Raw genomic sequence first — 81,545 nt, forward strand, 5'->3', positions numbered from 1 at the left:
ACCGACGGTCTGTGCGACGGCGGCTTCGGCGCCGTCAGTGTCGCTGACATCGGCTGCGATGGCGATTGCGCCGTCGAGGCTGGCGGCCAGTTCTCTGGTGCGCTCCGCATGCAGATCGGCGAGAGCGACCCGCGCCCCCTCCGCGGCAAACCTTTGCGCGGCGGCCCAGCCGATGGAGCCGGCGCCGCCGGTGATCAGAACGCACTTGCCTTCGAAACGGGTCATCGTCTGTCTCCCTCGGTTGCGTAGTCGCGCCAGCCGTGTCGCGGGAGGAAGCCCAGTTCGCGTCGGGCGAGGCTGCAGTCGATCGGCGCGCTGTGGCCGGGCAGCGGATTGCGCAGCGGCACTGCCGCACCGAAGGCGGCTGCGATCAGATCCCGTGTCGGGGTGTCCGAATAGCTGTCGTCGGCGGAGAGGTAGCAGCGCAGATGGCCGCTGCCCTGCCAGTCCAGCGCCTGGGCGAAGGCCGTGCCGGCGTCGCGCGCGTCGAGGTAGGCCCAGAGATCGGCCGCCGCCGCCGCAGTGTCGCGCCGGGGGCCGATGTCGCGGGCGAAGCTGTCCGGCGTCTGGAGCCAGGGCATCCGAAGGCTGATCGCGCGCAATGCGCCTTGCCGCACCAGCGCCGCGACCAGTTCTTCTCCCAGCCATTTGCTGGTGCCGTAGATGTCCTGCGGCGCGACCGGGTGATCCTCGTCGATCGGCAGGTAGTGCGGGGTGGGCACGGGGGAGGCGAAGGGATAGCCGAGGACGCTGAAGGAGGAGGCGTAGACGAACAGCCCGACGCGGCAGAGGCGGGCGGCTTCGGTCGCGGCATAGATCGTCGCCATATTGACGCGAAAGACCTCAGCCCCCGCATGACCGAGGGGGCGGGGGATGGCCGCGCAGTGAAGGATGGCATCGGCGCCCTGGCAGAATTGCACGGTCGTGCCCAGATCGGAGAGATCGGCTGTCGCCTGTTGCCAGCCGCCGTCGGGCTGCGGCGCGGTGTCGAGACCGAAGACCTCGTGGCCGCGGGTCAGACAGGCCGCAGCCACATGCCGGCCGAGCAATCCGGCGGCGCCCGTCACAACCACTCGCATTCGATTCTCGCCCCATGCAAATTACTAGCTTTGGAAAGTATATGAGGGCTGCTGGCGGATAAAGCCGGGCTATGCGTCGGCGCACCACTGAGCGGCGGCGGCCAGAAAGGCTGCGACAAATTTGGTCATTCTGACCGTGGCGCCCCGATGAAGTTGGGGTCATTTCGCCGTTCGGCTGGGGCGGTGATCCGGCGGGACAGGTTAGGCGACGGTGCCGTCTTCGCGCCGCTCTTGCAGGTCGGCGAGCAGGTTGCGGATCGCTTCCACATCCTCGGCCCCCAGCATTTCCTTCACGAAAACCTCATGCTCCTTGGCGACATCGGCCAGCTGGCTGTTCTTCTGCTTGCCGGCGGGGGCCAGCGTGACCAGCACGCGGCGGCGGTCGTTCTGGTCGGGGAGCCGCATCACAAATCCCTGGGAAGTCATGCGGTCAATGATCTTGGTCAGGTTGGCCGGTTCGACCAGCACGTGACTGGCCAGTTCGCTCATCGAAATCGGGCCGGTTTGCTCGAGACAGCGGAGCACCCGGAAATGGTCGATGGTCAGCCTGTCGGGCTTGAGCCGGCTTTCCAGATCGAGCTCAATAAGCCGATTCGTGCGCGCGATCAGATAGCCGAGTTGTTTGTTCAATACAGTCATGTGTGCGTTCAGTGCCTTGACTGCAACTGGAAGTCCCCGCAATCCAATTGCTGGAAAAGTTGATATTCGTAATATTAATAGTGGATTTGCAAGGGATTGGCGAGCAAATTCGACAGGCTTCCCGCCACGACATCGGACTGGCAGAGGGCGGGGATCAGACGGTCTGCCGCACCTCGAAGACGGTTCCGTCGGCTTCGGCGATATGCAGGCGCGGCTCCGGCGCCAGCTCGGGCTGGCCGAGAATGTTGTAGATCGCCGGGCGGGAGAATTTCCGGTCCAGCATCCGCGCCATCAGGTGGCCGTCGACCCGCTTGGCCTTGCGGGCCAGCGCGGCAGCCAGATGCACCCCGTCATAGAGTCCCATGGAGTGGACGGTCACCGGCGGTCGCGACTGGCCGAAGCGGTTGGCGTAGGCATCCAGCATCGGCGCCCGGTGGCTGGTTTTCCCTTCGACGAAGAAGGTCTGCACCGCAAAGAGGTTCTCGGCATTTTCGGGGGCGACGCCATAGAGCTGGGTTTCCTCGAAAGCCAGCGTCAGCCGCAGCATGTCGCGCGCCAGGCCGCGTTCGCCGAAGGCGCGGTTGAAGCAGACCGCATCCTCGCCCAGCAGCGCGCAGATCACCACATCGGGGCGCGCCGCGCGGATCTTGTCGAAAACCGGTTGGTAGTCGCGCTCGCCCAGCGGCAACAGCGCTTCGCCGACATGGACCCCGCCGGCGTTGCGGATCGCGGTCTGCGCGGTGCCGAAGGCGATCTTCGGCCAGATGTAGTCGTTCCCGAGGAAGAAGAACCGCTGCGCCCGCTTGGCCTCGGCCAGCCAGCTGATGCCCGGTGCCAGAACTTCCCAATCGGTGATGCCCAACGCCGCGGTGCCCGGGCCGGTGAAGCCGCCCTCGTATTGCGGGGTGTAGATGTAGGGGGCAAGGCCGCAAGCGCCGTCGCGCACGGCCGGGCGCATGTAGCTGGCTTGAAGCCCGACAATCGCGTCAACGTTGTGGTCGAAGGTCAGCCGGCGCGAGGCTGCGAAGGCCTCCTGCGGGGTGCTGCCCGCGTCGACGGTGACCAGGGACAGTTCGGCACCCAATACACCGCCGGTCGCGTTGATTTCTTCAACGGCGACGATTGCACTGCCCTCGGAGGACGGTGTCCAGAGCCCGGTCGGTCCGGAATGGGATAGCATCAGTCCGATTTTCATAAATCTCGATCCTACGTCGAGGGGGTCTCATTTCAATCATGCAGGCGACTCAGGGGGCAGGGCCCGGGTTCCGGGCGGCTTTCCCGGGTCGGTTTGCCTGTTTTTGCGCCAGTTGGAGCGCAGAGGGCTGACCCCAGGGGAGTTTCCGTTTGTATAATGGAAAGTGCAATAGTTAAAAAAGCTAGTAAGTGATCCGGTGTAGTTGGAGGAAGCGAGATGAAAGACGTAACCGAGGTGGGCCTGGCGGACCGCGAAATCTGCGACCTCAGCTTGACGGAGGTCGGCGCGGGCATCCGGATCGGCGCCTTCAGCCCGGTTGAGGTGACCGAGGCCATGTTGGCCCGGGTGGCCGCCGTCGATCCGAAGCTGAACAGCTATATCACCGTCACCGCTGAGCGCGCGCTGGAGCGTGCCGAAAAGGCGCAGGCAGAGATGAAGGCCGGGCTTTATCGCGGGCCGCTGCACGGGGTGCCGGTGGCGGTCAAGGACCTGTGCGAGACCAGCTTCGCCGCCACCACCGGCGGCATGGCGATCTACAAGGGCAACGAGACAGGCCGCGACAGCACCGTGGTCGCGCGGCTGGAGCAGGCCGGTGCGGTGATGCTGGGCAAGCTGGCGATGACCGAGGGCGCCTATTCCGGCCACCACCCGGAGATGCCGACGCCGGTCAATCCCTGGTATGCCAAGGCCTGGGCGGGGTCGTCCTCTTCCGGTTCGGGGGTGGCGACGGCGGCGGGGCTCTGCTTCGGTTCGCTGGGCTCCGACACCGGCGGCTCGATCCGTTTCCCGTCTTCGGCCTGCGGCATCACCGGTCTCAAGGGCACCTGGGGGCGGGTCAGCCGGCATGGTGTTTTCGCCCTGGCCGACAGTCTCGACCATGTCGGCCCGATGGCCCGCACTGCGGCGGATTGCGCCGCGATGATGCAGGTGCTGGCCGGTGCCGATCCCGCCGATCCCACCACGCTGGACGCGCCGGTGCCGGATTACCTGGCCGGTCTCTCGGCGCCGATCCGCGGGCTGCGCATCGGTGTCGATACGGCGATGGTCATCGATGGTGTCGCCGGCGAAACCGCCGAAGTTATGCGCGGCGCCATTGCCGCCTATCAGGCATTGGGGGCAGAGATCGTGCCGATCACGCTGCCGTTCCCGCCGGAGACCACGGCGCATTGGACCGCGCTCTGCGCGATCGAGGTGGCGCTGGCGCACAAGGCCACCTATCCGGCCCGCAAGGCGGAATACGGCCCCTATCTGGACGGGCTGCTGGCGATGGGGCAGGCGGTCACCGGGTTCGAAGTCGGCGAGGCGATGCAGTGGCGGCTCATCTACAACGGGGCGCTGTCGCGGGTGATGGAGACGGTGGATACCGTGTTGCTGCCGGTCACTGTGGCGCCGCTGCCGGATCTGGACAACACGCTGGGGGCGCCGTCGGATGATGGCGGCAACGCTGATCTGGGCGATCTGCTGAAGTTCACGGCGCCGGCCGACCTGACCGGCTTTCCGACGCTGACCATGCCGGGCGGTTTCGACACGCGCGGTGCGCCGATCGGCTTCCAGCTGATGGGTAAGGCGCTGAGCGAGGGGCTGCTGCTGCGCGCCGGCCATGCCTTCCAGTCGGTCACCGACTGGCACACCAAGCGCCCCGACCTGAGCCCCTTCAACTGACCCGGAGAGAGACGATGCACGCAACCGATATTCCCGAGATCATCGCCGCACGCATGGGCACCACTCGCGGCGGCAAGACCCATCTGGACAACGGCATCGACCCCGCCACCACCGCACTGGTGGTGATCGACCTGCAAGACGGCTTCATGCGCGAGGGCTCTCTGATCGAAGTGCCGATGGCGCGCGCCATCGTCGACAATGTGAACAAGCTGAGCGGCGCCCTGCGCGCCGCCGGTGGCAAGATCTGCTACACCCGCTACACCTACGACCCCGACGAGCCCAGGGCCTGGGGCGCCTTCTTCGATCGCTTTCTCGACCCGGAGCGGTCGGCGGCGCAGAAGGAGGTCTTTGCCAAGGGGGCGCCGGATCATGGGCTCTGGGCCGGGCTGGAGGTGGCGGCGGAGGACTATGTCGTCGACAAGACCCGCTACAGCGCCTTCACCCCCGGCACCTGTGATTTCCCGGCCTGGCTGGAGGCGAATGGCATCGAGACGGTGATCATCACCGGCACGCTGTCCAACTGCTGCTGCGAATCCACCGCGCGGGACGCGATGCAATACGGCTACGACGTGATCTATGTGACCGACGCCAATGCGACGCTGACGGATGCGGAGCATCAGGCGACGCTGTGCAACATGGGCACCCTGTTCGCCGAACTGGCCGATACCGAGACCCTGGTCGGGACGCTGGCGGCGGATGCCAAACCGCTGGCGCAGGCGGGGTGAGGCGCCGGCCGCTACACCTGAAGTAATGTATCCAGGGGCGTCGGCCCCGGGTCGCGTCCGACCCGCCGGACCTCATGATGGACGTTAGGGCGGGATCCGGTCTGCGGTATGAGCACGGGGGGAGGTCCGGCGCTTTTCCCGCGAGGCAGCGCGTAGCCGCGGCCCGGCGTTGCCTTCTGTCCGGCCTGGCCGATCTTCTCACTCATCCAAACAGCCGCCGCTCGATCCGCGTCTGGATCGCGGCCATCGCCTGCGTCAGCGCCCCCCCATCCGGACAGGCCAGCCGCAGGGCCAGCCCGGCGCCCCGGCGCAACGGGCCGACCGCACCATAGGCTCCGCCGGCGCAGAACGCCCCATCGGGCAGATCCTGCCGCAAGAGGTCCAGCGTCGGGCGAGGGGCCAGCAGGGTCACTGCACCGAAGGCGCGGGCGCTCTCATGCACCTTTGCCAGCCGCGCCAGTTCCGCCCCGGTCACCGATTGCGCATCGCGCAGCAGCGGGGTGCCATCCTCCAGGCGCGCGTCCAGATCGGAGCGCCAGTCCAGCGCCGGATCGGGGGCGCCGCCGCGCAGGCAGAACCCGTCGGCCAGCACCACCACCGCATGTGGGTGAAGGGTCAACAGGAACTGCTGTTGCAGCTGTGCCCCCTCCATCATCACGAAGGGTTGCGCGAACAGCGCCAGCGTCGCCCCGGCCCCGGCAGAGAGCCGCCAGCGCAGCCGGCCCGGCTGGGTCTTCGCCCTGTGCACGACGGTAGAGCCGGCCTCGACCAGCCGCAGCCGGGCGTGTCGCTCCACCGCGATCTCGTGCCGCCACAGATCCCCCGGCAGCAGCCCGGCGCCGGCCGCCTGCGGCAGCACCGTCAGCGGCCCCTGTGCGCCATGCAGGTGATAGCCGCGCGGCAGCGACCAGGGCCAGCTGACCCGGCGCCGGGCGATGCGGCTTCGCCCGCTGGCGTCGATGCCGATCTCGAGCCTCAGCTGCGGCGGTGCCTCGGCCTCCGCCGGCGGGACCGGCGCGTCGCGGTTCATGAAAAAAGCACCTCGCGGCGCAGATGCTCCACCACCTCGGCGATACCGCTGCCCTGCCGGCAGCTGGTGGCCAGCGCCGGCCGTCCGTTGCGTACCGCCCGCGCCTCGGCCATCATGGCGTCGAAATCGACGCCGACATGCGGGGCGATGTCGGATTTGTTGACGACCAGCAGGTCGCTCTGCAGCACGCCGGGGCCGCGCTTGCGCGGGATGTCGTCGCCGCCCGCCACGTCGATCACGAACATCCACCAGTCCACCAGGTCGAGCGAGAATGTGGAGGCGAGGTTGTCGCCGCCGCTCTCGATCATGATCAGCTGCAACTGCGGGAACCGCGCCTCCAGGCGGTCGGCGGCGGCCATGTTCAGCGTTGGGTCTTCGCGGATCACCGTATGCGGGCAGGCGCCGGCCTGCACCGCCAGAATGCGCTCGGGCGGCAGTTGACCGCCGCGGCGCAGCCGCTCGGCATCCTCGTCGGTGACCAGATCGTTGGTGATCACCGCGACCTCGATGCCGATGCTCGCGAATTCCGCCAGCAACCGCTCGATCAGCGCGGTCTTGCCCGAGCCCACCGGCCCGCCGATACCGATCCGTGCCGCCGTCATCGCAGGAAGTACTTTCGATTGAGCGGCACCGTGGTCGCGGCCTCGCAAGTGAGCGGCTTGCCATCGGCGGCGACATCGAAGCTCTGCGGGTCGACGGTGATATGGGGCAGGGCGGCGTTGCGCAGCATGTCGGCCTTGCGGAGGCCGCGCACCGAGGTGATCGGCACGAAGGCCTTCTGCGGTTTCAGCTTCTCGAACGTGCCTGCCTCGATCGCCAGCTTGCTGACGAAGGTCACCCCCAATCGGTGCCTGGCGCTGCCCAACGCCCCCCACATCGGGCGGTGCACCATCGGCTGCGAGCCGACGAAGCTGCCATTGCCGTCACCCATCGAGGCCCAGACGATGGTGCCGCCCTTGATCACCAGGGCGGGCTTGGCCCCGAAAAACGCGAACGGCCAGATCACCAGATCGGCCATCTTGCCCGGCGCGACGGACCCCACGTGATCGTCGATCCCGGCCGCGATCGCGGGGTTGTTGCTGAGCTTGGCCTGATAGCGCAGGATGCGCTGGTTGTCGGCGCGGGCGGTGGTCTCTTCCGCCAGCCGGCCGACGCGATCCTTCATCACGCTGGCCAGTTGCCAGCACTTGGCGACATTCTCGGCCAGCCGGCCCATGCCCTGCGTGTCGGTGGCGAAGATCGAGATCGCTCCCATGTCGTGCAGCAGATCCTCAGCCGCCATCGACTGCGGCCGGATCCGCGCCTCGGCAAAGGCCACGTCCTCGATCAGATCGAAGCTCATCATATGGGCCAGCATGGTCATCGGCACCCCTTCCTCCAGCGCCGCGGGGGTGAAGGGGTTGGTGGGGTTGGTCGAGGAGGGCAGCACATTGGCGTGCCCGTTCACCGCCAGCAGATCGGGGGCATGGCCGCCGCCGGCGCCCTCGGTGTGGTACATGTGGATGGTGCGACCGGCGATGGCCGCCATCGTGTCTTCGTAGAAGCCGAATTCGTTGATGGTGTCGGTGTGCAGGTGCACCGAGAAATCGGCGAGATCGGCGGCGACCAGAGAACCGTGGAGCACCGCCGGCGAGGCACCGAAATCCTCGTGGATCTTGACCCCAAGCGCGCCGCCGGCAACGGATTCCGCCACCGCCTCGGGGTTGGAGTTGCCGCGGCCGAGAAAGCCGAAGTTCAGCGGGTATTCGTCGGCGGCGAGGATCAGCCGGCCCAGGGTCTCGGGGCCTGAACAGCTCACGTCGAAATTGGGCCCGGGCGACATGCCGATCATCGTCGTCGTGCCGCCCGCCAGTGCATGGTAGGCCTGCTGCGGCGACAGGAAATGCGCATGCGCCTCGACGGTGCCGGCGGTGACGAAGTGGTGATCGCCATGCACCACGGTGGTATTGGGGCCGGTCATCAGGGCCGGGTCCACCCCGTCCATGACATCGGGATTGCCGGCCTTGCCGATGCCGACGATGCGGCCGCGGCGGATGCCGATGTCGCCCTTGACGATGCCCAGGCTGGGCTCAAGGATCACCGCGTTCTGGATCACCATGTCGAGCGCGCCGTTGGCATCGGTGCCAGTGGTGCAGAACCCCTCGCCATCGCGCATCACCTTGCCGGCGCCGGTGGTCAACTCATCGCCGTAATGGGTGTAGTCATGCTCGATCTCGGCCAGCAGGGCGGTATCGCCGAGCCGCACCAGATCGCCGGTGGTGGGGCCGTAATGGGCGGCATATTGGGCACGGGACATCTTCATTTGAGATACCCTTTCGCCTCGGCTCGCGCCATCGCGGCGTCGGCGCCGCCTTCCACGGGGCCTTCGGTCAGCCCTGCAAAGCCGTGTATCCGCCGGGTGCCGCCGAAGGGGACCAGCACGACCCGTTTCGCTACCCCGGGATCGAAACGTTCGCCGCCGCCTGAGGGGCGGTCGAGCCGATGGCCGAAGGCGGCGCGGCGGTCGAATCTAAGCGCGCGGTTGACTTCGAAGAAATGTGCATGGCTGCGCACCTGGATGGTGCGGTCGCCAGTGTTCAGCACTTCGATCTCGATCGGCTTGCGGCCGGCATTCAGCTCGATCTCGCCCTCCATCGGGATCACCTCGCCGGGGGTGGGATCGTAGGTGCCAGGCGGGATCGGATCGAAGACGGTGACCAGCTTGGTGCCCTGATCCATCATCACCTCGACCGAGAAGGTCTTGAGCAGGCTGGCCACCCCCGGCTCCACCTGTTCCGCCGTCAGGAGCTGCCCCGCCAGGGCCACCAGATCCGGATGCTCCATCCCCTTGCGTGCGGCCAGCAGCACCTCATCTGCCAGATAGGCCACCGCCTCGGGATAGCTCAGACGCACCCCCGCGCCCAGATACCGCCGCGCCAGTTCGGCGGCGGAGAAGATGGTGAGACGTTCCAGTTCGGTTGGGGTCAGATGCATCGGCTCATCCTCGGGTCAGTTCACAAAAAGGCGGGTGTCCCGCAGCCGCATCTGCGCAATCTCGGTGAGCGGGCTGAAGCCGCAGGGGCGCGCATCGGGCGGCGGCGGCGCGGCAAGGCGCGCCAGCGGCGAAACCAGCCGCGCCATTATCGCCTGGACCTCCAGCGCGCCGGCCAGCCCCAGCCGCACGGCGACCGACAAGAGCCCGCGCAGGAACACTTGGGCAGAGAGCAGCAGCGCGGTTCCCAGGCGCAGCCCCGCGGCGCGATATAGCGCCCCGGTCACCACCGGGAAATGCCCTGCCATCCGGCCTGCGGCGACCCCCTCGCGCAGGGCCGCCGCCCCGGGAAGAGACAAACGCGTGGCGGCGGCGAGCGTGGCGGCGCCGGCCTCGTGCGAATGGATGCGCTGATGCTCCGACCACAGGTATTGGTCGATCAGCGCATCCCAGGCCTCCAGCGCAGCGACATCCTCCGCCCGCCAGCCCCCCGCCAGCGCGATCCGTTCGATCCGGTGCCAGCGCCCCTCCAGTTCGGCCTCGGCAAACAGCGGCAGGGAGGCCCGGGTCACCAGACCCTCGGCGAGCAGCGTCTCCAGCCCCCAGGAATAGCCGAAACTACCGGTCGGATAGGCGCTGTCGCCCATCTGCAGCGCCAGCAGAAGCTCTTCCGCAGGGGGCCGGGGCGGCGCGTCGCTCATGCCTCCGCCTCTTCCGCGCTCTCCTCCCTGATGTGGAAGCCGGCCAGCGTCTCAAGGTCCCTCAGCCGTTCGCGATAGCGCTCCTCGGGGCCGTCCAGCAGCACCGTCATGCTGCCCGGTCCGAAATCCACCTTCCAATGCAGGTTGCCACACCAATGCCCCAGCCGCAGCGCCGATTGGAGATCGTGCGGCACCAGCACCAGCCGCGCGCCGCTGTCGACCCGCAGCACCACTGCGAGATCGTCGGTCATATGAAGCACCGCGCCATCGACGAGCGTCGCGCTGCGCGGCAGGGCGATCAGGCAATCGCGCCGCTTGTCCGTCGTGGCCCGCAGCCGCTTGCGCGCCGCATCGGCCTGCGGGATGTCGATCCATTCCACCCGGCCGCGATGCTCCAGCGCATGCACGGCGTCATGCAGATCGTCATGGGCGGAGCCGAGGATGGTGCTGATCTCCAGCCGGGGAAGGTCGGTCGTCATGTCAAACTCCGTCGACATTGGTCCCCGCCCGGGGAGATTGGAAAACCGGGCGGGGTTTGATCGGGTTTAGAACGTCTTCCAATCGCCACTGGTTTCGAAGGCGTCGGCCGCCTGATAGAGCGTCGCCTCGTCCCAGAACTTGCCGACCAGTTGCAGGCCGACCGGCAGCCCGTCGACCATGCCGCAGGGCACCGAGATCGCCGGGTGGTGGGAGATGTCAAAGGGCGAGGTATTGGCCAACATCTCGAAACCGCGCTGCACGATCTCCTCGCGGCTCGCGTCGGGGCCGGGCAGCGGCGTGGCGGTCATCGGCAGGGTCGGCATCAGCAGGATGTCATAATCCGCAAGCGCGGTGTCATAGGCTTCGCGCAGCTTGGCCGTCATGTTCACCGCTTTGCCGTAGAACCGCTTGCCGTGATACTTGTCGGCATAGACCCCGAAGAGCATGCACAGTTTCAGCGTTTCCGACAGCTCGTCCGCGCGCTGGCGCCAGTTGGCATGGAAATCCATCAGGCTGGTGACATAGAGGTCGTTGCGGCTGACGCCGTAGCCGTCGCCCATCATCATGGTCTGGGTCAGCCCTTCCAGCCCGATCGGCGCCCAGAGCGCGCCGCCCAGCAGATGCATCGGGATCGAGATTTCCTCGACCGTCGCGCCCAGCTCTTCGAACTTCTTGGCCGCAGCGCGGACCTTGTCATCCACCTCGGGCATGGAGTTCGCGTGGCCGAAGCCCTCTTTCACCATGCCGATCTTCATGCCCTTGACGCCCTTGCCGAGCGCTTCGGTATAGGCGGCGGTCTTGCAGCCGATCTGACGGCTGTCATAGCCGTCCGGCCCGGCCAGAACTTCCATCAGCAGGGCGTTGTCGGCCACCGTCGCGGTGATCGGGCCGGCGTGGTCGACATAGACCTCGATCGGCATCACGCCGGTATAGGGAACCAGACCATGGGTGCCCTTCATCCCGACCGTGCCGCAGAAGGCCGAGGGAATGCGGATCGAGCCGCCCTGGTCGCCGCCGATGGCCATATCGACCTCGCCCGCCGCGACCAGCGCCGCCGAACCGGAGGAGGAGCCGCCTGCGGAGTAACCCATCTTATGCGGGTTGTGCACCGGGCCGGTGGCATTGGTGTGGCTGCCGCCCGAGAGGCAGAAGCATTCGCAGTGCGCCTTGCCCATGATGGTGGCGCCCGCGTCCAGCATGCGGGTGACGATGGTGGCGTCCACATCGGGAATATAGCCGTCCAGCGTGGAGGAGCCGTTCATCATCGGCACGCCCGCCAGCATGACGTTGTCCTTCAGGGCGATGCTTTTGCCCTTGAGCTTGCCGCTCTCGGCGCCGGCGACAGTGCTCTTGTAGTACCAGGCGTTCAGCGGGTTGTCCGCTTCCGCCGGCCGGGTGCCGACGGTGCGGGGATATTTGACCTCCGGCACCACATCGGGGGCTTTCTCGACCATGTTGTAGGCGTCGACATAGTCCCCCATCAGGCCCTGGAACGAGGTCAGATCGGCCTCGGTCAGGTTCATGCCGAGCTCTTCCGCAATCTCGGCGAGCTGCGCGGTGGTGGGCGTGGATACAGGCATTCTCATGCTCCTTCTAAAGATGCGCCAGGTCGGGCGCAGGGTGTTCTGGCACAGCGGGACCGGCCTCGCACCGCGAGGGGAACGGCCGGAGGGTCCGTGTGCCGGAATGTGAAACGGGGCGGGCGCGCGGCTTAGGCCGCGAAGCCCATGAATTCGCTGACCGCCTTGGAATCGGTGAGCTGCTCGCGCGGGATTTGCCGGTCGAGCACGCCGTTCGAGATCGCATAGACCCGATCCGACAGGCCGGTGATGAAGTCGAGGTTCTGTTCGACCAGCACGATGGTGATGTCCTGCTTCGCGGTCAGGGTTTTCAGGGTGTCCGAAATCTCGTCGATGATCGACGGCTGGATCCCTTCGGTCGGTTCATCGAGCAGCATCAGCTTGGGCCGCCGGCAGAGGCAACGCGCCAGCGCCAGGAGCTGCTGCTCGCCGCCCGAGAGCGCGCCGCCGGCGCGGTCCAGCAGCCGGGTCAGCCGCGGGAACAGCTCAAGGATCTCCTCGACGATCGGTTCGCTCGGCTCGCGGCTGGTGGCGATGCCGCTTTCCAGGTTCTCGCGCACGCTGAGAGTGGGGAAGATCATTCGCCCCTGCGGCACCAGACCCAGACCCTTGCGGGCGCGGGCGTTGACGGCGAGGCCCTTCAGGTTGTCGCCCTCGAAGGTGATCTCGCCGCCGGTGACCTTCACGAAGCCCATGATCGCGCGCAACAGCGTGGTCTTGCCCATGCCGTTGTGGCCGAGGATGCCGACGACCTCGCCGGGCTGGACGTTGAAATCGACCTGATGCAGCGCCGGCACCAGGCCATAGGCGGCTTTCAACCCTTTGACTTCAAGCAGCGACATCGGCCTGTTTCCCCAGATAGATTTCCTGAACGGCGCGGTCCGAGAGGATCTCGTCGATCATCGCTTCGCGGAAAATCGCGCCGCGGTTGAACACGGTGACGAACTTGGCGATGCGGCGGATGAAGGCCATGTCGTGTTCCACCACGATCACCGCCGCCGAACGCGCCGTCTCCAGCACCAGATCGGCCAGCCGGTCGCGCTCGTCGCCGGTCATGCCGGCGGCGGGTTCGTCCAGCAACACGAGCGGCGGCTCCTCCGCCAGCACCATGGCCAGCTCGACCAGCTGGCGCTGACCGTGGGCCAGAAGGCCGACCTCGCGCCGGGCCAGATGCGAGACGCCGCATTTCTCCATCATCTGCTCGGCCTTTTCCTTGGCCATCGGCTTCAGGTGCTTGCGCCGCGCCGCCATGCGGATGTTCTCGTAGACCGAGATGCCGTTGAACAGGTTCGGCACCTGCGTCTTGATGCCGACACCGAGGTTGACGATGTCGTGGGTGTTCCAGCCGGTGATGTCGGCGCCGCGGAGCTTGATGGTGCCCGAGGTCGGCGTGAGCTGGCCGGTGAGGCATTTGAAGAAGGTCGACTTGCCGGCCCCGTTCGGCCCCAGCAGACAGCGCAGCTCCCCCTCTTTCAGCGAGAAGTCGACATTGTCCACCGCGGTCACGCCGCCGAACTGCATCACCAGCTTTTCTGTCGTCAGGATATGGGCGTCAGACATCGGAGGTGGCCTTTCTGCTTGCAGCGCTGGCGTCCATCTTCTGTCGGCCGAGGTGCCACAGCCGCTCTGCCAGCAGGCGCAGCGACGGCAGCAGGCCGCGCGGCAACAGCAGGACCAGGCCCATCAGGATGGCGCCGAGGATGAAGTAGTTGTTGAGGATGTGCATGGTGCCCAGCTTCAGCGACAGCCATTGCAGCAGGATCACCGCCAGGATCGGGCCGGCCAGCGTACCGACGCCGCCCGCCATCACCCAGACCAGTGCCTTGGCCGACATCTCCATCGAGAAGGCGTTGGGGTCGATGAAGGTCTGATAGGTGGCCCACATCGCACCCGACATGCCGGCGATGCCGGAGCCGATGGCGAAGATGATCACCTTGTGGCGGCGGATGTCATAGCCCAGCAGCGAGGCGCGGGTCTCGTTCTCGCGGATGCCCACCGAGACGCGCCCGAAGTCCGAGGCGATGATCAGCCGCAGGCACAGATAGACGATGATCAGGATGCCCATGAAGGCCTGGAACATCTGCGCCGGGTCGAGCCAGGCCTTGGCATCGCCGGGCACGTTCAGGATCGGGATCGAGGGGATGCCGTTGAAGCCGCCGAGACGCGCCGCGCCGATCGAATACTCGGGGCCGGCGGTGTGGTTGATCAGCTTCCAGAAGATCAGCGTCACCACCATGGTCACCACGCCCAGATAGACGTCGGACAGGCGTCCGTAGAACATGAAATAGCCCAGGGCGGCGCCGAAGGCGGCAGGCAGCAGGAAGCTCAGCGCGAAGGGCACGGTGGTTTCGCCGATGTTGATCGAGGCGACCGCGAACGTATAGGCGCCGAGCCCGAAGAAGGCGGCCTGACCGAAGCTGAGAATGCCCCCAAAGCCCCAGATATAGGCCAGCGACAGCGCATAGACGGAAAGCACGACATATTGGGTGATCTGCATGATCTCGAACAGGCCCCAGACCATCGGGCCGATGAACATGACCGCCAGACCGATGCCCAGCATCACCCAGAAGCCGATATCCTTGGCGAGCGTTTTTTCCATGATTTCGGTTCCTCAGAGAGATTTCTTGAAAATGCGCCCGGTAATGCCCTGCGGCAGCACCCGCAGCAGCACCAGCGCCGTCAGCAGCAGTGCCGCGTCGCCGTAGACCGGCCCGGTGAGAAAGGTCATGCCCTGGCTGATGGTGCCCAGCAGGGTCGAGGCGGACAGCGTGCCGGCGATCATCGAGGCGCCGCCGGTGATGACGGTGATGAAGCTCTGGCCGACGAAGTTGACCCCCATGGAGGGCACCACGCCGGTCAGCGGCGCCAGCAGCCCGCCGGCCAGCCCGGTGACGGCCGAACCGATGCCGAAGGTCGCCATATAGACCCAAGAGGTGCGGATGCCGAGGGTTTCGGCCATGTCGGGGTTCTGCATCGTGGCTCGCGCGATCAGCCCGGCCTTGGTGAATTTCAGCACCGACCAGATCGCCAGCATCAGCACCGCGGCAAAGCCGATCAGCACGAAGTTGTAGAATGGCACCTGATAGGCGCCGATCGACACGCCGCCCAGCGGGGTGGACACGCCCTGTACCGTGTTGCCGAAGACCAGGGTGACACCGCCCACCATCAGCAGGCTCAGGCCCCAGGTGGCCAGCAGGCTGTCGAGGATGCGGCCGTAGAGAAAGCGGATGATGAACCGCTCCACCAGAATGCCGAAGATGCCGACGCAGAGCGGCGCCAGCACCAGCATGGCGATCCACAGGTTCACGCCGGCGTTATGCGACATGATGGTGATATAGCCGCCCAGCATGAGGAACTCCCCATGGGCGAAGTTGATGACGCGCATCATGCCGAAGATGATGGCCAGCCCGGAGGCCAGCAGCACCAGCCACGAGATGGCGCGCAGCATTTCGATGACGATGATCAGGACATAATCCATCCGTGGCCTCCGACGCTTGTGCAGGACGTGAGTAAAAAGGGGCAGGGCGTGCGGACCGCGAAGGGTCACGGCGCCCTGCCTCAGGGGGGGAGTGGGTCAGTTCAGGCTGATCTCGTGATGCACGTTGGCATCGGGGGTCTCTTCCAGGTTGCAGACCATCTGGGTGTCCTTCGGCTGCACCTGCGGGAAGGTCTCCTTGATGATGAATTCCTGATCCTGCAGTTCGGCCAGATAGACATCGCGGATCGCATGGTGGGTTTTCGGGTCGATCGAGACCTTGCCGGCGGGCATGTCGTAGCTCTTGCCGGATTCCATCACCTCGAGCAGCGCCTCCCGGTCGAGCGAGCCAGCGGTACGCACCGCGTCGGCCCAGACCATGATGCCTTCCCAGGTCACCTCGGACAGTTCCGACAGGATCGGGGTATCGTCCGGATAGGCTTCCTTGACCTTGGCCTTGAAGGCGGCGTTGGTCGGGTTGTCGATCGAGGTGTAGTAGCCGTAGCTGGTGAGGATGCCGTTGCCTTCCTCGGGCGTCAGGATGACCGCGTCGGTGCCGCCGGCGGCGAAGGTGGTCGAGGCGATCGGGATCTCCGCCTTCATGCCGGAGGCCGCCCACTGGCGGTAGAAGCCCAGGTGCGCGGTGCCGACCAGCGCCGACAGCACGAGGTCGGGCTTGGCGGCCTGGATCTTGGAGATGGTGGAGCCGAACTGGGTCACGTCGAGCGGGAAGAACTCGGTTTCCAAAACCTCGCCGCCATTCGCCTCGACATAGCGTTTTACCCAAGCCGCGGTGATATGGCCGTAGTTGTAGTCCGCCGCGATGGTGTAGACCTTCTTGCCCCAGAGGTTCATCGCATGCGGGATCAGCTGCTCGACGGTCTGTGCCGGCGTGGTGCCCAGGGTGATCTCGTTGCGGTCGCAGACACCGCCCTCGTAGAGGGTGTTGTAGAAGTAGAGCGTCTGGTAGCGGTGGAAGATCGGGCGGATGGTTTCCCGGCTGGCGGAAGTGATGCCGCCCTGAACGACCGCAACGCGGTCCTTCAGCGCCATCTGCGTGGCGTATTGCGAATAGAGCGACATGTTCGATTGCGGGTCGTAGATCACCGCCTCGACCTCTTTGCCCAGCAGGCCGCCGGTGGCGTTCACTTCGTCGATCGCCAGCTTGAGGACCTGGTTCATCGGAATGCCCGAGGCATCGAGCGGTCCGGACAGGTCATGCAGCCCGCCCACCTTGATGGTATCGGCTGCTGCGCGCAGGATCGACGGGGCGGATAGGGTGGCGGCTGTGGCGCCGCTAGCGAGGAGGAATCCGCGGCGATTCAGTTTGGTCATTTTTTTTACTCTCCTGTTGGTCGTTGCCTGACCACAGGCGAGCATCGATTCCGTTGAAAAGTTAATAGTAGAAAAGTTAAGTAATTGAGGTGCGGGAGGGTTTGCGTAATTTGTGGGCATATGGGTTGGCGGGAGACGCGAAAATGATCACCTCTGTGGCAGTTCCTGGGCGCAGTCGGTCTGATGCGTTCCCGATGGCAAGGCTTCGCCCGACGGCGTTGGCCCCCTCTGGGAGGGGGGTGCGGCTTGACCTACCGCGCCGAGAATTCGCATTTGTCTTTCGGATGTCGGGAAAGGGTGATGCCGCGCTGGCCGAGGATGCGAGGTTCTCGGAACTTCTCTGCCGTCGGCCTCTCGATGCGCAGCCCGGTTGTCATGGGCCGCAGCCTCGCGACCAGACTTCAACCTGAAGTGCGTCGGGGATCTCCGGACCTGCCGCCGTTTGCAGAGGTCTTCGGGGGTCTTGCAGGGGAGAGGGTCAAGCAACAGGCAAGGACCGGCAAACTGTTGGTTCCGGCCATTTCTGGCAGGCTTTCACGTCTTGATCTGAGTGGCCCCTCAGGGGGTCGGGGCGGCCAGGATGGTGTGACCGGGCAAATTGACAGGTCGGCTGTGGCAAACGTAAGGTTAACGCTAGGTCAATTGTCTCCAGGTCAACCTATGGAGGGCAGGGGATGTCCAATAGCCTTCTGATCCCGACGACGACGGATGTCACCGCGGCCAATGCTGACGCGGTCACCGGCGGGGACTATGATGTCATCCTTGTGCGGGAGGGGGTGCGGCTCACGGCGTCGGGCTCGTCCGGCAATGGGCTGGTCTTCGGGTCGTGGTCGATTGCCACGATCAAGGGGGACATCGCCGCCCGCAATGGTGACGGCATCGTATTTGGCGATTACAATGCTGTCACCGTCAGCCAGAGCGCAACTGTCTCCGGCTTCCTGGGCGCGATGGCGGTGTCAGGCGCCAACAACGCGATCGTCAATAATGGCGCGCTAGCATCCGTCTCCTATTCGATCACCCTGTCCGGGGCCAACAATAGTGTCGTGAACGCGGGCACGATCAGCGCAGGCGATGGCGGGATTTCCGGGCTGCTCGGCGGCAGCATCGCCAACAGCGGTGAGATCGCGACACGAGGCAGCGCGCTGTATTTCGCGGACGGCCGTGTCATCGTCGACAACTCCGGGCAGATCACCAGTTCCAGCGCCAATGCGATTTCCATCGCCGACTCCGGGGCCATCGCGGGTCAGTCCCTGGTCTCGAACACCGGAATGCTGAGCGGGGCGCAATACGGGCTCAATATAGATCGGGCGGCGGTGGCCCTGACCAACACCGGGACGATCCAGGGCGGCGTCGGTGGTGTCCACTATGTCGGTGCCAGCGCCAGCAGCGCCTTCGCCATCTCAATCGCGAACGCGGGGCTGATCTCCAGCGGCGGCGTCGGTATCGATCTTGCCTCCGCGGTTCCGGAGCATGGCCTTACCAATTCGGGAACGGTGACCGGCTATTCGTCGGGCGTCCATGCGCTTGGCAACCGGCTCGACCTGGAGAACAGCGGCACGATCGAGGGGCGTTCCGAACATGCGCTGCTGCTCGAAGGGCTCGACAACAGCATCGTCAACAGCGGCACGCTGCGCGCCCGCAGCGATGTGATCTCGGCGATGGGACCACTCGACCAGTTCGGCGCCCCGACGATGGCATCGACCGACATCAATGGCACCAAGATCCTCAATACCGGGAGGATCCAATCCGAACTGGGCAGCGGCATCGTGCTGCTCGGGCGGGAAAACCTGATCGTGAATCGCGGCGAGGTCATCGCCGATGACAGCGGCCTCTATCTTCTGGGAACGGGCACGATCAAGAACACCGGAACGGTGACCGCGGAAACTGCGGGTAACTGGGCGGTAATTCTGTCGAACACGGATGCCGGAGCCGGGTTCCCCTCCAAGGTGGTGAACGATGGTCTCATCGATTCCCCCTATGGCCGGGGGGTCCTGGCCGCCTCGGGCGAGGGCGCGCGCCTGATCAACCGGGGCACGATCCTGGCGGATCGCCAGGCTGCGCAGGTCGGTGGAGCCGATGCCCTGCTGGTGAACCATGGGGTGATCGAGAGCCAGACCTCTGCGGTGGTGCTGGCGGCGGATGCGCTGCTGGTCAACAGTGGTGACATTCTCGGGACCGTCCAGAGCCTGTGGCCCGGGAGCGTGCCGGGGGCGCTGGACATTCGGAACGCCGGCACGATCCTTGCGCCGGATCTGGCGCTCGACCTCCTCTACGACAGCGGTGCGGTGCGGATCGTCAACAAGGGGAGCATCGGTGTCACCGGTGGCACAACGGTCCTGAGGGTACAGGACGCCGTGGCGGCGACGCCGGTCTCGACCACAATCCTGAACGCGGGCGTGTTGACCGGGGCGGTGGCTCTCAGCGGCGGTGCGGATCTGTTCCAGGGCCGTACCGGCAGCCACGTCCAGGGCGACATCGACATGGCCGCGGGCGCGGATGTCCTGCGCAATGCCGGGGTGATCGCCGGCGATCTTCGCATGGGGGCGGGCGACGACCTCTATCGCGGGCGCTTTGAGGGGGTCGTCGAGGGGACGGTTTTTGGCGACGACGGCAACGACCTGCTGCGCGGCGGCGCCGGGGACGATACGCTGGATGGCGGAGCCGATGACGACACGCTGCATGGCGGCCGCGGCGAGGATATCCTGATCGGCGGCACCGGCGACGACACATATATCATCAACGACACCGACGACGTCATTGTCGAGGCCGCCGGCGAAGGTAGCGACACGGTGATGACCCGTCTCGCCAGCTTTGCCCTGACCGATCGCAATGTGGAGAACCTCACCGGCACCTCCAACGCCGGCCAGTCGCTGTCAGGCAACAGCCGCGACAACGCGATCACCGGCGCCGACGGCGACGATACGCTCTCCGGCAAGGCCGGGAACGACAGGCTGGACGGTGGCGCCGGCGCCGACATGATGAGCGGCGGCGCCGGTGACGATACCTATGTCGTCGACGATGCCGGCGACGGGGTGATCGAGAACGCGGGGGGCGGTACCGACACGGTGGAGACCGACCTGGCCTCCTACAGCCTCGGCACCCTCGCCAATATCGAGAATCTGACCGGCACCTCCGTCGCCGGTCAGGTGCTGGGCGGCAACACGCTGGACAATGTGATCACCGGCAGCACCGGCAACGACGCGCTCTACGGCGGGCTCGGTGACGATACGCTGAGGGGCAATGGCGGCAATGACACCATGAACGGCGGTGGCGGCAGCGATACCTTCATCTTCACCGCCGGCTTCGGCCACGACAGGATCAACGGGTTTCATGCCGGCGCGACCGGCGATGCCGATGTGATCGCGATCTCCAGCGGGCTGATCGCCGATTACGCCGATCTGCTGAGCCATACTGCGGATGTCGGCGCCAACACCGTGATCACGGTGGATGCCTCCAACACCATCACCCTGCTCGGGGTCCAGAAGGCCGATCTGGACAGCTCGGATTTCTGGTTTTCCTGATCCCGGCCGATGCGCAGCCGTCCCCTGAGTGAACCGGCTATGAGTGAAAACGACGGATCGAATGCGCCGCTGCGGGGCCGGCGGCGGAGGGGAAGTGGCCGGGTGATTTCCAGGCGGTTTCAGGCGGTCGGGCCGATATCGGGCGCGGTTCTGGGCGTACAAAGATGCAAGATGCCAAGCTGAGGATAGGCCGCGTCCAGCAAGGCAAGGTCCGTGTGCAGTTCTGACCGGAGCCAATCGGCCAGCGCCGCCGTCACACCACGACGCTCCGGCGGGGCATGGTTCAGCAGATAGCAATCCCTTGTGGTGACAGTGAGCGTCTCGTCGCAGGGACAGAGATGGCCTTCGCGCAGCCAGTGGGCGACAACGTTGAGCCAGCCCTCCGCCACCCCCTGTCCGATCATCGCCCCCTGAAGCACGATGGCGTAATCTGCGAAGTGGAGGCTGCGCTCTCCCCGCGCGGCACTGCCTTCGGGGTCGAGCAGGATGCGCGTGGCCTCGCCACGGGCGGCGCTGTCCCGCAAGGCGGGGATACAGACCGGGATATGCGCCTCTCGCATGATGAAAAGCGCGTCCCCCGGATCCCGCGTCAGATAGCGCATGGCCAGATCGACACCGTCGGACGGGCCGTCGACCGGGCCGGGGATCAGCTGGAACCTGAGATCGACATTGGGAAACGCCGCCCGCACCCGTTCGATCCGGGGCATCAGCCAATGGGCAGTGAAGGCGGTCGAGACCGAGAGGGTGAGCGCCACCTTGCCATCCCGGCGGCTGGCCAGTGCATCGAGCTCGGCACCGATGTTTTCAAAGGCACCGGTGACCACGTGGCAGAGCTGCTGCCCCTCTGCGGTCAGGTGCGCGCCCGCCTTGCCGCGCCGGAACAGCGCGATGCCCAGATGCGTTTCGAGCGCGGCGATGGTTCGGCTGACCGCCGGTTGCGTGACGTTGAGCTCATCTGCCGCATGGGAAAAGTTCTCGTGCCGGGCGGCTGCTTCGAACACGAAGAGCGCGTTGGCCGAGGGCAGCTTGCGGCGGAGTCCAGACATGCGCTGATGTTATGGAAGGCCCAAGGATTTGTCGATTGGAGAAACGCCGGGTCCGGGCGCAGGATCGGCATAAGCACGAACCTCTGATGGAGCCGGATATGGACCTCACCCGTTTCAAAGTTCTCACCTTCGACATCGTCGGCACCTGCGTGGATTTCGAGCGCGGCGTGCTCGATGGCATTCGCCGCTTCGGTGGTCCGAAGGCGGCCGGACTCGATGACGACAGCATCTTCGCGCCCTATGTCGAGGCGCGCGACCTTTACCATGGCCGCACCAGCGAAGCCTTCGGCGATGTCTATTTGCAGGTCGCCAAGGTGCTGGACCTGGACATGTCCGAAATGGCGGCCGCGGGGTTTCAGGCGGCGATCCTGAACCTGCCGGTATTTCCGGATTCGGTTGAGGCCCTGGCGCGGCTGCGGCGTTACTACCGGCTGGTGGCGATGACCAATGCCGACCGGGTGGCCTACAGCGCCTATGCCCACAGCTTGGGTCTGCCCTTCGACGATGCGATCACCTGCGACGAGGCGCGCTGCTCCAAGCCCGATCCGCGTTTCTTCGATTACAACCGGGGCCGTCAGTCCGCCTTCGGGTTCAAGCAGGAGGACATCCTGCATGTGGCGCAGAGCCAGCACCATGACATCGGCGTTGCGCACTCGCTGGGCTACAAAACCTGCTGGATCGAGCGGCGCCATGACCAGAACGGCTTTGGCGGCACGCCGACCCCGCCGGTTGTCACCACGCCCGATCTGCATCTGACCTCGCTGGCCGAGCTGGCCGACAGGGTCGAGGCGGCCTTCGCGAAATGACGGTGCTGCTGCCCCCGGAGGCGGAGTCGCTCTGGGCTGCCAGTGCGCCGGCGGCGCCGGATTTGCCCGCCCTCGCCGGTGATCTGAAAGTCGATACCGTTGTCGTGGGAGCCGGGTTCTGCGGGCTGCACGCCGCCTTGGCCCTGGCCGGCGCCGGGCAGAGCGTGGCCGTGCTCGATGCCGGCTCCCTGGGGCTGGGCGGCAGCGGCCGCAACGGTGGTGTGGTGTCGGCGAAGTTCCGGCGCTCCTATCGCGATATCGCCGCCAGCCATGGGCTCGACACCGCGCGGACCATGCACGAGATCGCGCAGGCCAGCGTGGTGCATCTCATCGCCACCTTGCAGCGCTTCGGGCTGGAGGCGGGGTTCGAACGGACCGGGGCGCTCAAATGCGCGCATACGGAGGCGGCTTTTGCCCATGCGCGGGAAGAGGCCGACTGGTTGCGGGCCACATTGGGCGAACGCGACCTGCGGGTTCTGGACCGGCAGGAGACGGAGGCCGAGACCGGCAGCCGCGACTTCTGCGGCGCGGTGCTGGCGGGACAGGGCGGGGTGATCCAGCCACTGCGCTACCTGCGCGCGCTGGCCGCCGCCGTGGCGCGCGAAGGTGTCGCGGTGCATCCGCGGACCCCGGTTCTCGACCTTTCCGAGCGCGGAGCTGAGGTGCAGCTGCGTGTGCCGGGCGGCACCGTCACCGCCGGGCGGGTGCTGCTGGCCACCAATGCCTATTCGTCCCTGACGCCGGCAACGGGGCGGGTGCGGCGGATGCTGGTGCCGTTCCGCAGCGCGATGATCGCGACCGAACCGCTTCCCGCCGATCTGGATGCGATCCTCTGCCCGAAGGGGCGCAGCTATACCGAGACCCGGCGCATGATGCGCTGGTTCCGCAAGGTCGACGGGCGGCTGCTGTTCGGTGGGCGCGGGGCGCTGGGGGCGGTCGACGCGCCGGCCGCCTTCACCCGGCTTGAGGCGGCAATGCGGCGGATTTTCCCGGCGCTCGAAGGTATTGCCATCGACAAGCGGTGGTCCGGCCATGTGGCGCTGACCTTCGATGCCTTGCCGCAGGCGGGCAAGCTGTCCGACCGGGTGTTCTATGCAGCGGGGTTCAACGGCACCGGTGTCGCCATGTCCGGCCTTGTCGGGCATCGCATGGGGCAGTTGATCGCCGGTGCTGATCCCGAACTCTCTCTCATCCTGCGGGCCCGTCCGCCGGAGGTGCCGTTCTTCGGCCTGCGCGCCGTCGGCGTGCGCGGTGTCACGGCCTGGTTCGAGATGTTGGATGCGCTTGGCCGTTAATCGATCTTTGCCAGTGCTTTGGCCAGAAGGGTCCGGGCGGCGTCACGGGTCTTGAACCCGGCATGTGCCGCGAGCACGAGGTTGGGGCAGTCGCGCAGCGGCGACTCCGCAGGCAGCGGTTCGGTCTCGAACACATCGAGCCCGGCCTGCGCGACATGCCCGGACCGCAGCGCCGCGATCAGCGCAGCCTCGTCGACCAGGGCGCCACGGGCGGTGTTGACGAAGATCGCCCCAGGCTTCATCGCTGCGAAGGCCTGGGCGTCGAGAAAGCCGCGGGTCTGCGGGGTGAGCGCCAGATGCAGGGAGATCATATCCGAACTGGCCAGCACCTCCTCCAGGGACCTTTGGCAGTCCCGCCAGTCTGCGGCAACCTCGGAGCGGTTCCAGATCGCGATTTCCATCCCCAGCGCGCGACCGATATGGGCCATCTCCGTGCCGATCCCGCCGAAGCCGATCAATCCCAGCCGGCGCCCCTGCAGCAGCAGCCCCTCGCGCGGCTCCCACAGGCCGGCGCGCAGCTCGCGGTCCATCTGGGTGACGCGCCGGGCGCAGTCGAGAAGCAGGGCCAGCGCCATTTCGGCAACTGAGCGATCACCGTATCCGGTGACATTTTCCACCGCGATCCCCAGTGTCGCCGCCGCCTCCATGTCGATGTAGGAACTTGCCCCGGTGCCGAGGAAGACGATCTTGCGCAGCGCCGGCAGGCGGGCCAGCAGATCGGCGCTCATCGTCGTGTGCCCGTTGAGGATGACCTCGGCCTCAGCCGCGAGGTCGACCACGCCATCGTCATCGGGATCGCCGATATGGACCGAGAGGCGCGGCTCTGGCGGCAGCTCGGCCAGCACATTAGCCATCATCTCAGAGGCATCGATGTATTTAATCCGCATGGCTGACCCTCCGTGCCGCGGCACCATAGTCTGCCTGTCCGAAATTTCTGCCGCCAAGGGAATATTCCAGCGTTTCCAGCAGGGTGCGGGTATAATCGTCGGAGGGATTGGTGAAGACCTCCTCGGTCGGGCCGAGTTCGAGCAGCTTGCCGTGATAGAGCACGGCGATGCGGTCGCACATGTAGCGGGCGACTTCGAGATCATGGGTGATGAAGATCATCGAGAGCTGCTTTTCACGCTGAATGTCGCGAAAGAGGTCGAGCACCCCGGCGCGCACCGAGACGTCGAGCTTGGACACCGCCTCATCCGCCACGATCAGCGTCGGGTCGAGCGCCACCGCGCGGGCGATGGCGACGCGCTGCAGCTGGCCGCCCGACAACTCGTGCGGGAAGCGTTCGCCGTGTTCTTCCGACAGCCGCACTCGTTCGAGAAGCGCTGCGCTGCGGGCGGCGATCTCGCGCTTGTCCCTGACCCCCGCGGCGCGTAGGGCCTCGGCCAGGGACTCCTTCATCAGCTTGCGCGGGTTGAACGAGCCGCCTGGGTCCTGGAACACCATCTGCAGATCCCGCCGCAGTGGACGCAGCGCGTGTTCGGAGGCCAGGGTGATGTCCTGGCCCTTGTACCGGATCGTCCCGCCGCTCGGCCGGTAGAGCCGCAGCAGCGCGCGCCCCAGCGTGGTCTTGCCCGAGCCGGATTCACCGACGAGGCCGATCACCTCGCCCTGGCGGATGTCCAGAGAGATGTCATCGAGCGCCCGGAAGGCGGGGCGCGGCCCGGACGGCGGAAAGACCAGCGACAGGTTCTTCACCTCGAAAAGCGGTGGCTTGTCCTTGCCCGGTTCCTGGCGCGGGCCGGAGGGCGTCGAGAGTTCGCGCGCGGTGGCGATCAGCAGCTTGGTGTAATCGTGCTGCGGATCGGCAAAGAGTTTCTGTGCCTCGGCGACCTCCAGCACCTCGCCATAGCGCATCACGGCGATGCGGTCGCAGAGCGAGGCGGCGACCGCCATGTCGTGGGTGACGAAGATCATCCCGGCGTTGAGCCGTTGCTGGATCTGTTTGAAGAGCGAGAGGATCTGATGCTCGACCACCTTGTCGAGGTTGGTTGTGGGCTCGTCCGCGACGATGAGATCGGGCTCCAGCGCCAGCACCAGCGCGATCAGCGCGCGTTGCAGCATCCCGCCCGACAGCTGATGCGGATAGAGATCGATCGATTCCTCGGCGCGCCGGATGCCGACTTCCTGCATCAGCGTGATCGCCCGGCTGCGGTAGTCGCCGGTGGTGTGCGATTTCATCCCGGCAACCTCGGCGCGTTTCATCACCTGGCGGAAGTGCCAGCCGATGCGCTTGGCCGGGTTGAACGATCCTACCGGGTCCTGAAAGATCATCGCCATGCGCACGCCGCGCAGGCTGCCGAAGGCGATTTCGTCGAGACCGGGCAAGTCGGAGCCGTCGAACAGCATCTCCTGCTGATCCACCTGGGCGCTTTCGGGCAGCAGCCGCAGCAGTGCCATGCCTGTCATCGTCTTGCCGGAGCCGGATTCGCCGATGATCCCGAGGATCTCGCCGCGTTCCAGTCTCAGGTCGACGCCGTGCAGCACCTCCTTGCGATAGGCGCCGCGTCCGAACCCGACGCGCAGGCCCTGAATCTCCAGTAACGGGACGCGCATGGCTCAGGTCCTCTCGCGCAGCTTGGGGTCGGTGAGGTCGCGCAGACCGTCGCCGAGCAGGTTGATGCCAAGCAGGGCCACCGAAATCGCCATGCCGCTCATGGTCAGCACCCAGGGCGCGCGGGAGAAATACTCCCGCCCGTCGGACATGATCCCGCCCAGCGACGGCGTCGGCGGCTGCACGCCGAGGCCGATGAAGCTGAGCCCGGCCTCGAGGATGATGGCGAAGGCGAACCCGACCGAGGCCTGAACCATGATCGGCGCCGAGATGTTCGGCAGGATCTCCGTCAGCATGATGGCGGCGGGGCGTCTTCCCATCAGTCGCGAGGCCTGAATGAAGGGCTCTTCGCGGATCAGAAGCGTGGTGTTGCGGGCGATCCGGGCGAAGATCGGCAGATAGACCAGGGCGATGGCGGCGATGATATTCGCTGAGGAAAATCCGAAGAGCACCATCAGCAGCATCGCCAGGATGAAGCTGGGGAAGGAGAACAGCAGGTCCATCACCCGCATCAGAACCCCGTCCGTCCAGCCCATGTGGTAGCCGGAGAGGATGCCGATCCACGACCCCAGAACCGCCGCGATGAGGATGGCGGTGAAGCTGATGAGCAAGGACACGCGGCCGCCCAGCAACACGCGCGACAGCACATCGCGCCCGAAGCTGTCGGTCCCGAAGGGATGGGCCGCGCTGGGGGGCGCGAGCATGGCCATGAAATCCATGTCTTCGGGGCCGTAGGGGATCAGCGCCGGGCCGATCAGCACGGCCAGGGCGACGATCACCACGATGAGCAGGCCGATCACACCGGTGCGGTGTTGCAGGAAGCGGCGGAAAGAAGTCATGCGGGTGCCTTCATTTCACGGTCTGTTTCGGATCGAGCAGGGCGCAGATCATATCGACGGCGACGTTAACCAGCAGAACGATGGCAAGGAACACAACGGTGCAGGCCTGCAGGACGTTGTAGTCGCGCGCGAAGGCGCCATCGACCATCAGCGACCCGATGCCGGGAATGCCGAAAATCCGCTCGACCACCACGACGCCGCCGAGGATGTAGCGGATCTGAAGGCCGACGACGGTCAGATAGGGGACCATGGCGTTGCGCAGCACGAAATGCACCAGGATGAAGGGTCTGCGCAGACCGAACGACTTCGCCGCGGTGACATAGGGCTTGGACAGCGTCTCGATCAGCACCGCCCGCAGGGTCCGGGCAAACACCGCGGCCATCGGCGCGGCGATGGCCAGCGCGGGCAGGAAGGTGGCGTGCAGGGCGCCGGTCAGGCTGGTCGAGGGGGCGACGTAGCCAAAGGCGGGGAACAGCCCGAGCCCCAGCGACAGGCCGAAGATCAGCACGTAACTCATCCAGAAGTCCGGCATCGAGACGCCGAAGACGGCGATCGAAGTGGCGATCGTATCGGTGGCCTTGCCGCGGTTGAGAGCGGCGAGCGTGCCCAGGACCAGCGACAACACAACGGCGAGAAACAGCGCAAAGAACCCGACGAAGACCGTCGCCGGCAGCTTCTGCAGTACCAGCGCCCCCACGGGCATGCCCCGGGCAACCGCCAGAGACTGGCCGAGGTCGCCCTGAAAGAACCCGAGCAGCCAGCGGACATATTGCACCATCAGCGGGGCATCGAGCCCGTATTCGGCGCGGAAGGCGGCAATCGCCTCAGGGGTGGCCTGTTCACCGAGGGCGGACAGCGCCGGATCCCCCGGCGCCGCCTGAATGGTGAAAAACACCGCCGCGGTGCCGGCCAGCAGCACCAGCGCGCCGCTCAGCAGACGCTTGAGAAGATAGAGCGCGACAGGCCCCCAGCGTTCGCTGAGGCCGGGGGCCTTCGCCTGCGTGCCGAGCAGTTCGGACATGCCGGGTCAGCTCAGCTTCATGCTGCGGAACTGGTCGGCGAAGTTGGAGTAGGGCTTCTGCACGAACCCCTCCAGATCGGCCCGCAACAGGTTGTGGATGTTGGAGCAGAAGCAGGGGATCAGCGCGACCTCATCCATGGCGATGGCCTCGGCCTTCTTGTAATACTCGGGGCGCTTGGCGGGATCGGTTTCGGCCAGACCCTGCGCCGCCAGCTGATCCACCTCGGGGTTGGAATAGCCCTGGAAGTTGCGCCAGCCGGTCGAGGTGAGGAGATCGCCGACATATTCGTCCGGGTCGACCATCCCCAGCCAGCCCCAGACGCCGGCCTCGAAATCGCCGGACTTCTGCCGCGCATAGGCGGTGTTGGCATCGGTGACCTCGACCTTGAACTTGGTGCCCAGTGTCTGGTTGACCTGCGCCACGAAGATCTCGGCGAAGCGTTTCCACCAGCCGCCGGACCAGGTGATCACGCCCACCTCGACCTCTTCGGGTTTGTACTTCGATTTCGCCATCTCGGCCTTGGCGGCGGCCGGGTCGAACTTCATGTAGGCGCGCGGTTCGGTCGAGTAATAGGCCGGCAGCTGCGGCGGGATCACCCCCTGCGCAGGCACCCCTTCGCCGAAGATCACCGCCTGCACCATCGCCTCGCGCTGGAATGCCATCGAGACGGCCCGGCGGAAGTGGATGTCGTCGAAGGGGGCTTTCTTGAGGTTGATCGAGATGAAGCGGGTATTCAGACCGGGCTGGCGCAGCACCTGGATCTTGGAGTCCTGCATCAGCATGGAGACATCGGCGGCGGGTGCGGTCGAGGTCATGTCGATCTGGCCCCCCTGCAGGGCGGTCACGCCCGAGGCCTCCTCGGCGATCAGTGGCACCTCGACGGTTTCGAATCCCGGCTTGCCCTCGAAATAGTCGGGGTGCGCGGAGAGCGTCAGCCCCTCGCCGGCGCGCCAGTCGCTGACCTTCCAGGCGCCGGTGCCCACCGGGGCACGGGAGAAGGCCTCGGCCCCCATCGCCTCGAAAGCGGCCTTGGAGATGATCTGGGTGCCGGTGCGGGCATTGGTCAGGAAGGTCAGCAGCGGCGCATAGGATCCTTCGGTGAGGATGCGCACGGTGAGCGGATCGACGACTTCGACCTTGCTCACCTTGCCCAGCTTGCCGGCGTTGGGCGAGGCGGTTTCCTTGTCCATCACCCGGTCGAAGGTGAACTTGACGTCCTCGGCAGTGAGCTCGCTGCCATCGTGGAATTTCACCCCGGACTTCAGCTTGAACTCGTAACCGCCGCCGTCGAGCGCGGTGACGGTCTCGGCCAGATCGGGAACGACGTTCATCTCATCGTCGAATTTCATCAGGCCGTTGAACACGCCCCAGATGACATAGAATTCGGGGATCAGCGAGGCCTTGGCCGGATCGAGCGAGTTGATGACGCTGTAGCCAGTGATTGCTGCGGTCATCGTCGTCGACTGGGCCAGCGCGGCGCGGGCCGAAAGCGAGAGCGAGCCGGCGAAGGGCAGGGCGGTGATGCCCTGCAAGACGCGACGGCGCGAGATCTGGTTGGTCATGTCGGTTTCCCTGTCGGTTGATGGCCCTTTGGGCCTTGTTGATCTGGTCTTGGCACCGGACAGGGGCCGCCCGGCGCGACGGGTCTCAGGAGAGACCGAGGTTCTGCCGCAGCGTTTCGCCCTCGTATTCGGTCCGGAACAATCCGCGGCGGCGCAGTTCGGGCAGGATGTAACGGCTCATGTCGTCCATCCCCTGCGGCAGCAGCGGTGGGCAGATGTTGAAGCCATCGGCGGCGCCGGTTTCGAACCAGTGCTGCAGATCGTCCACGACGGTTTCGGCCGTGCCGATGATGTAGCGGCCGGTGAAGCCCGCCGCTGTGCTCTCGTAGAGCTGGCGGATCGTCAGGTTCTCGGCCTTGGCCTTGGCCAGCAGGCCGCTGCCGATGGTGATCTTGTCTTCGAAGATATGCTCGGGCACCGGCCCGTCGAGATCGTAGCCGGAGAGGTCGCCGCAGAAGGTGTAGAGGATGTTGAGCCCGGCCAGCGGGTCGATCAGCGCCTGCAGCTCGTCGAAACGCGCCTGAGCCTCTTCCTGCGTCGCGCCGGTATAGATGGTGATGCCGGGCATGATCAGCGGCGCGTTGTCGATACGGTCGAATTCGGCCGCCCGCGCCTTGAGGTCGGCGTAGAAGCTGCGCGCCTCTTCGACGGTCTGCGACACGGTATAGACCACATCGGCATGTTGCGCGGCGATGTCACGGCCCTGGTTCGAGGCGCCGGCCTGCACGATCAGCGGGCGGCCCTGCGGCGTGCGGCAGGAGTTCAGCGGCCCGCGCACGTTGAAGAAGGCGCCGTGATGGTCGAGCACATGCATCTTCGCTGGATCGTAGAACTGGCCGCTGTCCTTGTCGTAAGTGAAGGCATCGGCGTCCCAGCTGTCCCACAGTCCCTTGGCCACCTGCACGAATTCCGCGGCGCGGGCATAGCGCTCCTCGCGGGGCAGGTTCTCGGTCTTGTTGAAGTTCAGCGCTTCCTGGTCGGACCAGGAGGTCACCACGTTCCAGCCGGCGCGGCCGCCGGAGATATGGTCGAGCGAGGCGTATTTCCGCGCGATATGGAAAGGCTCATTGTAGGTGGTCGACGCGGTGGCGACCAAGCCGATGTGATCCGTGGTCGCCGCGATGGCGGACAGCAGGGTCAGCGGCTCCAGTTCGGCGTTGCGCATGTCATGGCTGAGGGCGCCTTCGGGTTGATCGGTGCCGCGCACCGCCACGCCGTCGGCGAAGAAGATCATGTCCAGCTTTTCGGCTTCGGCAGCCCGGGCGATGTCGCGATAGCTGCGGAAATCGACGTTGCAGCCCGGCACGTAGTCAGGATGGCGCCATGCGGCGACATGGTAGCCGTGGTACCGCATCGAGAGCCCGAGACGCATCTTCTTCATGACGTGTTCCTTGATCTACTGAGCCCGGTCGACTCATCCTTTCAGTATCCTGAAAATGGCCTTGGGCATGATTTTCGTCCAATTCAAAAGAGCGCGTCGTCATCGGAATAGCAATAGGTTTCTGTTGGCTGCATATTTTTTCAGCGCGATCATACTCTTTATTATATAGGATTTGATTGGGTGTCTCGGGAGCGTATCCTGGCGCGGGAAAATGTCATGGCACGGAGCTCCTGGCGTTGACCTTCGTGAATTTAGGTATACTGAATTGGATTGTTACCGCAGGAGAGTCCTATGTCGGGAAAGCCCGTTGATCCCCCTTTCGATGCAGGTGTCCCCGCCGCGACCGACGGTCTCAGCCGTGGGGAAGCGGTTTACGAGGGGATGAAGTCGGGCATTCTCCACCACCGTTTCCGCATGGGCGATCCGCTGCGGGAAGAGGATGTCGCCAGCTGGTTCGGCGCCAGCCGCGCCCCGGCGCGCGATGCGCTGAAGCGGCTGGAGACCGAAGGGCTGGTCGAACGGATCGGGCGTAAATACGCGGTGCGGAACTACAGCTACGACGAGGTTCTGGTGACCTACCGGATGCGGGCGGCGCTTGAGCATATGTCGGTGGAGTTCGTGATCCGGCGTGCCGGCGATGCCGAGATCGCGGCGCTTGAGGCGGAACTGGAGGCGCAGAAGGCGGTGCTGGGACAGGCCAGCCGAGGAGAGTTCTCCGAGCTCGACGCCAGGTTTCACATGGCGCTTGCCCGGCTGTCGGGGAACGAGATGCTGCTGCGCGAGACCGAAACCGTTCTGAATCGCGCCCGGCTGATCCGCTCTAACGAGCTCGACAAGGACAACGGGCCGGCCGCCGCCTATGCCGATCACTGCCGGATTTATGCCGCCCTCATGCGCCGCGATGCCGATACCGCGAAGGCGGAGCTGAACTATCACTACGCCACCACCGTGCGCCTGCACCAGACGCAGCCGGTGGATGCGCTCGGAGCAAGATCATGACCTACCAGTCCGATTGCCTGGCGCGGTTCCCGTCCTACTGGATGGACACCGCCGAAGAGGAGGACTTGTCCTCACCGCTCGACGGCGACGCCACCTGCGATGTGGCGATCATCGGGGCGGGCTACACCGGCCTCGCCTGTGCCGTGGGGCTGGCCGAGCAGGGCATCGACGTCCGGGTGCTGGACGGCGGCTTTGTCGGCTGGGGCGGCTCGGGCCGGAATTCCGGGTCAGTGATCCGTGGTTTCAAATCCAGCCGCAGCGATCTCGTGCGCAGTTTCGGCACGGAACGCGGTGGCGCGATGGCGGCGTTCGGCGATCGCACCGCTGCCGCGGTCTACGGGATGATCGACCGCTTCGGCATCGCCTGCGACCTGCGGCGGACCGGCTGGCTGCTGCCGGCGCATAATGCCGCCGGTCTGCGCCGCACCGAGGAACGATACCGGAGCTGGACAGCGGACGGCACCGAGGGGCTGGAACTTCTGGATCAGGCGCAGGTCGCCGGCATGCTCGGGTCAGAAGCCTATGTCGGGGGGATGATCGACCGGGAATGCGGCGCCCTGCATCCGCTGTCCTATGCCCGTGGCCTGGCTCGGGGCGCAATCAGCCTGGGCGCGAAGGTGCATGGCGGCTCCAGGGTCCTGTCGGTGGCCCGCAAAGACGGCCATTGGGAGCTGCGGGGCGCGACCGGCACGGTGCGCGCCGATCGCGTGCTGATCGCCGCCAATGCCTATGTCGACGGGCTGGAGCGGCGGGTGGAGAGGTCGATTGCCACGATCCACACCCATATGATCGCCACCGACCCGCTGCCCGCGGAGCTGGCCGCGACCATTCTGCCCGGCCGGCAGACGGCCTCTGACAGTCGCCGGATCCTCTATTACTGGCATCTCGAGCGGGACAATCGCCTTCTGTTCGGCACGCGGGGATTGTTGAACGGGCCGCGCTCGGACCGGGATTTCGACCATGTCCGCAAGGGGCTGCTCAGCATCTATCCGCAGCTTGCCGGGATCGGGATCAGCCACCGATGGGCCGGCCGCGTGGGCATGACCAAGGATTTCCTGCCACATATCGACCAGCCGGAACCCGGTCTCTGGGCCGCCTATGGCTATTGCGGGCGCGGTGTGGCGATGGCGACGAGCTATGGCATGCTGCTCGCCCGGGCGATGGTGTCGAACGCTGGGTTGAGCGATATCGACATGCCCCGTGGTCCGGCGCCGCAGCTGCCGGGCCGCGCCCTGAAATCCCTGGGCATTGTCGCGGCGACGCAGTTCTACCGCCTGCTCGATCTCGTCGACTGACGGGCTTGCTCACGGGGAAGTTCTGGCAGGCGACGCCGGCCAACAGGCCCCGGCGGCGGACCGGTCACGGGGGCGCCACGGCCGGTTAAAGCCGTGCCCGGGAACTGCCCGGGTCGTAGAGACTGTCCGGGACAACCCGGGCGTTACGCAGCTCTCCGTGGATCGCGACCTGGAGCGCGGTGCCTTCGACGGCAAGGGCCGGCGGCACCAGCGCCATCGCGATGTCGTGTCCGAAATGATAGGAATAGCCGCCCGATGTGACCCGGCCGATCAGCCTGCCGTCGTGATAGACGCCTTCATCTGCCAGAACCGAGGTTTCGCAGGCGGGCAGTGTCAGGGTGACGAGCGCACGGTCGAGGCCGGCATCCCGCTGGGCCTGCAGCGCCTCGCGGCCCGGGAAGGCGCCCTTGTCGAGCTTGACGAAGCGCTGAAGGCCCGCTTCGAGCGGCGAGATGTCCTGCGAAAGCTCGCGATGGATCGCGCGATAGGATTTCTCCAGGCGCATCGAATCCAGGGCCTTGAGGCCGACGGGCACCAGCCCGTGCGGGCCGCCGGCCTTCAGGATCGTATCGACCAGATGCCGGTTGTAGGCAATCGGATGGTGCAGCTCCCATCCGAGCTCGCCGGTGTAGCTGACCCGGATCAGGTGGACATCGCGCGCATAGCCGACTTCGCCGATCTGGGCCGACAGCCAGGGAAAGGCCTCGTTCGACAGGTCGTTGTCGGTCAGCGGCTGGAGAATGTCCCGGGACTTCGGCCCGGCGATGGCGATCACCCCCAGTTGCTCCGACTGGTTTTCGAGGGTGACGCTGCCATCCTCGGGCAGCAGGCGGGACAGCTGGTCGGCGTTGTAGACCTCGCCGCTGGGTGTGCTGACAAGATAGAAGTCATCCTCGCTATATCGCACCACGGTGTATTCCGCGTCGATGCCGCCGCGTGCGTTGCAGACGACGGAAAGGCTCAGGCGGCCGATCCGGGGCAGGGCGTTGGCGATGATCCCGTCGAGCCAGGCGGCGGCTCCCGGCCCGCGAACCCTGAACTTGGTCATCGGGGACATTTCGATCAGCCCGGCGTTTGTCCTGGTCGCCCGGACCTCGGCCGCGACGTATTTCATATGCGCGGTCTTCCGGAAGCTGAATTCCGGGATCGCCAGCTCCGGCGTGGGGGCGTACCAGCTGGGGACCTCATATCCATCCAGCACGGTCCAGACCGCGCCCTGGGCCGTCAGCAGGTCATAGGAGCCGACGGTCTTGAGCGGCCGGCCGGCGGGCCGGTCCTCGCCCGGGACATGGGCATGCATATGGCGCCCCCAGGTCTCGCGCACCTTGTCGACGGTCCAGCGCTTGCTGATGTAGTTCCCGAACCGGCGCGGATCGAGCGCCGACATGTCGATGCCCGGATCGCCGTTCAGGATCCAACGGCTCAGCCGGGCGCCCATGGTGCCGCCCCAGAGAATGCCTCCGGGCACGCCTTCGGCCAGCCACAATCCATCATGTCCCGGCGCCGGGCCGCACAGCGGCAGCTCGTCGGGGGTCATCTGGAACGGCCCGCGCGTGTTCGATCTGATCCCGACCTCGCCAAGCGCGGGAACCCTCTCGATGGCGCGCTCCCACTGACCTTCGACGGCCTCGAAATCCTCCGGCAGCAGATCGGCGCCGAAGTCCCGGGGCACCCCATCGATGGCAAAGAGCTTCAGATCCTCTTCGAATTCGTAGGGGCCGAACTGGAAGGCGCCGACATCCTCGCGCAGATAGGCGCCATAGTCCTCGTCCCGCAGGATGGGAAGCTCGGCCAGCCCGGCCGCCTTGCGCTCTTTCAGGGCCGGAACGACCTCGGTGGTCCAGTACTGGTGGACGATGGGGATGCAGGGCAGGTCCAGCCCGACCCGTTTGGCGTTTTCGCGGGCATAGTTGCCGGTGGCGAAGACCAGGTGTTCGCAAGTGATCTCCCCCTGCGAGGTGACCACCTTCCAGCCCCCGTCGGGGAGCTTCTCATAGGATCGCGCCTCGGTGTTCTGATAGATGCGCGCGCCCTGTTGGCGTGCCAGTTTCGCCATCCCCTGGGTGATATCGGCCGGGTTGATATAGCCATCCTCCGGGTGGAGGATCCCGCCCAAGATGGTCTTGCTGGGTGACAGGAACGGGTGCTGTTTCTGCACCTACTCGGGGGTGAGCAGCCGGGCGGGAACGCCTGCCGCCTCGGCGATGCCGAAATAGCTCTGGAATTCGTCCCAGCGTTTTTGCGTGTTGGCGACCCGCAACTGCCCGACCTTGCGCAACCCGCAGGAGGTGCCCAGCCGTCTTTCGACCTCTCCGTAGATGCGGATCGTCTCCATCGTCATCTGGCTGATGACGTGGGAGCGGACGAAGGTCACCAGAAGCCCGGCCGCGTGCCAGGTCGACCCGGCGGTCAGTTGGCTGCGTTCGATCAGCACCGCGTCCGAACAGCCGTTCTCTGTCAGGCCGAAAAGAATGGCGGCGCCGACACAGCCGCCACCGACGACGACGACCTTGGCATGTGATTGCATGAGACTTCCCCGTGAGAGCTTTGGGCGAAAATTATCCGGCACGGCGGCAGTTGTGATCTTCAAAAAAAGTCGCGGCGCCGATAACCTGAGGTTATGCACCCGCTAAGACGTAAGCTGCCCTCGCTGAATTGCCTCTACGCCATCGACGCCGTGGCGCGGCACGGGAGCTTTACCGCCGCGGCCCGGGAACTGGGTCTTTCGCAGCCTGCGGTGAGCAAGGCGATAAAGTCGGCGGAAGCGCATATGGGGTTCGATCTGTTCGAACGGCGGACCGGCGGTCTGGACGTCACCGACAAAGGCCGCGCGGTCTGCGAGGAGGTGGCGGCGGTGCTGGCCCGGTTGCTTGCCGTGACGGCGCACGATGGCGCTCAGACGGCGCAGAAGACCATTTCCGTCAGCTTTTCGCCGAGTTTCGTATCCATGTGGTTGCTGCCGCGCCTGCCGGAGTTCCAATCCCTCCATCCGGGGATTTCCTTCCGGATTTCCGAGAACACCGGGCGACCGAAGGCGGCGGACATGAGCTTCGATTTCTCGACCCGGCTCGGGGACGGAGACTGGAGCGACGTGACCGCCTGGACCTTCGCCCCGGAGATCCTCCATGCGGTCGCCGCTCCGGATTATGTCGCGGCGCATCCCGGGGTGATGGCGCTGGAGACCTTGCCGGAGGCAACGCTGCTGCACGCGGTGGAAGCGCAGCGCGAGCGGATGAACTGGTCGGCCTGGTTCCGGGCCGCGGGACTGCGCGATTTGCAGCTGGAAGAGGGCATGGTGTTCTCGGACTATCATGCGGCGGTCCAGGCAGCCCTGCTGGGTCAGGGGGTCGCGCTGGGATGGGAGCATCTTGTCCAGGCCTATGTCGAGGCGCGGAAATTGCAGTTCGTGGCCGGAACCTCGGTCACCACTGGCCGGAATTTCTATCTCGTGACCCCGGCGCGGCGACAGCTGGCGCCACATCATCACCTGTTTCGCGATTGGGCGATCGGCAAGGCCCGCAGCGAGTTCGCGCGTGCGCATCCGCCCCACCGGGTCTGAGGCCGGGGCTCAGCCATCGCGACGGCCGCTTCCGCAGCCGCGCGTGTCCCGATCCGGACCGTTGCGCTGAACCGGACAACGGGCAACGCCCGGTCTTACCGCCAGGAGCGGGCCGGCATGTCGCTTTCTCCCACCTTTCCGGAGGCGAGGGTCCTGAACGCCGATGCCAGGCTGTCCAGATGGGGCGGTCTGAACATGCTGCCGTGAAATCCGGGCAGGCGATGAACGGTTGCGGGGGTCGTCAGACACCCCCGCCACAGCGGCCGGAATGCGCGTTCGAACGGGCGCCCCCCGCTGCTGAACAACATGTCGAGCGGGCCGGGAAAGGGTGCGATCCGGTGCAGGCTGGCGGCCCGGATCTGGAGATCCAGCGCCGGGTCGGCGGTCATCGCGCTCAGTTGCCGGCTGTTCAGGGAGAGGCGTTTCAGCCCGAGCAGGGAGACGCTGAGTTTGAAGCCCTGCCAAAGGCGCAGCATGACGCGCTGGCCGCCGGGGTGCAGCGTGTCGATCAGCGCCAGCCGGTTCGCCGGGGTCCCGCGCTGTGCCAGCAGGCGCGCAGCTTCCAGGGCGACGATGCCGCCGATCGAAAAGCCCGCCAGGATGACGGTGTCGGCGCGGGTCGCCTGAACCGCATCGGCGTAAAGCTCGGCGAGATCCGCAATGCCGGGGGAGGGCGCGCCCGCCGGGGCGTCCGGCGGTTGCAGCATCGACACGGTCATCTCCGGCAGGGCGTCGGCCAGCGCCAGGAAACGCATCGCGTCGCCGTAGCCCGACGCGGCAATGTGCACCGAGACGGCGCCGCTGCCCTGGCTGAGGATGGTCTGAACCGGCGTGGCGCCGATGGTCCGGGCCAGCGCGCCGGTGAACGGCCGAAACCCCGGGTTCGACAGCAAAGTGGCAAAGGGGACCTCCCGCCCCAGTGAGGTGCTCACTGCCGAGAGCATTTCGACCGCGCCGAAGGAATCCCCGCCGAGGGCGAAGAAATCGTCCTCCACCCCGACCGGGCATTTCAGAACGTCGCTCCAGATGCGCCGAACCTCTTGTTCGAGCTGCGTGGTGGCAGGCACCGCCTGCGCGTCGCGAGCGGGACGGGGGCTCTGCTGCGCCGGGGTCAGGGCGGCGAAATCGATCTTTCCCACGGCCGTGCGCGGCATCGTTTCCAGGAACGTGAAACCCGATGGCCACATGTAATCGGGCAAAGCCGCGCGCAGCTCTGCCGACAGCGCCTCGGGGTCGATCGTCCTGCCCTCTTGCGGCGCGACGAAGGCATGGAGCCGCGCGTCATCTGTCCCGGTGACAAGTTTCACCGCCGCGCTGGCGACCTCAGGACAGGCGGCGATTGCAGCTTCGATATCCTCGGGCTCGATCAGATAGCCGCGAAGCTTGATCTGCCGGTCCGAGCGGCCGGCGAAATGGAGAACCCCGCTGTCGTCCATCCACCCCAGATCGCCGGTGCGGTAGAGGCTGGCGTCGGCATCCCCCCGATACCTGGGCGCCAGCGGATCGGGCCGGAACTTTTGCCGCGTCCGCACCGGATCGCCAAGATACCCGCTCGCCAGCGTGCGGCCGCCGATGCAGATTTCTCCGGTCTCGAAGGGCGGCAGCGGGGTTTTCCCCTCCGCCATCACCATCACGGTGGTGTGTCGCAGCGGTCGGCCGACGGGAATGGGGGCGACGCCGTCCGGGACTGTCTGCCAGGTCGTCGCGAAGATGGTCGCCTCCGTCGGCCCATAGGCGTTCTGCACATTCGGACCCAGGCGATCCACCAACCGCCGCATCAACTGCTGCGTCAGGACTTCGCCGCCGGAGGTGCAGAGCTTCAGCGACAGGGACAGCCGCCGTCGCTCCAGTTCGTCAACCAGCCTGTCGAGGAGCGTGGGGGTCGAAATCAGCACCGTGACGCCCAACCGCGCGATATCGTCCAGCATCCTCGTCGGTGACAGGCGGCCGGGCGGGCTGAGGGCGACGGTTCCGCCCGTCGTCAGCGGCAGGAACAGATCGGCCAGCGCCGGATCGAAGGTGAGGCGCAGGGATTGATAGGTGGTGTCCTCCGGGCCGATGGTCCATTTGCGCGCGATCTCGGCGATCCGGGCGGCCAGCGCGCGGTGAGAGACCATCACCGCCTTGGGTGTTCCGGTCGATCCGGAGGTGGTGAGGACATAGGCGATGTCCTCTGGTCCGGGGGGCGCCGCTATGCCGGGGGCGGCGCGCCCGATCTCTTCCAGCGAAAGGGTCGGAGCCATCCGCCGCAGCCGGGAGGCCTGCGCCGCCTCGGCCAGGATCAGGGCCGGGCGGGTCATCTCCAGCACGGTGGCGAGCCTGCCGTCAGGCTGGTCGATGTCGAGCGGCAGGAAGGCCGCCCGCGCCATCATGCAGCCGAGGACCGCGGCGATGAAGTCCGGCGACCGGTCGCAGGCCAGCCCGATGATCCGGGGGGTGTCCACCGCTGGTTGGCTGCCGAGGGCGGTGGCAATGGCGCAGGCGCGCGCCTGCAGATCGGCGTAGGTGACCTCCCCTTGCTGCTGGCGGATCGCCACCGCCTGCGGCCTGTCGCGCACGGCCTGCAGGACCTGATCCAGAACGGTATGGTCGATGGCGGGATGACGGGCCGGGGCGTATTGCGCCGCGACGGTGGTCTGCCATTCCTGAGCCGTCATCAGGGGGATTTCGCTGAGCGGGCGCTCGGCACCGCTCAGGGCATCGGCGATCTCCAGCAACCGTTGCGAGATCCGGGCGGCGCCACTTCGCCCGGCGATCCCGGGATAGAACTCGGCCACGAAGGCGATATCCTCGGTGGCATCGAATTCGCAGACGGTCAGGCCGACGGGGAACCGTGAGATGCCGGTGAAATGCTGGCGGGAGTGCCGCATGGGGGAGGCGCCGAAGGACAATTCGTAATTCTGGCGCATGAAGGAGAGCACGATGTCGAAGGCGCTGATGCGTCGCTGGCGTGCCAGGTCGAGCCGTTTGTAAAGCGTATCGAGCGGATATCTCTGGTGCCGCGAGGCGTGCCGCAGGGTGCGCGCGATCTCCGCGATCAGATCGGCCGTGGTGGCCCCGTCCCGGACCTCCACGATCAGGGGCACGACCTGCGCGAACATGCCGGCTGCGGCCCGCTGAGCCCGTCCGCTCCGGTTCAGCACCGGGACGCCGATCGCCAGCCGCTTGCGGCCGAGCGTGCAGGCATAATAGAGCGCCACGGCGGCAAGGACGACATGAAAGGCGCTGCCCTTCTGCGCGCGGCCGGCGTTTTCCCAGGTCGCGTATCGGGCGCGGGCGACCCGAGTCGTCTCGGCATCGACGGTGCGCGGTTCCCGGGGGCCGATGTCGAACAGGGCCGGGGGTACCTCGGGCAGCTGATCCTGCCAGAAGGCGGCGTCCTTTCGGCAGGCGTCCGACGCCTCGTAGTCCCGGGTTTCTCCGACATGGCGCTGCCAGGTGCCGGGGTCCACAGGCAGGGCTGCGCGCCCCTCGCTCAACGCGTTGTAATGCTCGGCCCAGCGTTGCATGACCACCGCACTGCCATAGCCATCCATGATCGCGTGATGGAAATGCAGGTGCAGCCAGTAGCGGGCCTTGCCGGCCTTGACGAGCGCCACGTACCAAGGCGGCGTCACCCCGTCGAGCGGCAGCGGCTTGGCGAAATCCGCCCTGATATAGGCGTGCGCCGCCGCGTCCGGATCCGGGGCGTCGCTGACATCATGACGCAGAATCACCGGCATGAAGCGGGGGAGCAGATGCTGGGTGCCGTCCCCGGCGATGACCAGCCGCAGGGCGTCGGATTCATCGGTCAACCGCTGCAGTGCGGTGCGGAAATATCCCAGGTCGATGTCGCCGTCGATCAGGGCGCTGCCACCGACATTGTAGAGCGGGCTGTCGGGAAAGCCGCGCTGATCCTTGACGATGATCCTCTGGGCCGGGGTCAGTGGCAGCCGCCGCGGCGGGGCGTCCTCCGCCTGTCCGGGGCTAAGGCCCAGAGCGGTGTTCGCGGCGTCATTCATCGGCCAGGGCCTTCAGCGCGTACCGGTAGCCGATGTCGGCCAGTTCGGTGGCGCGATGATAGGATATCATCGAGAAGTCGTAGACCGGCGGTTCCAGCCAGATATCGGCCAACGGGCGGACCCGCTCCCGCGCCGCCACCCCGCCGACGGATCCGGCGCGGCGCAGTATCTCGGTGATGCGCGGTGTGCGCTTGTGGTCCGGCATGCCGTGGGCGGACAGCGCGCCGCGTGTGGTGAGGCGCGTCAGCTCCGGCGCCACCATCAGCTCATCGCTCTTGTCGACGGCCACGCCGATCACCGTTCCCTCGCCGACAAGGCCGCGCATCACGTCGGTCGGAACGTTGTTGAGCACCGCCCCGTCGATCAGCAATTCGCCGTCGTGCGGAACCGGAGGCAGCAGTCCGGCCGGGGAATTGCTGGCGCGCACCGCCCGCCACAGAGGCCCCCGATCCAGCGTCACCACGCGCGCCTTGCTGATAGAGCAGGCCACCGCGAAGAACGGCCGCCAGAGCTCTTCGATGCGGGTGTCGCCAAAGAGCTCGGTCAGGCCGCGTTCCATGCCGTGGCCCGAGAGGAGAGAGACCGCCGGAAACGCCGGGCGCTCGCCTTTGGTGAAGAGCCTGCGGGTGGCGGAAATCAGGTCGTCGCAGGGCGTGCCGAAGGCGTATTGCGCGGCGATGAGCGCGCCCATGCTGTTGCCGCCTATGATATCGACCGGCATCGTGAGCTCTTCCATCGCGCGCAGCACACCGATATGGGCGAGCCCCCGCGCGGCACCGCCGCCGAGGACGAGGCCGACGGCGCGCCCGCCGATGAAACGCGCAACCCGCTCGAAATCGGCGCGGTTGCCGTTCCTGACCGAATATGTGCGGATTTCCCCGGGCGGGGGGCCGCCGTGCTGCAGGACCGGGGCCGGGGTCTGCGCCTTGGCTGGGTTCAGCCTGACGATGCAGTGATCCGGGAACGTCGAGGGATCGCCGAGCAGCAGATCGGATTTGAACGCCTCGGGGTCTGCGATGGGTTCCGCCCCCGCCAGAAAGACCAGCCTGTCGGCCTGACGGGCGGCGAGCCGGGTCCAGTCGGAGCGGCAGTCGTCTGCGAGGAGGAGGATGGTGTCCACTTCCCGTTCCAGGCGCGACAGCCGGGCGAGCACCGCGTGGTGGTCCTGGTTGCCGTAGCGGAAGTCCGAGGCGCGGATCAGCTCGCAGCGGCCGAAGGTGCGGAACCCGTCCCTAAGTGCCTGGGCGCTGTGCTCGCTCTGATCGGTCGGGCCGCCGGGGACCAGAACGATGGTGGTGGCGACGACCTGTGCCGGGGCCCGGCGGGTGCCTTCCAGATTGTCATAGATGGCATGGGCGAACACCCGCGTCAGCTCGATCGGATGGGCGATCAGAAGCCGTTCGAAATCCTCCCGCGTCAGCCGCGCCAGCAGCCCGTCGCGGATGGCGCTGACATCGGCGGTTCGCGCGATGTTGACCAGCAGGCCGATTTCGCCCACGACGCCGCCGGGGCGGATCTCGGCCAGTTTGTGGATCGTGCCATCTGCGTCCCGACGGGTCACCGTCAGGCGGCCGGTGACCACGACATAGAGCGCATCGGCCGCATCGCCGGCGGTCAGAACCGGGGCGCCGCCCTCGACGTGATGGAGCGTCATCGCCGTCTGCAGCGCCAGATCGAGCGGTCGGGACAGGCCGGCCAGGATGCGGCCCCGGGTCACCGCCGCGCGCAACGCCCGACGCTCCGACATCGCCGGTTCGAAGCCGGGCAGGTCCAGCCCGTCTGCCACCGCTTCGACGATCAGCGCCGAGAAGGCCGCCGGATCGAGGCACAGCGCCCGGATGGCGCCACCGGCGGTCCAATGGGCGTTCTGCCGCGGCGGCTGGGGGGCGGGGATCAGGGCCGGGCCGTCCAGATGCTGCGCTCCGCAGGTCGCACGGCCGGACAGGAGCACGATCGTGCCCCGGGTGAGAGGCAGCACCTCTCCCGCCTCGGCGGACAGACTTCGGGCCGTTTGCAGGACCCCGGTTGCACGCTCCTCGCTCAGGGCGAAGGCGGCGAGGAATTGCGCCCGGTCCTGGGGCGTCATGGTGGTCAAGGACGTCATTGAGCTTCCTGGGGGCTCCCCATTTGCTCGGCTTTCCGCGCGCCGCCCCGGTGCCGGAGCACGGATCTGGCCAGCGTGGCATAGAGAAAGGCGCAGATCGCCGCGTCATGCAGCGCAATCGTGATGATGTCGTAGACTCTTTGCGGATAGAACGACCAGCGCGGCTCGATGGGCAGTCCGGGCCTGCGTTCCGTGCGCCGCTTCCGCCGCCAGATGCCGGCCTGCAGCGGATGCAGATGATGCCGCAGCACCGCCGACCGGAAGCCCAGCAGGCTGAGGATAAGCCCGTTGCGGGGCAGGCCGTATTTCACCCCGTTGTCGACGACCCGGGCCATGTTGGCGCAGGAATACCAGTCCTCCCAGAGCTCCCGGTACAGGGTCTCCCACTCTTCCTTCGTCATGTTCTCGTGATCGAAGAGGACATGTTCGGAATCGTAATCGTTCAGCTCGTCGGAGAAGGGCTTGCCGGCTTCGACCATGCGTTGATGATCCACGGAGCCGGGCAGCGGCGTGAGAAAGAAGAACTCCATCAGATCGACGGGCAGGTTTTCGCGGACGTAGGTCATCTGCGCCTTGATGCTCTCCACCGTGTCGCCGGGAAAGCCGGTGATCATGGTGCTGTAGATGATGATGCCGGCGCGCTTCCAGGCCATCACCATGTCGGGCATCAGGTTGATCTTGTTCTGCCCCTTGGCCGCGGCCTTCAGCGTGGCCTGATCGACGGATTCTATGCCGATGAAGACGCGCTTGCAGCCGGCCCGCTTCACCGCCTCGATAAACCCGGGCAGCCGATAGGCCAGCGTGTCGACCTGGATCATCAGCTCCCAGTCGACCCCCTCGCGCCTCGCGACGGTTTCGAAGACATCGCAGACCTCGCGCCAGTTCTTGATCCTGGCGAAATTGTCGTCGACGATGAAGACCTCGCGGCGTCCGCTTCGCGCCACCTCGGTCAGATAGGTCTCGATCGCCTCGGCAGAGCGGACCCGCATGGTATTGCCATGCACGTTGATGATCGAACAGAAGCTGCATTTGAACGGGCAGCCACGGCTGATGTCCGCCCCCACCACCCGCGTCATCGCCGAGCCCGACAATGGCCCGCCGATCAGCGCATTGGGTGCCTGTCTCAGGTCCACCTCGGCGTCGAGCATGTCGTAGAGCGGTTTCACCGTGCCGTTGAGCGCATCCTGCAGCAGCTGGTCTATCCCGGTCTCCAGTTCGCCGGCGTAAAGGCTCATCCCGTCGTTCTGCGCCTCCTCCAGCCGTCCACCCTTCCAGCCGGGCGTCATCCGCAGGGTGCCGCTGACATGAAAGCCGCCGATCACCGTCGGAATGCCGAGCGCCACCAGCCGGCGCCCCAGATCGCAGGCGCGGAGGAACTGGTTGGTCTGAACCCCGATCATCATCACCAGGGCGCGATCGTAGCGTTTGAGCTGCCTCGCAATGGCCTCTGGCGATGCCCGTCCCTGGGTTTCGTCGAGGGCGGAGACCGCGGTGGTCACCTCGCCGCCCAGGCAGCCGCGGTTCAGCGCGTCCTGAACGATGCCGGCCACCGCCGACAGGCTGTGCGCTGGCATGAAGACGCGCTTCCACTCGACCACATAGCCGTCGTCGTCATAGCGGGAGGGTTTCAGCAGCAGGATCCCGAGGGACCGGCCGGGGCCGGTCTGCCGGGGGTCTGTTTCGGGGATGGGGTCGGCCTGGGCGATCGGCATCAGCTTGCTCCTCCGCGCGCGGTTGTCGAGACGAGGTATTCGCCCTCATGCAGGCGCCGGTTCAGCGGTTGGCCGTGATAGGCCTTCGCCAGCAGCGCGTCATTGGCGATGCGGTCCATCGAATAGGTCTGGCGTTCGACGAAGGCCTGCATATCGCCCGGCCGCAGCGTCCAGGTGATGGGTTCGCTTTTGACCTTGAGATAGGCTCGCAGGATGGTGCTGGTATTGTCCTCCGGGCTGCCGAGCGGTGCGACGGCGGTGAAGACGAACCCTGTCCCGGGCCCGGTCAGGGAGCGGATCGAGCTGAAAAGCTCTTCCACCGTCGCTTCGCCCAGATACATCATCACGCCTTCGCAGACGAAGACCGTCGGCCGTTCGGCGGAAAAGGCGGGCGACTCGGTCAGCACCTCGCGGAGCGGCCGCGCCGCGAGATCCTGCGCCAGCAGATGCAGGTTCGGCGGCGTTTCCCCCAGGGCGGCCCGTTTGACTTCGCTGGTGGCGGGGTGGTCGATCTCGATGAAGGTGACATCGGGGTGGCCGGTCGCGAGCCTGAGCGCCAGCGCATCGAACCCCGCGCCGAGGATGATGACCTGGCGGGCGCCTCTGGTCAGCGCGGCGCGGACCTCGTCTTCGATGAACCGCTTGCGCAGCACGTAATGCGCGGTGAACCCGGGCAGCAGAAGGCGTTCGACAAGGCTGGTGAGTTTGACGAACACCGGGCTGTCGAGCTGGGCCAGCCGTCTACGTCCCTCGGCCGAGCCACGCAGAATGCGCTCGCAGGCCTCGACATGGTCGGGGGCGACCAGATGACCGAGTTCCGGGTCATTGGCGACCTTCAGAATGCCTTGGACAACGGTGAACGCGGTCGAGCTCGCTTTGTCGTGTTTCAATGCCCTCTCCCTGTCGGGCCTGGTGTATTTTCTACCAAGGCTGCCCGACTCCTTACGTTACGACAAGTCCGTTGACACGGCGTGGTTTGGCAGCGGGCTGCAGACACCGGCGCGGATCGGAGTTCAAACCAGCCCCTGTCACAGAAATCTGCCCTAATTGGGGCAGTGGGCGCGATAATCTCTCAACTTGGTGGGAAACGTCCCTTTGTCTTCCCTCTCCCCGAGGCGGGCAGATGCGCGGCGTCAGATGCCGGTCGGTGCTAGCGGCTCAGCTCTGGGGCGCCATCAGGTATTTCGTGGCGAGCGAGAACAGCTCCGCCTGAGAGGCGATACCCAGCTTTGCATAGGCGTGGTGGCGGTGCACCTTGACGGTCCCCTCCGCCAGTCCGAGATAGGCGGCGATCGATGGCGTCGAATGGCCCTGAAGGATCAGTTCCACAACCTCGGCCTCGCGCGGCGACAGGTGCTCCGCCGCGAAGAGGTGCAGACGATCCTCGACCGCGCTGTCCGCCTCTGTTTCATCGTGATCGCTACCCCAGTGCCGGATCACGGCGGCGGAGATCAGCGGGGCGGCGGCGTTCAGCCGGTTCCGGTCCGTGGGGGAGAAGCGAGGATCGCGCAGCGCGCGGGCAAGCGACACCGAAATCCAGGCGTCCGGCCCATCGGGGATCAACAGGCACATCTCATCCGAGATGCGCAGCTTGCGAAAGAAGGTCCGGTAGTATTCGGAGCGCAGAAAACCCGCCGGGGCGACATCGCTCAGCCGATAGGCGCCGGGCGGGCACCGGTCGCGCACCGCGGCGATATAGATCGGATCGAGGATATAGGGGCCGGCGGCATAGAACTGCACGGTGATCGCCGCCAGCACGTCATTGAGATCGTGATAGAGGGAGCCGGGCGGTCCGACGCTCTGATAGCGCGTCACCACCAGAGAGGAGAAGGCGCAGCTCAGGCCCAGCGCGCTGCGAAGGGCCGTGGGGAAGGCCGGGGTGCCGACCGTGCGCAACAGGCTACCGGCGGCCTCTGCCCAGAGAAGAGGCAGCGCGGCGTCTGTCGGTGGCTCCGGTTCTTGTTCGGGATCGGAGGCGGTGCGGCCCATCTATATCCTTGGGTATATATCCATAGCGGAATTTACCTGAACTCCGCTGCCGATCAATCTGTTTGGGACGAGATGAACGGACAAGCAGATGACTGAAATATCGAACCTCTATGTTCCCGGCGATCAAGCCTTCCTGCGGCAAAGCGACCGGGGCGTCCATCATGAGGCCAGCTTTGCCGGCGCCCTGAGCTTCATGCGCCGCCGGTACACCCGCGACCTGACCGGAGTGGATGTGGCGATCATGGGGGTGCCTTTCGACCTTGCGGTTTCGGATCGCTCCGGGACCCGGATGGGGCCGCGCGCGATCCGGGGGGCCTCTGCCCATATGGCGTGGCAACGGCCCTGGCCCTGGGTGATCGATCCCTATGAGGCGCTGTCCATCGTCGATTACGGCGATTGCAGCTTCGACAGCGGCCGCCCCGAGGGCGTCCCGGACGAGATCACGGCCGCCGCCGCCGAGGTCGTGCAGACCGGAACCGCGCTGATGTCCTTCGGCGGGGATCATTTCGTGACCTACCCGTTGCTCAAGGCGCATGTCGCCCGACATGGACCGTTGTCGCTGATCCATTTCGACGCCCATACCGACACCTGGGCGGACGAGCCTGGGCGGATCGATCACGGCACCATGCTGTGGCACGCCGCCCGCGAGGGGCTGGTTGATCCGTCGCACTCGGTCCAGGTCGGGATCCGCACGCATAACGACGACACGCTGGGGTTCAACATCATCGACGCGGTCGAGGTGCATCGGACCGGTCCTGCCGCCGTGGCGGAGAAAATCCGCCAGATCGTCGGCGCGCGAAAGGCGTATCTGACCTTCGATATCGATGTGCTGGATCCTTCCGCCGCACCCGGCACCGGGACGCCGGTGATCGGCGGGTTGTCGACCTTTCAGGCGCAGGAGATTCTGCGTTCGATCTCCGGCGTCAACCTCGTCGGCATGGACTTGGTCGAAGTCGCGCCGGCCTACGACCAGTCCGAAATTACCGCGCTTGCCGCCGCCGCCATCACCAATGACATCCTGTGCCTCTATGCCGCGGCCCATGCGGCGCGGGACGGGGCCTAACCAGACCGGAGATTCATATGACAAATACCCTGCCATCGTTTGCGTTCGTTGTGGCGAGCCTCGCGGCCTTGCCGGCCAGCGCGGGGGAGCTGAAGATCTACAACTGGGCCGATTACTTCGGTCCCAGCACGGTTGCGGATTTCACGGCGGCCACCGGTATTGACGTGAAACTCGATTACTTCGAGTCCAACGATGTGCTGGAAACCAGACTGCTTGCCGGGCAGTCCGGATACGATCTCGTGTTTCCGGCCGCCTCAAACGCCGAACGAGAGTTCCGTGCCGGCGCGCTGCTGCCCATCGACGTGGCGAAGCTGACGAACTACGGCAACCTCGATCCCGATATCCTGGCGGCGATCGACGCGCTGCCCGGCGGGCGGGAGCTCGGGGTGCCCTATACCTGGGGCACGGTCGGGATCGCCTACAATGCCGCGATGGTCGAGGACCGGCTGGGCACGGCGGAGATCACCAGCTGGGATGTTCTGTTCCGGCCCGAGAGTGCGGCCAGGCTGGCCGATTGCGGGATCGCGGTGCTGGATTCCCCGCTGGAGATGATCGCCGTCGCGCTGAACTATCTCGGGAACGATCCCTATTCCGGCGATGCCGACGATATCGCCGCCGCCGGAGAGCTGCTCCACGGGCTGACCCCCTCGGTGCGGTATTTCTCGAATATCGCGTCGATGAGCGATCTGGCCTCCGGCAATATCTGTGCCGCGATCCTCTACTCCGGGGATGCCGGGCTGGCGCAGCTGACCGCCGCCGAGGCCGATAACGGGGTGGATATCCTCTATTCGATCCCGAGCGAAGGCACCGTGATGTGGGTCGATCTCATGGCGATCCCGTCGGATGCCGAGAACGTCGCGGCCGCCTACGCCTTCATCGATTACATGTTGCAGCCCGAGGTCGTTGCCGATGTGACGAACACGATCTGGTACGCCAATGCGAATGCGGCGTCCGTGGCGCATGTGCTGCCCGAAATCCTCGCCGATCCGGGCATCTACCCCGAGGCGGAAACCAAATCGCGGCTGTTCCCCGACATGAGCCTCCCGGCCCAGACCACGCGGCTGCGCAACCGCGCCTGGACCCGGGCGAAATCCGGCCTCTGACCCGGCACAGGTGGGCAGGCGCGGTTTGGCAGGTCGGACCGATCCTTTTGTGGAGCCGTCTTATGGACCCGCGGGTGCCGAGAGGCCGCGCTGGCCGGGGCTGGCAGAAGCCGGGTCCGCCCAAATGAAAACCGGGCCGCCCCGAGGGCGACCCGGTGAAACTGAAACTCTGAGTGGGTCAGGCGAACTGACCGAGTGTGCGGTCGACGATCGGCAGGCGCAGGGCGAAGGCGCCACGGCCGAGGATCCCGACGGTCACTTGCACCACGGCCCAGAACACCGGGAATTCCCAGCCGCCACCGGCGCTGGCGAAGGCCCAGCCGTTGCCGGAGTGGGCCCAGGAGGCGCCGAGCAGTACACCGACCAGCGGCAGGGAGATCGGCCGCACGGCCAGGCCGAGGAGGAGCGCGATACCACCGCCGAGTTCGGCGAGGATGGTCAGGTAGGCGACGAAGCCGGGCAGGCCGAGGCTCTCGAAGAAGGCGACGGTGCCGGGGATGGTGAAGATGAACACTTTCATCAGGCCATGGGCGATGAAGAGAATGCCGCTTGCGATGCGCAGAATGAAGGCGGCGTAGTCAGACGAGCTGTAGTCGGTCATTGTCTTGTCTCCTTGTAGGATGCGTACGAGCCGCGAATGAGGAGAAGGTAAAGCTTGTCATTTGAGAACAAAATTGCCAATGTATTCTATTACTATCTACAAAATGTTCTGAATTGGGGCCTGTCTTGGACGTTGTCGATCAGCTCAGGGCCTTTGTCGCCACGGCGCAGACAGGGTCTTTCACCGCGGCCGCCGAATATCTCAGGATCTCGAACCGCCTGACTTCCAAATATGTGGCGGAGCTGGAGCAGCGGCTCGGGGTGCAGCTGTTTCAGCGCACCACGCGCAAGGTCGGCCTCACCCCCGCCGGAGAGGATCTGATGACCCGGGCGCCGGCGCTTCTGGATGACCTGGACCATCTGCTGGCCGATGTCTCCCAGGGCTCTCGCGGGCTTACCGGCCTGATCCGGATCTCCGCCCCGGTCACCTTTGGCGAGCTTTACCTGGCCGACATGCTCGGCCGTTTCTCCACGCTGCATCCGGGGCTGACCGTCGATCTGCGGCTGGAGGATCGCTACATCGATCTGGCGACGGACGGGATCGACATCGTTTTTCGCATCGGGGAGACCGACAGGCTGTCGCTGAAGCTGCGCAAGCTGGGCGAGCTGCAGTCCTTTCTGGTCGCAAGCCCGGACTATCTGGCGCAACACGGCACGCCGCAGACGCCGGAGGAATTGGTGCAGCACACCTGCATCATCGACACCAACCGACGCAACCCCAGCCGCTGGGAGCTGCGCAGCGAGGACAGGCAGGTCTCCGTCAAGATCGAGGGGCGGTTCTATGTCAATTCGGCGCGGGCCGCCTGTGCCCTGGCTGTCAGCGGCATGGGCATCGCCTTTTCGCCACGGTTCTCGGTCAAGGACGAACTTGCCGCCGGCCGTCTGGTGCGCCTGCCGATGCCCTTCGCCGGCGTCAAGGTCCCGATCAGCGCCGCCTATCTCGAAAGCCAGATGATGTCGCACAAGACCAGGGCCGTCATCGACTTCGCTGTCGCCGATATCGTGACCGCAGATATTCTCTGAACGGCGCCGCCCTGCCGGAGCCGGCACGGCCTAGCGGTAGGTGCGCTCCTCCATCGGTGTTGCCTCGATCGTGGACAACAGCCGCCGCAGCAGGAGCTCCTCCGCGCGGTTCTTCACTGCCTTCGGGTTCCACACCACATGCACATCGATGGCGGGCAGGTTGTCCAGCGGCGGCACCTGCCACAGCTGGCCGTCGGCGACGTCGCGGGCGGCGACATGAACCGGCAGCGGGCCGACCCCGAGACCGGCGACGATCATCCGGCGTACCTCTTCCAGATGGCTTGAGAGGCCGGTGATCCGCTGACCCAGCTCCGCCTCCGCCCGCATCATCGTCACCGGTTTGAGAACGTCATGCAGCCGGTCGGTCTCAAAACTGACAGAGCTGTGACCGGCGAGATCGGCGCGGGTCAGATCGGTGCGGCCGAACAACGGATGGCTGGGGCCACAGAACAGACCGAAGAATTCGCGATAGAGCCGCGCGTAGGACAGCGACGGCTGGCGTTCCCTGACCAGGCAGACCGCGAAGGAGGCACGTTTGGAGGCGACCTCGGCAATCGCATCGGCGCTCGACAAGACCTCGATCGCCAGGGTGGCGCGGGGATGGTCGACGTGGAATTCGGACAGGACACGGTCAAAAATCGGGCAGACGACATGAGAGGCCACGGTCACCCGCACATGACCCTGCACGTAGTCGGTCATATCCCGCAGCAGGGTCGACAGCCGCAGGACCGATCCGTTGATCTCCAGCGCTTCGCGATAGAGAAGCTGGCCCGCATCGGTCAGCGCATATTGCCCAGGCGAGCGGTCTATCAGCTTCCGGCCGACACGATCTTCAAGCCTTTTCAATGCGGTAGAAACAGATGGCTGCTTCAGGCTCAGGCGATCTGCGGCCTCGGTGATCGAATGGCTTTCAGCCAGAACGACAAACGTGCGCAGCAGATTCCAGTCCAGCGTGCGCGCCATGCGCTCCGGCTCATACTGCGGATCTTCGGGCGGAATGCGAGTCGTCATAGTTTGTGTCAATATTCATGATTTTCATTATCTATTTGATCTATGATCCGGGCTCTTCGCAAGGTCCTATCGACCCTCAACGCAATAAGGCGCCCGATGTCCGTAGAAGCCCGCGAAAAACGCCAGCCCTGGATCCTGCTCAGCCCGGCGCTGACAGCTGTCATTCTGCTGCTCTTCGTGCCGCTGCTGTTCATCGTCGTCTACAGCTTCTGGCTGCGCACCGCGACCGGCGCCGATGTGGCGGGCTTTCACCTCGACAACTGGCAGGAGGCGCTGACCGACCGATTCTATCGCGATATCCTGCTCGGCACCCTCAGGATCGCGGCGATCACCACGTTGGTCTGCGCGCTGATGGGCTATCCGGCGGCCTATTTCATCGCCCGCTCCGGCGGCAACAAGGCGATCCTGCTGCTGCTGCTGATGCTGCCGTTCTGGATCAGCTATATCATCCGCACGATGAGCTGGATCAACATCCTCGGGGTGTCCGGAGCGCTGAACAGTTTCCTGCTCTGGACCGGGGTGATCTCCGAACCGGTGCAGATGCTCTATAACCAGACCACGGTGATCCTCGGGCTGGTGCATTTCCTGCTGCCCTTCATGGTGCTGAACGTCTTTGTCAGTCTCGACGGTATCGATACCAATCTGGAAGACGCGGCCAATTCTCTCGGCGCGACGCGGTGGCAATCCTTCGTGCAGGTGACGCTGCCGCTGTCGCTGCCCGGGCTGGCCGCCGGCGGGCTGCTGTGTTTCGTGCTGGCGGCGGGGACCTATATCACGCCGCTGGTGCTGGGCGGGCCGCGCGATGCGATGTTCGCCAATCTGGTGTTCGAGGCGATCATCACCCAGCTGAACTGGCCGCTCGGCTCGGCGCTCAGCCTGATGCTGCTGGCGGTGCTGGGCCTGCTGGTGGCGATCTACAACCGATATCTGGGTATGGCCCAGCTGATGAAGGGGCTGGGCTGATGGAGCGCGTCGGAATGGGCTGGCAACTGATCCGGGGCTGGGCCGTGCTGGTCTATCTCTTCATGTTCCTGCCGGTGGCGGTGGTGGTGCTGCTCAGCTTCAACGCCTCTGAGTTCGGCAGCTTCCCGATGTCGGGCTTTTCCTTCCGCTGGTTCGTCGAGCTGGCGCAGAACGACGCCATTCTGCGCGCCTTCCGCACCTCTATCGGTCTGGGGCTGATGACGGCGGTGATCTCGACCACGCTGGGGGTTCTGGCCAGCCTGGCGCTGGTGCGCTACCGGGTGCCCGGCGCCAACGCGATCTCGACGCTGTTGATCGCGCCGATCCTGGTGCCTGAGGTGGTGCTGGCGGTGGCGCTGCTGCTGTTTCTGAACTTTCTCGGCATCAACAAGAGCTTCGGGCTCCTGCTCTTCGGTCATGTCATCTTCACCTTGCCCTTCGTCATCCTGGTGGTGCAGGCGCGGCTGGTGTCGATCCGTCGCGATGTCGAGGAGGCGGCGATGAGCCTTGGCGCCAGCCCGATCCAGACCTTCTTTCAGGTCACCCTGCCGCTGATGCTTCCGGCGGTGTTGGCCGGTGGGCTCTTCGCCTTCACCATCAGTTTCGACGACATCACCGGTACCCTGTTCTGGAAGCCCGGCGGGGTGGAGACGGTGCCGACCCAGATCTTCGCCATGCTGCGCAATTCCATCAGTCCCGAGATCAACGCGCTCGGCACCGTGATGATCGTCATGACCGTGGGGCTGCCGCTGCTCGGCGCGGCGATCGCCCGGCGCATTTCCCGAAAGAGCGGCGCCTAGAACCGCCCAGACACATATGAACATCCGACAAGGAGAGAACGAATGACGCGAAAAATCGACAATACCACCCGCTACGAACGGCTGCGCGACCGCTACATGAACGGCGATCTCGACCGGCGCAGCTTTCTGGGGCTGATCGGTGCCGCCGGGCTGGCCTATGGCGTCCAGACCCCCTTCGCCCGCGAGGCGATGGCCGCGACGCAGCAGGTCCGCTTCGATGGCTGGGGCGGCGTGGTGTCCGAGGCCTTCCGCAAGCACGCCTTCGATCCCTATACTGCCAAGACCGGCATCAAGGTGGTCGACGGCACCTTCGGTGGCGGCGACGAATACCTCAGCCGCGTCAAGGCCAGCCAGCCTGGCGAATACAACATCGCCCATCTCTCCGGCGTGTTCGACTATGCCCGCTACGCCAATCTCGGCTTCGCCTCGGAGCTGAACGAGGCGAATATCCCCAACCTCGAATTTGTCATCCCCAAGCTGATCGACGTCTATCGCCCGATCACCGGCGGCAAGATCTCCTGCGTGCCCTATGACTACGGCACCACCGGCATCGCCTATAACCGCAAGCATATCTCGGACGAAGAGGCCAAGCAGAAGGGCGCCAAGCTGCTCATCGACGCCGCCTACAAGGGCAAGATCGCTGGCTGGAGCGACTGGCGCACCCGCATCTGGTACGGCGCGCTGCAGACCGGTCAAGACCCGAACGCCGCCACGGATATGGACGCGGTCTGGGAGGCGGTCCGCACCCACCGCGATCTGTCGCTGAAGTACTGGACCTCGGGCGCCGAGCTGATGAGCCTGCTGGCGGAAGAGGAAATCTATGCGACCGAGGCCTGGTCGGGCCGCATCTACACGCTGCAGGAACAGGGCCACGACATCGGCTATATCGATCCGCCGAACGGCTTCGGCTGGCAGGAATGCCTCTTCGTGCTGAAGGGCTCGCCGATGGAGGCCTGCGAGGAGCTGCTGAATTTCATGCTGGCGCCGGAAACCTCGATCGCGGTGGCCGAGGGGCAGAATTATCCTCCCGCGCTCGACCCCTCCAAGGTCGATCTGCGCCAGAAGATCCCGACCCTGCCGGCCTTCGATCCGAGCGGGACGCTGTCGGGGCTGACCTTTGCCGACCCGGGCTATTGGAACAGCCACGAAGCCGAGTGGTCGAAGACCTTCGGCCGGGTTCAGAAAGGCTATTGAGCCGGTCGCGCCCCGGGCCTGTCCCGGGGCCGCCAGGACAGCGAGAGCGCCCGGAGACGATCCGGGGCAAGGGGCCGCAAGGCCCGACCAAGGACACGCCATGAGTTCCGTAACACTCAAGAACATCGTCAAGCGCTTCGGCAATTTCACCGCGGTGCACCAGGCCAACCTGGAGATTCCCGAGGGCGCCTTTGTCACCCTGCTGGGGCCTTCGGGCTGCGGCAAGACGACAAACCTGCGGATGATCGCCGGGCTGCTGGACCCGACCGAGGGGGAGATCCTGATCGGCGGCAAGCGGGTCAACGACATCCCGATCCACAAACGCAACCTGGGGATCGTCTTTCAGAACTATGCGCTGTTTCCGCACAAGACGGTGGCGGAGAATGTCGCCTTCGGACTGAAATACCGCGATGTGCCGAAATCCGAGATCGCCGGCCGGGTGCAGGCGGCGCTGGAGCTGGTGCAGCTGCCCCAGGTCGGCGATCGCTATCCCAAGGCGCTGTCGGGCGGTCAGCAGCAGCGGATCGCACTGGCCCGGGCCATCGTGATCGAACCCGATGTGCTGCTGCTGGACGAGCCGCTCTCGGCGCTGGACGCCAACCTGCGCGAGGACATGCGGGTGGAGCTGAAGCGGATCCAGGACAAGATCGGGGTGACCACGGTTTTCGTCACCCACGACCAGTCCGAGGCGCTGGCGATGTCCGACAAGATCGTGGTGATGAGCGCCGGTCGGATCGAACAGGTCGGCACGCCGGAGGAGGTGTATAACACGCCCGCGTCCGAGTTCGTGGCGAATTTCCTCGGCGCCTCCAACATCATCGAGGCGCGCTCCGCCACCGGGGAGGCCGGCGGCGTTACCTTCGACACGCCGGCCTTCGGCAGGGTGACGGTGCCCGCGGCGCGGGCGGCGGGCGTCGCCGGCGGCCCGGCCAAGCTGGTCCTGCGGGCGGAGAAGCTGACGCTGCTCGAGCCGGGCAGCGACACCGCCGGCCTGATCGCCGCGCCGGCGCAGGTGGAGACCGTCGACTATCAGGGCCAGACGGTACGCTACTTCATTCGCCTGGGGGACAGACAGCTCCAGGCCATCAATCTTATCGACGAGCGGCCCTTTCCGCAGGGTGCCACAGTGACTGCCGCCTTCCGCGCCAAAGACTGCGCCGCATTGCCAGGAACCTGAAATGAGCAATCTCTTTTACCAGGGGCGGGGCCGCAAACCGGTACTCGACCAGGCGCGTGGCGTCTACATGTGGGACACCGACGGCAAGCGCTATCTCGACGGCTCCTCGGGGGCGATGGTCTGTAACATCGGCCATTCCAACCCCAGTGTGCTGGCGGCGATGCAGCGGCAGATGGAGAAATCCACCTTCGGCTACCGGCTGCATTTCGAGACCGAGGCCTCGGAGGCGCTGGCCGGGCGCGTCGCCGGGCTGATGCCGCCGCATCTGACCCGCGTGTTCTTCGTCTCCGGCGGATCTGAGGCGGTGGAAAGCGGCATGAAGATGGCGCGGCAATATGCGCTGGCCACCGGTCAGGGCAGCCGCTGGAAGGTGATCTCGCGCCAGCCCAGCTATCACGGCTGCACCCTGGGCGCGCTGGCGGTGACCGGCTATGCCTCGCTCTCCGATCCCTTCGCGCCGATGATGCGGCCGATGCCCAAGGTGCCGGCGCCGCGCGCCTATCTCGACGGGCTGGACCCGGAAGACGAGGCCACCGGCCTGCATTACGCCGACATGCTGGAGGCGCAGATCCGCGCCGAGGGGCCGGAGACGGTCCTGGCCTTTCTGCTGGAACCGGTGGGCGGGGCCTCTACCGGCGCGCTTGTGCCGCCCGCGGGCTACATGCGCCGCATCCGCGAGATCTGTGATCAGTACGGCGTCCTTCTCATCATGGATGAGGTGATGACCGGGGCAGGCCGCACCGGCCGGTTCCTGGGCTGCGAGCACTGGGACACCCGCCCGGATATCGTCGTCATGTCCAAGGGGCTGGGTGCTGGCTATATGCCGCTGGGGGCGATGATCGCCGACGAGCGGCTGGTGGAACCGGTGCTGGATGCCGGCGGCTTCGCCCATGGCTTCACCTATGCCGGCAACCCCCTGGCCTGTGCCGCCGGCCTGGCGGTGGTGGAGGAGATCGAGGCGCAGGGCCTCTGCGCCAATGCCGCCGAGATGGGCGAGAAGCTGATCGCCCGGCTGCACGGGCTGATGCAGAAATACGAGATCATTGGCGATGTGCGGGGCAAGGGCCTGCTGACCGCCTTCGAATTCATGTCCGACCGTAACAGCAAGGCGCCGCTGCCGCGCGAGATCGGCGCGTATCAGCGCTTCGTCGACATCGCCTATGAGCGCGGCCTGATCGTCTATTCACGCCGCACCCACGACGGTTACTCCGGCGATCACATCCTGGTCTGCCCGCCGCTGATCGTCACCGAGGCCCATCTGGACGAGATCATCGACGGGCTCGACCGCTCTCTGGAACAATTCACGCAGGAGATCGCGCCTGTCCTGAAGGCGGGCTGACCACATGTCCAAGATCCTTATCACCTGCGCCATCACCGGGTCGATCCACACCCCCTCGATGTCGCCACATCTTCCGGTCACCGCCGAGGAGATCACCGAACAGGCGATCGGCGCGGCGGAGGCCGGCGCCTCGATCCTGCATCTGCACGCGCGCGATCCCGAAACCGGCCAGCCCTCGGCCCGCGTCGAGGATTACATGGCCTTCCTGCCACAGTTGAAACAGGCCACCGGCGCGGTTCTGAACCTCACCACCGGCGGCAGCGCGGTGATGAGCCTGGACGACCGGTTGGCGGCGCCGAAACGGGTGGCGCCGGAAATGTGCTCGCTCAACATGGGGACGATGAATTTCGCCCTCTATCCGGCGGCAGAGCGGATCACCGAATGGCGGTACGACTGGGAAAAGCCGTTCCTGGAGAATTCGGACGATCTGGTGTTCAAGAACACCCCGCGCGACATCGCCCGGATCCTGTCCGATCTGGGCCATGAGCGCGGCGCGCGGTTCGAATTCGAATGCTATGACGTCAGCCACCTCTACATGCTGCGCCATTTCGCCGACCGCGGCATGATCCAGGCGCCGTTCTTCATCCAGTTCGTCTTCGGCGTGCTGGGCGGGATCGGTGCGGATCCGGAAAACCTCGGCCATATGAAGCGGATGGCCGACAAGCTCTTCGGCGAGGACTACCAGTTCTCGGTGCTGGCCGCCGGCCGTCACCAGATCCCCTTTGCCACCATGGCGGCGGCGATGGGCGGCCACGTCCGTGTCGGGCTGGAAGACAGCCTGATGATCGCCCGCGGGCAGCTGGCCAAAAGCAATGCCGAACAGGTGGCCAAGATCCGCCGTATCGTCGAGGACCTGGGCCGGACCGTCGCCACCCCCGACGATGCCCGCGCGCTTCTCGGCCTCAAGGGCGCGGACAGGATGGCGATCTGATGACGGCGGCGCTTCGGCTGGCGACAGAGGCGGATGCCGGGGCGCTGAACGCCGCGCTGATGGCGCTGTCCGAGGAGCTCGGCGATATCCACCGGGCGACGGCCGAGGACCTGCTGCGGCTGGGCTGGGGGCCGGCCCCGGCCTTTCGCGCGGTTCTGGCGGAAGCGTCGGAGAGAATCGTGGGCGCGGTGCTTTATTCGCCCTATGTCTCCACCGTGAAAGGAGCGGCAGGCGTCTATGTGTCCGATCTCTGGACAGCCGAAACCATGCGCGGTCAGGGGCTTGGACCCCGGCTGCTGGCCGCCGCGCTGCGCGACGGCGGGGCGACATGGGGGGCGCGGTTTCTCAAGCTCGACGTCTATCACAGCAGCCCGGACGCCCGGCGCTTCTACGACCGGCTCGGGTTTCGCCCGGCCCGGGACATCACCAAAATGATACTAGACGAGGCCGCCTGCGCGGCCCTGAAAGGCAGACGATGAAAGCGATCTTCGACGATCGGCAATGGCACCACGACCCGAAACACTTCATGGCCAGCGGCGCGCTGAAACCCAACCCGGAACAGCCCCGGCGGATCGAGATCCTGACCCGGGGCGCGGAAGATGCCGGCTGCCGGTTCCAAGCCCCGGCCGATGCCGGGCTCGGCCCGATCGCGGCGCTGCATTCCGCCGAATACCTGACATTTCTGGAAACGATCTATGCCCGCTGGCAGCGGATCGACGGCGCCGGCGCCGAGGTCATTCCCAATATCCACCCCTCCGGTCGCACCGACAGCTATCCCAAATCCGCGGTGGGGCAGGCCGGGTATCACCAGGCGGATACCGCCTGTCCGATTGCTGCCGGCACCTGGGAGGCGGCCTATTGGTCGGCGCAGACGGCGGTGACCGGGGCCGACCTGCTGATCGGCGGCGAACGCTCTGCCTATGCGCTGTCGCGGCCGCCGGGGCACCATGCCTTCGGCGATCTGGCGGGCGGCTTCTGCTTTCTGAACAATTCGGGCATCGCGGCGGAGCGGCTGCGGCTGGCCGGCCTGCGCCCGGCGATCGTCGATGTCGACGTGCATCACGGCAACGGCACCCAGGGCATCTTCTACGACCGCGACGATGTGCTGACGGTGTCGATCCATGCCGATCCGGAGCGGTTCTATCCGTTTTTCTGGGGCCATGCCCAGGAACGCGGCACCGGTCGCGGGCTCGGTTACAACCTGAACCTGCCGCTGCCGCGCCAGACCGGCGACGAGGATTATCTCAAGACCCTCGGTATCGCGCTGCATCGGGTGCGGAATTTCGGCGCCGATGTCATCGTCGTCGCGTTGGGGCTGGATGCCTCCATCGACGATCCGTTCCAGGGCCTCGCGGTCACCCAGGACGGCTTCGCCCGCATCGGCGCCGCCTTTGCCGCCACCGGGCTGCCGGTTCTCTTCGTGCAGGAGGGCGGATATGTCTCCGACACGCTGGGGGTCAACCTGACGCGGGTTCTGGGCGGCTTTCAGGAGGCGCAGTGACCTCCGCCGACGTCATCGTCATCGGCGGCGGCATCGCCGGGATCAGCGCGGCCGCGGCGCTCTCTGAGGAGATGTCCGTGGTCGTGCTCGAGGCCGAGGCGCGGCTTGGCTACCATGCCACCGGGCGCTCGGCCGCGATCTTCATCCGCAACTACGGCAATGCCACGCTGCGGGCACTGAATGCTGCTTCCGCCCCGTTTTTCGAGGCGCCGGGAGAGATCGCGGACGGGCCGCTCCTGTCGCCGCGCGGCGAGATGCTGGTCGCGACCGAAGAGGAGATGCCGACGCTCTCGGCCTATGCGGCGGGTGCCGAGGGGCTGGAGCATCTGAGTCCGGCCCAGGCGGTGGAGCTGGTGCCGATCCTGCGGCCGGAGCGGATCTGCGCGGCCGTAATCGAATGGGACGCGCAGGACATCGATGTCGATCTGATGATGGCGGGCTACGGCCGCTGTCTGAAGGCCAACGGCGGCCGGATCGAAACCGCTGCGGCGGTGCGCGGGCTGAGGCGCCACGGCGGACTCTGGCAGGTCGACACCCCGCGCGGGATTTACCGGGCGCCTCTCATCGTCAATGCCGCCGGCGCCTGGGCCGGCGAGGTGGCGCGGCTGGCCGCGGCGTGCCCGATCCGGCTGATCCCGCTGCGACGCTCGGCGGCGCTGCTGCCGGCGCCGGCAGGGTACGATGTGACGCAGTGGCCGCTCTTCGCATCGGCGGCGGAAAGCTGGTATGCCAAGCCGCAATCCGGCAAGCTGATGATCAGCCCGGCCGACGAGGACCCGGTGGCGCCGCAGGACGCCTGGGCCGACGACATGGTCCTGGCCGAGGGGTTGCATCGCTATGAACAGGCGGTGACCACCCCGGTGACCCGGGTCGAGACCAGCTGGGCCGGGCTGCGGACCTTCACCGCCGACCGCAGCCCCGTCGTCGGCTTCGACCCGGGGACAGAGGGGTTCTTCTGGCTGGCCGGGCAGGGCGGTTACGGTGTCCAGACGGCGCCGGCGCTGGCGCGGCTGACCGCGGCACTCTGCACGGCGACGGCGCCTCAGCTCGCGGGTGATGTGGTGCGGGCGCTGGCGCCGCAGCGTCTGCTGCCGGCCGCCTGACGGGCAAGGCATCAGCGGCATCAGCTCTCTTCCTTCCGGCGCCGACCGGAGCCTGCGCCTTTGGTCGGCGCCGGTGGCGGGCCCAAGAAAGATGTAGAAAATATCACTAATTTCTGAAAGAGTTGTCTGAATTTCGTTCTTATTTTGTGCCCATTTTTTCCGAAGGCAAGGAGGCGGCGACGACGCTGTTCGTATGAATTTTCATTAAGCTATTCATGGGGGAGGAACCATTATGGCGCTCGGGGCATTGGACGTCATCGGTCTTGCGGATACCGCATACGGACTGATCGAGAATCTGATAAATCACGGCTCTGCCGAAGATTTCTGGGGAACGTTCACCGATAGCAACGAGGCCATTCTCGGCAAGCTCGATGATATCAGCGCCCGCCTCGACGAGGCGGTGATCGAACTGCGCACCGCCATCGGGGCCGAGGTCGAGGACGTCCAGCAACAAAGCCTGTTGAGCGCGCTCGCCCGGGCAGAAAGCGCCCGCGACCTGCTGTCCAGCGCGGCCTCCAGCGACACCGTCGATCCGAGCGATGTCATCCTCGCTGCGTCGCATGCCTTTCGCGATGTGCTGGCCCAGGCCAAGGCGATCACCGATCCGGCCTTCGGAACCGTCCGGGCGGAGTCGATGATCCTTTCCAGCTTCGCGGTGAGCTACGCGCTGAGCGCGCGACTGGAGGTGGCGGCGGTCTATGAGACGGCGGAGCTTTCCTCGAACAAGATCCGCAGGCAGATCGACGACGCCGCCGAGTTCTTCGAAAACCTGCCGAAGGTGGTGACCGAACTGGCGGAGTCCTCGGTCTCGGTCGATGTGGTGTCGCACACCGACACGATTTCGGTGTTCTATGCCGTCGACAGCAACGGGGACGCGGCTTACCGCAAGTGGGACTACAGCTATTATACCATCGACGCCTCGTTCCATTTCGGGGCGGAAGTGGTCACCATCTCTGACACGACCTATGATGAGGCGCTCGTTGCGTCCACCTCGGAGGATATCGCCGGGCGTGCGTTTTATCATTCCCTGTTCGACGGCTTCACTTATGTGACGAAATCGACCACCACGCTGAACATCGACAACCGTGCGCTGCCGTCATCCTTTGTCGTCGCCGACCGGCCCGAGGGCCGCACCTTTACCGTCAATTTCGCTGACGGCAGCGACAAGGCGCTGGCGGTGCGGTTCTACGAGAAGCTGGCGGTCAGCAACGCGCTGAGCAAGGCGGGGCTGGGCGCCGACGGCAGCAACGCGCTCAACCTGGCAGAGAAATACCGGACCCTGACGGATGGCGTCGAACTCGTGGCCTTCGAGGCGCCGGGGGTGTCCAGCGATGCGATCCTGGAAGGCACTGACGGCAACGATCTGATCGTCGGCAAAAGCGGCAATGATGTCCTGATCGGCGGCGGCGACAGCGATCTGATCCGTGGCGGCAGCGGCAACGACACGCTGTTGGGAGACGCCGGCGAAGACCGGCTGATCGGTGGCGAGGGCGATGATTTCATCGATGGAGGCGGCAACGACGACGCGATCGAACCGGGCGCCGGGCGCGACAGGGTGAATGGCGGCTGGGGCTTCGACGTGGTCCGGCTGGAGGGCGATCGTGCCGACTACGAGCTGCGGTATTCCTTCTCGGGGGCGGGAGACCGGCTGATCCTCGGCCTCACCGATTCCAGCGGAGACGAAAATCTGCTCAGGGACGTGGAGCGGATCGTCTTCGACGACAGGACCTTCAATATCCTTTACGGCACCGGCGGCAGCGGGGAACGGGGCAGCGACACCATCACCGGCGATTTCGAACTGGTCGTGAGCGTCGCGGAGGACGGCAGCAAGACCTATCGCCGGTTTGAAAGTGACGATCTGATTTTCTCTGGCGATGAAACCGATGAAAAGGGCCCAAGCAGCTTCGTGCGCGCCGGCGGGGACGAGGTGTTTTCCGGCGGCGGCGACGACATCGTCCATGCCGGCGACGGATACGATATGGTCGATGCCGGCGCTGGCGACGATCTCGTCTACGGCGACGGCGATGATGACATCCTCTACGGCGGCGCCGGGAACGACCGCCTGTTCGGTGGCACCGGCAACGACAGGTTGTCGGGGGGCAAGGGGAACGATTATCTCGACGGCGGCAGCGGCACCGACCGGGTTCATTTTCTGGCGGCGGACGGGACCTTCCTGTCCGGTGACGGGGTTACCTTTTCCTATTCCTTCGAAGAGGCGGCCTTCGTCGTTCATTCTTCGCAAGGGACCGATACGCTGAAGGACGTCGAGACGATCAGTTTTCTCGACAGGAAGGTCGTGGTTCTGGTGGACGGGTCAGAGGGACCGGTGGTGCTCGATCCCTCGGGCCGGACCTGGGCGCGGTTCTTCGGCACCGACGAACGGGCGGCGCTGGTCCGCGCGGGGGAGGGAGACGACACGCTGGTCGGGACATCGGGCGATGATCTCCTCGTCGGCGCGGCGGGCGATGATACGCTCTTCGGCGGGGCGGGAGACGGCGACATTGCCGCCTTTTCCGGCCTGAGCCGGGGCTATTCCATCGGCTCCGACGACGGAAAGGCCGTGATCGTGACAGGGGCTGACGGCAGGGACACTCTGAATCATGTGGAATTCCTGCAGTTCGACGATGCGTCCGCGCCCTTCAAACTGATCCTGGGCACTGACGCCGACGAGTCCGTGTTCGGCACGACCGGCTCTGACATCCTGCTGGGACTGCGCGGCGACGATATGATGATCGGTCGCGATGGCGATGACAGGCTGTTTGCTGCGGGCGGCGACGATATCGCCGATGCCGGGCTTGGCGACGACATCCTCAAGGGCGGGTTCGGGAACGACTCTCTGGCCGGCAATCAGGGCAACGACCGCCTGCTGGGAGGGGCCGGCGACGATCGGCTGGTGGGCGGCGGCAATTATGATGCGCCAGTGGCGGATCGCGACTGGCTGTTCGGGGGGCAAGGGCGCGACACGCTCATCGGTGGTGCGAATGACGATGTGCTCTGGGGCGGCAAGGGGCGCGATACCTTTGTCTTCGACGGGACGCTCGACGAAGGCAGCGATGTGATCCGCGATTTCAATGCGGCGCGGGACGTGATCGAGATCTCGGGGCTGAGTGCCGCTGGCGTCACGCTCGCCGTGAGCAGCACCCATCGCATCCTGCTGGAACTGAGCTCCGGCACCACGGTGGATCTGGGGGTGGTGGAACCGGGGGCCTTCGCGGTGTCGGATATCGTGTTCCTCTGAGCGGGGCGGGGCCGCGCGATCCGTCGCGAGGAGGGAGAGGATGACCGGCATGTCTGAAGAGGGGCCTCCTCCCGCCGCTGCCACCGCATCCGCTGCGGCGGAGTTCCGACCGATTGCGGAGCTTCGCGGGAAAACCATGCTGCTCTGCATCGGCGCGATGAAGGCGGCGACCAGCTGGCTCTTTGCCCAATTGCAGGCGACCGAAGGGGTTGCCGTCTCGCCGCTGAAGGAGGTGCATTTCTTCGATGCGCGTTTCCCGGATGGGGCGCTGATGGATGCGGATGCTTTCGCGATGGCGCGCCTGGCCTTCCACATGCGCCAGCCGGGTGACGCCGCCGCGAACCTGCGCCGCCGGCCGGCGTTTCGCGCCAGCCTGGACCGGGCGCGGATGATCTACGACCCCAATGCCTATTTTGAGCATTTCGCCGGTCTGATCCGCGCGGACACCCGGGTTCTGGCCGATATCACCCCGGCCTATGCCTGTATCGGCGCGGCGGGCTTTCGTCACATGCGCGACGCCTGCGCCACGCAGGGGCTGACGCCGCGGGTGCTGTTCATCCTGCGCGATCCGGTCGACCGGCTATGGTCGCATCTGCGGTTTCTGCCGCAGTTGCGGGCGGCGACGGATCCGCTCTTGGATTGGCCGGAACTGATCCGTGATCCGGTGACCCTGAGGCGTTCCGACTACCGGCAAACCTTGCTGGATCTGGAGCAGGCGTTCGGCCCGGAGCAGATCACCTGTCTGTTCTACGAGCAGCTCTTTCCGCATGGCTATCGGCGGCTTTGCGCGACGCTGGGGGTCGCGCCGCAGAGCGTGGATGTGGAAACCCGGTACAATCGCGCCGACCTCGACGCCGCGCTGCCGGGGCCGGCACGACAGGCATTCAGGACACTGCTGCAGCCGCAATACGACTTCTGCGCCGCGCGGTTCGGCGCGGCGCTGCCGGCGGAATGGCGTGCCCAGGCCCAAGACGGCGCCGCGACCTGAGGGCCGGGGCGCCGCATCCGTCCTGGCCGGCAGTCCGGCGGCGATCAGAACAGCCCGTCGTCGTAGCTGTCGCGGGTGTCGAAGCCCGGGTCGAAACCGGTGTCGATATCGCCGTCGCGATCATCGAAGGCGGCACCGCGATCCCGGGGCGGGCCGATATCCAGCCGCGCGATGGTGTTGAGCACGGCCTCGGCGACGTCGTCGTCATTGGCAATCGCTTTATGCGCGGCCGTCTTGATCTGAAAGCCGGGGCGTAATTCTTCTGTCATATCACTTTCTCCTGATGGTGCGCGCCCCCGAATTCAGACAGGCGCAGGGATGCAGGCTGACGGTAAATCCTGGAAACGTGTCACTCTCGCGCAACGGAAGAATTTTCGAGCGCTCGCATCGAACGGAAGGGGGCGGGCCGGTCGGCGAAAATGACGCCGGCACTGATCCCCCCCTCGTGACCCATGCCTTCTCAGCCTGATAAGAATATTATCTCAAACCGGGTCTCAAGTCCACGCGCGCGGCGCCGTGGCGCGCGGAACGGGCGACCTCGCCCTATGCGTGAACGAACTCGGCCTGAACCACATCGGTACGGGCGGTGGCAAAGGCGGCGGCGCAGCCCAGCAGGTAGAACGTCCAGCCGCGCAGAAAGGCGGTGTCATAGCCCTGTCGCAGGATGCGCGCGCGGCTCTCCTCCATCCGTTCGGCCCAGATCCGGCAGGTGAGGGCGTAATCCTGCCCGAAGGAAAAGCTGTGGCGCAACTGCAGCCCTGCCTCTGCCGCCTCCCGTGCCATCACCGCGTTGCAGGGCAGCATGCCGCCGGGAAAGATATGCTGGCGGATGAAGTCGGATCGGCGACGATAGATGGAGAATTCCGCATCGGGCACGGTTATCGCCTGCAGCACGGCGCGTCCGCCTTCGGCCAGCCGTGCCTTCAGCGTCGTGAAATAGACCGGCCACCAGCGTTCGCCGACGGCTTCGATCATCTCGATCGACACGATGTTGTCGAACCGTCCGCCGACCTGCCGGTAATCCTGCAGGCGGATATCGGCGCGCCCGTCCAGCCTGGCATCAGCATAGGCCTTCTGCGCCGGTGACAGGGTCAGCCCGGTGACGCGACGGCCATGTTCCGCCGCGCGCTCGGCGAAACCGCCCCAGCCGCAGCCGATCTCCAGCACCGAGTCCCCCGGCGACAGGCGCGACAGGATACGGTCGTTCTTGCGCCGCTGCGCCCGTTCCAGATCGCTGTCCTCGCCGTCGAACAGGGCCGAGGAATAGGTCATGCCCGGATCGAGCCAGAGCTGGTAGAACTCGTTGCCGACATCGTAATGCGCCCGTATGTTGCGGCTGGACCCGCGCAGGGAGTTGGCCCGCAGCACCCGGTCGAACAGCAGAAACCGCAGCCGCGCCAGTGGGCCGGGATTGGCATAGGCGGGCAGCTGGTCGAGATTTCGGAGCGCCAGCGTCAGCAGTGCCTCGAGATCGTTGCTGTCCCAATGCCCGGCGATCCAGCTTTCGCCGAAGCCCACGTCGCCGCGCGCCACCAGCGCCGGCAGGAAGGCCCAGTCGCGGATCGTCATATCCGCCTGCGGGCCCTCCTGGCCGAACTGATGCACACCCTCTGGGGTGGTTAGGTGCAACCGGCCATGGCGGATCGGTTCCAGCGCGGCGAGAAAGCGGCGCTTCATTCCGGCGGTGACAGGCAGTCTCATCGGCTGATCTCCTGGTCGGGGGTGGGCGGTACCGGCCGATAGGCCGCGCCCTTCAGTTTCAATCGCAGCGCCTGCCAGTAGATCAGCACGATCACCCGCATGGCGCCACCGGGACGGCGCAGCGCCGCCCGCACAAGACGCGGGGTGGTGGCCCGCCGCAGACGGCCGGTCATGGCGGCGACCAGCCCGTTGTCGCCATCGACATGGCGGATCAGCAGCGCCGCGCGCTCCGGGTCGAGGTCGAAGCGGAAATCGTAATGCCCGGCCACCTGCTGAAACGGCGAGACATGGAACATCTTTTGCGCCCGGATCATATCGCCGGCGCGGATCGGGGCGAACCCGGGACGGGCGCAGAGATAGCTGTGCCGCTGGCCGAAGGTGTTGTTGACCTCGGCGATCACCGCGCGCAACTCGGTGCCCTGCCACAGCAGCCAGAAGCTCACAGGGTTGAACCAGTAGCCCAGACACCGCGGTTGGGTCAGCAGGCCCAGCACCATGTCAGGGCGACGTGGCAGGCCGGCCTCGGCCAGACGCTCCCAGGCCCAGGGCGCGCCGCGTCCGGTGCCGCGCCGGCCACCGTGATCGCGGTCGTGGACCGAGAAGAGACCGGCGCGGTTGCGGCGCACCAGCACGGTCTCCGCCGCCCGCTCCGGCGCCAGCAGCAGATAGTCCGCGCCATAGCGGAAGGCATGGCGCAGACCGCCGCGCCGCCGATGGGTGACGACGGCGGCCAGCTGCAGGATCTCGCCCCGCGCCAGACGGTCCGGCAGCGTCCTGGTCATGCGCTGGCATCCTGGGGCAGCAGCCGACGGGCGATACGCAGGGCACTGGCGAAGCCGTCCTCGTGAAACCCGTTGCGCAGCCAGGCGCCGGCGAACCAGGTGTTCCGATCCCCCTGCCGCTCGGCGATACGGGCCTGTGCCGCCAGCGCGGCGTGATCGAAGACCGGATGCCGGAAGGTGACCTCGTCATAGATCAGCGCCTCCGGGATCTCGCGCGCTGGGTTGAGCGAGACGAACAGCGGATCGTTCTCTGGGATGTTCTGCAGCCGGTTCATCCAGTAGGTGACGCCGACGCCGCGGTCGGGGGCACCCCCGGCCTCGGTGCGATAAACCCAGGAGCTCCAGCAGCGGGGCCGCTGCGGCATCAGCCGGTGATCCCGGTGCAGCACGGTGCGGTTGTCCTGAAATCGAACCGCGCCGAGCGTGCTGCGTTCCTCTGGCGTCGCATCCGCCAGCATCGCCAGCGCCTGATCCGCGTGGCAGGCCAGGATGACGTGGTCGAAGCCCACAGGCTCCGCCCCGGCGGCGCGCAGCCGGATGCCGCCCGCGGCGCGATGGATCGACCGGACCGGGGTGGCGGGCCGCAGCTCTACCCCCCGCGTCCGCAGCGCAGCGCGCAGCCGCGTGACATAGGAGCGGCTGCCGCCGGAGACCGTCCACCACTGGTGTTGTCCGCCCGCCGACATCAGCGCGTGGTTGCGCATGAAACGGATCAGCGCCTGGGCCGGGAAGGCGCCGATATCGCTGGTCGGGGTCGACCAGATGGCGCCGCAGATCGGATAAAGGTAGCCGTCGCGGAACGCCCGGCCCAGCCGCAGTTCGGCCAGTAGCGCCGCGATGGTCAGCTCGGGCCGCCCGCTGGCCGTGGCCTCGGCCCGGGCGTTGAACTTCAGGATATCGCGGATCATCGCGTGAAACGACGGGCGCAGCAGGTTCCTGCGCTGACCGAAGAGCGCATTTCCAGAGCGCAGCGCATATTCCAGCCGGCCCCCCTCCAGCGACACGCCGAAGGACATGTCGGAGCGTTCCACCGGCACGTCGAGATCGCGGAAAAGCCCGGTCAGATGCGGGTAATTGGCATAGTTGAAGACGATGAAACCGGTATCGACCGGCTGGCTGCCGGTGCGCCCGGCCAGCACGGTGCGGGCATGACCGCCGAGCTCCGGCGCCGCCTCGTAGAGGGTGACCTGATGCCGGGGGGCAAGCGCCCAGGCCGCCGCCAAACCGGAGATGCCACCGCCGACGATGGCGATCTGCTGCGGGGCGCCGCGGGAAAGATCGAATGGCAAGGCCGTTCTCCTGTCAGTGTTGTGTCCCTGACGTTACGCAGGCGGGTGGCTGGCGGATCACAGGGCGTGTGCGAAAAAACCGGGTAAAGCGGAAAATTCCAGCCCGTTCCCGCCGGGCGTCCTGTGGCCGCGGGGCGTCATCTGGCGACGCGGGAGACGAGTTTCTGCGGGTGACGAAAAAAAATCCGCGCGGCGGTGATCCGACGCTGAGGGCGGCGCGTAGATATCGACATGTCGCGCACGAACTCGATATGCAGTGAAGGGCAGACCCGGGCCATTGAGGGCGCGGCGGTCAGCCCTGCGCCCATCGGTGCCGGGCGCGACGAGGGAATGGATCAGGTGCCACCGGAGAGCTTTTCGGAAACCACCCGCTGGCTGATTGCGGTGCGCGACCGGCGCGACCGGCAGGCCTTCGGTATGCTCTTCGACCATTTCGCGCCGCGGCTGAAGGCAATGCTGATCCGGGGGGGGCTGCGCGACGGGTCCGCCGAGGATGTGGTGCAGGACGTTATGCTTGCCGTCTGGCACAAGGCGGCGCAGTTCGACCCGCATCGTGCCGAGGCCTCGGCCTGGATCTACCGGATCGCGCGGAACCGTCAGATCGACCTGATCCGCCGCCGGCCGCCACCGGCACCCGAGGATCTGCCGGAGATCGAAAGCGGCGATCCCGATGCGGCGCAGATACTGGCGCTGGACCAGGAGGGGGCGCGCCTGCGCGCGGCGCTGTCGGCGCTGAACCCGGATCAGAGCACTGTGCTGCAGCAGGCGTTTTTCGAAGAGCTGCCGCACAGCGAGATCAGCCAGATCAGCGGGCTGCCGCTGGGCACGATCAAATCGCGCATCCGCCTGGGCCTCGACCGGCTGCGGCGGGAGCTGAAAGACCTGAGATGACCATGGACCGCATCGAACATCACCTCTCTGACGACCTGCTCGACGCCTATGCGCTGGGATCTCTGCCGCATGCCTTCGCGGTGGTGGCGGCGGCGCATCTGTCGCTCTGCGATGCCTGCCGCGCCCGGGCGGCGGCGGTCGACATGGTGGGTGGCGCGCTGCTGGAGGATCTGGCCCCGGTGGCGCTGGCGCCTACCGCCCGCAGCCGGGCGCTGGCGGCGCTGGACGGCCCGGCCCCGGCCCCGGCCCCGGCGATCCGCGGCTCCGGTATCTTCCCGGCCCCGGTGATGGCCGAGCTTCAGGGCCGGCCGCCGCGCTGGCGCATGCTGGGCGGGGGCATCCGGCAGCAGATCCTGCACGCGGATGCGCAGGGATCGCTGCGGCTGCTTTACATCCCGCCAGGGCGCGCGGTGCCCGAACACGGCCATCGCGGGCTGGAGCTGACGTTGGTGCTGCAGGGCAGCTTTTCCGACAGCGAGGGGCGTTTCGGCGTCGGCGATGTGGAGACGGCGCAATCGGCGCTGGACCATCAGCCCACCGCCGGTCCGGAGGAACCCTGTATCTGTCTGGCTGCCACCGATGCGCCGCTGCGGTTTCACGCGTTGGTGCCGCGGGTGCTGCAGCCGCTGTTCCGCATCTGACCGATGACCTTCGCCGGCAAACGCATCTGGATCATCGGCGCCAGCGCCGGCATCGGTGCGGCGCTGGCCCGGGCGCTGGCGGCCGAAGGCGCGCGGCTGATCCTTTCCGCCCGCGACGGTGCCGCGCTGGAGGTGGTGGCGGCGCATTGCCCGGGGGCGGAAATCCTGCCGCTCGATCTGGGCCGGCGCGACACCCTCGCCGCAGCGGTGGACCGACTGCGGCAACATAACCTCGATGCGGTGATCTCCACCGCCGCGCTCTATCATCCGGGCCGGGTCAGCGATCTCGATCCCCGGCAGACCGAGGATATCGTGCGGGTCAACCTGCTGGGGGCGCTGGCGGTGGCACAGTTGACGCCGCCGCTGATCCGTGACGGCGGCCAGCTGGTTCTGTTCGGGTCGGTCGCGGGCTATTTCGGGTTGCCGCGCGGTCAGGCCTATTCGGCGACCAAGGCGGCGGTGAACAATCTGGCGGAAACCCTGCGCATCGAACTGGCGCCGCGGGTGGATGTGCGGCTGGTCTGTCCCGGCTTCGTCCGCACCCGGCTGACCGACAAGAACGACTTTGCCATGCCGGCGCTGCTGAGCCCGGAAGAGGCCGCCGCCGAGGTGCTGCGCGGCCTGTCCGGGCGCCAGTTCGAAATCCATTTTCCGAAACGCTTCACCCTGGCGGTCAAGGCGTTGCGGGCGTTGCCCTATGCGTTGTCGCTGCGGCTGACCCGGCGGCTAGGCCAGCCGCCCGCTGAGTAGGGCGACGCCCGCCCAGGCCGACACGCCGGTCAGCAGCGTGCCCCAGAGCAGATCGGTGATCACCTGCTGCGCGGACCAGTCCCTCATCACCGCGTAGCTGGTGAATTCATAGGTGCCGTAGCAGAGTGCACCCAGGATCGCACCGCCAAGCAGCGCCTGCAGCGGCGACGCCTCCTTCAGCGCCGGGACGGAGACGAACCACATCAGCCCGGCGATATAGCACAGGTAGAACACCGCCGCCGGCAGCAGCCGGGGCGGCGAGGCTAGTAGATCGCCGATGTGGCGGTCGAACACCGGGCGGATCAGCAGCCTGATCCCGATCATGTCGAGCCCGAAGAAGACCACGGCGGTCACCAGATAAAGCAGCAGGATCTGGGTCATTCGATCCTCCGCCGGACTGTCCTTTGGGGCTGGATGATGGGCATGGGGCTCTCCCTGTTCAGCGTTGTTCAACGTATGGCGTGGTGCCCCCGCAGGGCACCGCCGATCTTTCCGACGATTGTTAGGACCGGGCGCGCGCGCCGTTTAGCCCGGGTGATGCAGCGACGGGAACAGCCCCGGATCGTGGCTGATCTGCTCGAAGGTCGGCCCCTCGGTCAGGATGCTGACCGCATCGTGGCTGTGCAGGCTCTCCTGATGGCTGGCGACGACGCGAAAATCGCCCAGCCGATCGTCGCCGCGCAGGGCCTCGCAGAACAGCCGTGCGGCATCCTCGACAAAGATCGGGTTGGCGGCGTTCAGCTCGGCAAAGGCCTGCTCGTCCTCGCGCTTGACCATCACCTGGGTCTCGGTGGGCACCGCGGCGCGCGCCAGATCGACCATATCCTCGATCCACAGCGCCGCGCCCGGGCGCACCACCGCCGACAGCCGCGCGACGGACCGTTGCGAATGCGGCGTCGCCAGCTGGCCACGGGTGCGGCGGGCGTGTTCGCTCAATTCCAGCGAACAGGGGCAGGTCGAGGAATAGACGTAGTCGAGATGCATCACCCGCAGCCGCTGCCCGGCACGATCGATCACCTCCAGGCCGATGTCGTAATATTGCCAGCCGCTGAGACCGGAGCGCAGCGCGCGCATCTGCATCGGAAAACGCAGGCGCATCAGGATCCGTGCGTCGAGGCTGTCGAGGTCGGTTTGATAGCTGTCGAGCGCCGCCTCGATCACCTCGAAGCCGAAGACCCGTTCGGCATGGCCGTAGAAGGAGCGCATGATCCGGCTCATGTTGATGCCCTTGCGGTCGGCCTCCAGGCTGACGGTACCGGTCACCGAGGTTTCCAGCGCGATCTCGCCACCGGCGCGGCACCGGTAGCGGATCGGCAACCGGAAGTTGGAGATGCCGACATGCTGGATCCGGCGCGGTGTGCCGCGGATCAGGCTGGCCGGGCCGTTCTGCAAATCCGGCAGTCCGGCGCGATAGGCGGCATCCACGATGAATCCTGCAGGATACTCCCGGCTCAGCTCCGGGGCACTGAGGCCGAGGTCCGCCAGCTGCCCGGGGCTTGCTTCTTGGGCCCAGCCGCGCAGCCGGTCCAGGGCCTCGGAAATCTCGGGCGGCAGGGCGCTGCCATCTTGCCGAAATCGTGTCGCCTCGCTCACATGAACATTCATCGGTTGTTATCCCTTCCCGTTGCAACAGGGGCAGGCGGCCTGGGTCGCCCGCTCTCGGGATCACTACGTGCAGCGGGGCCGGTTGGATCACCCGACGTGCAGACCGGCGTTGAGCTTTCCTGTGGCGCAGGGGTAGTCTGGGCGCTGATGTCGGTCACGAAGGGGAGGGTTTTGGGTGACCCCGTTCTTATCGTCGCAAAGGTGTGGAGGGTGAAGGCCTCGACCCTCATCCTCCGCTATGCCGGTTTCGCGCTGGTGGCGATGTTGGCCAATCTGGGGGCGCAGCGGCTGGTGCTGGGGCTTCAGGGCGGTTGGCTGCTGCCGGCGATGGTGGCGGGCACCGGTAGCGGGCTGGTGGTGAAATACCTCCTCGACAAGCGCTGGATCTTCTACGACGACCTGCGCCCGGCGCGGGAGGAGGGGCGGCGCTTCACCCTCTACACCGCCACCGGCATTGGCACGACCTTGATTTTCTGGGGCAGCGAAACCGCCTTCTGGCTGATCTGGCAGACCCAGCCGATGCGGGAGATCGGCGCCCTGATCGGGCTGAGCATCGGGTATGTGACCAAATATCGGCTGGATCGGCGGTTCGTCTTCGGCAAGGCCGCCGGGCGCGGCTGAGGCCCGCGGGATCCCGGATCAGACGGCGATCAGACGGCGGCGAGGATCAGCAGCAGCAGGCCTGCCAGCGCGATCCCCATGCCGATGCGGTCGTGCAGAACGAAGCGAACCGGGTCGTAATCCTCCTGCCCGTTGGTGCTGAGCCGGACGACACGGTAAAGCCAGGCGATCACCGGCACCACCGCGAGCGACAGCAGCACCCGCCGGTCGTAGAGCGCCGCCGCCTCCGGTCCGAAGACATAGAGCAGGAACAGCGCGGCCGAGAGCGGGATGGCGACATAGGCGGCCCATTCCAGCTTGAGCAGATCGGCCGGAACATAGCCGCGCCGGGGCAGGTGGCCGCGCAGCTTCAGCCGGCTGAGGGCGGTCATCCGCTTGACGCAGGCCAGCACGAAGAAGACCACGAAGGCGAAGGCCAGAAGGATCGGCGGGATCGCGACCTTGGCGGCGACGGCTCCGCTCACCACCCGCAGCAGAAACAGCGCGGCGAGGGCGAGGACGTCGAGCCAGCGGCGTTTCTTCAGCCAGAGCGAATAGCCGAGGCTTCCCGCCATATAGAGCAGCGTCAACGCCGCCACCGGCGGCCCGGCGGCCAGCCCGAGGATCAGCGCCAGGCCGGCCAGCGCGGCACTGGCCAGCATGCTGCCGGGGATCGGCAGCTCGCCCGCGGCGAGCGGGCGAAAGCGCTTCTCCGGGTGGTGGCGGTCGCCGTCGAGGTCAAGCAGATCGTTCAGGATGTAGATCGACGAGGCGCCGAGGCAGAAGGCCGCGAAAGCCAGGCCGACCTGGGCGATGGCCAGCGGCGCGAAATGATGCGCGGCCAGAAGCGGCACGAACACCAGCAGGTTCTTGACCCACTGGTGCGGCCGCAGCTCGCGCAGGAGCGCGCCGGGACGCGGCCGGTCTTCGATGATCTCGACAGGTTGGCCCAGAGCCTCAAGCTGGCGGCGCAAGGCGGCCGGCGGCGCCACGGCGATCACCCGGCGCGCCAGCGCCCAGGATTTCAGATCCGGGCGGGCGTTGCCGATATAGTCGAACCCGCCGGCGCCGAAGCGTTCCTTCAGGAAGGCGGCCTTGTTGGCGTCGGTCAGGTTCAGATCGGGGGTGGAGCCGAAATGCGGCCCGGCCAGCCCGAGCCGCGCGGCCAGCGCGTCGATCAGCGCCTGATCCGAGCCCGAGACCAGATGCACCGGCCGTCCCGCCGCCAGCGCGGCGCGGGCGCGGGCCAGAACCGGATCGCGGATCGGCAGCGCCTCGACCGCCGGCGCGGCAATCGCGATCAGCGCGTGTTTCAGCCGCGCCGGGGCACCGATGTGGCGGCTGACGGCGCGAAGCGTGGCGGGGAAATCCTGTCCGATGGCGGCCCAGAAACTTTCGTAGATCAGATCGGTCCGCAGCAGCGTGCCATCCACATCGAGGATCAGCGGAACCGTATCGGCGGGCTGATCGGGTGTTTCTGTAACCATCTTGTCTTGCCTGCTGTGCAGTCGCGCTCCGATGACCTCGGGTCGCTGGAACGCGCGGGGCGCTTTGTTATCACTCTATGATCTGGCATGATGCTTGTCATGGACCTTTGATATGGATCATGTCGTCCGGCCGGTCTTTGTTCCAGCCTGACGGCGACGGCCCGCGCGGTTGCGCCGGCGACGCAAGAATAAACTGGACGTTGAGAATGGCGAAAAAGCGGTTTCTGATCACCGGCGGGGCCGGGTTCATGGGGATCAACCTCGTGCGCTATCTGCTGGAGCGGGGGCATGATGTGCGCAGCTATGACATCGCCCCCTTCACTTATCCGGAGGCGGACCGGATCGACGTCCTCGAAGGCGACATCCGCGATCTCAGCCTGCATGACAGGGCGTTTGACGGCATCGACGTTGTGGTTCATTGCGCCGCCGCCCTGCCGCTGGCCGAGCCGGAGGAGATCCATTCGACCAATGTCGAAGGCACTCGAAAGATGCTGCAGGGCGCGCTCGACCGCGGGGTGGAGCGGTTCATTCACACCTCCTCGACCGCGGTATACGGCATCCCCGATCACCACCCGCTGGTGGAAAGCGATCAGATGGTGGGGGTCGGACCCTATGGCGCCTCGAAGGTCGAGGCCGAGGGCATCTGTGCCGGGTTCCGCGACAAGGGGCTGATCCTGACGGTTCTGCGTCCCAAGAGCTTCGTCGGGCCGGAACGTCTGGGCGCTTTCGAACTGCTATACGATTTCGCCGCCGGCGGGCATAATTTCCCGGTGCTGGGCAAGGGTGACAACCTCTACCAGCTGCTGGATGTCGACGACCTCAATCAGGCGGTCTACCTCAGCGCGCACGGCGATGCCGAGAAGGTCAACGATACGTTCAACATCGGGGCGGAGCGGTTCTCCACCCTGCGCGAAAGCTTTCAGGCGGTGCTGGACCGCGCCGGGTTCGGCAAGCGGATCATCGGCCTGCCGGCGGCCCCCGCGATCTGGACCCTGCGGGCGCTGGAGGCGGTGCATCTTTCCCCGCTCTACAAGTGGATTTACGAGACGGCCGGCAAGGAGAGCTTCGTCAGCATCGACCGCGCCAAGGACCGGCTGGGGTTTCAGCCGACCCATTCCAACGAAGAGGCGCTGATCCGCAATTTCGAATGGTATCTGGCGAACCGGGGCAGCATCTCGACCCACGCCGGGGTCACCCACCGGGTGCCTTGGAAGAAAGGCGCGCTGACGCTGGTGCGCTGGGTGATGTGAGCGGCGCGTCGCAGGGCGGCACGACGGAGCGGAAAAGCGGGGGTGCGCGCGGCCCCCGCCGGCCGGGGAGGCAGGGATGACGGGGACAGCAGGACGGGCACGGGCGGGGCTGATGGCGGCACTGTTCGCTCTGGGCGGGGCGGCGGCGGCACAGGATGCCGACACCTTGGCCCGGCAGCGCGATGCCTATGAGGCGGTGGCGGCCAAGTCGGTTCTGGATCTGCAGCCCTTCCGCGATACCGTCACAGCCACCGATCCGGTCAGCGGTCAGATCGTCACGCTGATTTCGCTGAACCCGGCGGTCGGGGCCTGGTATCTGCTGCGGCTGCAGCCGAGCGCCAAGGCAGCGGCGATGGATTTCCACCTGGAAAACCCCGATCCGGCAGGCCAGAGCGTCACCTTGCGGACCGTCGGCGGCCCGGCCCTGGTTCTGCGGGACGCGGCGGGAGAGACCCTTTGCACCCCCTGGGCAGAGGCAGGCGCGGCGCTGACCGCGGCGCGTCGGACCGGGCTGGCCTATGCGCCGATCTGCGACGGTCGGCTGTTTCTGCGCAACCGGGTGACCGGCGCGCGCACCGATATCGAGGCGACGACGGATTTCCTGCGCGACAATGTCTGGGGCGGCGAGGCGATCGTGCGGTTCGTGCGGGACAATTTCTTCAAGGATGCGGAGCTGGAGACCAGCGAAACCGTCGGTGTCGGCGGTGCCGGCGGCACCCGGGCGGGGCCATTGCCGATGCGGGGCCGGGTCGCCCCGACGGATCAGCCGGTGATCTCGACCCTGCTGGATTTCGGACTGGTCGGCACCGATCCGCGTCATATGACCATCGGCCAGTGGTATCCGGTCGCCGGTCTCGACGGGGTGTTCGCCAGCGCCTTCCAGCCCCGGGCGATCAGCGCCGACATCCTCGGCAGCCCCGGCGCCAACCGCCTCGACGGGATCGAGGCGGGCGCCACCGGCTATATGGTGGCCTTCGATCTCGGGCTCTATGGTCTGGGCTATGCGGTGGGGACCGATCACCCGGCGCTCGGCTGGTCGTCGCGGCCGCCGGCCTCGGTGCGTCCACGCGGTCTGCCGGGTCCCGACGGCATCGCCAGCGCGGCACCGCTGGTCACGTTGGGCATGGTCAACCCGGTGATCGCCAACCGGGCGGTGGCGACCTTCACCGCCGGGTTCAAACGGCAGCACGGCGCCTTCAAGTTCGGCGATCTGGCGACCTCCAACATGGGCCATCATTACGGCTTCATCGAGAAGGGCGTGATCCTCAGCAAGCTGCAGCCGAAGCTCGCCACCCTTTACGGGCTGACCGATGGCACCATCGGGATGAAGACCTGGGAGCCGGCCGACGATGCGCTGCTGCCGCGGATCGCCTTCGCGCGCCAGAACGGGGTGCCGCTGGTGGTGACCGATCCCGCCACCGGCGCGCCGGTGCCCGGCGATCGGGTGACGAAATGGGGACCGGGCAACTGGTCCGGCTCGGCCAAGGCCGAGCTGCGCACCCTGCGCGCCGGCGCCTGCATGGCCGGGGCCCATGGCCGCCAGTATCTGATCTACGGCTATTTTTCCACCGCGACGCCATCGGCGATGGCGCGGGCGTTCCAGGCCTACGGCTGCAGCTACGCCATGCTGCTGGACATGAACGCGCTCGAACACACGTATCTGGCGCTCTACGTGCCGCAGGGCGGCAAGGTGCATGTCGAACACCTGATGCCCGGCATGGCGCTGATCGAGAAGAAGAGCCGCAAGGGCAGCATCATTCCCCGGTTCATCGGCTTTGCCGATAACCGTGACCTGTTCTATCTGACCAGAAGGGAGACAGCGCCATGATACGTTTGCTGATGTCCGCGATCCTCATCGCGGGGCTGCTGCAGGCCGGGGGCGCCCGGGCGGAAACCCTGCAACAGGCCAATGCCGCGTTGTTCGCGCAACTGCAGAAGGTCCACCGCCTGAGCGCCGCGCAGATGGAGCGGGTGCAACAGATCTTCGCCAGGTCGGGCTATATGGGCCAGGGCAATCCGGCGATCACCCGCCATCCGATGACGCCGGAGCAGTGCCTGAGCCGGCTTCCGGGCGGGATTGCCTCCTACGACCACGCGCGCAACGCGCGGATCTGCGGCGACCGGTTCATGGCGCCGCTCTACGATCCGCGCACCCAGAAGCCGACGGATGCGAAGGCCTGCATCGACATGTTCGAATTCCCGAACATCCCCTGCACCTATCCGGTGGTCTGGACCAAGGCGCGGGAGGCTGCGGAGGTTTGTGCCGCCGTCGGCAAGCGGATCTGCGATGCCCATGAATGGGAAGGCGCCTGCGCCGGTGCGCTGGAGCCGCCGGATTACTTCTTCGGTCTGGGCTCGGTCGCGGCGATGCGCAGCGCCCATAACGCCAAATACGGCCCCACCAAGAGCTGGGCCTATGGTCCGTCGTTCCAGCGCGGCATCTGCGCCCAGAACAGCCAGAAGAGCGCGAGCTGCGGCGGCGGTGGCTATAACAGCTGCGGATCGAACACCTATCCGACCGGGGCCTTTCCCGATTGCACCAGCGGGCTCGGGGTCTACGACCTGCATGGCAATGCGGCAGAGCACATGAACCTGCCGATGGCGCCGGACCAGATGGCCAGCCGTGGCAGCACCAAGCTGGGGGTGACCGAGATGAAGGGCAGCTGGTTCATCTGGGACAAGTATCAGGCCCACCCGGACTGGTGCCGCTGGCGCGCGCCGTTCTGGCACGGGACCCGGGTGATGAGCCCCTCAAGCCACGAAAATTACCATCTGGGGTTTCGCTGCTGCAAAACGATCGAGTGATCCGGCCGGGCGGCCGGGCGATCAGTATTGCCGGGCCAGCAGGTTGGCGGGATCGGCGATCGGCCCCTCGCTGCTGACGATACGGGCCAGGTCGCGGTCCTGCATGATCATCGCCAGGTCCTCGGGCTTGCCGTTGACGAAAGCGGTGCGGCTGACCAGCCGGACACCGTGGCTGTAATCGGCATAGGCGGCGCCATGCACGGTGCTGAGCGGCTGGATCGGCTTGCCGTTCAGGCGATGCCAGCCGTAGATCGCGACGCGGCCGGGTTTGCTGCGCAGCCGGTTGGTCAGGACGATGTCCTTTTTCTGCCCGGCGGTCAGCTCTGTCGCGGGCTGATGGTCGCGGGATTTCTGCGCGTCCAGCGTGCGATTGTGTTCCAGCAGGTAGGTGGTGGATTCCATCTGCGCGGTCGGTTTCATCGGGCGCGGCGGCAGGTGGACACGGGCCTGACGGTAGATCTCGTCAACCATCTTGGTAGTCGGCAGCAGGAAGCCCATCTCGGTGGCGATACGCGCCGCCGCGGCCAGCCCCATCGGCACCCGGACGAAATCGCGGTCATTGCCGACCGCCAGGTATTCGGGGGTCACGCAGATCGTGACCTCGACCGTCTCGCCGTTGGCGCGCTGGCCGGTGAGGGCGACGGGCTGCAGCTGCCAGAGAAACGAGGGGACATTGCCCGAGAGCACCTGTCCCACCACCTCGGCATCGCGCTTGGTGCCCTGCACCTTCTGCAGCTTCGCCATCACCTCGCTGCCAGCGGGGGCGCGGGACTGACGGGTGGGGATGTGGCTGTCCCGCGAGGCGGAACAGCTGGCAGAGGCAAGGCCGACCGTCGGGGTCAGGGCCATCATCGCAAGGCCAATCAGCGCACCTGCCGTGCGCGAGGCAAACCGGTTGCTCGACATGTTTCATCACGTTTTTGAAAGCGTTCCGAAACACATTCCAAATTTCCAATGACCGATCAAGCCGCGGCCCGGCGGATGCGCGGGAACCTGCCACTGGGCACGACCGAAATTCCGGCGCGGCCCGGGGCACCGGTGCCGTCGGCAGGGGAAAACGGCGATAAAGGCGGCAACCGGGTTGCCGCCTTTTCCCTTCGGATTCCGGCCCGTATCCGCTGCGGGCCGGGGTTCAGACGAAGATCAGATCCCCGTCCGAAGACATGGTGACGATCAGGCCGCCCGCGACCATGACGCCATCGTTGTTGTAGAAATCCAGCTGATCGTGAAGCAGCGCCGCCGAATCGTCGTTGCCGAACTGCGGCTCCTGCCAGACCGGATCGCTGGTCAGCGCGGGCAGGGCAGCGTCGAATTCCGCATCGGTGATCAGATCGTCGCCATTGGCGTCGGCCAGGTTCTTCAGCCAGTTCGCCGCTTCGTTCAGATCGTCCGGAGCGTCGCCGCCGGGGTTGCCGGCCCGCAGGTTCAGCTCGGTCGCGACCATGTCGCGGCCCAGGATGTATTTGCCGTCGTTGCCGATCGTCTTGTTCCTGGCATTGATCAGCAGATGCGCCAGATCGAAGGAGATCGCCACCGATTCAGCACCCTCGCCGATCAGGAAGAACTCCACATGGCCGGCGCTGTCGAGCAGGTCGCCGAACTGGCCTCCGACCAGCTCGTAATCGGCGAAGCCGGCGTCGTCATCGGTGCCGACGATGCCGTCGGCGCCCGCCATCTTGGTCGCGGTGCCGTCTTCGTTGCGGGTGTCATCCTTGTCGTTCCAGAACTCGGACCCGAATTTGGACCCCCAGAACCCCGGTGTCCGGACCCCCGGACCGCCGTTGTGGTTGCCGAAGTTGAGCGTCTCGGTCTGTTCGTAACGGCCGGCGAAATGCGCGCCGCTCACGCCGTCGATCTCGACGATGCCGTCGCCACCCGGATAGGTCTGCTCCCAGCCCGACGACATCGCTTCCGAAACATAGTAGGTGCCCGGCGCGAGATCGGTGAACTGGTAGTAGCCGCTGGCGTCCGTCTGCACCGTCGCCAGCACCCCGTCCGAGATATCCTGATTGTCGTCGAGATAGATCGTCCAGCCCTGGATCGGGTCCTCGCCGGTGTCCCAGGTGCCGTCCCCGTCATAGTCGTTCCACTTGTGGCCGGAGATCATGAAGTTCTCGAAGTTGCCGAAGTTCAGCACCTCGGTTTCGCCCAGCGTGCCCTCGACCAGTTCGCCGGCGGCGCCGGTGAAGCTGTGGCTGCCGTCGAAGGTATTGGTCCAGCCGCTGGCCGGCATCACCTCCTGCACGCTGTAGAACTCTCCGGGCGTGAGGTTTTCGAACAGGTAGCGCCCGGTCTCATCCGTGGTCGTGGTGGCGATCACCGCGCCCGCCGCATCGAGCAGCTGGAAGGTCCAACCCTCGATGACGGTCTCGCCATCGTCCCACAGGCCGTTGCCATTGGCATCCTCCCATTTGTAGCCGGTGACCGAGAACAGCTCCTGATTGCCGAAGTTGAGCAATTCGGCCAGACCCTCGGTGCCGTTGTGGTCGACACCGCTTTCTCCGACGATGACGGTGGCGCCGTCATAGGTCTGCTGCCAGCCGGCCTTGTCCAGCTCGTAGACATAATAGGTCCCCGGAGTGAGGCCGGTGAAGCTGTAGGAGCCATCGGCGGCGGTCACCACCTCGTCGATCTCATTGCCGTTGCCATAGGTCTGGTCGGTGTCCAGCACGATGGTGAAGCCGCCAACGCCGGTTTCCTCGGCATCCCAGGCGGCGTCGCCGTCCAGATCGCTCCATTTCCAGCCGGAGATGTCGAACTTCTCGAAGTTGTAGAAATCGACGGTCTCGTCGAAGCCGGATGTTCCGCCGTCGACGCCGACGGTGGCGGGGGTGATGGCGACCCAGCCGTCGGGGGCTTCCTCGGCGACGAAATAGGCGCCCAGCATCAGGTCGTCGAAGAGATAGCTGCCGTCGGCGCCGGTGGCGGTGGTGGCCATCGCCACCTCGCCGTTCAGGGTGCCGTCGGCGGTTTCACCGGCGTCGAGCACGCCGTTGCCGTTGAGGTCGCCATCGAGATAGAGCGAGATCTGCCAGCCGGGGATCGGGGTGTTGTCGCCGGCCGTGCCGTCGCCATCGAGATCCTCGTATTTGATGCCGCTGATCTTGCCGTATTTCGTGTTGCCGAAGTCGAGCCCGTCGATATCCTCACCGGACT

The 81,545-nt window shown here is 66.3% G+C and carries 69 protein-coding genes and 1 pseudogene (1 of these 70 only partly in view); 29 read left to right on the forward strand and 41 right to left on the reverse strand.

What is annotated here, in order from left to right; all coding sequences use genetic code 11:
- The 4 genes from QO033_RS12690 to QO033_RS12705 all read right to left on the reverse strand — a co-directional run.
- Positions 1-225, reverse strand: the beginning of a protein-coding gene (locus QO033_RS12690; protein ID WP_284481350.1) for an SDR family NAD(P)-dependent oxidoreductase. Its footprint begins 588 nt before the window's first position; the window shows 225 of its 813 coding nt (coding positions 1-225); it begins with the start codon at positions 223-225; the stop codon falls past the left edge of the window.
- Complete coding sequence (locus QO033_RS12695; protein ID WP_284481351.1) at positions 222-1,079, reverse strand: NAD-dependent epimerase/dehydratase family protein; 858 nt, start codon at positions 1,077-1,079, stop codon at positions 222-224. The genes QO033_RS12690 and QO033_RS12695 overlap by 4 nt, the downstream gene beginning before the upstream one ends.
- Positions 1,080-1,280: 201 nt before the next feature.
- Positions 1,281-1,718: a MarR family winged helix-turn-helix transcriptional regulator gene (locus QO033_RS12700; RefSeq protein ID WP_284481352.1), complete on the reverse strand. Its 438-nt coding sequence runs from the start codon at positions 1,716-1,718 to the stop codon at positions 1,281-1,283.
- A 154-nt stretch (positions 1,719-1,872) separates the two neighbouring features.
- Positions 1,873-2,913, reverse strand: coding sequence for a substrate-binding domain-containing protein (locus tag QO033_RS12705; protein ID WP_284481353.1), 1,041 nt, complete (start codon positions 2,911-2,913; stop codon positions 1,873-1,875).
- Between the two features lie 216 nt (positions 2,914-3,129).
- Between QO033_RS12705 and QO033_RS12710 the strand changes: the two genes are divergently transcribed.
- Together QO033_RS12710 and QO033_RS12715 are read left to right on the forward strand one after the other, a co-directional pair.
- Positions 3,130-4,575: an amidase gene (locus QO033_RS12710; protein ID WP_284481354.1), complete on the forward strand. Its 1,446-nt coding sequence runs from the start codon at positions 3,130-3,132 to the stop codon at positions 4,573-4,575.
- 14 nt (positions 4,576-4,589) lie between these two features.
- Complete coding sequence (locus QO033_RS12715) at positions 4,590-5,300, forward strand: cysteine hydrolase family protein (protein WP_284481355.1); 711 nt, start codon at positions 4,590-4,592, stop codon at positions 5,298-5,300.
- A 202-nt stretch (positions 5,301-5,502) separates the two neighbouring features.
- Here the strand turns inward: QO033_RS12715 and QO033_RS12720 are convergent, their stop codons facing one another.
- From QO033_RS12720 to QO033_RS12775, 12 genes are all read right to left on the reverse strand, one after another.
- The gene (locus QO033_RS12720; protein ID WP_284481356.1) at positions 5,503-6,330 is read right to left on the reverse strand and encodes an urease accessory protein UreD; all 828 of its coding nucleotides are present in this window, start codon (positions 6,328-6,330) and stop codon (positions 5,503-5,505) included.
- Positions 6,327-6,932, reverse strand: a complete 606-nt coding sequence (gene ureG, locus QO033_RS12725; protein WP_284481357.1) for an urease accessory protein UreG — start codon at positions 6,930-6,932, stop codon at positions 6,327-6,329. Before ureG ends, QO033_RS12720 begins: the two co-directional genes overlap by 4 nt.
- Complete coding sequence (gene ureC, locus QO033_RS12730) at positions 6,929-8,632, reverse strand: urease subunit alpha (RefSeq protein WP_284481358.1); 1,704 nt, start codon at positions 8,630-8,632, stop codon at positions 6,929-6,931. Before ureC ends, ureG begins: the two co-directional genes overlap by 4 nt.
- On the reverse strand, positions 8,629-9,303 hold the full coding sequence (gene ureB, locus QO033_RS12735) for an urease subunit beta (RefSeq protein ID WP_284481359.1): 675 nt from the start codon (positions 9,301-9,303) through the stop codon (positions 8,629-8,631). Before ureB ends, ureC begins: the two co-directional genes overlap by 4 nt.
- A 15-nt stretch (positions 9,304-9,318) precedes the next feature.
- Positions 9,319-10,002 (reverse strand): urease accessory protein UreF, encoded by a 684-nt coding sequence (locus QO033_RS12740; RefSeq protein WP_284481360.1) that lies wholly within the window; start codon positions 10,000-10,002, stop codon positions 9,319-9,321.
- Positions 9,999-10,481, reverse strand: coding sequence for an urease accessory protein UreE (locus QO033_RS12745; RefSeq protein WP_284481361.1), 483 nt, complete (start codon positions 10,479-10,481; stop codon positions 9,999-10,001). The genes QO033_RS12740 and QO033_RS12745 overlap by 4 nt, the downstream gene beginning before the upstream one ends.
- Before the next feature lie 66 nt (positions 10,482-10,547).
- Entirely contained in the window at positions 10,548-12,062 is a 1,515-nt protein-coding gene (locus QO033_RS12750; protein WP_284481362.1) for an amidase, read from the reverse strand.
- Positions 12,063-12,193: 131 nt separating this feature from the next.
- Positions 12,194-12,904 (reverse strand): ABC transporter ATP-binding protein, encoded by a 711-nt coding sequence (locus QO033_RS12755; protein ID WP_284481363.1) that lies wholly within the window; start codon positions 12,902-12,904, stop codon positions 12,194-12,196.
- A complete protein-coding gene (locus tag QO033_RS12760) occupies positions 12,891-13,622 on the reverse strand; it encodes an ABC transporter ATP-binding protein (RefSeq protein ID WP_284481364.1) in 732 nt (243 codons plus the stop codon). The genes QO033_RS12755 and QO033_RS12760 overlap by 14 nt, the downstream gene beginning before the upstream one ends.
- On the reverse strand, positions 13,615-14,661 hold the full coding sequence (locus QO033_RS12765) for an ABC transporter permease subunit (RefSeq protein ID WP_284481365.1): 1,047 nt from the start codon (positions 14,659-14,661) through the stop codon (positions 13,615-13,617). The genes QO033_RS12760 and QO033_RS12765 overlap by 8 nt, the downstream gene beginning before the upstream one ends.
- A 12-nt stretch (positions 14,662-14,673) precedes the next feature.
- Positions 14,674-15,540 (reverse strand): branched-chain amino acid ABC transporter permease, encoded by an 867-nt coding sequence (locus QO033_RS12770; RefSeq protein WP_284481366.1) that lies wholly within the window; start codon positions 15,538-15,540, stop codon positions 14,674-14,676.
- A gap of 96 nt (positions 15,541-15,636) precedes the next feature.
- Positions 15,637-16,872, reverse strand: coding sequence for an urea ABC transporter substrate-binding protein (locus tag QO033_RS12775; RefSeq protein ID WP_284481367.1), 1,236 nt, complete (start codon positions 16,870-16,872; stop codon positions 15,637-15,639).
- Between the two features lie 674 nt (positions 16,873-17,546).
- On the opposite strand from QO033_RS12775, the gene QO033_RS12780 reads away from it, so the two are divergent.
- Positions 17,547-20,393 carry a beta strand repeat-containing protein gene (locus tag QO033_RS12780; RefSeq protein ID WP_284481368.1) on the forward strand — a complete coding sequence of 949 codons (2,847 nt, stop codon included), beginning with the start codon at positions 17,547-17,549 and terminating at the stop codon, positions 20,391-20,393.
- A 119-nt stretch (positions 20,394-20,512) separates the two neighbouring features.
- Here the strand turns inward: QO033_RS12780 and QO033_RS12785 are convergent, their stop codons facing one another.
- Positions 20,513-21,439 carry a LysR family transcriptional regulator gene (locus QO033_RS12785; protein ID WP_284481369.1) on the reverse strand — a complete coding sequence of 309 codons (927 nt, stop codon included), beginning with the start codon at positions 21,437-21,439 and terminating at the stop codon, positions 20,513-20,515.
- Positions 21,440-21,537: 98 nt separating this feature from the next.
- Here QO033_RS12785 and QO033_RS12790 point away from each other — a divergent pair, with 98 nt between their 5' ends.
- The gene (locus QO033_RS12790) at positions 21,538-22,245 is read left to right on the forward strand and encodes an HAD-IA family hydrolase (protein WP_284481370.1); all 708 of its coding nucleotides are present in this window, start codon (positions 21,538-21,540) and stop codon (positions 22,243-22,245) included.
- Entirely contained in the window at positions 22,242-23,540 is a 1,299-nt protein-coding gene (locus QO033_RS12795; protein ID WP_284481371.1) for an NAD(P)/FAD-dependent oxidoreductase, read from the forward strand. The genes QO033_RS12790 and QO033_RS12795 overlap by 4 nt, the downstream gene beginning before the upstream one ends.
- Here QO033_RS12795 and QO033_RS12800 read toward each other — a convergent pair.
- The 6 genes from QO033_RS12800 to QO033_RS12825 all read right to left on the reverse strand — a co-directional run bounded on the left by QO033_RS12800 (position 23,537) and on the right by QO033_RS12825 (position 30,895).
- Positions 23,537-24,427, reverse strand: coding sequence for a 2-hydroxyacid dehydrogenase (locus tag QO033_RS12800; protein ID WP_284481372.1), 891 nt, complete (start codon positions 24,425-24,427; stop codon positions 23,537-23,539). The genes QO033_RS12795 and QO033_RS12800 overlap by 4 nt on opposite strands.
- Positions 24,417-26,093, reverse strand: coding sequence for a dipeptide ABC transporter ATP-binding protein (locus tag QO033_RS12805; RefSeq protein ID WP_284481373.1), 1,677 nt, complete (start codon positions 26,091-26,093; stop codon positions 24,417-24,419). The genes QO033_RS12800 and QO033_RS12805 overlap by 11 nt, the downstream gene beginning before the upstream one ends.
- Before the next feature lie 3 nt (positions 26,094-26,096).
- Positions 26,097-26,930 carry an ABC transporter permease gene (locus QO033_RS12810; protein ID WP_284481374.1) on the reverse strand — a complete coding sequence of 278 codons (834 nt, stop codon included), beginning with the start codon at positions 26,928-26,930 and terminating at the stop codon, positions 26,097-26,099.
- Positions 26,931-26,940: 10 nt separating this feature from the next.
- Positions 26,941-27,951: an ABC transporter permease gene (locus QO033_RS12815; protein WP_284481375.1), complete on the reverse strand. Its 1,011-nt coding sequence runs from the start codon at positions 27,949-27,951 to the stop codon at positions 26,941-26,943.
- A 6-nt stretch (positions 27,952-27,957) separates the two neighbouring features.
- Entirely contained in the window at positions 27,958-29,514 is a 1,557-nt protein-coding gene (locus QO033_RS12820; protein ID WP_284481376.1) for an ABC transporter substrate-binding protein, read from the reverse strand.
- Positions 29,515-29,599: 85 nt separating this feature from the next.
- Positions 29,600-30,895: an LLM class flavin-dependent oxidoreductase gene (locus QO033_RS12825; protein WP_284481377.1), complete on the reverse strand. Its 1,296-nt coding sequence runs from the start codon at positions 30,893-30,895 to the stop codon at positions 29,600-29,602.
- A 291-nt stretch (positions 30,896-31,186) separates the two neighbouring features.
- Between QO033_RS12825 and QO033_RS12830 the strand changes: the two genes are divergently transcribed.
- Together QO033_RS12830 and QO033_RS12835 are read left to right on the forward strand one after the other, a co-directional pair.
- Positions 31,187-31,894 carry a GntR family transcriptional regulator gene (locus QO033_RS12830; protein WP_284481378.1) on the forward strand — a complete coding sequence of 236 codons (708 nt, stop codon included), beginning with the start codon at positions 31,187-31,189 and terminating at the stop codon, positions 31,892-31,894.
- Positions 31,891-33,189, forward strand: coding sequence for an NAD(P)/FAD-dependent oxidoreductase (locus tag QO033_RS12835; protein ID WP_284481379.1), 1,299 nt, complete (start codon positions 31,891-31,893; stop codon positions 33,187-33,189). The genes QO033_RS12830 and QO033_RS12835 overlap by 4 nt, the downstream gene beginning before the upstream one ends.
- Positions 33,190-33,274: 85 nt before the next feature.
- Here QO033_RS12835 and QO033_RS12840 read toward each other — a convergent pair whose 3' ends face one another.
- Both QO033_RS12840 and QO033_RS12845 read right to left on the reverse strand, forming a co-directional pair.
- Positions 33,275-34,627, reverse strand: a complete 1,353-nt coding sequence (locus QO033_RS12840) for a glycine cleavage T C-terminal barrel domain-containing protein (RefSeq protein WP_284481418.1) — start codon at positions 34,625-34,627, stop codon at positions 33,275-33,277.
- Positions 34,625-35,716 (reverse strand): annotated as a pseudogene (locus QO033_RS12845) (NAD(P)/FAD-dependent oxidoreductase); the annotation flags it as partial. The pseudogene QO033_RS12845 and the gene QO033_RS12840, both read right to left, overlap by 3 nt.
- A gap of 93 nt (positions 35,717-35,809) precedes the next feature.
- Between QO033_RS12845 and QO033_RS12850 the strand changes: the two are divergent.
- Positions 35,810-36,748: a LysR substrate-binding domain-containing protein gene (locus QO033_RS12850; protein ID WP_284481380.1), complete on the forward strand. Its 939-nt coding sequence runs from the start codon at positions 35,810-35,812 to the stop codon at positions 36,746-36,748.
- 95 nt (positions 36,749-36,843) lie between these two features.
- Here QO033_RS12850 and QO033_RS12855 read toward each other — a convergent pair whose 3' ends face one another.
- The 5 genes from QO033_RS12855 to QO033_RS12875 form a co-directional block, all read right to left on the reverse strand.
- Complete coding sequence (locus QO033_RS12855; protein WP_284481381.1) at positions 36,844-40,749, reverse strand: non-ribosomal peptide synthetase; 3,906 nt, start codon at positions 40,747-40,749, stop codon at positions 36,844-36,846.
- Positions 40,742-42,853 (reverse strand): cyclic nucleotide-binding and patatin-like phospholipase domain-containing protein, encoded by a 2,112-nt coding sequence (locus QO033_RS12860; protein WP_284481382.1) that lies wholly within the window; start codon positions 42,851-42,853, stop codon positions 40,742-40,744. The genes QO033_RS12855 and QO033_RS12860 overlap by 8 nt, the downstream gene beginning before the upstream one ends.
- The gene (locus tag QO033_RS12865; protein WP_284481383.1) at positions 42,850-44,565 is read right to left on the reverse strand and encodes a B12-binding domain-containing radical SAM protein; all 1,716 of its coding nucleotides are present in this window, start codon (positions 44,563-44,565) and stop codon (positions 42,850-42,852) included. Before QO033_RS12865 ends, QO033_RS12860 begins: the two co-directional genes overlap by 4 nt.
- Positions 44,565-45,455 carry a class I SAM-dependent methyltransferase gene (locus QO033_RS12870; RefSeq protein WP_284481384.1) on the reverse strand — a complete coding sequence of 297 codons (891 nt, stop codon included), beginning with the start codon at positions 45,453-45,455 and terminating at the stop codon, positions 44,565-44,567. The genes QO033_RS12865 and QO033_RS12870 overlap by 1 nt, the downstream gene beginning before the upstream one ends.
- A gap of 268 nt (positions 45,456-45,723) precedes the next feature.
- Entirely contained in the window at positions 45,724-46,554 is an 831-nt protein-coding gene (locus QO033_RS12875; protein ID WP_284481385.1) for a helix-turn-helix transcriptional regulator, read from the reverse strand.
- A gap of 88 nt (positions 46,555-46,642) precedes the next feature.
- On the opposite strand from QO033_RS12875, the gene speB reads away from it, so the two are divergent.
- Both speB and QO033_RS12885 read left to right on the forward strand, forming a co-directional pair.
- The gene (gene speB / locus QO033_RS12880) at positions 46,643-47,617 is read left to right on the forward strand and encodes an agmatinase (RefSeq protein WP_284481386.1); all 975 of its coding nucleotides are present in this window, start codon (positions 46,643-46,645) and stop codon (positions 47,615-47,617) included.
- Between the two features lie 17 nt (positions 47,618-47,634).
- A complete protein-coding gene (locus tag QO033_RS12885; RefSeq protein ID WP_284481387.1) occupies positions 47,635-48,720 on the forward strand; it encodes an extracellular solute-binding protein in 1,086 nt (361 codons plus the stop codon).
- 178 nt (positions 48,721-48,898) lie between these two features.
- Here the strand turns inward: QO033_RS12885 and QO033_RS12890 are convergent, their stop codons facing one another.
- Positions 48,899-49,321, reverse strand: a complete 423-nt coding sequence (locus tag QO033_RS12890) for a DoxX family protein (protein ID WP_284481388.1) — start codon at positions 49,319-49,321, stop codon at positions 48,899-48,901.
- A gap of 125 nt (positions 49,322-49,446) precedes the next feature.
- On the opposite strand from QO033_RS12890, the gene QO033_RS12895 reads away from it, so the two are divergent.
- Positions 49,447-50,343 (forward strand): LysR family transcriptional regulator, encoded by an 897-nt coding sequence (locus QO033_RS12895; RefSeq protein ID WP_284481389.1) that lies wholly within the window; start codon positions 49,447-49,449, stop codon positions 50,341-50,343.
- 30 nt (positions 50,344-50,373) lie between these two features.
- Here QO033_RS12895 and QO033_RS12900 read toward each other — a convergent pair whose 3' ends face one another.
- Positions 50,374-51,354 (reverse strand): LysR family transcriptional regulator, encoded by a 981-nt coding sequence (locus QO033_RS12900; RefSeq protein ID WP_284481390.1) that lies wholly within the window; start codon positions 51,352-51,354, stop codon positions 50,374-50,376.
- 96 nt (positions 51,355-51,450) lie between these two features.
- Between QO033_RS12900 and QO033_RS12905 the strand changes: the two genes are divergently transcribed.
- The 11 genes from QO033_RS12905 to QO033_RS12955 all read left to right on the forward strand — a co-directional run bounded on the left by QO033_RS12905 (position 51,451) and on the right by QO033_RS12955 (position 64,588).
- Entirely contained in the window at positions 51,451-52,317 is an 867-nt protein-coding gene (locus QO033_RS12905) for an ABC transporter permease (RefSeq protein WP_284481391.1), read from the forward strand.
- A 14-nt stretch (positions 52,318-52,331) separates the two neighbouring features.
- Positions 52,332-53,117: an ABC transporter permease gene (locus QO033_RS12910; protein WP_321170047.1), complete on the forward strand. Its 786-nt coding sequence runs from the start codon at positions 52,332-52,334 to the stop codon at positions 53,115-53,117.
- A 42-nt stretch (positions 53,118-53,159) separates the two neighbouring features.
- Complete coding sequence (locus QO033_RS12915) at positions 53,160-54,311, forward strand: extracellular solute-binding protein (RefSeq protein ID WP_284481393.1); 1,152 nt, start codon at positions 53,160-53,162, stop codon at positions 54,309-54,311.
- A 100-nt stretch (positions 54,312-54,411) separates the two neighbouring features.
- Entirely contained in the window at positions 54,412-55,488 is a 1,077-nt protein-coding gene (locus QO033_RS12920; RefSeq protein WP_284481394.1) for an ABC transporter ATP-binding protein, read from the forward strand.
- Position 55,489: 1 nt separating this feature from the next.
- Complete coding sequence (locus QO033_RS12925) at positions 55,490-56,827, forward strand: aminotransferase family protein (RefSeq protein WP_284481395.1); 1,338 nt, start codon at positions 55,490-55,492, stop codon at positions 56,825-56,827.
- A gap of 4 nt (positions 56,828-56,831) precedes the next feature.
- Entirely contained in the window at positions 56,832-57,758 is a 927-nt protein-coding gene (locus QO033_RS12930; RefSeq protein ID WP_284481396.1) for a BKACE family enzyme, read from the forward strand.
- On the forward strand, positions 57,758-58,237 hold the full coding sequence (locus QO033_RS12935; RefSeq protein WP_284481397.1) for a GNAT family N-acetyltransferase: 480 nt from the start codon (positions 57,758-57,760) through the stop codon (positions 58,235-58,237). Before QO033_RS12930 ends, QO033_RS12935 begins: the two co-directional genes overlap by 1 nt.
- Complete coding sequence (locus tag QO033_RS12940; RefSeq protein WP_284481398.1) at positions 58,234-59,259, forward strand: histone deacetylase family protein; 1,026 nt, start codon at positions 58,234-58,236, stop codon at positions 59,257-59,259. Before QO033_RS12935 ends, QO033_RS12940 begins: the two co-directional genes overlap by 4 nt.
- The gene (locus QO033_RS12945) at positions 59,256-60,362 is read left to right on the forward strand and encodes an NAD(P)/FAD-dependent oxidoreductase (RefSeq protein ID WP_284481399.1); all 1,107 of its coding nucleotides are present in this window, start codon (positions 59,256-59,258) and stop codon (positions 60,360-60,362) included. The genes QO033_RS12940 and QO033_RS12945 overlap by 4 nt, the downstream gene beginning before the upstream one ends.
- 232 nt (positions 60,363-60,594) lie before the next feature.
- Entirely contained in the window at positions 60,595-63,600 is a 3,006-nt protein-coding gene (locus tag QO033_RS12950; protein WP_284481400.1) for a calcium-binding protein, read from the forward strand.
- Between the two features lie 40 nt (positions 63,601-63,640).
- Positions 63,641-64,588 (forward strand): sulfotransferase family protein, encoded by a 948-nt coding sequence (locus tag QO033_RS12955; protein WP_284481401.1) that lies wholly within the window; start codon positions 63,641-63,643, stop codon positions 64,586-64,588.
- 44 nt (positions 64,589-64,632) lie between these two features.
- Here QO033_RS12955 and QO033_RS12960 read toward each other — a convergent pair whose 3' ends face one another.
- From QO033_RS12960 to QO033_RS12975, 4 genes are all read right to left on the reverse strand, one after another.
- Positions 64,633-64,857, reverse strand: coding sequence for a hypothetical protein (locus tag QO033_RS12960; protein WP_284481402.1), 225 nt, complete (start codon positions 64,855-64,857; stop codon positions 64,633-64,635).
- Between the two features lie 274 nt (positions 64,858-65,131).
- Positions 65,132-66,289, reverse strand: coding sequence for an SAM-dependent methyltransferase (locus QO033_RS12965; protein ID WP_284481403.1), 1,158 nt, complete (start codon positions 66,287-66,289; stop codon positions 65,132-65,134).
- Positions 66,286-67,071, reverse strand: a complete 786-nt coding sequence (locus tag QO033_RS12970) for a DUF1365 domain-containing protein (RefSeq protein ID WP_284481404.1) — start codon at positions 67,069-67,071, stop codon at positions 66,286-66,288. Before QO033_RS12970 ends, QO033_RS12965 begins: the two co-directional genes overlap by 4 nt.
- Positions 67,068-68,360 (reverse strand): NAD(P)/FAD-dependent oxidoreductase, encoded by a 1,293-nt coding sequence (locus QO033_RS12975; protein ID WP_284481405.1) that lies wholly within the window; start codon positions 68,358-68,360, stop codon positions 67,068-67,070. The genes QO033_RS12970 and QO033_RS12975 overlap by 4 nt, the downstream gene beginning before the upstream one ends.
- Positions 68,361-68,591: 231 nt before the next feature.
- Between QO033_RS12975 and QO033_RS12980 the strand changes: the two genes are divergently transcribed.
- The 3 genes from QO033_RS12980 to QO033_RS12990 are packed head-to-tail and all read left to right on the forward strand — an operon-like array spanning position 68,592 to position 70,642.
- Positions 68,592-69,251 (forward strand): sigma-70 family RNA polymerase sigma factor, encoded by a 660-nt coding sequence (locus tag QO033_RS12980; protein ID WP_284481406.1) that lies wholly within the window; start codon positions 68,592-68,594, stop codon positions 69,249-69,251.
- Between the two features lie 2 nt (positions 69,252-69,253).
- Positions 69,254-69,892, forward strand: a complete 639-nt coding sequence (locus QO033_RS12985) for a ChrR family anti-sigma-E factor (protein ID WP_284481419.1) — start codon at positions 69,254-69,256, stop codon at positions 69,890-69,892.
- Between the two features lie 3 nt (positions 69,893-69,895).
- Entirely contained in the window at positions 69,896-70,642 is a 747-nt protein-coding gene (locus QO033_RS12990) for an SDR family NAD(P)-dependent oxidoreductase (protein ID WP_284481407.1), read from the forward strand.
- On the opposite strand, the gene QO033_RS12995 is transcribed toward QO033_RS12990, so the two are convergent.
- A complete protein-coding gene (locus QO033_RS12995) occupies positions 70,619-71,023 on the reverse strand; it encodes a DUF2177 family protein (RefSeq protein WP_284481408.1) in 405 nt (134 codons plus the stop codon). The two genes, QO033_RS12990 and QO033_RS12995, sit on opposite strands and share 24 nt — an antisense overlap.
- 144 nt (positions 71,024-71,167) lie before the next feature.
- On the reverse strand, positions 71,168-72,247 hold the full coding sequence (gene folE2 / locus QO033_RS13000; protein ID WP_284481409.1) for a GTP cyclohydrolase FolE2: 1,080 nt from the start codon (positions 72,245-72,247) through the stop codon (positions 71,168-71,170).
- A gap of 210 nt (positions 72,248-72,457) precedes the next feature.
- On the opposite strand from folE2, the gene QO033_RS13005 reads away from it, so the two are divergent.
- Entirely contained in the window at positions 72,458-72,868 is a 411-nt protein-coding gene (locus tag QO033_RS13005) for a GtrA family protein (RefSeq protein WP_284481410.1), read from the forward strand.
- A gap of 29 nt (positions 72,869-72,897) precedes the next feature.
- Here QO033_RS13005 and QO033_RS13010 read toward each other — a convergent pair whose 3' ends face one another.
- Positions 72,898-74,334 carry a UbiA family prenyltransferase gene (locus tag QO033_RS13010; protein WP_284481411.1) on the reverse strand — a complete coding sequence of 479 codons (1,437 nt, stop codon included), beginning with the start codon at positions 74,332-74,334 and terminating at the stop codon, positions 72,898-72,900.
- Positions 74,335-74,540: 206 nt separating this feature from the next.
- Between QO033_RS13010 and QO033_RS13015 the strand changes: the two genes are divergently transcribed.
- From QO033_RS13015 to QO033_RS13025, 3 genes are all read left to right on the forward strand, one after another.
- The gene (locus tag QO033_RS13015) at positions 74,541-75,584 is read left to right on the forward strand and encodes an NAD-dependent epimerase/dehydratase family protein (protein WP_284481412.1); all 1,044 of its coding nucleotides are present in this window, start codon (positions 74,541-74,543) and stop codon (positions 75,582-75,584) included.
- Positions 75,585-75,660: 76 nt separating this feature from the next.
- Positions 75,661-77,412: a hypothetical protein gene (locus tag QO033_RS13020; protein WP_284481413.1), complete on the forward strand. Its 1,752-nt coding sequence runs from the start codon at positions 75,661-75,663 to the stop codon at positions 77,410-77,412.
- The gene (locus QO033_RS13025; RefSeq protein ID WP_284481414.1) at positions 77,409-78,389 is read left to right on the forward strand and encodes an SUMF1/EgtB/PvdO family nonheme iron enzyme; all 981 of its coding nucleotides are present in this window, start codon (positions 77,409-77,411) and stop codon (positions 78,387-78,389) included. The genes QO033_RS13020 and QO033_RS13025 overlap by 4 nt, the downstream gene beginning before the upstream one ends.
- Positions 78,390-78,410: 21 nt before the next feature.
- Here QO033_RS13025 and QO033_RS13030 read toward each other — a convergent pair whose 3' ends face one another.
- Positions 78,411-79,295, reverse strand: coding sequence for a hypothetical protein (locus QO033_RS13030; RefSeq protein ID WP_284481415.1), 885 nt, complete (start codon positions 79,293-79,295; stop codon positions 78,411-78,413).
- Positions 79,296-79,521: 226 nt separating this feature from the next.
- Positions 79,522-81,545: MSCRAMM family protein (locus QO033_RS13035; protein ID WP_284481416.1), on the reverse strand; the 2,024-nt coding region annotated here is incomplete at its 5' end.

The organism is Pseudodonghicola flavimaris, assembly GCF_030164425.1.
Lineage (GTDB): Bacteria > Pseudomonadota > Alphaproteobacteria > Rhodobacterales > Rhodobacteraceae > Pseudodonghicola > Pseudodonghicola flavimaris.

Coding starts and splice junctions, on each gene's coding strand:
- QO033_RS12695 (WP_284481351.1), bottom strand. CDS start 1,079: ATGCGAGTGGTTGTGACGGGCGCCGCCGGATTGCTCGGCCGGCATGTG.
- QO033_RS12700 (WP_284481352.1), bottom strand. CDS start 1,718: ATGACTGTATTGAACAAACAACTCGGCTATCTGATCGCGCGCACGAAT.
- QO033_RS12705 (WP_284481353.1), bottom strand. CDS start 2,913: ATGAAAATCGGACTGATGCTATCCCATTCCGGACCGACCGGGCTCTGG.
- QO033_RS12710 (WP_284481354.1), top strand. CDS start 3,130: ATGAAAGACGTAACCGAGGTGGGCCTGGCGGACCGCGAAATCTGCGAC.
- QO033_RS12715 (WP_284481355.1), top strand. CDS start 4,590: ATGCACGCAACCGATATTCCCGAGATCATCGCCGCACGCATGGGCACC.
- QO033_RS12720 (WP_284481356.1), bottom strand. CDS start 6,330: ATGAACCGCGACGCGCCGGTCCCGCCGGCGGAGGCCGAGGCACCGCCG.
- ureG (WP_284481357.1), bottom strand. CDS start 6,932: ATGACGGCGGCACGGATCGGTATCGGCGGGCCGGTGGGCTCGGGCAAG.
- ureC (WP_284481358.1), bottom strand. CDS start 8,632: ATGAAGATGTCCCGTGCCCAATATGCCGCCCATTACGGCCCCACCACC.
- ureB (WP_284481359.1), bottom strand. CDS start 9,303: ATGCATCTGACCCCAACCGAACTGGAACGTCTCACCATCTTCTCCGCC.
- QO033_RS12740 (WP_284481360.1), bottom strand. CDS start 10,002: ATGAGCGACGCGCCGCCCCGGCCCCCTGCGGAAGAGCTTCTGCTGGCG.
- QO033_RS12745 (WP_284481361.1), bottom strand. CDS start 10,481: ATGACGACCGACCTTCCCCGGCTGGAGATCAGCACCATCCTCGGCTCC.
- QO033_RS12750 (WP_284481362.1), bottom strand. CDS start 12,062: ATGCCTGTATCCACGCCCACCACCGCGCAGCTCGCCGAGATTGCGGAA.
- QO033_RS12755 (WP_284481363.1), bottom strand. CDS start 12,904: ATGTCGCTGCTTGAAGTCAAAGGGTTGAAAGCCGCCTATGGCCTGGTG.
- QO033_RS12760 (WP_284481364.1), bottom strand. CDS start 13,622: ATGTCTGACGCCCATATCCTGACGACAGAAAAGCTGGTGATGCAGTTC.
- QO033_RS12765 (WP_284481365.1), bottom strand. CDS start 14,661: ATGGAAAAAACGCTCGCCAAGGATATCGGCTTCTGGGTGATGCTGGGC.
- QO033_RS12770 (WP_284481366.1), bottom strand. CDS start 15,540: ATGGATTATGTCCTGATCATCGTCATCGAAATGCTGCGCGCCATCTCG.
- QO033_RS12775 (WP_284481367.1), bottom strand. CDS start 16,872: ATGACCAAACTGAATCGCCGCGGATTCCTCCTCGCTAGCGGCGCCACA.
- QO033_RS12780 (WP_284481368.1), top strand. CDS start 17,547: ATGTCCAATAGCCTTCTGATCCCGACGACGACGGATGTCACCGCGGCC.
- QO033_RS12785 (WP_284481369.1), bottom strand. CDS start 21,439: ATGTCTGGACTCCGCCGCAAGCTGCCCTCGGCCAACGCGCTCTTCGTG.
- QO033_RS12790 (WP_284481370.1), top strand. CDS start 21,538: ATGGACCTCACCCGTTTCAAAGTTCTCACCTTCGACATCGTCGGCACC.
- QO033_RS12795 (WP_284481371.1), top strand. CDS start 22,242: ATGACGGTGCTGCTGCCCCCGGAGGCGGAGTCGCTCTGGGCTGCCAGT.
- QO033_RS12800 (WP_284481372.1), bottom strand. CDS start 24,427: ATGCGGATTAAATACATCGATGCCTCTGAGATGATGGCTAATGTGCTG.
- QO033_RS12805 (WP_284481373.1), bottom strand. CDS start 26,093: ATGCGCGTCCCGTTACTGGAGATTCAGGGCCTGCGCGTCGGGTTCGGA.
- QO033_RS12810 (WP_284481374.1), bottom strand. CDS start 26,930: ATGACTTCTTTCCGCCGCTTCCTGCAACACCGCACCGGTGTGATCGGC.
- QO033_RS12815 (WP_284481375.1), bottom strand. CDS start 27,951: ATGTCCGAACTGCTCGGCACGCAGGCGAAGGCCCCCGGCCTCAGCGAA.
- QO033_RS12820 (WP_284481376.1), bottom strand. CDS start 29,514: ATGACCAACCAGATCTCGCGCCGTCGCGTCTTGCAGGGCATCACCGCC.
- QO033_RS12825 (WP_284481377.1), bottom strand. CDS start 30,895: ATGAAGAAGATGCGTCTCGGGCTCTCGATGCGGTACCACGGCTACCAT.
- QO033_RS12830 (WP_284481378.1), top strand. CDS start 31,187: ATGTCGGGAAAGCCCGTTGATCCCCCTTTCGATGCAGGTGTCCCCGCC.
- QO033_RS12835 (WP_284481379.1), top strand. CDS start 31,891: ATGACCTACCAGTCCGATTGCCTGGCGCGGTTCCCGTCCTACTGGATG.
- QO033_RS12840 (WP_284481418.1), bottom strand. CDS start 34,627: ATGGGCGCCCGGCTGAGCCGTTGGATCCTGAACGGCGATCCGGGCATC.
- QO033_RS12850 (WP_284481380.1), top strand. CDS start 35,810: ATGCACCCGCTAAGACGTAAGCTGCCCTCGCTGAATTGCCTCTACGCC.
- QO033_RS12855 (WP_284481381.1), bottom strand. CDS start 40,749: ATGAATGACGCCGCGAACACCGCTCTGGGCCTTAGCCCCGGACAGGCG.
- QO033_RS12860 (WP_284481382.1), bottom strand. CDS start 42,853: ATGACGTCCTTGACCACCATGACGCCCCAGGACCGGGCGCAATTCCTC.
- QO033_RS12865 (WP_284481383.1), bottom strand. CDS start 44,565: ATGCCGATCGCCCAGGCCGACCCCATCCCCGAAACAGACCCCCGGCAG.
- QO033_RS12875 (WP_284481385.1), bottom strand. CDS start 46,554: ATGGGCCGCACCGCCTCCGATCCCGAACAAGAACCGGAGCCACCGACA.
- speB (WP_284481386.1), top strand. CDS start 46,643: ATGACTGAAATATCGAACCTCTATGTTCCCGGCGATCAAGCCTTCCTG.
- QO033_RS12885 (WP_284481387.1), top strand. CDS start 47,635: ATGACAAATACCCTGCCATCGTTTGCGTTCGTTGTGGCGAGCCTCGCG.
- QO033_RS12890 (WP_284481388.1), bottom strand. CDS start 49,321: ATGACCGACTACAGCTCGTCTGACTACGCCGCCTTCATTCTGCGCATC.
- QO033_RS12900 (WP_284481390.1), bottom strand. CDS start 51,354: ATGACGACTCGCATTCCGCCCGAAGATCCGCAGTATGAGCCGGAGCGC.
- QO033_RS12905 (WP_284481391.1), top strand. CDS start 51,451: ATGTCCGTAGAAGCCCGCGAAAAACGCCAGCCCTGGATCCTGCTCAGC.
- QO033_RS12910 (WP_321170047.1), top strand. CDS start 52,332: ATGGGCTGGCAACTGATCCGGGGCTGGGCCGTGCTGGTCTATCTCTTC.
- QO033_RS12915 (WP_284481393.1), top strand. CDS start 53,160: ATGACGCGAAAAATCGACAATACCACCCGCTACGAACGGCTGCGCGAC.
- QO033_RS12920 (WP_284481394.1), top strand. CDS start 54,412: ATGAGTTCCGTAACACTCAAGAACATCGTCAAGCGCTTCGGCAATTTC.
- QO033_RS12925 (WP_284481395.1), top strand. CDS start 55,490: ATGAGCAATCTCTTTTACCAGGGGCGGGGCCGCAAACCGGTACTCGAC.
- QO033_RS12930 (WP_284481396.1), top strand. CDS start 56,832: ATGTCCAAGATCCTTATCACCTGCGCCATCACCGGGTCGATCCACACC.
- QO033_RS12935 (WP_284481397.1), top strand. CDS start 57,758: ATGACGGCGGCGCTTCGGCTGGCGACAGAGGCGGATGCCGGGGCGCTG.
- QO033_RS12940 (WP_284481398.1), top strand. CDS start 58,234: ATGAAAGCGATCTTCGACGATCGGCAATGGCACCACGACCCGAAACAC.
- QO033_RS12950 (WP_284481400.1), top strand. CDS start 60,595: ATGGCGCTCGGGGCATTGGACGTCATCGGTCTTGCGGATACCGCATAC.
- QO033_RS12955 (WP_284481401.1), top strand. CDS start 63,641: ATGACCGGCATGTCTGAAGAGGGGCCTCCTCCCGCCGCTGCCACCGCA.
- QO033_RS12960 (WP_284481402.1), bottom strand. CDS start 64,857: ATGACAGAAGAATTACGCCCCGGCTTTCAGATCAAGACGGCCGCGCAT.
- QO033_RS12965 (WP_284481403.1), bottom strand. CDS start 66,289: ATGAGACTGCCTGTCACCGCCGGAATGAAGCGCCGCTTTCTCGCCGCG.
- QO033_RS12970 (WP_284481404.1), bottom strand. CDS start 67,071: ATGACCAGGACGCTGCCGGACCGTCTGGCGCGGGGCGAGATCCTGCAG.
- QO033_RS12980 (WP_284481406.1), top strand. CDS start 68,592: ATGTCGCGCACGAACTCGATATGCAGTGAAGGGCAGACCCGGGCCATT.
- QO033_RS12985 (WP_284481419.1), top strand. CDS start 69,254: ATGGACCGCATCGAACATCACCTCTCTGACGACCTGCTCGACGCCTAT.
- QO033_RS12990 (WP_284481407.1), top strand. CDS start 69,896: ATGACCTTCGCCGGCAAACGCATCTGGATCATCGGCGCCAGCGCCGGC.
- QO033_RS12995 (WP_284481408.1), bottom strand. CDS start 71,023: ATGACCCAGATCCTGCTGCTTTATCTGGTGACCGCCGTGGTCTTCTTC.
- folE2 (WP_284481409.1), bottom strand. CDS start 72,247: ATGAATGTTCATGTGAGCGAGGCGACACGATTTCGGCAAGATGGCAGC.
- QO033_RS13010 (WP_284481411.1), bottom strand. CDS start 74,334: ATGGTTACAGAAACACCCGATCAGCCCGCCGATACGGTTCCGCTGATC.
- QO033_RS13015 (WP_284481412.1), top strand. CDS start 74,541: ATGGCGAAAAAGCGGTTTCTGATCACCGGCGGGGCCGGGTTCATGGGG.
- QO033_RS13020 (WP_284481413.1), top strand. CDS start 75,661: ATGACGGGGACAGCAGGACGGGCACGGGCGGGGCTGATGGCGGCACTG.
- QO033_RS13025 (WP_284481414.1), top strand. CDS start 77,409: ATGATACGTTTGCTGATGTCCGCGATCCTCATCGCGGGGCTGCTGCAG.
- QO033_RS13030 (WP_284481415.1), bottom strand. CDS start 79,295: ATGTCGAGCAACCGGTTTGCCTCGCGCACGGCAGGTGCGCTGATTGGC.